The 109,234-nt window shown below is 71.5% G+C and carries 84 protein-coding genes and 1 pseudogene (1 of these 85 running past the window's edge); 48 read left to right on the top strand and 37 right to left on the bottom strand.

Going from position 1 to position 109,234, the window contains the following annotated elements:
- The 3 genes from AB0B29_RS33930 to AB0B29_RS33920 all read left to right on the top strand — a co-directional run.
- On the top strand, positions 1–200 hold a 200-nt coding region (locus tag AB0B29_RS33930), incomplete at its 5' end, for a glycoside hydrolase family 48 protein (protein WP_362245921.1).
- Positions 201–661: 461 nt separating this feature from the next.
- A complete protein-coding gene (locus AB0B29_RS33925; RefSeq protein WP_362245919.1) occupies positions 662–1,801 on the top strand; it encodes a GH12 family glycosyl hydrolase domain-containing protein in 1,140 nt (379 codons plus the stop codon).
- Positions 1,802–2,221: 420 nt separating this feature from the next.
- Entirely contained in the window at positions 2,222–3,244 is a 1,023-nt protein-coding gene (locus AB0B29_RS33920) for a LacI family DNA-binding transcriptional regulator (protein ID WP_362245917.1), read from the top strand.
- Between the two features lie 755 nt (positions 3,245–3,999).
- Here the strand turns inward: AB0B29_RS33920 and AB0B29_RS33915 are convergent.
- Positions 4,000–4,626, bottom strand: a complete 627-nt coding sequence (locus tag AB0B29_RS33915; protein ID WP_362245915.1) for a TetR/AcrR family transcriptional regulator — start codon at positions 4,624–4,626, stop codon at positions 4,000–4,002.
- A 967-nt stretch (positions 4,627–5,593) separates the two neighbouring features.
- Between AB0B29_RS33915 and AB0B29_RS33910 the strand changes: the two genes are divergently transcribed.
- The gene (locus tag AB0B29_RS33910; RefSeq protein WP_362245913.1) at positions 5,594–8,956 is read left to right on the top strand and encodes a galactose-binding domain-containing protein; all 3,363 of its coding nucleotides are present in this window, start codon (positions 5,594–5,596) and stop codon (positions 8,954–8,956) included.
- Between the two features lie 311 nt (positions 8,957–9,267).
- On the opposite strand, the gene AB0B29_RS33905 is transcribed toward AB0B29_RS33910, so the two are convergent.
- The 5 genes from AB0B29_RS33905 to AB0B29_RS33885 form a co-directional block, all read right to left on the bottom strand.
- The gene (locus AB0B29_RS33905; RefSeq protein ID WP_362245911.1) at positions 9,268–11,313 is read right to left on the bottom strand and encodes an RICIN domain-containing protein; all 2,046 of its coding nucleotides are present in this window, start codon (positions 11,311–11,313) and stop codon (positions 9,268–9,270) included.
- Between the two features lie 106 nt (positions 11,314–11,419).
- Positions 11,420–12,940, bottom strand: a complete 1,521-nt coding sequence (locus AB0B29_RS33900; protein ID WP_362245909.1) for an alpha-N-arabinofuranosidase — start codon at positions 12,938–12,940, stop codon at positions 11,420–11,422.
- Positions 12,941–12,984: 44 nt separating this feature from the next.
- Positions 12,985–13,875, bottom strand: coding sequence for a carbohydrate ABC transporter permease (locus AB0B29_RS33895; protein ID WP_362245907.1), 891 nt, complete (start codon positions 13,873–13,875; stop codon positions 12,985–12,987).
- Positions 13,872–14,855: a carbohydrate ABC transporter permease gene (locus AB0B29_RS33890; RefSeq protein WP_362245905.1), complete on the bottom strand. Its 984-nt coding sequence runs from the start codon at positions 14,853–14,855 to the stop codon at positions 13,872–13,874. Before AB0B29_RS33890 ends, AB0B29_RS33895 begins: the two co-directional genes overlap by 4 nt.
- 96 nt (positions 14,856–14,951) lie before the next feature.
- Entirely contained in the window at positions 14,952–16,304 is a 1,353-nt protein-coding gene (locus tag AB0B29_RS33885) for an ABC transporter substrate-binding protein (protein ID WP_362245903.1), read from the bottom strand.
- Positions 16,305–16,914: 610 nt separating this feature from the next.
- Between AB0B29_RS33885 and AB0B29_RS33880 the strand changes: the two genes are divergently transcribed.
- The 3 genes from AB0B29_RS33880 to AB0B29_RS33870 all read left to right on the top strand — a co-directional run bounded on the left by AB0B29_RS33880 (position 16,915) and on the right by AB0B29_RS33870 (position 23,556).
- Positions 16,915–17,985 carry a LacI family DNA-binding transcriptional regulator gene (locus tag AB0B29_RS33880; protein ID WP_362245901.1) on the top strand — a complete coding sequence of 357 codons (1,071 nt, stop codon included), beginning with the start codon at positions 16,915–16,917 and terminating at the stop codon, positions 17,983–17,985.
- Positions 17,986–18,209: 224 nt separating this feature from the next.
- Positions 18,210–21,953 carry an nSTAND1 domain-containing NTPase gene (locus AB0B29_RS33875; RefSeq protein WP_362245899.1) on the top strand — a complete coding sequence of 1,248 codons (3,744 nt, stop codon included), beginning with the start codon at positions 18,210–18,212 and terminating at the stop codon, positions 21,951–21,953.
- Between the two features lie 157 nt (positions 21,954–22,110).
- Positions 22,111–23,556, top strand: coding sequence for a polysaccharide deacetylase family protein (locus AB0B29_RS33870; RefSeq protein WP_362245897.1), 1,446 nt, complete (start codon positions 22,111–22,113; stop codon positions 23,554–23,556).
- Positions 23,557–23,733: 177 nt separating this feature from the next.
- Here the strand turns inward: AB0B29_RS33870 and AB0B29_RS33865 are convergent, their stop codons facing one another.
- Positions 23,734–24,327 (bottom strand): TetR/AcrR family transcriptional regulator, encoded by a 594-nt coding sequence (locus tag AB0B29_RS33865; RefSeq protein WP_362245895.1) that lies wholly within the window; start codon positions 24,325–24,327, stop codon positions 23,734–23,736.
- A 132-nt stretch (positions 24,328–24,459) separates the two neighbouring features.
- Between AB0B29_RS33865 and AB0B29_RS33860 the strand changes: the two genes are divergently transcribed.
- The 5 genes from AB0B29_RS33860 to AB0B29_RS33840 all read left to right on the top strand — a co-directional run bounded on the left by AB0B29_RS33860 (position 24,460) and on the right by AB0B29_RS33840 (position 29,370).
- Positions 24,460–26,034 (top strand): carboxylesterase/lipase family protein, encoded by a 1,575-nt coding sequence (locus tag AB0B29_RS33860; protein WP_362245893.1) that lies wholly within the window; start codon positions 24,460–24,462, stop codon positions 26,032–26,034.
- Positions 26,035–26,092: 58 nt separating this feature from the next.
- Positions 26,093–26,503 carry a hypothetical protein gene (locus tag AB0B29_RS33855; RefSeq protein WP_362245891.1) on the top strand — a complete coding sequence of 137 codons (411 nt, stop codon included), beginning with the start codon at positions 26,093–26,095 and terminating at the stop codon, positions 26,501–26,503.
- Between the two features lie 226 nt (positions 26,504–26,729).
- Positions 26,730–27,314, top strand: a complete 585-nt coding sequence (locus AB0B29_RS33850) for a dihydrofolate reductase family protein (RefSeq protein ID WP_362245889.1) — start codon at positions 26,730–26,732, stop codon at positions 27,312–27,314.
- Positions 27,311–27,727, top strand: a complete 417-nt coding sequence (locus AB0B29_RS33845) for a VOC family protein (protein WP_362245887.1) — start codon at positions 27,311–27,313, stop codon at positions 27,725–27,727. Before AB0B29_RS33850 ends, AB0B29_RS33845 begins: the two co-directional genes overlap by 4 nt.
- 329 nt (positions 27,728–28,056) lie before the next feature.
- Positions 28,057–29,370: a Gfo/Idh/MocA family protein gene (locus tag AB0B29_RS33840; protein ID WP_362245885.1), complete on the top strand. Its 1,314-nt coding sequence runs from the start codon at positions 28,057–28,059 to the stop codon at positions 29,368–29,370.
- Between the two features lie 61 nt (positions 29,371–29,431).
- Here the strand turns inward: AB0B29_RS33840 and AB0B29_RS33835 are convergent, their stop codons facing one another.
- Entirely contained in the window at positions 29,432–31,840 is a 2,409-nt protein-coding gene (locus tag AB0B29_RS33835) for a SpoIIE family protein phosphatase (protein WP_362245883.1), read from the bottom strand.
- 148 nt (positions 31,841–31,988) lie between these two features.
- On the opposite strand from AB0B29_RS33835, the gene AB0B29_RS33830 reads away from it, so the two are divergent.
- Positions 31,989–33,452, top strand: coding sequence for an aldehyde dehydrogenase family protein (locus AB0B29_RS33830; protein ID WP_362245881.1), 1,464 nt, complete (start codon positions 31,989–31,991; stop codon positions 33,450–33,452).
- Positions 33,453–33,585: 133 nt separating this feature from the next.
- Here AB0B29_RS33830 and AB0B29_RS33825 read toward each other — a convergent pair whose 3' ends face one another.
- The 7 genes from AB0B29_RS33825 to sigJ form a co-directional block, all read right to left on the bottom strand.
- Positions 33,586–35,460 carry an RICIN domain-containing protein gene (locus tag AB0B29_RS33825; protein WP_362245879.1) on the bottom strand — a complete coding sequence of 625 codons (1,875 nt, stop codon included), beginning with the start codon at positions 35,458–35,460 and terminating at the stop codon, positions 33,586–33,588.
- A gap of 35 nt (positions 35,461–35,495) precedes the next feature.
- Positions 35,496–37,643 (bottom strand): beta-galactosidase, encoded by a 2,148-nt coding sequence (locus AB0B29_RS33820; protein WP_362245877.1) that lies wholly within the window; start codon positions 37,641–37,643, stop codon positions 35,496–35,498.
- 48 nt (positions 37,644–37,691) lie between these two features.
- Positions 37,692–38,624 carry a carbohydrate ABC transporter permease gene (locus tag AB0B29_RS33815; protein WP_362245937.1) on the bottom strand — a complete coding sequence of 311 codons (933 nt, stop codon included), beginning with the start codon at positions 38,622–38,624 and terminating at the stop codon, positions 37,692–37,694.
- Between the two features lie 2 nt (positions 38,625–38,626).
- Entirely contained in the window at positions 38,627–39,544 is a 918-nt protein-coding gene (locus tag AB0B29_RS33810) for a carbohydrate ABC transporter permease (RefSeq protein WP_362245875.1), read from the bottom strand.
- Between the two features lies 1 nt (position 39,545).
- On the bottom strand, positions 39,546–40,934 hold the full coding sequence (locus AB0B29_RS33805; protein WP_362245873.1) for an ABC transporter substrate-binding protein: 1,389 nt from the start codon (positions 40,932–40,934) through the stop codon (positions 39,546–39,548).
- Positions 40,935–41,246: 312 nt separating this feature from the next.
- Positions 41,247–42,356: a LacI family DNA-binding transcriptional regulator gene (locus AB0B29_RS33800; RefSeq protein WP_362245871.1), complete on the bottom strand. Its 1,110-nt coding sequence runs from the start codon at positions 42,354–42,356 to the stop codon at positions 41,247–41,249.
- A gap of 290 nt (positions 42,357–42,646) precedes the next feature.
- Positions 42,647–43,570: an RNA polymerase sigma factor SigJ gene (sigJ, locus tag AB0B29_RS33795; RefSeq protein WP_362245869.1), complete on the bottom strand. Its 924-nt coding sequence runs from the start codon at positions 43,568–43,570 to the stop codon at positions 42,647–42,649.
- A 100-nt stretch (positions 43,571–43,670) separates the two neighbouring features.
- Here sigJ and AB0B29_RS33790 point away from each other — a divergent pair, with 100 nt between their 5' ends.
- The 3 genes from AB0B29_RS33790 (at position 43,671) to AB0B29_RS33780 (ending at position 46,966) form a co-directional block, all read left to right on the top strand.
- On the top strand, positions 43,671–44,072 hold the full coding sequence (locus AB0B29_RS33790) for a hypothetical protein (protein ID WP_362245867.1): 402 nt from the start codon (positions 43,671–43,673) through the stop codon (positions 44,070–44,072).
- A gap of 271 nt (positions 44,073–44,343) precedes the next feature.
- Entirely contained in the window at positions 44,344–46,227 is a 1,884-nt protein-coding gene (locus AB0B29_RS33785) for an ATP-binding cassette domain-containing protein (protein WP_362245935.1), read from the top strand.
- Between the two features lie 103 nt (positions 46,228–46,330).
- Entirely contained in the window at positions 46,331–46,966 is a 636-nt protein-coding gene (locus tag AB0B29_RS33780) for an acetoacetate decarboxylase family protein (RefSeq protein WP_362245865.1), read from the top strand.
- Between the two features lie 32 nt (positions 46,967–46,998).
- On the opposite strand, the gene AB0B29_RS33775 is transcribed toward AB0B29_RS33780, so the two are convergent.
- From AB0B29_RS33775 to AB0B29_RS33765, 3 genes are all read right to left on the bottom strand, one after another.
- Entirely contained in the window at positions 46,999–47,739 is a 741-nt protein-coding gene (locus AB0B29_RS33775; RefSeq protein WP_362245863.1) for a GNAT family N-acetyltransferase, read from the bottom strand.
- Positions 47,740–47,912: 173 nt separating this feature from the next.
- Positions 47,913–48,770: a GDSL-type esterase/lipase family protein gene (locus tag AB0B29_RS33770; RefSeq protein ID WP_362245861.1), complete on the bottom strand. Its 858-nt coding sequence runs from the start codon at positions 48,768–48,770 to the stop codon at positions 47,913–47,915.
- Positions 48,771–48,807: 37 nt separating this feature from the next.
- The gene (locus tag AB0B29_RS33765; protein ID WP_362245859.1) at positions 48,808–49,992 is read right to left on the bottom strand and encodes a rhamnogalacturonan acetylesterase; all 1,185 of its coding nucleotides are present in this window, start codon (positions 49,990–49,992) and stop codon (positions 48,808–48,810) included.
- A gap of 460 nt (positions 49,993–50,452) precedes the next feature.
- Here AB0B29_RS33765 and AB0B29_RS33760 point away from each other — a divergent pair, with 460 nt between their 5' ends.
- From AB0B29_RS33760 to AB0B29_RS33745, 4 genes are all read left to right on the top strand, one after another.
- Complete coding sequence (locus AB0B29_RS33760) at positions 50,453–52,354, top strand: rhamnogalacturonan lyase (RefSeq protein ID WP_436845938.1); 1,902 nt, start codon at positions 50,453–50,455, stop codon at positions 52,352–52,354.
- Positions 52,355–52,489: 135 nt separating this feature from the next.
- Positions 52,490–54,682, top strand: coding sequence for an MMPL family transporter (locus tag AB0B29_RS33755; protein WP_362245857.1), 2,193 nt, complete (start codon positions 52,490–52,492; stop codon positions 54,680–54,682).
- A gap of 94 nt (positions 54,683–54,776) precedes the next feature.
- Positions 54,777–55,949 carry a sensor histidine kinase gene (locus AB0B29_RS33750; protein WP_362245855.1) on the top strand — a complete coding sequence of 391 codons (1,173 nt, stop codon included), beginning with the start codon at positions 54,777–54,779 and terminating at the stop codon, positions 55,947–55,949.
- Positions 55,950–55,971: 22 nt separating this feature from the next.
- Positions 55,972–56,649: a response regulator transcription factor gene (locus AB0B29_RS33745; protein WP_362245853.1), complete on the top strand. Its 678-nt coding sequence runs from the start codon at positions 55,972–55,974 to the stop codon at positions 56,647–56,649.
- A gap of 22 nt (positions 56,650–56,671) precedes the next feature.
- On the opposite strand, the gene AB0B29_RS33740 is transcribed toward AB0B29_RS33745, so the two are convergent.
- Together AB0B29_RS33740 and AB0B29_RS33735 are read right to left on the bottom strand one after the other, a co-directional pair.
- Entirely contained in the window at positions 56,672–57,805 is a 1,134-nt protein-coding gene (locus tag AB0B29_RS33740; RefSeq protein ID WP_436845942.1) for an acyltransferase family protein, read from the bottom strand.
- Positions 57,806–57,954: 149 nt separating this feature from the next.
- The gene (locus AB0B29_RS33735; RefSeq protein WP_362245851.1) at positions 57,955–58,437 is read right to left on the bottom strand and encodes a MarR family winged helix-turn-helix transcriptional regulator; all 483 of its coding nucleotides are present in this window, start codon (positions 58,435–58,437) and stop codon (positions 57,955–57,957) included.
- Positions 58,438–58,560: 123 nt separating this feature from the next.
- On the opposite strand from AB0B29_RS33735, the gene AB0B29_RS33730 reads away from it, so the two are divergent.
- Complete coding sequence (locus AB0B29_RS33730; protein WP_362245849.1) at positions 58,561–59,922, top strand: pyridoxal phosphate-dependent decarboxylase family protein; 1,362 nt, start codon at positions 58,561–58,563, stop codon at positions 59,920–59,922.
- A 16-nt stretch (positions 59,923–59,938) separates the two neighbouring features.
- Here AB0B29_RS33730 and AB0B29_RS33725 read toward each other — a convergent pair whose 3' ends face one another.
- From AB0B29_RS33725 to AB0B29_RS33705, 5 genes are all read right to left on the bottom strand, one after another.
- Positions 59,939–61,681, bottom strand: a complete 1,743-nt coding sequence (locus AB0B29_RS33725) for an amylo-alpha-1,6-glucosidase (protein WP_362245847.1) — start codon at positions 61,679–61,681, stop codon at positions 59,939–59,941.
- Positions 61,682–61,713: 32 nt separating this feature from the next.
- A complete protein-coding gene (locus AB0B29_RS33720; RefSeq protein ID WP_362245845.1) occupies positions 61,714–62,532 on the bottom strand; it encodes a carbohydrate ABC transporter permease in 819 nt (272 codons plus the stop codon).
- Positions 62,529–63,512 (bottom strand): carbohydrate ABC transporter permease, encoded by a 984-nt coding sequence (locus tag AB0B29_RS33715; RefSeq protein ID WP_362245843.1) that lies wholly within the window; start codon positions 63,510–63,512, stop codon positions 62,529–62,531. Before AB0B29_RS33715 ends, AB0B29_RS33720 begins: the two co-directional genes overlap by 4 nt.
- 10 nt (positions 63,513–63,522) lie before the next feature.
- Positions 63,523–64,764, bottom strand: a complete 1,242-nt coding sequence (locus AB0B29_RS33710) for a sugar ABC transporter substrate-binding protein (protein WP_362245841.1) — start codon at positions 64,762–64,764, stop codon at positions 63,523–63,525.
- A gap of 126 nt (positions 64,765–64,890) precedes the next feature.
- The gene (locus AB0B29_RS33705) at positions 64,891–65,913 is read right to left on the bottom strand and encodes a LacI family DNA-binding transcriptional regulator (protein ID WP_362245839.1); all 1,023 of its coding nucleotides are present in this window, start codon (positions 65,911–65,913) and stop codon (positions 64,891–64,893) included.
- 374 nt (positions 65,914–66,287) lie between these two features.
- Between AB0B29_RS33705 and AB0B29_RS33700 the strand changes: the two genes are divergently transcribed.
- Entirely contained in the window at positions 66,288–69,941 is a 3,654-nt protein-coding gene (locus AB0B29_RS33700) for a LamG-like jellyroll fold domain-containing protein (protein WP_362245837.1), read from the top strand.
- A 52-nt stretch (positions 69,942–69,993) separates the two neighbouring features.
- On the opposite strand, the gene folE is transcribed toward AB0B29_RS33700, so the two are convergent.
- Entirely contained in the window at positions 69,994–70,539 is a 546-nt protein-coding gene (gene folE / locus AB0B29_RS33695) for a GTP cyclohydrolase I FolE (RefSeq protein WP_362245929.1), read from the bottom strand.
- Between the two features lie 219 nt (positions 70,540–70,758).
- Here folE and AB0B29_RS33690 point away from each other — a divergent pair, with 219 nt between their 5' ends.
- The 4 genes from AB0B29_RS33690 (at position 70,759) to AB0B29_RS33675 (ending at position 73,850) form a co-directional block, all read left to right on the top strand.
- On the top strand, positions 70,759–71,529 hold the full coding sequence (locus AB0B29_RS33690) for a helix-turn-helix transcriptional regulator (RefSeq protein WP_362245835.1): 771 nt from the start codon (positions 70,759–70,761) through the stop codon (positions 71,527–71,529).
- A 222-nt stretch (positions 71,530–71,751) separates the two neighbouring features.
- Positions 71,752–72,696, top strand: a complete 945-nt coding sequence (locus AB0B29_RS33685; protein ID WP_362245833.1) for an MIP/aquaporin family protein — start codon at positions 71,752–71,754, stop codon at positions 72,694–72,696.
- A 133-nt stretch (positions 72,697–72,829) separates the two neighbouring features.
- Positions 72,830–73,228 carry a cupin domain-containing protein gene (locus AB0B29_RS33680; protein WP_362245831.1) on the top strand — a complete coding sequence of 133 codons (399 nt, stop codon included), beginning with the start codon at positions 72,830–72,832 and terminating at the stop codon, positions 73,226–73,228.
- A gap of 31 nt (positions 73,229–73,259) precedes the next feature.
- Positions 73,260–73,850 carry a histidine phosphatase family protein gene (locus AB0B29_RS33675; RefSeq protein ID WP_362245829.1) on the top strand — a complete coding sequence of 197 codons (591 nt, stop codon included), beginning with the start codon at positions 73,260–73,262 and terminating at the stop codon, positions 73,848–73,850.
- A 174-nt stretch (positions 73,851–74,024) separates the two neighbouring features.
- On the opposite strand, the gene AB0B29_RS33670 is transcribed toward AB0B29_RS33675, so the two are convergent.
- The gene (locus AB0B29_RS33670) at positions 74,025–74,840 is read right to left on the bottom strand and encodes a UbiA family prenyltransferase (RefSeq protein ID WP_362245827.1); all 816 of its coding nucleotides are present in this window, start codon (positions 74,838–74,840) and stop codon (positions 74,025–74,027) included.
- 91 nt (positions 74,841–74,931) lie between these two features.
- Here AB0B29_RS33670 and AB0B29_RS33665 point away from each other — a divergent pair, with 91 nt between their 5' ends.
- The 5 genes from AB0B29_RS33665 (at position 74,932) to ppk2 (ending at position 79,641) form a co-directional block, all read left to right on the top strand.
- Positions 74,932–76,068: a type III polyketide synthase gene (locus AB0B29_RS33665; RefSeq protein WP_436845937.1), complete on the top strand. Its 1,137-nt coding sequence runs from the start codon at positions 74,932–74,934 to the stop codon at positions 76,066–76,068.
- A 4-nt stretch (positions 76,069–76,072) separates the two neighbouring features.
- On the top strand, positions 76,073–76,588 hold the full coding sequence (locus AB0B29_RS33660) for an isoprenylcysteine carboxyl methyltransferase family protein (RefSeq protein ID WP_362245823.1): 516 nt from the start codon (positions 76,073–76,075) through the stop codon (positions 76,586–76,588).
- Positions 76,585–77,616, top strand: coding sequence for an NAD(P)/FAD-dependent oxidoreductase (locus tag AB0B29_RS33655; protein WP_362245821.1), 1,032 nt, complete (start codon positions 76,585–76,587; stop codon positions 77,614–77,616). The genes AB0B29_RS33660 and AB0B29_RS33655 overlap by 4 nt, the downstream gene beginning before the upstream one ends.
- 111 nt (positions 77,617–77,727) lie before the next feature.
- A complete protein-coding gene (locus tag AB0B29_RS33650) occupies positions 77,728–78,456 on the top strand; it encodes an SDR family NAD(P)-dependent oxidoreductase (protein WP_362245927.1) in 729 nt (242 codons plus the stop codon).
- Between the two features lie 228 nt (positions 78,457–78,684).
- The gene (gene ppk2, locus AB0B29_RS33645) at positions 78,685–79,641 is read left to right on the top strand and encodes a polyphosphate kinase 2 (protein WP_362245819.1); all 957 of its coding nucleotides are present in this window, start codon (positions 78,685–78,687) and stop codon (positions 79,639–79,641) included.
- 175 nt (positions 79,642–79,816) lie between these two features.
- On the opposite strand, the gene AB0B29_RS33640 is transcribed toward ppk2, so the two are convergent.
- Both AB0B29_RS33640 and AB0B29_RS33635 read right to left on the bottom strand, forming a co-directional pair.
- Positions 79,817–80,179, bottom strand: a complete 363-nt coding sequence (locus AB0B29_RS33640; protein ID WP_362245817.1) for a hypothetical protein — start codon at positions 80,177–80,179, stop codon at positions 79,817–79,819.
- A 43-nt stretch (positions 80,180–80,222) separates the two neighbouring features.
- Positions 80,223–80,639 (bottom strand): ATP-binding protein, encoded by a 417-nt coding sequence (locus AB0B29_RS33635; protein WP_362245816.1) that lies wholly within the window; start codon positions 80,637–80,639, stop codon positions 80,223–80,225.
- Positions 80,640–81,259: 620 nt separating this feature from the next.
- On the opposite strand from AB0B29_RS33635, the gene AB0B29_RS33630 reads away from it, so the two are divergent.
- The 4 genes from AB0B29_RS33630 to AB0B29_RS33615 all read left to right on the top strand — a co-directional run bounded on the left by AB0B29_RS33630 (position 81,260) and on the right by AB0B29_RS33615 (position 86,185).
- Positions 81,260–82,438: a hypothetical protein gene (locus tag AB0B29_RS33630; protein WP_362245814.1), complete on the top strand. Its 1,179-nt coding sequence runs from the start codon at positions 81,260–81,262 to the stop codon at positions 82,436–82,438.
- Between the two features lie 107 nt (positions 82,439–82,545).
- Positions 82,546–83,076 carry a (2Fe-2S)-binding protein gene (locus AB0B29_RS33625; RefSeq protein ID WP_362245812.1) on the top strand — a complete coding sequence of 177 codons (531 nt, stop codon included), beginning with the start codon at positions 82,546–82,548 and terminating at the stop codon, positions 83,074–83,076.
- Positions 83,073–84,077: an FAD binding domain-containing protein gene (locus AB0B29_RS33620; RefSeq protein WP_362245810.1), complete on the top strand. Its 1,005-nt coding sequence runs from the start codon at positions 83,073–83,075 to the stop codon at positions 84,075–84,077. Before AB0B29_RS33625 ends, AB0B29_RS33620 begins: the two co-directional genes overlap by 4 nt.
- Complete coding sequence (locus AB0B29_RS33615) at positions 84,074–86,185, top strand: xanthine dehydrogenase family protein molybdopterin-binding subunit (RefSeq protein WP_362245808.1); 2,112 nt, start codon at positions 84,074–84,076, stop codon at positions 86,183–86,185. The genes AB0B29_RS33620 and AB0B29_RS33615 overlap by 4 nt, the downstream gene beginning before the upstream one ends.
- Positions 86,186–86,279: 94 nt before the next feature.
- On the opposite strand, the gene AB0B29_RS33610 is transcribed toward AB0B29_RS33615, so the two are convergent.
- The gene (locus AB0B29_RS33610) at positions 86,280–87,893 is read right to left on the bottom strand and encodes a hypothetical protein (RefSeq protein ID WP_362245806.1); all 1,614 of its coding nucleotides are present in this window, start codon (positions 87,891–87,893) and stop codon (positions 86,280–86,282) included.
- Positions 87,894–88,161: 268 nt separating this feature from the next.
- Between AB0B29_RS33610 and AB0B29_RS33605 the strand changes: the two genes are divergently transcribed.
- From AB0B29_RS33605 to tgmB, 3 genes are all read left to right on the top strand, one after another.
- On the top strand, positions 88,162–88,506 hold the full coding sequence (locus AB0B29_RS33605) for a YkvA family protein (RefSeq protein WP_436845936.1): 345 nt from the start codon (positions 88,162–88,164) through the stop codon (positions 88,504–88,506).
- 119 nt (positions 88,507–88,625) lie between these two features.
- Entirely contained in the window at positions 88,626–88,817 is a 192-nt protein-coding gene (tgmA, locus tag AB0B29_RS33600) for a putative ATP-grasp-modified RiPP (protein WP_053673313.1), read from the top strand.
- A 16-nt stretch (positions 88,818–88,833) separates the two neighbouring features.
- The gene (gene tgmB / locus AB0B29_RS33595; protein WP_362245802.1) at positions 88,834–89,817 is read left to right on the top strand and encodes an ATP-grasp ribosomal peptide maturase; all 984 of its coding nucleotides are present in this window, start codon (positions 88,834–88,836) and stop codon (positions 89,815–89,817) included.
- Positions 89,818–89,860: 43 nt separating this feature from the next.
- Here tgmB and AB0B29_RS33590 read toward each other — a convergent pair whose 3' ends face one another.
- Together AB0B29_RS33590 and AB0B29_RS33585 are read right to left on the bottom strand one after the other, a co-directional pair.
- Positions 89,861–90,064: a hypothetical protein gene (locus AB0B29_RS33590; RefSeq protein WP_031111422.1), complete on the bottom strand. Its 204-nt coding sequence runs from the start codon at positions 90,062–90,064 to the stop codon at positions 89,861–89,863.
- A 138-nt stretch (positions 90,065–90,202) separates the two neighbouring features.
- Complete coding sequence (locus AB0B29_RS33585) at positions 90,203–90,652, bottom strand: DUF2269 family protein (protein WP_362245800.1); 450 nt, start codon at positions 90,650–90,652, stop codon at positions 90,203–90,205.
- Between the two features lie 184 nt (positions 90,653–90,836).
- On the opposite strand from AB0B29_RS33585, the gene AB0B29_RS33580 reads away from it, so the two are divergent.
- The gene (locus AB0B29_RS33580) at positions 90,837–91,823 is read left to right on the top strand and encodes a GlxA family transcriptional regulator (RefSeq protein ID WP_362245798.1); all 987 of its coding nucleotides are present in this window, start codon (positions 90,837–90,839) and stop codon (positions 91,821–91,823) included.
- Between the two features lie 31 nt (positions 91,824–91,854).
- Here AB0B29_RS33580 and AB0B29_RS33575 read toward each other — a convergent pair whose 3' ends face one another.
- Positions 91,855–92,106 carry a DUF5133 domain-containing protein gene (locus AB0B29_RS33575; RefSeq protein WP_362245796.1) on the bottom strand — a complete coding sequence of 84 codons (252 nt, stop codon included), beginning with the start codon at positions 92,104–92,106 and terminating at the stop codon, positions 91,855–91,857.
- Positions 92,107–92,234: 128 nt separating this feature from the next.
- Complete coding sequence (locus AB0B29_RS33570) at positions 92,235–93,092, bottom strand: aldo/keto reductase (RefSeq protein WP_362245794.1); 858 nt, start codon at positions 93,090–93,092, stop codon at positions 92,235–92,237.
- Between the two features lie 264 nt (positions 93,093–93,356).
- On the opposite strand from AB0B29_RS33570, the gene AB0B29_RS33565 reads away from it, so the two are divergent.
- The 6 genes from AB0B29_RS33565 (at position 93,357) to AB0B29_RS33540 (ending at position 103,849) form a co-directional block, all read left to right on the top strand.
- Complete coding sequence (locus tag AB0B29_RS33565) at positions 93,357–94,919, top strand: acyl-CoA carboxylase subunit beta (protein WP_362245792.1); 1,563 nt, start codon at positions 93,357–93,359, stop codon at positions 94,917–94,919.
- A gap of 62 nt (positions 94,920–94,981) precedes the next feature.
- Complete coding sequence (locus AB0B29_RS33560) at positions 94,982–96,742, top strand: fatty acyl-AMP ligase (RefSeq protein WP_362245790.1); 1,761 nt, start codon at positions 94,982–94,984, stop codon at positions 96,740–96,742.
- Positions 96,739–100,746, top strand: a complete 4,008-nt coding sequence (locus tag AB0B29_RS33555) for a type I polyketide synthase (RefSeq protein ID WP_362245789.1) — start codon at positions 96,739–96,741, stop codon at positions 100,744–100,746. The genes AB0B29_RS33560 and AB0B29_RS33555 overlap by 4 nt, the downstream gene beginning before the upstream one ends.
- Before the next feature lie 21 nt (positions 100,747–100,767).
- Entirely contained in the window at positions 100,768–101,715 is a 948-nt protein-coding gene (locus AB0B29_RS33550) for an alpha/beta hydrolase (RefSeq protein WP_362245788.1), read from the top strand.
- A 122-nt stretch (positions 101,716–101,837) separates the two neighbouring features.
- The gene (locus tag AB0B29_RS33545; protein ID WP_362245787.1) at positions 101,838–103,058 is read left to right on the top strand and encodes a PucR family transcriptional regulator; all 1,221 of its coding nucleotides are present in this window, start codon (positions 101,838–101,840) and stop codon (positions 103,056–103,058) included.
- Between the two features lie 149 nt (positions 103,059–103,207).
- On the top strand, positions 103,208–103,849 hold the full coding sequence (locus AB0B29_RS33540) for a cutinase family protein (RefSeq protein WP_362245786.1): 642 nt from the start codon (positions 103,208–103,210) through the stop codon (positions 103,847–103,849).
- 67 nt (positions 103,850–103,916) lie between these two features.
- On the opposite strand, the gene AB0B29_RS33535 is transcribed toward AB0B29_RS33540, so the two are convergent.
- Positions 103,917–105,638: a hypothetical protein gene (locus AB0B29_RS33535; RefSeq protein WP_362245785.1), complete on the bottom strand. Its 1,722-nt coding sequence runs from the start codon at positions 105,636–105,638 to the stop codon at positions 103,917–103,919.
- A gap of 172 nt (positions 105,639–105,810) precedes the next feature.
- Here AB0B29_RS33535 and AB0B29_RS33530 point away from each other — a divergent pair, with 172 nt between their 5' ends.
- On the top strand, positions 105,811–106,041 hold the full coding sequence (locus tag AB0B29_RS33530; protein WP_362245784.1) for a hypothetical protein: 231 nt from the start codon (positions 105,811–105,813) through the stop codon (positions 106,039–106,041).
- 6 nt (positions 106,042–106,047) lie between these two features.
- Here AB0B29_RS33530 and AB0B29_RS33525 read toward each other — a convergent pair.
- Positions 106,048–106,892, bottom strand: a pseudogene (locus tag AB0B29_RS33525) (aldo/keto reductase).
- 43 nt (positions 106,893–106,935) lie between these two features.
- Between AB0B29_RS33525 and AB0B29_RS33520 the strand changes: the two are divergent.
- Entirely contained in the window at positions 106,936–107,346 is a 411-nt protein-coding gene (locus AB0B29_RS33520) for a VOC family protein (RefSeq protein WP_362245782.1), read from the top strand.
- 253 nt (positions 107,347–107,599) lie between these two features.
- Positions 107,600–109,033: a sugar porter family MFS transporter gene (locus AB0B29_RS33515; RefSeq protein ID WP_362245780.1), complete on the top strand. Its 1,434-nt coding sequence runs from the start codon at positions 107,600–107,602 to the stop codon at positions 109,031–109,033.
- Between the two features lie 40 nt (positions 109,034–109,073).
- Here AB0B29_RS33515 and helR read toward each other — a convergent pair whose 3' ends face one another.
- Positions 109,074–109,234, bottom strand: the end of a protein-coding gene (gene helR / locus AB0B29_RS33510) for an RNA polymerase recycling motor ATPase HelR (protein ID WP_362245778.1). It continues 1,999 nt past the right edge of the window; 161 of the gene's 2,160 nt are visible here — the last part of the coding sequence; its start codon lies beyond the right edge, outside the window — the gene reads right to left on this strand; its stop codon occupies positions 109,074–109,076.

Raw genomic sequence — 109,234 nt, 5'->3', positions numbered from 1 at the left:
GCACCATGCCGAACGGCGACGCGATCAACTCGTCCTCGACATTCGACTCCATCCGCTCCTTCTACGAGGACGACCCCGCCTGGTCGAAGATCGAGGCGTATCTCGCGGGCGGTGCGGTGCCGTCCTTCACCTACCACCGGTTCTGGGCCCAGGCAGACATCGCCCTGGCCATGGGCTCGTACGCGGAACTCCTCGAGTAGTCCCCCCGCTGAGGCTCCGTGTGCGCGACCCCGTCACAAGGAGACGGGGTCACCCGCCGGGCGGTCCCCACCACCCGGGGGCCGCCCGGTGACCACCTGCTTCTCCGCCGCTCAATGAGCCCGTAGGCCGTGAGCGCGGAGAGGCACCACGGTGCTCGCCCACCTGTGACCCACCACGCCTCCGCCCCAGCAGACAGCATCGGAGGGGACGGCATGAATGAGACCCGGCCAGAACAACGCGTCGCGGCGCGAGGCCGCGCACCGGAGGGGCATCGAGTTGTCTCTCGCCTTAACGACCTGCAGTTACGGGCCTCGCTCAAGAGGCCCACGGGCACCATCTTGTCAGGTGCATGATCCTCTCCTACAGTCCCTTCGAAGAAGAAATTGGGAGCGCTCCCATTCTGACCGTCGCTCTTCTCCCCCCTTCTCTCCCCCACACACATCCATTGCGGAGGAGCCGCATGCAACCACTACGTCACCAAGCCCGCAGGGTGCGCGCCGTGTCCGGTGCGCTTCTCACCTCACTCGCCGCGCTGGCGGCGCTTCTCACCGGCGCTTCGACGTCGCACGCCGACACAACGATCTGCGAGCAGTTCGGCTCCACGACCATCCAGGGTCGTTACGTCGTGCAGAACAACCGTTGGGGGATCAACCAGCCCCAGTGCATCACCGTCACGGATTCGGGCTTCAGGGTCACCCAGGCCGACGGTTCGGTCCCGACGAACGGCGCTCCGAAGTCCTACCCGTCCGTGTACAACGGCTGCCACTACACCAACTGCTCCCCCGGCACAAACCTCCCAGCGCGGCTGAGCTCCATCGCCGACGCTCCCACGAGCATCTCCTACAGCTACGTGGGCGGCGACGCCGCGTACAACGCCTCGTACGACATATGGCTGGACCCGACGCCCCGCACCGACGGTGTGAACCGGACCGAGATCATGATCTGGCTCAACAAGGTGGGTTCGATCCAGCCCATCGGCTCCCAGGTCGGCACGGCGAGCATCGGCGGTCGCACCTGGCAGGTGTGGTCGGGCAGCAACGGCTCCAACGACGTGCTGTCCTTCGTCGCGCCGTCGGCGATCGACAGCTGGAGCTTCAACGCGATGGACTTCGTCCGGCAGGCCGTCTCCCGCGGACTCGCGCAGAACGACTGGTACCTGACGAGCGTTCAGGCAGGCTTCGAGCCGTGGCGGAACGGCGCTGGACTGGCGGTGAACTCCTTCTCCTCAACCGTCAACCTCGGTGGCGGCACCCCCGGCGACCCCGGCACTCCCAGCGGACCCGCGGCATGCAAGGTGGCCTACAGCACCAGCGTGTGGCAGGGCGGATTCACCGCCGATGTCACCTTGACCAATACCGGCTCCTCGCCGGTCAACGGCTGGAATCTCGCGTTCACGCTGCCCGCAGGGCAGACGATCACCAGCGCGTGGAACGCCGGGATCTCTCCGTCGTCGGGAGCGGTCAAAGCCGGCAACCTGGCGCACAATGCGTCTCTTGCACCCGGTGACCGGGTGTCCTTCGGCTTCCAGGCCTCCTACAACGGCAGCTTCGCCAAGCCGTCCGCCTTCAGCCTGAACGGCACTTCCTGCACGGCCGCGTGACGCATTCACGATGATTCACCCGACCCGGGCCGACCGCCTCACTGCCGAGCGCACACCGGACTCGAGCCGAATCTGCCCACCCGGGACCCGCCCGCCAGGCTCGTGCCTGACGGGCGGTCCCGCTTCCGATGGCCCCCACACAGCCGTCCAGGTCGCCGACGGCGATTGCGTTGATCTCGAAGATGCAGATCTCACCGCTGTCCCCCTGCGACAGATGCTCCGTCCCCACCAGCCACGCCGCGAGCATGCGCCTCTCTTCCTGGCCCGAAGCGCCTGAACGCGACGGCGTGCAGAGCGCAAGCACTCATGACTGAGATGAACCTGATGCCCTCTTGGCCAACAGAGCACGGTCACGCCTGGAATCCGTGTGCCCCGTACCTCCGCCCCGTAAGATCGGATGATCTCGTGGGGGAGGTGGTCATGGGCAGGCGACGCCCGGGTACGCCAACGCTGGAAGAGGTGGCCGCTCACGCCGGCGTGGGGCGCGGCACGGTCTCCCGCGTCATCAACAACGCGGCCGGTGTGAAGGAGTCGACGCGCGAAGCCGTGCAGCGAGCCATCGAGGAACTGGGGTACGTTCCCAATCTCGCGGCCCGCTCCCTGGCCGGGCGGCGCTCCGATGCCGTCGCCCTCGTTCTGACGGAGCCCGATTGGAGGGTGTTCGCCGAGCCGTTCTTCTCGGAGATCGTCCGCTCGCTCGGGGACGCGCTGACGGACACCGGGATGCAACTGATGCTGACCCTGGTCCGCTCCGACACCGAGCGCAAGCGCTTCCTGGAATACGCCCGAGGCGGGCGGGTCGATGGAGTCCTGCTGTTGTCCGTGCACGCGGGAGACCGGCTGCCGGACATGCTCGCCGAGGCTCGGTTGCCGACCGTGATGCTGGGGCGCCGCTCGGGCGACGAGTATGTCAGTTACGTGGACGCTGACAACGTGGGCGGTGCCCGCAGCGCCGTCTCCCATCTGCTGGCACGGGGCCGCGGGGTGATCGCCACCATCACGGGGCCCCTGGACATGTACGTCGCCCAGTGCCGACTGCGGGGCTATCGGGATGCTCTGACGCTGGCCGGCCTGACGTACGAGGAGTCCTTGGTCGTCGAGGGTGACTTCACGGAGGACAGTGGGCGCCGCGCCATGGCGGAACTGCTCCAGCGGCGCCCGGAGATCGACGGTGTCCTCGCCGCGTCGGACACCACGGCGGTGGGGGCTCTGCATGCACTGAGGGCGGCGGGGCGGCGGGTCCCGGAGGACGTCGCAGTGATCGGTTTCGACGACTTTCCACTGGCTCAGCGCACCGAGCCGCGCCTGACCGCGGTGCGTCAGCCGCTGGAGGAGATGGGGCGGGCCATGATCCGGCTGCTGCTGGAGGACATGGAGGAGCCCTCGGTGGCCTACCGCCACGTCATCCTCCGTACGGAGCTGCAGGTCCGTGAGTCGACCTGAAGAGCGTCCGCACCCGCCGGGTGACCCGAAACCGAGACTGCCGCCAAGGGTTTTGGGAGCGCTCCCGTTGGCTGTGTCGCGTTGGCCGGTCCAACGATTCGGGTGCACCGCCCCGCCAGGCGCCTGCCCCCCCAATCCCCCCAATCCGGCCGCTACGTGTGCCCGATGACGATGACGTGCAGCGTCCGCGGGCCGTGCCCGCCTTCCACGCAGTACACATGGCGCCCTTCTCAAGCCCCAGCGGAGAAGGCCAGGGCGTGGCCCTCGAGTGCGTCGCCTCACGGGCACAGGACGTCGTCCGCGTGGTCCAGGACGCCCGGGACTCGGTACGCGGGGTGGTCGAGGGCCGTAAGGGCGACGTCCACGTCCTGACCGTGCGGTCCGTCGCCTCGGGCATCCTGTCCCTCCGCGGCAGGCCGGCACCCGGCGTACCCCTCGACAGTGCTGCGGCTGCACGACCACTCACACCGCCGGGGCCTCGAAGGGGCCATGCGCTGCGGGCAGGGCGACATCGCGGTCGGTGCACGACCCCACCCGTGGGAAGGTCCGATCCATTCCCTCGGGTACGAGGAGGTGGTGCTGATCGGCTCTGCCGAGTACCCGGCGGACGCATCAGCGAGCCCGGCCGAACCGGCCGCTGCCGACTGGGTGCTCTACGAGCCGAAACAGGGCATGAGCGAAGTGGTGGGCCGACTGGCGGGGCACTTCGGGTTCGGTCCGGTTCCAGAACGTCTTCGAGTGATCACGTCGTTGGGTCAGCCCTCGTCGCGCAGGCGGGCTAGTCCGCTGAGGAGTAGGTCGAGGCCGAAGGAGAACTCGTCCTCGATCGGAACCGGCAGCACCCCGGCAACGGCGACGGTGGCCGGGAACAGGTCCGGATCCACGCTCTGAAAGACGGCCGCCGACCGCGCGTCGTCGGGTTGTCCTGCGCCGCCGTGCCCGTCGACCTGTACAGCGAACCCGAGGACGTAGCGGGCCAGAGTCGCGTACGCGTATGCGGCCGTTCGAGGCGGGAACCCACTGTCGAGCAGCACCGCGACACAGTGCTCCCGCAGTGCCATGGCGTTCGGCCCCAGGGGCATCTGCTCGGCCATCAGGCGAGCCGCGTTCCGGTGCCGGACCAAGGCGCCGAACATGGTGTGCGCGACCGTGCACAGAGACCGCTCCCAGCCCATCGCGAGCAGCTCGTCGCCCTTCAGCTCCACGGCGCCGAACATGCGGTCCACGACGTGAGCGACCAGAGCTGCCCGGTTGTCGAAGTGCCGGTACAGCGTCGCCGTGCCCGAACCCAGGCGTTGGGCCAGCGTCCGCATCGTGAGAGCGTCGGAACCCTCCTCGTCCACGATCCGCAGTGCTGTGGCGACGATGCGCTCCAACGGCACCGGCGGCCGCCCCGGCGAACGCCGACCCGTTGTTGGGCCCGTCTGCGCAGGATCAGGTTCTGCCACGGAACGTCCCACCTCCTCGGACAGCACCATAACAGCAACGCCGTAGCCGATATGAAGGTCACCGACCGGGCGAGACGTGTGGTCATTCTCCCGGCACCCGACGCAGGAAAGGGTTGGTGAAGCGCCGGTCGGGGTCGAGGCAGTCGAGGGTGCTGCTGGTACGGCATGCCCCGGCATACGTGCATCGCGATGTAGGCGCTGTCGCGTCCCGATGCCGTGGACAGGATGGTGCGGCCCCGGCGGGGAAGCTGTTGGGCAATTCGGAGGAGCCTGTCTGCGACACGTACGTCGACCCGCTGCACGAACGTTTCCAGCAGGTCACCTCGGGCAAGCCGGCCCGGCCGGGCAGCGTCGACGTGGGAGCCATGACCTTCCCGCCCCAGTCGGCCACCGTCGAAGACCACGTCGACGACGCCGTGCGGGAGGACGCCGAGCCCGCAACTCCCCCCTCGAACCCGCAACCTCTCCCCGCGTTGAGACAGCGGGCCAGGAGCGGTACAGGGACAGTGCGACGGATGCCCCCACCCTCGGCAGCTTCCGCGAGGAGCCGTGGTGGACCTGCCCTCCCGGACCGAATTTCCGCAGGAGTTCTCCCGAGAGCCGAAGCATTGACGGGAAACGCCAACGGCACCTTCGCTCCCTTGAGGGTCGCGCGTGTTACGGACGACGCCTCGACGAACCCGGTGTACAGGTCATGGAACCGCACGCCGCCCTGCAGGACCCCTCTCCTGCCGGACAGCGACTGCACGGGCCTTGACACCCGCTCGAGCGACGCCGAACAATTCCCGCTGCAAGCACGTGAATGAAACGATTCAAATCCTCGCGTCCCACAGACCTCTCTTGCAAGGCCCCCAGGACGCCCCTCCCCCACCGTCACCGCACATCGTCAGCAGGAGCCCGCATGTCCTCTGTAACGCGTCGGTCCGTCCTGTACTCGGCCATAGCCGTGGCGCTCACGCCCGCCCTCGGTTCGGGGCTGCTACCAGGGCTCGCCACCGCGGCGTCGGCCGCCGTCTCCTGGACCGCACAGTGGATCTGGGCTCCGTCCAGTTCGGCGAACCAGTGGGTGGCGTTCCGCAGATCGTTCGCCTTGGGCTCCGCGCCGTCCAAGGCGGTGACGCGGATCGCGGCGGACTCCAAGTACTGGCTGTGGGTCAACGGCACGCTCGTCGTCTTCGACGGGCAGCTCAAGCGCGGCCCCAACCGCACCGGCACCTACTACGACGAGATCGACCTCGCCCCGTACCTGAAGAGCGGCAGCAACACGGTGGCGCTGCTGGTGTGGTATTTCGGAAAGCAGGGCTTCTCGCACAACAGCAGCGGCAAGGGGGGCCTGCTGTTCCAGTCCGACATCACCACCGGTGCCACCACCACCCGGGTCGTCAGCGACACCAGCTGGAAGCACGTCGTCCACCCGGGCTACTCCAACGACACCAGCGGCACCCAGGTCAACTTCCGCCTGCCCGAGTCGAACATCCACTACGACGCCCGCAACGCCACCGCCATGACCGCCTGGGAGTCGGCCGGCTTCGACGACAGCGTGTGGAGTGCCCCCACCGCGTTCGGAGCCGCCGGTACCGCGCCCTGGAACGATCTCGTCCGGCGGCCGGTCCCCCAGTTCCGGTACTCGGGCCTGAAGTCCTACAGCAACGCGCCGTCGCTGCCGTCCACGGGACAGGGCGCCACCGCCGTCACGGCCACCTTGCCCTCGAACCTCCAGGTCACGCCGTACCTGAAGGTGGATGCTCCGGCCGGCGCGGTGATCGGCATGCAGACCGACCACTACTCCGACGGCGATGGCCTGACCGGCCTCACACCAGGGGCGGAGAACAACATCCGCGCCACCTACGTCTGCGCGGGCGGGGTCCAGGAGTTCGAGGCCCTGGCATGGATGAGCGGCACGGCCGTGCGGTACACGATCCCCGCGGGCGTCACCATCCTGGATCTGAAGTACCGGGAGTCCGGCTACGACACCGACTTCGCCGGCTCCTTCAGCAGCAGTGAGGCCTTCTTCGACACCCTGTGGGGCAAAGCGGCCCGCACGATGTACGTCAACATGCGCGACACCTACATGGACTGCCCCACCCGCGAGCGCGCCCAGTGGTGGGGCGATGTGGTCAACCAGCTCAAAGAAGGCTTCTACACCTTCGACACCCGCTCCCACGCCCTCGGCGCCAAGGCCGTCGCCGAGCTGACCGCCTGGCAGAAGCCCGGCGGTGCGCTCTACTCGCCGATGCCGTCCACCATCTGGACCGCTGAACTGCCCGTCCAGATGCTCGCCTCGGTGTGGGCCTTCGGCACGTACCACCTCTACACCGGCAACACCGACGCCGTCACCAGCGCCTACCCGGCAGTGAAGACGTACCTGAACCTGTGGAGCCTGGACTCGGCCGGGCTGGTCAATCACCGCGCCGGGGACTGGGACTGGGAGGACTGGGGCAGCAACATCGACGCCCGCGTCCTGGACAACTGCTGGTACTACCTGGCCCTCGACACGGCCATCACCCTCGCCGGGCTCAGCGGCAACAGCGGCGACGTCACCGCCTGGCAGGCCAAGCGCGACAGCATCAAGGCCAACTTCGACCGCGTTCTGTGGGACTCCTCGAGGAACGAATACCGCTCACCCGGCTACCGCGGCGACACCGACGACCGCGCCAATGGTCTCGCCGTCGTCGCCGGCCTCGCGCCCGCCTCCCACCACCAGGCGATCACCGAGGTGTTGCGAACCCACCTCAACGCCAGCCCCTACATGGAGTTCTACGTCCTGGAGGCGCTCTACCTCATGGGCGCGGCCACCGTCGCCGAGGAGCGCATGCGCAACCGCTACGCCGCCCAGGTCGCCGACCCCGCCTGCTACACCCTGTGGGAGATATGGGACAAGGCGGGCGGCACCGACAACCACGCCTGGAACGGCGGCCCTCTGTACGCCCTGTCCGCCTATGCCGCCGGCGTCCGTCCCACCAAGCCCGGCTGGGAGACGTATGACGTCATCCCGCAGACCGGCACCCTCACGAAGATCAACACGGTCACGCCGACCGTCAAGGGCGACATCCGCTTCGGCATCACGCGCGACGGCGACCAGGTCACCCTGACCCTCACTTCCCCGAGCGCGACGACCGCGCGGGTGGGTGTCCCGACGTACCGCGGCTCCTCACCGGTCATCAAGGCCAACGGCACCACCGTCTTCACCGGCGGCGCCCCCGCCGGCAGCGTCTCCGGCCTCGGCTACGCGAGCAAGGACTCGTCCTACGTCTACTTCACCCTCCAGCCCGGCAGCTGGACGTTCACGGTCACGGGCGCCGGCCGCCTGGACGACCTCGCCCTCGGTCGGCCGGTCTCCAGCAACAACAGCCTGGAGAACGGCGACTGGGGCAAGACCCGGCTCACCGACGGCAAGCTCACCAGCCTGCCCGGCTCCAAGGGGTACACCAGCAACGACTTCCCCTCCGCCGACGTCAGCGCGAACCCCGTCTGGGTGGAGATCGACCTTGGCGCCGACACCGACCTCGACGCCGTACGGCTCTTCCCCCGCACCGACACCCCGGCGGTCGGCGGCGGCACAGCGGGCTTCCCCGTCGACTTCACGATCCAGACCCGCCCCGACGGAGCCGGCACCTACACCACCGTCCGCACGATCACCGCCGAGCCCAACCCGGGTGGGCTCGTGCAGACGTACGGCTTCAAAACCACGACCGCCCGCTACGTACGACTGCAGGCCACCAAACTCGGCACCCCGCCCGTCGACGAGACCACCAAGTACCGCCTCCAGCTCGCCGAACTCACCGTCCCCACCGCCGCGACCACCGTCACCGCCAACTACACCCTGGAGAACGGCGACTGGGGCAAGACCCGTGTGCTCGACGGCACCACCACCAGCGTGCCCGGTTCCAAGGGCTTCACCAGCATCGACTTCCCCTCCGCGGACGTCAGCGCCGGTCCGGTGTGGATCGAGGTCGACCTCGGCGCCGACCGGTCCATCGGCTCCGTCACCCTCCGCCCCCGCACCGACGCCGGCGCGGTCGGAGGCGGCACAGCGGGCTTTCCCGTCGACTTCACCATCCAGACCCGCTCCGATGGGGCCGGCACCTACACCACCGCCCGCACCATCACCGCCGAACCCGACCCTGGCGGAGCCGCTCGGACCTACACCCTCACGTCCGCGGGCGGCCGCTACGTACGCCTGAAGGTCTCGAAGCTCGGCAAGCCCGCCTCGGACGAGGCCACGAGGTACCGCCTCCAGCTCGCCGAGATCAACGTCAGGTAGCAGACCATCCCGGAACGGCAGGCGGTGCAGGTTCTTCACCACGACCTCACCGCCTTCTCCGTGAGGGGCGCCGTGGACCCGCGCCCCACCCGTCGGCGCGTCAACCCTGAGGCGTACCGGTGGCAGGCACCGGTGGAACCGCGGTATCACTCGGGTGGTGGAGTGTCCCCCGTGGTCCCAGAGTTGTGAGGTCACCGGATTCCTCGGCCCCGACGGTGCCGGCAAATGGCGGCCTCGCCCTTGACAGTCAGGGCTCGGAATACTGGGCAGAGATGTGGGGGCCCGGCCGCGGCCGGGCCCCCGGAGGGGGGTCAGTTGACCCGCACGACCTGCCACAGTTCGTCATCGGCGCCGTTGTCCGCCGACTGGACGATCAGCGCGCCGTTGGCGGTGGAGGCGGATGCTACGTCCGCCACCAGGCCGCCGACGGAGTTGACGAGCTTGTAGTAGCCGCCTCCCGCATCGGTGAGCGTCCACTTCTGGGAGTTCGCGCCCGACGACGCGTTCTGGACGACGGCCGCTCCTGACGACGTAGAGCCGCTGTTGTCGAGGTACAGACCGCTGTTGACGTTCTTCACGGTCCACGCCCCGCCGCTGACCGGCTGGAAGGTCCACAGCTGGCAGTTGTTGGCGGTGTTCACCCACTGGCCCGCCTGCTTGCCCGCGGTGGTGGAGGCGCCGGGGATCTCCAGGAACTTGCCGCTGTTCTTGTTGACCAGCCGGTACTGGCCGGTGGACAGGGTGGGCAGGGCGGTCTGGGTGAGGTTCCAGCGCTGGCAGGCGCAGCCGGTGTCGGACCACTGCCCGGCGGCGGTGCCGACGGTGGTGGAGGCGCTGGGAATCTCCAGGTACTTGCCGCTGATCCGGTTGGTCGCGGTGAAGCCGCCCGCCGGGTTCGGGGCGATGGCCCACTCGTGGTCGAGGGTGCCGTTGTCGTCCCACTGCACGACCTTGGCTCCGTTGGCCGTGGACTGGTTCTGCACGCCCAGAACCTTGCCGCCGGCCACGTTGAAAATCTTGAAGTAGCCGGACGTCTGCTGGACGAACTTCCACTTCTGGTCGCTCGCATTGTCGGAGTTCTGCTGGGTGGCACTCACGCCGTTGGTCGTGGAACCGCCGACGATCGTCAGCATGAGATGGCTGCCCGCGTTGGACATGGTGTAGGTGGCGCCGTCGGAGATACCGCCGCCCAGGTCCATCGTGCCGTAGGTGATCGGGTTGAGGCCGGTGCTGGTGAGGTGGCCGCCGCTGAGGACCAGCAGGCTGTGGCCGTCGGCCAGCGGGAGCAGGCCGCGGCTGTAGCCGCCGGGGACAGTGGATGCGATGCGTGTCCACTGACCGGCCGCGCCGTTCTGCGTGTTCAGGAAGAGGTCGGTGCTGCTGTTGGCGCTGACCACCAGGGTGCCGTTGGCGCCGCCGGTCGGCAGCCATGTGATGTACGGCGAGCTGGTGGGCACGGTGCCGTCGGTCGCCTTGAGGGCGATGCCGGTGGCGGAGCCGAACGCCTCCGGGTTGGAGGAGATCTTGTAGTAGACGGCGAAGCCGCCCTCGGGAGCACCCCAGAACTCGTACGTCATCACGTAGTCGCCGTTGGGCAGCCTGGCGATCACGGGCATGCCCGGCCGGTCTCCGTACGTCGAGGTGGCCACGTCATCGACCACGGAGCCCCAGGTCAGGCCATCCGTGGAGACCTGGTGGACGATCTTCTGGCCGTGGTTGGGGTCACGCTGGTCGGAGTAGTACACGATCAGCTTCGAGCCGGACACCATCAGGAACGGCTCCCACACCGGGGTCTTGCCGTTGGTGGGGTCGGCCTCGCCGCCCTTGGCGATGGAGCTGACGTACGTCCAGCTGACGCCGTGGTCGGTGCTCGCGTACAGGTCCAGCTCGGTGGACGACAGGTCGTTCGGAATGGAGTTGCCGGCCGCGAGGATCGTGCCGGCCGGGAAGTTGCCGATCTGCGTGGGCAGTTCGTAGAGGAACGGCTGGTAGCGGTTGCCGAAGCCGTTGTGGGTGTCGCTGATGCTGGAGATCTGGGTCCAGCTGTTGCCGTTGTCGGTGCTGCGGTAGATCGGGAAGACGGGGGTGCCCGAGCTGTACTGCTCGAAGGTGGCGAGCAGGGTTCCGTTGGAGGATCCGCTGTTCTGCAGGCGCAGGGCGCGTGGGTAGAGCGAACCGGGGGACGGGGCGTTCGACGGCGGGGTGTACATCGTCTGCGAGGCGCGCGAGATCGCGTGTGCCTGGCCGGAGGCGGGCAGGACGAGCGCGGCGGCGGCTGCGAGCAGGGCCAGCAGCAGAGTGATCGCCTGGGTGCGGGGTACGGCGCGGAGTCTGGCGCCTTCCCTGGTGGTGGACATGGGCGGCTCCCAAGGAATGTCCGGGAAGAGGGGGTGGTGCGGGTCCCGCCGCTCCGCTCGAGGAGGAGGAAGAGGGGTGGAAACGGCGGGTGTCCGAGGGGGTGGGTCAGCCGGCGCGGTGCAGCCGGATGACGTTCCAGGAGACGGGCGGCAGGCTCGCGGTGAGGCGGCCGTCGGTGACCGAACCGGTGCCGGCGGTGTACGGCCGGACCCGCTCCGGGTCGTCCTGGGTGTTGGCGGCGCGGATGTCGGGGTCGCTCAGCACCGAGTGCTCGACCGGCGTGTAGCCGGGGAACGCCCGCAGGTCGAGGGCGAGTTCGACGTTCTCGCTCTGGTGCCGGTTGACGGCGAAGACGGTGAGCTCGTCGGCGCCGTCGGCCTCCGCGAGGTGCGTGGCCACGGCGTCGACGACGGAGACCTCGCCGAAGCGATTCGTCTCATACGTCGGCGCGACCGGCTCCACCCGCAGGACCGTGCCGCGGGCGTGCCGGGCCGCCTGGGCGAAGGGGTGAAAGGTGGTCTGCCGCCAGCTGGGGCCGCCCGCCTCGCTGCGGATCGGAGCGATGACGTTGACGAGCTGGGCGAGGCAGGCGGCGGTGACGCGGTCGCTGTGCCGTAGCAGGCTGATCAGCAGCCCGCCGACGACGACGGCATCGGCGACGTTGTACTCGTCCTCGATCACGCGCGGCGCGACCGCCCACTCGGTGGGCTTCTCCGCCGCCTCGAAGCGGGAGTTGTACCAGACGTTCCACTCGTCGAAGGAGAGGTTGATGCGCTTCTTGCGGCGCAGCTTGGCCCGGATGTGGTCGGCGGTGGCGACCACCGAGTCGACGAAGTGGTCCATGTCGACCCCTGAGGCCAGGAAGCTGCCGAGGTCACCGTCGAGTTCCTCGTAGTAGGCGTGGCAGGAGATGTAGTCGACCTGGTCGTACGCCTCCTCCAGGACGGTGGCCTCCCAGGCGCCGAAGGTAGGCATGGCCGAGCTGGAGCTGCCGCAGGCGACCAGTTCGAGCTTCGGATCGACCATGCGCATGGCCCGGGCGGTCTCGGCGGCGATACGGCCGTACTCCTGGGCGGTCTTGTGGCCGGTCTGCCAGGGGCCGTCCATCTCGTTGCCCAGGCACCACATGCGGATGCCGAAGGGGTCGGGGGCACCGTTCTTGATCCGCTGGTCGGACCAGGCGGTGCCGCCCGGGTGGTTGCAGTACTCCAGCAGGTCCAGGGCCTCGGCGACGCCCCGGGTGCCGAGGTTGAGGGCCATCATGGGCTCGACGCCGGCCTTCTCGGCCCAGCGGTGGAACTCGTGCAGGCCGAACGCGTTGGTCTCGGTGCTGTGCCAGGCGAGGTCGAGGCGGGTGGGACGGTCGGCGACCGGGCCGACGCTGTCCTCCCAGCGGAAGCCGGAGACGAAGTTGCCGCCGGGATAGCGCACGGCGGTCACGCCCAGCTCGCGCACCAGGTCCAGGACGTCACGGCGCAGGCCGTCCTCGTCCGCGAGGGGATGGCCGGGCTCGTAGATGCCGGTGTAGACGCAGCGGCCCATGTGCTCGACGAACGAGCCGAAGGTACGGGGACTCACGTCGGCGACGCGGAAAGCGGGGTCGACGGTCAGGGAGGCGTGCAGCATGAAGGTCGCTCCGGGAGGTGCGCGAGAAATGGGGGAGGCAAGGCTCACTTGAGGCTTCCGACGGTCAACCCGCCGCGCCAGTACCGCTGGAGGAGCAGGAAGGTGACGATCAGCGGCAGGATCGCGACCAGGGAACCCGCGATGACCAGGGTGAACAGCGCGTTGGCGCCGGACTGGATCAACGCGCCCTCGTACCAGGACTGCAGGCCGACGGTGAGCGGGAACAGCTTGTCGTTGTTCAGCATCACCAGCGGCAGGAAGAAGTTGTTCCAGGTGCCGACCATGGAGAACAGCAGCACGGTGACCAGCGCCGGCTTCAGGGTGGGCAGCGCCACCGACCACAGCACGCGCAGCTCGCCGGCCCCGTCCATGCGGGCCGCCTCCAGCAGCTCGTCCGGCAGGGACTCCTGGACGTAGACCCGTACCAGGTAGACGCCGAAGGGGTTGAGCAGCTGGGGCAGGATGACCGCCCACATGGTGTTGGTCAGCGCGACCTTGCTCAGCAGCAGATAGGTGGGGATGGCCAGTGCGGTGGCGGGCACCATGATGGCGCCGAGGAGACTGGAGAAGAGCAGGTTGCGGCCGGGGAAGCGGTACTTGGCGAAGGCGTAGCCCGCGAGGGTCGCCACGGCGGTGGCACCGACGCCGCTGACACCGGCGTAGACCGCGGTGTTGCCCATCCAGCGCAGGTACTCGCCGTCGTTGTACGTGAACAACTGCCGCAGATTGGTAAAGAAGGAGCCCGGCGAGTGGAACCAGAGGGCGGCGGTGGAGAACAGCGCGTCGTTGCCCTTGGTGGCGGCGACGACCAGCCACCAGAACGGCAGCAGGAAGTACAGGATCATCGCCACCATCACCACGTTGACGGTGACGCGTCTGCGCGCGGCGGAGGTACGGCGGACAGCGGGCAGGGCGGTGGCTGCGGCGGTCGTCACTTCAGTTCGCTCCTTTTGCGTGCGGCGAACAGGAAGATGTAGGAGCCGATGAAGACCACCGCTCCGAGGGAGAAGGAGATGGCGGCGGAGTAGTTGAACTCCGAGTACTGGAACGCCAGGTTGTAGGCGTACAGGTTCGGCGTGTAGTCCGGGGTGATCACCTGGGAGGCGCTGTGCTCCAGGACCCGCGGCTCGGTGAAGAACTGCAGGGTGCCGATGATGGTGAACATCAGCGCGAGCACCATCGCCGAGGAAATCATCGGGATCTTGATGCGCAGGGCCGTCTGCACCTGGCCGGCGCCGTCGAGCTTCGCCGCCTCGTAGACCTCACGGGGCAGGCCCTGCAGGGCGGCGTACAGGACGATCATGTTGTAGCCGGTCCACTGCCAGGTCACGATGTTGCCGAGCGAGGTCAGCATCAGACCGTGCGACAGCAGGTCGACCTTGCCGAGGCCGAGGGAGTGGCTGATCGAGTTCACCGGGCCGAAGGTCGGGCTGTACAGGAAGCCCCACATCAGGGCGCCGATCACCGCGGGGACGGCGTACGGCATGAACAGGGTCATCCGGAAGACCTTGGCGAGCCTGCTGGTGACCTCGTCGATGATCAGCGCGCCCAGCAGGGCGAGGCCGAGCATCAGCGGGATCTGCACCACACCGAAGACGACGACTCTGCGCACGCCGGACAGGAACTGCGGGTCGGTGAAGGTCTGTTCGTAGTTGGCGAACCAGCTGAAGTGGTCGCCGCCGACCAGGGTGGAGGTCCTCAGGCTGAGCCAGAAGGCGTAGGACAGGGGGGCCACCAGGAAGGCCAGGAAGAGCAGGAGGAACGGGCTGACCAGCAGCAGGCCCATGCCCTTGTGCCGGGTGCGGGCGGACAGCCCGCCGGGGCGCCGGCCCGCCACGGGAGTGCGAAGCTCCCTCGCGGGGACGGCACTCGGCGGTGCCGTCGCGGTGGATCCCTGCTGTCGGAGCAGGCTCATCACTTCTCCTTGCGCGCGGTGCGGGCCCCTGCCGGCGGCGGAGCTGTCGGGCGCGGGCGCGCCGGCGGGGGCGGTGGGGGTCGGGACTCGGGCCGGTTACTTGCTGACCTTGAAGCCCTGCTTGCTCGCGTAGGAGGTCACCTGCTGCTGGACGTTGTCGTTGACGGACGACCAGGCGGTCTTGCCCTGGAGGGCCTTGCCCACTTCACTGGTGTCGGTGTTGTAGGCGTAGTCCTGGAACGGGCTCCAGTCGAAGGTCGAGATGCCGTTCGCGGCGGGCACGAACACCGAGTTGATCTGCTGGCCGCCGAAGAAGTCGTACTTCTTGGACTTGAAGTACGCCCCGTTGAGGACCGGGTTGGACAGCGGGAAAAGGTACGCCTGGTCGATACCGATCTTCCAGGCCGCCTGGGAGGTGCCGAACAGCTCCCGGGCGACCTCGGTGGCCTCCTTGGGGTGCTTGGTCTGCGAGGTCACCGAGAAGCTCGAACCGCCCCAGTCGCCCTGGGCGTTGTCGCCCGCGTTCCACTGCGGCAGCGGGGCGACCCGCCACTTGCCCGAGGTCTTCGCGGCGACGCTGGAGAGGTAGCCCGGCCCCCAGCCGGCCGCGATGTAGGTGGCGTACTTGCCGCTGCTCAGGCCGTTGTAGAAGTCCGTGGTGGCGTACGACTGGGTGTCGACCAGCTTGTTCTTGACCAGGTCGCCCCAGTACTCGTACACCTTCTTGGCGTTGTCGTCGTTGAGCTTGACCCCGATGTCGGGCAGCTTGCTCGCCGAGTACGTGTAGGGGCGGGAGCCGGCCTGCCACGTCAGGCCCTGACGCCAGCCGGCGGCCGTCTCGTCACTGCCGAAGTCGGTCATGTAGGCGCTCGGGTCGGCCTTGTGCAGCTTGACGGCCTCCTCCTTGAACTCCGCCCAGGTGGTCGGCACCTTGAGGTGGTACTTCTTGAAGAGGTCGGCCCGGTACATCATCGCCATCGGGCCGCCGTCGACCGGGATGGCGTAGACGTGGTCGCCGTCGGAGGCCTGGTTCCAGGCCCAGGACACGTAGTTGCCCTTGTCGGCGTCGGCGCCGTACTTGCCCATGTCGAGCAGGCCCTTGGTGAGCTGGATGGTCGGCAGTTCCTGGAACTCCAGCATGACGACGTCCGGGGCGCCCTGGCCTGCCTTGAGCGCGGTCTTCAGCTTGGTGTACTCGTCCTGGCCGACGCCCGCCTGCACCCAGTCGACCTGGACGTCCTTGTGGGTCTTGTTGAACTCGGCCACGACCTGCTTGAACTGCGGGTACCAGGCCCACACCTTGATGTGCACGGGACCGCTCTGCGCACCACTGGAGCTGCCGCCCCCGCCGCCGCAGGCCGCGAGGAGCACGCCGGCGAGGGCGGCGGACGTCGCTGCGAACGCTGTTCGGCGGACGGAACGGAGCTGGGGCTTTCTGCTGGACGACATGAGCGATCTCCTGGATGTGGTGCCCGAGGGCAGGACGGAGCACGGGAGGTGCGTGGGTGCAGGGCGGTGCAGGGAGGTGCGCCGGGCACACGGAGTACCGGCGTGAGGCCGTGAAGGGGGCGGGGGCGTGCGGGCACGCCGGCGCGGGTGACGGGCGGGCGCTTCGGGCGCGAAGCGCTCAGGGGGTTGCCCGCCTACGGATGCGGCGGGCAGACGTCGGTCGACGCGGGAGTGTGGGCGTGCGTGACGTCGGCGAGAGGGGAGGGACGGCTCGTTGATCAGCGCGGCGTGCGCGCCGGACGACGGCTCAGACCGCGGTGAGTAAAGAGTGATGCCCCATCAGGACGGGTGCGGCTCCCGGCCCGTGAGTGGTTGCTGGTCCCACTGCGGCTCCTACTGTTCATCCCCGGGATCGCTCTCGGGGATCCGGTCCGCGGCGCGGTGACGTCACGGTCCCCTGGGTACCTGATCCGCTTGGACCAGGCCCTTCTGCTACGCTCTGCAGCGCTGCAAAAGTGTTAACCGAGAAGTTGCCGCGCTGCAAGAGGCGTAGGCGACTCTTGAGGGAAAATTCCAGCGCTGAAACCGACATCCGGGATGAAGGTGACATATGGCAAAGGGCGTTACGCTCCGCGACGTCGCGGAGCTCGCCGGCGTCTCCAGCCGGACCGTGTCCAACGTGGTCAACGGCTACGCGCCCGTCGCCGAGGCCACCCGGGTCCGGGTTCAGCAGGCCGTCGACAAGCTCGGCTACCGGCCGAACGTGCTGGCCCGCAACCTCGCCGCGGGGCGCTCGGGCCAGATCGCCGTCGTGGTGCCCTACCTGGACACGCCGTACTTCGCCGAACTGCTGCAGGGCATCATCCGCGCGGCCCGCGTCCAGGGCTACAACGTCCTGATCGACCAGACGGACGGTGACGCCGAGCACGAGAAGCTGTTCCTCAGCCGCGGCTCCCAGCACCTGCTGTTCGACGGGGTCATCTTCAGCCCGCTCGGCCTCGCCCAGTCCGACCTGTCGGAGCGGGATCCGAGCCTGCCGCTCGTCGTGCTCGGTGAGCGGGTGAGCGACGGCGGTTTCGACCACGTAGGCATCGACGACGTGGCCGCCTCCCTGGAGGCGACCGAGCATCTGCTCGGCCTCGGCCGGCGCCGCGTCGCCGCGATCGGCGACCAGCCCTACCGCACCGGTGAGGCGGCCCAACTGCGCACCCGTGGTTACCGGCTGGCCCATGAGCGGGCCGGCCTGCCCGTCCGCGAGGAACTCGTCGTCTCCACCCCGCGCTTCAACCGCTCCGACGGCGCGACGGCCATGGCCCACTTGCTCGACCTGGAGGAACCGCCCGACGCGGTGTTCTGCTACAGCGACCTGGTAGCCCTGGGCGCCCTGCACACTCTGGCCTCCCGCGGACTGCGCGTCCCCGAGGATGTCGCCGTCGTCGGCTACGACGACATCGAGGACGGCCGCTACTCCAATCCGTCCGTCACCACGGTCTCCCCGGACAAGAAGCTGATCGCGGAGACGGCGGTGGAACGACTGCTCAAGCGGATCGGCAGCTCGGTCCCGGTCCCGGGCCGGGAGATCCGTGCGCCGCACCGGCTGATTCCTCGAGCCAGCACCATCGGGCAACAGGCAGCCACGGCAGCTCACGCATCGACGGACGACAGGCCCAGGGCCACGTAGAGCAGTCGGCGCAGACCGTGCCAGACCTCCTATCGCATGCGCCGCCGCAAGTGCTGCGTGGAGTTCCGGCGATCACGACGACGACGGCCGCGGCGAGCATCCCCGGCAGGGAAGCCGGCTCCCCCGTGGGCAGCCTCACAGGTCGGCCGGGATTGCGGGGGAAACGGAAGAAAACATATCTTGACCGCCTGCTTTTCAGGTTCATCAGGTGGAAGGTGCCTCCGGTGGGACGTCGCGAGAAGCCGGTCGACCCCGACGCCGGTCCCGTACAGCGGCTCGCGCACGATCTCCGTGTCCTGCGGGAGAAGGCGGGCAAGCCGCCGTACCGGGAGATGGCCAAGCGGGCCGGCTACTCCCTCACCGCGATGTCCCAGGCGGCAGCCGGCGATCAGCTCCCCTCGCGGGCGGTGGTGAGGGCGTACGCCGAGGCACTGGATGCCGATCCGGACGAATGGGAACGGCGCTGGCGGGATGCGGACGCCGAGGTCCGGGTGCCCGCGCCGGACGAGAGGCCGCCCTACAGGGGACTGGCCCGTTTCGAGCCGGACGACAGTGGCCTGTTCTTCGGCCGGGACGCACTCGTCACCGACCTGATGGAGTGGGTGCGCGAGCACCGCTTCGTGGCGGTGTTCGGCGCATCCGGAAGTGGCAAGTCGTCGCTGCTGAGAGCGGGGCTGATCCCGAGACTGCGGCAGGCGGAGGGCGCCGGGCGGCCGGCGGCGATCCGTGTGCTCACCCCCGGTGAGCGGCCCGCTCTCACGCACGGGAAGGTGTTCCTCCCTCGCGACGGCGACGGGGAGACATGGGTGATCGTCGACCAGTTCGAGGAGCTGTTCACCCTGTGCCACGACCGTGCGGAACGAGACAGGTTCCTGGATCTGCTGCTCGCGGCCCGTCGGCCGGAGAGCCGACTGCGCGTGGTGATCGCGGTCCGCGGCGACTTCTACGGCCACTGCGCCGATCACCGTGAACTGGCGGAGACCCTTCGCCGCGCCGCTCTGCTGATCGGGCCGATGAGCCGGGACGAACTGCGCGAGGTGATCACCGGCCCGGCCGCCTCCGTCGGCCTGAACGTGGAGCGCGCTCTCACCGCCCGCATCATCGACGAGGTCGTGGACCAGCCGGGCGCACTGCCCATGCTGTCCCACGCACTCCTGGAGACCTGGCACCGCCGCCGCGGTCGGTTGCTGACCCTGGCTGCCTACGAGAAGACGGGCGGCGTACGCGGCGCGATCGCCGCCACCGCGGAACAGGCGTACGGCGGGCTGACGGCAGAGCAGGGCAGGACTGCCCGGCGCATCCTGCTGCGGCTGATCGCACCCGGGGACGGCACGTCCGACACCCGCCGTCCGGCGTCCCGCGGTGAGCTCGGCAGCGGTGCGCACGACGTGCTGGAACGTCTCGTCGCCGCCCGTCTGGTCACCCTGGACGGCGGCACGGTGGAACTCGCACACGAGGCGCTGATCACCGGCTGGCCGCGTCTCGCCGACTGGATCGAGGAGGACCGGGAGCGGCTGCGAGAGCGGTGCCGGCTCGGTGAGGCGGCGCGCGGCTGGGAGGAGTTGGCAGGTGACTCCGGCGCGCTGTACCGGGGCACACGGCTCGACCGGGCCGAGGAACTGTTCGCCCGGCGCAGGAACGAGGACCGGCCGGCGCAGCCGGAGGACGATCTCACGGCACGGGAACGAGCCTTCCTCACCGCTTCCCTCGCCGCCCGGGACACCGAACGGGAGTCCGAGGCCCGCTCCGCGCGGCGGACGCGCTCACTGATCGTCGGTCTGTCCGTCTTCCTCGTGCTGGCACTGACCGCCGGCCTGGTCGCCCGGCAGCGTGATCAGGTGAGCCAGGAGGAGGCCGCCAAGGCCGCCGCCCGCCGCCTGGCCACCGTGGCCGGCAGTCTGCGCTCCACCGATCCCCGTACCGCCGCCCTGCTGGGCGTGGCGGCATGGAGGATCGCCCCGCTCACCGAGTCCCGCTCGGCGCTGCTGGGCGCTCTGGCGCAGCCGGAACGCGATGCCTTCACCGACCCCCAGGCCGGCAGGGACGTCCGGCGGTTCCTCACCGACGGCGGCCGGACGCTCGTCAGCGTCGACGGCTCCACGGTGACCGCCCGGAACGTGGCGACGCACAAGGTCACCGCTTCTCACCGTCTGCCGAGCGGTGGCGAGGTGGCCGACGTGGGGCCCGGCTCCCGGTACCTCGACGTCATCGGGCCGGACGGAGGCGAGACGTTGTGGGACCTTGCCCGGGGCGGATCCGCGGCCGAACTGGGCGACGCGTCGCTGCAGGCCAGTGCGCCCGACGGGAGCGCCTATCTCAGCGCGCCACCGGACGGCCCGGGCGCGGTCCGGCTGCGCCGGACGCACGACGGCAAGGTCCTCTTCACCACGGATGTCGGGCGCACGCTCACTTCGGCGGCCGTGGGCCCCGGTGGACGTCTGGTCGCCCTCTGCCCCGCCGAAGGGCCGCTCCAGCTGTGGGACACCTCCGGCCGGGGGCGACTTCCGGGATCCTGGGACAAGGCGGACGCGACCGTGTGCGGCACCGGCACCGGCGCGGACGGCGGCGCACGCCTGCTGCGGTTCAGCGCGGACGGCGGACGACTGACCGCCGTCTACGGCACGAAGGCCGTGGTCTGGGACACCCGCAGCGGACGCACCGTCGCCGAACTCGGCAGTGACGGGGTCACCGGCTTCACCCAGGCCGCCCTCTCCCCCGACGGCGAGTTCCTCGCCACGGCGGACGACCACGCGCTCACCGTGTGGCGACTGGGCACCGGCGGCACGCAGGTCTTCCTCCGGCCGCTGTCCAAGGACGCGGCCGTCGGGCTCACCTGGGGCCCGGGCAAGGCCCGCCTCCTGCACTACCTCGACGGGGCCACGGTCCACTCCTTCGACCTGACCGACCGTCTCACCCCGCCCTGGCAGAGCACTCCGGCCGACAGGGGCGCGCTCAGTCCGGACGGCGCCGCCCTGGCCACCGTCGCCCGCTCCGGCGGCCGCTACCGTTTCGAGCTGCGTTCGACCCGCACGGGTGCGGTCCTCGCCCGCGCGACGCTGGGCACACTGCCGGGCCTGTCCGACGAGGACGTCCCCCTGCCGGCCTTCAGCCCGGACGGTGGATCTCTGGCCGTTGCCGACACCGTGTCGGCGCACGGCGTGCAGCGGCTGCGCTACACCGTGTGGGACGTGCGGGCGCACCGGGTGCGTACGGTCCTCGACACCTCCGGTGCCGTCGACCGGCCGGCCACCGCCCTGGCCCCGGGGCCCGGCGGACGGACGGTGCTGGCGGTCCGCTCCGCCACCGACGTCTCCACCACGGAGGTCTGGGACACCCGCGACCACCGGCGGTCGGGGGCCGTGCGCGGTCTCTCCGGGGCGGCACTGGCCGTGCGACCCGACGGGGATCTGCTCGTGACCTCCGACGATCAGTACGCCGATCCCAGGACCGGGAAGGTCTCGGGGCGTGCGCTCGCCGACGGCCGCCAGGTGACCGCGCTGGCGTTCAGTCCCGACGGCACCCGGCTCGCCGTCGGCGACTCCACCGGCCACGTCACGCTGTGGGACGGCGATGTCCGTCACCGTGCGGGTGCGCTGACCGGCACCTCCGACACGGCCACCCAGGGCGAGCCGGAGGCGGTGGGGGCGCTCGCCTTCTCCTCCGACGGCGGCACGCTGGCGGTGGGCGGCGCGAACGGAACCCTCCGGCTGTGGGACACCGCGACCCAGCAGCAGCTCGGGGCGGACCTGCCCACGCCCGGCGACGAGATCCGCTCCGTCGCGTTCGCCGAGGACGGCCGGACGGTCTACGCCGCGGGCCCCGACGTGCGTCTCCAGCGTTTCCCCATCGCCCCGGACCTGGCCGTCCGCACCATCTGCGCCCGGACCGGTGGCGGGCTGACCGAGGCGCAGTGGCGGACCTACGTCCCTGACGCGCCGTACGAGAACGTGTGCGCCAAAAGCGGCTGAAGCACCTGAAAGGTGTGGAACCACCCGGGGACCGGATTGTTCAGGGTGGCTTCGCGGGTCGCTGAAAAACACCTCTGACCTGGACGATCAGTGACCAGAACGACCGCGGCGCTCCCTCGGGGGCGTCCGGACATCCCCTCAGTCAGGTTCTGGTCCCATGCGCACTCATGCCCTCGTCCCCTCGCTCCTTCTGCTCGGCGCCCTCTCCTTCACGGCGGCCTGCTCGTCCGGATCGGACAGCTCCTCGGATGTGACAGGCGCCGACGGCCGGCGTGGCTCCACCGCCACTCCGTCACCGGTCCCCAGCGTCGATCCGTCGAAGATCAAGCACCTGCGGATCGTCAGCCACAGCAGCGAGCAGAGTTCCTGCCCCTTCGCCACGAGCTATCCGGACGTGCCCGGAGCCGAGGCGATGACAGCCGCGATGCAGAAGGACGTGGAGAAGCGCCTGACCGGCTTCCGTTCGGGGCAGTGCGAGGACGGCACGTCCGGCGCGCGGTCCCCCGAGCTCAACATCAGCCACCAGTTCCTGGTCGCCTCCGGCGATGTCCTCGGTGTCCGCCTCAGCACGCAGGACCACAGCGCCGCGGCGTCCGGGCTGTCCACCAGGACGTACTGGTACGACGGCAAGGCCGACGCGTACCGCACGGCCCTCGGACTCGTCGCGGAAGGCTCCCGGGACGCCTTCATCACGGCCCTCAAATACCGGCTCAAGGGGCGCGAAGGTGTCGACGCCGCCGCCCTCGACGACACGTTCTCCGACCCGGCCTCCCGTACCGCCGTCCTGGACGACATGGCGATCACCGCCGACGGTGGACTGCGGGTGAACCTCGACCGCGGTGACGTGGGCGTCCCGGCAGCCGGGGCCCGGACGGTGACCCTCTCCAGGAAGACGGTCACGCCCTGGCTGTCCGCATTCGGACAGCGTGTCCGGCGGCAGACGATGACCCCCAGCCCTTCGCTCGACCTGGGTGTGCCCCGCACCTCCACGCCGACCGCCCCCGCCCCCACCGCCTCCGGTGACGACAACACCGACTGCAGGAAGGTCATGTGCATCGCGCTGACCTTCGACGACGGACCGGCGGCGCCGGAGACCGCGACCCTGCTCACCTACCTGGCGCAGTACAGGGCGCGCGCCACCTTCTTCACCGTCGGCCAGAACGTCGCCGCCCACCCCGACCTGGTCCGCGCCGAGGCCCGCGCCGGACACGAGGTCGGCAACCACTCCTGGAACCATCCCGATCTCACCAGGCTCACCCCTGCGCAGGTCGCGTTCCAGCTCAACCGCACCAGTGCCGCCATCAAGGCCGCCACCGGCAAGGCTCCCACCCTCTTCCGTCCGCCCTACGGCGCCGTCAACGCCCGGGTGAAGGCCGCGACCACGCTCTCGCCCGTGCTGTGGGACGTGGACACGGAGGACTGGAAGTACCCCGACGCCGACAAGGTCGCCCGGAGCGTCATCACCGAGGCGCGGCGCAACGGCGTCGTCCTGATGCACGACATCCACCCCACCTCGGTCGCCGCGGTCCCGCAGATCCTCCGCACGCTGAGCGCCCGCGGCTACCACTTCGTCACGGTCAGCCATCTGCGGGCCACCCTCTGAGCCCGAACTCCCCCGCACGCCGACACACTCCCCCCACAGGTGGTACGACGCGTAGTTGCTCACGGCCAGATTGGTCGCCCAGCTGCCCCAGCGCTTGCCTGAGGGGTTGATCGGAAGCGGACAGGATGCCTCGCGGTCGCCGGGCCGCGCTGACGACTTGGCGACCTTACTGACCAGTCACCGGAACAGACGGTCGAGGTAATAGTCGATGGCGGCGGTGGCTTGTTCGGGGGTGCGCAGACCCAGGACGACGGGTGGACCCTGCGAGTCGGCGAGGCCGAAGAGCAGTTCCGCTTCCCTGTCGGGGTCGCGGTCCGGCGCGATGTCGCCCGCTTCCTGGGCCATGCGGACGAGGTCGGCGAGGAGCCGGTAGAGGCGGGGCAGCCCGTCGACGTAGTGGGTTCGCAGGTTGGGGTTCGCCAGCATGCGGATGAGGTATGCGACGCCGACGAGCCACTCTCGGCGCCGCCGGTCGTCTCGGGGAATCGTCTCCAGCAACACCCAGCGCAGCGCCTCCCGGGGGGTGGGATCGCCCTCGGGCCATGCCTGCTCGTTCCACCTCTGCTGCACCAGCCAGTCCTGGTACTCGATCGCATAGGCGAGCAGTTCGTCCTTGTTGGCGAAGTAGTGCTGGATGCGCCCGGCCGAGACACCCGCCCGTGCCGCCACGGCCCGCACGGAGATCGCTTCCAGCCCCTGGTCGGCGACGATGTCCAGCAGCGCCTCGGCGATCTGGTCCCGGCGCGCCTTGTGGTCTACCTGTCGCGGCACGTCGACGGGCACCTCCCTTCCTCGCGTTCGCCTTCCTGGTCGCATCAGCCTATTGCCGGTTTGGCAATACGAACGTATTGTAAAAAATGGGCCGCCCGCACACTGCGGCGGCAAGGGGGAGAGGACCGGACCATGTCGAAGCGACGCTCCACCACCGGCGCCGTACTGGGCGCGGCCCTCCTCGTGGCGGTGACGGGCACAGCGGACGCGGTGCAGACCTCATCGGCGACGGCCGCGCAGCACGCGCACAGGCAGCATGCTCACGGTCAACACAGCGAGACCCGGTCGGCCACCGCCCGCACACGCCAGGGCCTCCTGGAGGGGGTGACCGCCGACGGCGTCACCACCTATCAGGGCATCCCCTACGCGGCACCCCCGGTCGGCCCGCTGCGCTGGCGACCCCCGGCCGCGCCATCCGCCTGGACCGGCACGCGGACGGCGGCCGAGCCCGGACCGGCCTGCGCACAGCCCGAGGTGGCGGACTCCGCGGAGGACTGCCTGTACCTCAACGTCACCACGCCCGCTGACGAAGCGGACCGCGCGGCCCCGCGGCCGGTCGTCGTCTGGTTGCACGGCGGGGCCTTCAGCTCGGGCTCCGGGGATCAGTACGACGCCACCCGGATGGCCCGGCAGGGCGACGTCACGGTCGTGACGGTCAACTCGCGCCTGGGCGCCCTGGGCTTCTTCGCCCATCCCGACCTGCCCGACTCGGGGGCGTTCGGCCTGCAAGACCAGCAGGCGGCGCTGCGCTGGGTACGGGACAACGCAGCCGCGTTCGGCGGTGATCCCGGCAACGTCACGCTCATGGGCGAGTCCTCCGGAGGTGCGAGCGTGTGCGCTCAGCTCGCCTCTCCCAAGGCCCTCGGACTCTTCCACCGCGCGGTCGTCCAAAGCGGCTCCTGCCTGCAGAACTGGCCCAGGAACACGCTCGCGCCCGGCGACCCCGCCGCCACCTATTTCGCCCACCAGGACACGCTGGCCGCCAAGGGCCGCGGCGCTCTGGGCTGCCGCAGCCTGAAGTGCCTGCGCGCCAAGCCCACCAAGGACGTGCTGTCCCTCAACGGGCGCTTCCACCAGCCCGCCTACGGGACGAGTGTCCTGCCCCGATCGCCGGCCCGCGCGCTCGCCGCCGGTGACGTCCACCGCGTGCCCGTCCTGCAGGGCAACACCCGCGACGAACACCGCTTGTTCACCGCCCTGTTCACGCTGGACGGGCCGATGACGGCAGCGGACTACCGCCGCCTGCTCACCGAAACCCACGGCCGGCAGCGAGCGGCCCGCATCGCCCGCGCCTACCCGCCCGGTGCCACGCCCGCGCTGGCCTGGGCCAAGGTCGGCACCGACCGCAGCTGGGTGTGCCCCACCCTGGCCGCCGACCGGCTGCTGGCCAGGCATGTCCCGGTCTACAGCTACGAGTTCGCCGACCGCCACCCACCCGCGCCCGACCTCCGCCCCGACTTTCCGCTCGGCGCCTACCACAGCGCGGAGCTGCCCTACCTCTTCGGCATGGGCGACCTCCGCCTCGACGACGGGCAGTCCGCTCTGTCCCGGCGCATGATCGCCGCGTGGACGACGTTCGCCAGAACCGGCACGCCCGGCGACGACTGGCCGCTCTTCCCGCACACCCGGCAGCTGGCTCGGAACGGGTTCTTTGGTGTGGACGCGGCCGCCGAACACCGCTGCGCCTTCTGGTCGCGCAACTCCTGACGCCCGTGATCCGCACACCTCCCGCCGACCGTACGAACGAACCCCTACGGAGGGCCCCATGAACGACGTCGCCGCACCGCTCGCCGAGGCCGACTACATCGGCGCCACCGCCCACGAGCTGCGCGAGAAGCGAGCAGCGGCGAAGATCGCCGCCGGCATCAACCAGAAGACCCTCTTCCAGCGCCGCGGCCGGATCATCCTGCGCCCCGACCTGCTCGTCCTCACCGGCTGGGCCGACGACGGCGACCTCACCCTCACCCGCGCGGACGTCACCGCGGCAGAAACCCGCTTCACCCACCTCTACGGCCGCTTCCTCGGTGGCCTGCTGAACGCCGGCCGGCCCCTCATCCTCAACACCACCCATGCATCGGCGGAAGAGGTGTACCTGCTCGTCAACCACCGCGGCTTCCTGGAGACCACGGACGACCGGGCCTGGGAGAAGCACATCGAGCGGTGGCGCCGCGGCTGAAGCCCCGGGAAACGAACGTCTGCCGACATTCGCTCCCGGTCGGTCCGGGTGAAGCCGGTGGCAACCCGTTCGCTTCGACGGCGCGCCGCCCCGGCCCGGCGGCAGGACCGGCGCGTCGGGCCGATGAGTTTGCCGGTTGCCTGAAGTCTTGCTTGTGACAAGCCCGCCCCGTAGGCGGATCAGGACACGCCGGATCCCGGTGCATGGCGGAGAGACGGAGGCCAGGATGAACAATCCGATTCGGCTGTACATGACGATGTCGCTCGACGGCTACATCGCCGGCCCGGACGATCGACCCGGGCAGGAGCTCGGACGCGACGGTGGACGGCTCTTCAACTGGCTCGACGACCGTGAGTCCGACGGTCCGAGCGGCCAGGTCTACCGCGAAGCGACAGAGACCGGCGCGGTGATCTCCGGCCGTCGGACCTTCGAACTCGCGAGGCGCTGGCAAGGCGACCACCACGACGGCGTACCGATCTTCGTCCTCACCCACCAGGTGGATGACGGTGACGTGCCACCCGGCCACGCGCGTTTCGTCACCGATGTCGAGGAGTGCGCCCGTCAGGCTCGTGCGGCCGCAGGGAACCGGCCGGTCATGGTCCACGGGGCGGGGGCGGCCCAGGCACTCCTGCGAGCCGGGCACATGGACGAGATGGAGATCCACCTGGTGCCGGTCCTCCTCGGGGAGGGGCGACGGCTGTTCGACCACCTGGGTGGTGAGCACATCGAACTCGACCTGGTCCGCCGGCTCGAGGGCCGCGACGTCACGCACCTCCGCTACCGGGTGCACCGGCCCGAGGAGGCCGCGTGAAGACGCTCTTCGTCTCCTACCGTGTCACCGACCTGGACCGCTCGCTCGGCTTCTACACCGCCCTGGGCTACGCCGAACTGGGCAGGGTCGAGGCCGGCGACGGGGCTCGCCTCGTGATCCTCAAGTTCCCCGACGAACCGGCGGCCTCACTCGAACTGGTCCACCGCCCCGGCGACGCACCGGTCGACGTGGGCAACGGCTTCGACCATCTGGCGATCCAGGTGGAAACGCTCGCCACCACCCTGGAAACACTGACCGAGGCCGGCCTGCGGCCCGAGCACCTCCAGCACCCGGGCGGCCCCCACGGCCCGAAGACATCGTGGCTCACGGACCCGGACGGATACCGGATCGAGTTGGTGGAGTGGCCGTCCGGACATCCCGACGGCATCACCGCGGAGGACTTCGCTCAGTGATCAAGCTTCAGGCGTCGGCCCGGGCCCGGCCCGAGGAATTTCGATCGCCAACGAAGCACGCCCCCCTCCCCCTGTCCCCGGGGCACGGGCCAGGCTCGCATTGACGCTCGTGCGCCCGGGTGCCAACCTCGGCACCTGCAGGTGACGATTCGAGAAGTGGCGAGGGCAGCAGGGGATTCCCGCCCACGGTGTCCCTGGCGCTGACTCCGGACGGGACCGTCAGCGCGGGCACCCGGGAGCGGGTCCAGGCCGCGGCCGACCGGCTCGGCGACCAGCCGAACCGCGCCGCCCGCCGAGTTGTCCTCCCACTGGACCGAAACGGAGACCGCATGCCTTCCGACACCGCACGCCGCCGCTGCGCCGTGGTGGGACTGGGCGCCCGCGCCCGGATGTTCACCGCGGCGCTCGCCGGTCCCTATGCGGACCGGATCGACCTGGTGGGGTTCTGCGATGTCAATCCACACCGCATGGCCGTGCACAACGAATGGATCGGCGCGTCGGTACCCGCCTACCCCGCCGAGGACTTCACTGTGATGCTGCGCCGCGAGCGGGTCGATCTCGTGGTCGTCTGCTCGGTGGACCGGACCCACGACCACTACATCGTCGAGGCTCTGGAGGCCGGCTGCGACGTGGTCACCGAGAAGCCGATGACGACGGACGCGGACCGCGCCCGACGCATCCTCGACGCACAGCGGCGCACCGGCCGTCAGGTGCAGGTCGCCTTCAACTACCGCTACAACCCCGTGCACGCCGCCGTCCGGGAGACCCTCGCGGCCGGGGAGATCGGCGAGGTCGGCTCCGTGCACTTCGAATGGCTGCTGGACCTGCGGCACGGTGCCGACTACTTCCGGCGCTGGCACCGCGACAAGGCCAACTCCGGTGGTCTGATGGTGCACAAGGCCACCCACCACTTCGACCTGGTCAACTGGTGGCTGGGCACCGAGCCCGAGACGGTGTACGCGCAGGGCGGGCTGTTCTTCTACGGCGACGAGGCGGGCACACGGCGCGGCCTGGCCCGCGACTACGAAAGGGCGCACGGCTCGCCGGCCGCTGCGGACGACCCGTTCGCCGTGCGGATGGCCGACTCGCCACTGCTCTCCGCGCTGTATCTGGACGCGGAGGCCGAGGACGGCTACCACCGTGATCAGAACGTCTTCGGGCCCGGGGTGACGATCGAGGACGACATGGCGGTGCTGGTCCGCTACGCGACCGGCGCCACCCTGACCTACCACCTCACCGCCTATGCCCCGTGGGAGGGGTACCGGATCGCCTTCAACGGCAGCGAAGGCCGCCTCGAGCTCCTGGTGGAGGAGTCCACCTGGACTCGCCCCCGGGTACGGATCCAGGGCGGGAGTGCCGTGTTGCACGGAGAGGCGGTGGGCGACACGGCGGGACGCACGGAGCTGATGCTGCGCCGGTTCTGGGAACCGCCGCGCGAACTGAAGGTGCGGACCGGGGAGGGCGGCCACGGCGGCGGGGACGTGCGCATGCTCGAGGATCTCTTCGGCGAACCCGTGGCAGACCCGCTGGGCCGGGCGGCGGACGCGGTCGACGGGGCACGTTCACTGGTCACGGGCCTTGCCGCGAACCAGTCCTTCGAGTCGGGGGACCCGGTGAGCACGCGGACCCTGCTCGATGTGTGACGTGCCCGCCCCGGGGTTCTACGACCGGGCTCGGTCGACGTAGGGGCGACCTGGCGCTGCATCAGGGAAGGGCCTGCTCCGCCCAGATGACCTTGCCGTCGGCCGTGTGCCGGGCGCCCCAGCCCTGGCATGTCTGGGCCACGAGGAGCAGACCGCGGCCGCCCTCGTCGTAGGTGGGGGCCCGCCGCATGTGCGGGGCGGTGGTACTGCCGTCCGACACCTCGCAGATGAGGGACCGGTCGTAGATCAACCTGAGCTCGATGGGGGGTTCGGCGTGCCGGATGGCGTTGGTGACGAGCTCGCTGACCACCAGTTCGGTGACGAACGCGCAGGCGTCGAGGCCCCATTCGGTCAGTTTCCGGGACGCGTTCTTGCGGGCCACGGCGACCGCGGCATGGTCGGGTGGTACGTCCCAGGCGGCCACGTGGAACGTGTCGAGGGCGCGGGTGCGGGCCATGAGGAGGGCCACGTCGTCGGCCGGCCGTTCCGGAAGCATGGTCCGCAGCACCGCGTCGCAGGTGCCCTCGAGTGAGTCATCGGCGGCCTGCAGTGTGCGCAGCAGCGTGTCCATGCCGTCGTCGATGTCACGAAACCCCGCCTCGACGAGACCGTCGGTGTACAGCGCGAGCACGCTGCCCTCGGGCAGTTCCCGTTCCACGGCCTCGAAGGGCAGACCGCCGAGCCCCAGCGGGAGCCCCGCGGGTACGTCGAGGAACTCCGCCCGCCCGCCCGGTGTGAGCAGCGCCGGGACCGGATGCCCCGCGCGTGCCAGGGAGCATCTGCGGGAGACCGGGTCGTACACCGCGTACAGGCAGGTGGCCCCGATGTCGCCGGTGCCGTCGGCGTCCGCGGCCAGGTGGCTGACCAGGTCGTCCAGGTGGGTGAGCAGCTCGTCGGGAGGGAGGTCGACGTCGGCCAGGGTTCTGACGGCGGTCCGCAGCCGCCCCATGGTGGCCGAGGCCTGGATGCCGTGGCCGACGACATCGCCGACGACGAGTGCGACGCGGGCACCGGACAGCGGGATGACGTCGAACCAGTCCCCGCCCACCCCCGCCTGGGCGCTGGCGGGCAGGTAGCGGGAGGCGACGTCGAGGGCGGACTGCTCGGGCAGCCGTTGCGGCAGGAGGCTGCTCTGCAGAGTCAGCGAGGTGGCGCGCTCCCGCATGAACCGGCGGGCGTTGTCGATGCAGAGGCCGGCTCTGTCGGTGATCTCCTGGCCGAGCAGCAGGTCGTCCTGTTCGAAGGCTTCGGGGTTGCGATGACGGGAGAAGGTGGCCACCCCCAGGGTGAGACCGCGAGCCCGCATGGGTACGGCCAGCACGGAGTGGAAACCGAACCGGCGCATCCGTTCTCCGCGATCGGGGGTCTGGCGCAGCACGTGCTCCATGGCCTCGGGGGTGACCTGCTGGATCAGTGGCCGGCCGGCTGCCAGGCACTCGGCCGCGGTCGACCTGTCCGGATAGACGGCCACGGTCCCGTTGGGGACCACGGCCTCGGGACAGCCTTCGAGAACCGACTGGTGGGCGACGCGGCGCAGCCGCACGGGGCCGTGGGGGGATCCCGTGGGCGGGTCGTCGCCGTCGTCGATGGACGGCAGCAGGTCGACGGTGACGAAGTCGGCGAGCCGCGGCACGGCCACGTCGGCGAGTTCCTGTGCGGTGCGGACCAGGTCGAGCGTGCTGCCGATGCGCAGGCTCGCCTCGTTGAGCAGGGCCAGCCGCTGCCGGGCCTGGTGCTGCTCGGTCATGTCGTGCGCCGAGAGCAGTACCCCCTGTGCCCGGCCGTCGCTCGCCCGGACCGGGGCGAGGGAGACGGTCCACACGCTCGGGCGTTCATGGCCTGCGAGCTGCAGCGACATCTGGAGGTCCTGCCGCTCACCGGTGTCCAGTGCCCGCCGCATGGCCTGCTCGGCGCGGTCGGCCTGAGGGTGGTACACGATCTCCGAGACACGCAGTCCGCGCATCGCCTCCTCGGGCAGGCCGATCACCCGTTCCATGTCGGCGTTGGCCCTGACCAGTCGCAAGCCGTTGTCGTACAGCGCCGTCGTGCAGGTGGACTGGGTGAAGCTCCTCCTGAGGAACTGGTCGTCGTCGGGGCTCACGCCCAGCCGGCTGACCGCCGTGAGCAGCAGCCATTCCTTGCGGCCGCCGTCGTTGCGCCGGAGGTGGGCCAGGAGGTTCACGGTCAGGGGATGCCCCTCGCGGTGCAGGAGCGCCGCCGCGCCGTGCCACCTGGGGAGGGTGAGCAGGGAACTCAGGAGATCGGGCGGGGGCTCGTCGGCGAGCAGCGCGGCCCCCGGTCGGCCGACCACGTCCGAGGCCCGGTAGCCGAGCAGTCTGCGCGCTCCTTCGTTCCATCCCGTGACGACCCCGCGCTCGTCCACGACGGCCTGTGCGGTGAGGGTGTCGTCGACCTGGCCCTCAGGCGGTGCCCCGCTGCCTTCGCCCGGGACGGACGCAGATCTCGCCATGGCTCCTCGACCCGCCTCACCGACTAGGCATCCTTACTGCTTCGTTCTGATATGCCCCAAGAATGACAAATATCTCCTACCCCAGGTTGAATGGCCACGGAGGCTGACAAGCAGAACGTGCCTACCGACCAGGGCGGAGGTCGTGACCATGTCTGTCGACGGCGAGCGGAGCTGGCCGGACGCGGCCGAGTGGGCCGGGAAGATCTACAGCGAGGGCTGGCGGGCCGCGGAGGGCGGCACCCGCCGGGTCGTCGAACCGGCCACCGGGGAGCTGCTGGCGGAGGTGGGTGTGGCCGCTCCGTCCGACGTCGAACGGGCGGGGGCCCGGGCCGCCCGGGCCGCGTCGGAGTGGGCGGCGGCGACCGCGTCCGACCGGGTCGATGTACTGATCCGTGCGGAACGTGCCCTGCGTGAGCGCAGCGGAGCGATCCGTGAATGGATCGTCCGGGAGACGGGGGGCGTCCCGGCCAAGGGCGACTACGAGATCGCGGCCGGTCTCGCTCAGCTGCGGAGCGCGATCGGGCTCGCGTCGCAGCCCCCGGGTGAGGTCCTCGTGCCGCAGGTCCCGGGCGGGACGAGTCTGGCGTGGCGGGTGCCGTTGGGGGTCGTGGGGGTCATCACGCCGTGGAACGCGCCGCTGCTGTTCGCGATGCGGGCGCTGGCGCCGGCGCTGGCCCTCGGCAACACCGCGCTGCTGAAGCCCGACCCCCTCACCCCGGTCTCGGGCGGTGTCCTGGTCGCGCAGCTGTTCGCGGAGGCCGGGCTGCCGGAGGGCGTGCTGCACGTCCTGCCGGGCGATACGGCGACCGGGCGCGCGGTCGCCGCCGACCGCCATGTCGCGATGATCTCGTTCACCGGCTCGACCGGGGCGGGGCGGGAGGTGGCCCGTATCGCCGGCGAGGGGCTGAAACGCGTGTCCCTGGAGCTGGGCGGCAAGAACTCGATCGTCGTCCTCGACGACGCGGACGTGGAGGCGGCCGCCGCGGCCGGGGCCATCAGTTCGTTCGGCTACCAGGGCCAGGCCTGTGTGGCGGCCGGACGTCATGTCGTCCACGCCGATGTCGTCGAGGCGTACACCGATGCGCTGGTCCGGCAGGCGAAGGCGCTGCCGGTGGGTGATCCGCGGGACGAGGGCGTGGCGCTCGGGCCGGTCATCAGCGAACGGCAGGCGGCCCGGATCGCACGGATCGTGGACGAAAGCGTGGACGCCGGAGCGCGCGTGCTGACCGGAGGCGCCCGTGCGGGGCTCTTCTTTCCGCCCACCGTGCTGGACCGGGTCGACCGGTCCATGCCCGCCTTCCACGAGGAGATCTTCGGACCGGTCGCGCCCGTCGTCCCGTTCCGCTCCGAGGACGAGGCAGTGGAGATCGCCAACGACACGGCGTACGGCCTGACCGCGGCCGTCCACTCCCGGTCCGTGCCCCGGGCGACCGCCCTCGCGCAGCGCTTGCGCACGGGCATGATCCACATCAACGACGTGTCCGCCAAGGACGCCGCGAACGCACCCTTCGGCGGCATGGGGATCTCGGGCAACACCTCCCGCATCGGCGGCACCGCCAGCCTCGAAGCGTTCACGCAGTGGCGCTGGATGACGGCACCCGGGCCATCGTGACCGTCCCGGATTTCGGATGACACGGACAGCCGGCTCCACCTGCTGACGCACCGCACCGCTCGGCAGCAGGGGCGCGGCGCCTCCTAGGTGACGGAGGCGCCGCGTCCGTGTCGACGCCCCGCATGTGCGGGTGTCACGAGCCGCCGCGCCGGGTGTCGCGGACGAGACGCCAGTCCTGCGAACCGTCGGCGGCCGCGCTCTGGAGGGTCAGCGGCTCTCCCGCGGTGGCGCCGGTGAGGTACAGGCCGGTGTTCTCGACCGACTGGAGTTTGTAGGAACCGTCGGCGTTCTCGACGAGGTTCCAGCTGCCCGTGGGGCTGTCGTCGACCCACTGGCCGATCCGCTGGCCGGCCGTGGCGCTGCCCGTCCAGATGGCGGCGGCGCGTCCGCCCGACTTGTTGAGCAGCGTCGTACCGCCCTTCGGCTCGGTCACCACGTGCCAGTACTGGGTGTCCGGGTTCGCCGCGGCGCCGGCGTCCTCCAGGACCACGTCGGGGACGTTCCCGTTGCCGATGTTCGCGTCGTTGGTCCTGTTGCCGGTGCCGATCACCTGGCCGGTCTTGCGGTTGACCAGCCGGTAGTAGGTGCCGTCCGAGTCGCCGAGGTCGACCTCGGCGTAGGCGATCGTGGACGTGCCCTGGTTGTTGAGGATCGCGACGCGGCCGGTGCCGTCGACGTACTGGAGGTTGCGGCTGTAGCCGGCCGGCGAGGTCGTCTGGTACTCCGTCCACACGCCGTCGCTGCGTCCGCTGTCGTTGACCCAGACGCTGCCGCTGTTCGCCGCGTTGTACACCAGGCGCCCGTCGGGGAGCCGGACGAGGACCGGGCTGCCGCCGCCCGAGAGAGGACGGGAACCGGCGGTGACGGGCAGTGAGCCGACGGACATGCCGGTCTGGGAACCGCGGAAGAACTTCAGCGGATCGTCGGCGATCACGTACCGGGTGTTGGCCCCGCCGCCCCAGTACTCGAACGTCAGCATCCACTTGCCGTCGGTCGTGCGGACGACGTTGGTCATGCCCGGCCGGCCGCCGCCGATCTCGGTCTTGGCGCCGCCCATGTCCTGGACCGACCCGGCGAGGTCGACGACGGCGTCGCTCCACTTCGTGGCACTGCCGTCCCACGTGCGGTGCGCGAGGATCTGTCCGTGCGAGTCCGTGGCGGTGACGTTCGCGGGGTCCGGCTTCGGAGCGCCGGTCTTCGGGTCGAAGCCGAGGTAGTCGTTCTCGTCGGAGTAGTAGCAGACCAGCTTGCCCTTGTAGACCATCAGGTACGGCTCCCAGAGGGGGTCGACCTGCTTGGTCTTGTTGGCGTCGGCGACGTTCCGGCCGATGGCACCCGCGCTGCCGCCCTGCCATCCGCCCGTCGCGACGATGTTGAGGACCTTCCAGGTCCTGCCCTCGTCGGTGCTGGAGTACAGGGCGATCGCCAGGTCGCTGCGGTCGCCGTCGTAGCTCGGCGTCCAGCTCGGGTCGGCGGCCTTGTGCTCCGTGTAGTAGGCGTCGTCACCCGACACGACGCTCGCCAGGAGCAGCGTGCCCGCCTTCAGCTTTCCTACGCTCTGCGGCAGCACGTAGAGGTAGGGGTTCGTCCAGTTGCTCGTGTATGTGGCGTACTTGGGGTCCTTCGAGAGGTAGGCGGGTGCCGTGACCTCGGACAGCGGCTGCCAGCTCGTGCCGTGGTCGTCGCTCTTGTAGACGGGCAGGGTCTGGCCGTCGGCGCTTCCCGACTCGGTGACGACCGTGGACTTCTCGAACGAGGCGACCAGGCGCCCGCCGGGCAGCTGTGCCGTCTTCGGGTAGACCGCGCAGTTGCCCCGGCCCTTCAGGCACGGCTCGCTGCCGAGCTGGTACAGGATCCCGCCCGTCGGGTTGTACGCCTGCGCGCTCCCGGCGGGTAGCGCCAGCAGCGCGGAGGCCGCGGCGAAGGTCCCCAGGGCCCTGACGGTTCTGGTCGTTCTGGTCGTTCTGGTGGTCCCTCTCGGGGACGACCACGGTGCGGCTCGGTTCATCGGTGGTGTGCCTCCTTCTCCTCGGTTGCTGCGACCTACTCGGTTGCTGCGACGAAGACGCGCACGTCCCACGCGCCGAGTGAGACGGACGTGCCGGCCTGGAGCGCCCCGTCGGCCAGCACGTCGGTCAGCTCCACCGGCGCTTCGACCCGGGCGGGCTCGAAGCTCCAGTTGTGGACGACGTGGACGCGGCGGCCGTCGGCGGCCGTGCCGGTGGTGACCGTGACGGACGCGGGGAGGTCGCGCCAGCCGCTGCACGGCTGTGGCGCGAGCCAGGTGGCGAGCGCCCGGGCGAGGCCGCGGCCGGGGACCGTGCCGACGTGGGTGACGCGGCCGGCTCCGTGGCGGCGGGTGGTGAGCGCGGGCCAGCGTCCGAAGTGCGGGTGGTCGTACTCGCCGAGGACGTCGGCGTCGGCGACGGTCAGGCCGTCGACCCAGTGGGTCGCCGTGGCCTCCTCCGGCACCTCCAGGGGGCTGCCGGCCGCCGCCCGCACCGGGACGGCACGCGTGAGGTTGCTGAACTCGTCGTACGACACCCCCGCGGCCTCGGTGAGACGTCCGGGTGCCGCCTCGTGCCGGGCCCGGGCCTCGTGGTCGGCGTACCCCGTGCGGGGGCCGAGGACCAGATGGCCGCCCGCGTGGGCGTAGGCGGCGAGCCAGTCGAGCAGCTCGTCGGGGGCGATGTAGAGCGCCGGGACGACCAGGACCGGGTGGCGCAGCACGGCCTCCGCCGGGGTCAGGCCCTCGTTCTCGCCGCGGGGGTCGTGCAGTTGGCGGGCGTGCACGATGCGGACCTGGCGGCCGGCCTCGAAGGCACCGCGGTAGAAGGGGTCGAGGATGCGGTGGTAGGCGGCCGGATCCGGTTCGCCGGCAGCGTTCGCCAGCGGCGGGTACTTCTGCATCAGCCACTTGCTGGGCGTGTCGTAGACGACCGTGACGTCGGCGTCCGGTTCGAGGTCCGCGACGAGCGAACCCGCCCGGTCGAACTCGGCACCCAGCCGGGCGATCTCGGCGTAGGTCCGGCCGGGCTGACCGGTGTGCGGCAGGACTCCGCCCCAGTACGTCTCGGCGCCGAAGCGCAGCGTCTGCCACTGCCAGTACTCGATCATCCGCGCGCCGCGTGCCACGTGCGCCCAGGCGGCCTGGCGCCACTGACCGTCGTAGCCGGGCCGGTTGTCCCAGCAGAAGCCGATGGAGTTGGCGTTGGTCTCGGTGACCAGGAAGGGCGCCTGGCGGGAGGAGAACATCCAGTCCGCGGTCTGGTACATCGACCAGACGCCGGTGGTCTTCCAGACCTGCTCGTGCGCGTCGGGTGTGGGGTCGGGCAGCAGCAGTCCGTCCTGCATGTCGTAGTACGGGTTGCCGGAGGCGATGTCGAGCCGGGCGGACAGCTCGTCGTCCGCGACGCCCTGCCGGGTGTAGGAGATGCAGGTGGTGACGAACTGGCCGGGGCGGGCGTCCTCACGGACGATGTCCGCCTGCCAGCCGATGAACTCGGTGACCTGGCGGGCCTGGAACTCCCGCCAGGCGACGTCGTACTGGGGCTGTTCGTTGCCGTCCGGGGTCCACAGGTCGGCCCAGGTGGACAGCCGGTGCGACCAGTAGACCAGGCCCCACTCCCGGTTGAGGGTCTCGACGTCGCCGTACTTCTCCCGCAGGTGGTCGGTGAAGCGCTGGAAGACGCCGTGGTTGTGGAAGAGGTGCAGGCCCGGCTCGTTGTCCACCTGCCAGCCGATGACCGCCGGGTGGTCCGCGTACCGGGCGACGATCCTGCGGATGACGCGCTCGGCGAAGAACCGGAAGGCCGGGTGGGTGAAGTCGACCTCCTGGCGAGCGCCCCAGCCGATGCGCTCACCGGTGCGCCGCTCCCCCGTGATCTCGGGGTACTGGCGGGCCAGCCACGGCGGAACCGCGTAGGTGGGGGTGCCGAGGATGACCGAGATGCCGCGTTCGTGGGCGCCGTCGAGAACCGGCTGCAGCCAGTCGAGGTCGAAGCGACCGTTCTCGGGCTCCCAGGTCGACCAGACCGACTCCCCCACCCGGATCACGGTGAAGTGCGCCTCGGCCATCAGGTCGAGATCGGTCTTCAGCCGTTCGTCGGGCCGCAGGTCGGCGTCGTAGGAGGGCGTGTACTCGTGGTAGTACGCGGCACCGAACAGAACGCGGGCGGGCAGATCCGCCATGGGAGGAACCTCCGTGAACAAGAAGGGGGTACGGGGGGGCTGCGCGCCCTACTGCTTGACGCTGCCTGCGGCCAGGCCGCTCTGCCAGTAGCGCTGGAGCAGCAGGAAGGCCGCGACGAGCGGCACGATCGAGATCAGGGAACCGGTCAGGACGAGCGGGAGCATGTCGCTGTTGGCGCCCGCGCCACCGTTCTGCGCCCGCTCCGCCCAGGAGGACAGCCCGACCGTGATGGGGTACAGGTTCGGGTTGTTGAGCATGATCAGCGGCAGGAAGTAGTTGTTCCAGGTCGCCACGAGGGTGAAGAGCAGGACGGTCACCAGGCCGGGGGCCAGCAGGCGCAGCACGATCCCGAAGAAGATCCGTGCCTCGCCGGCCCCGTCGATGCGGGCCGCTTCAAGGAGGCTGTCCGGGACGGCGTCGGAGGCGTAGACGCGCATCAGGTACAGGCCGAAGGGGTTGACGAGGGAGGGGAGGATGACCGCCCACGGGGTGTTGACCAGGCCGACGCCTGCGAACAGCAGGTAGGTCGGGATCGCCAGGGCCGTGGCCGGGACCATGATGGCGCCGAGGACCAGGTTGAATGCCAGGCGGTCCCCGCGGAAGCGGAACTTGGCGAATCCGTAGCCCGCGGCGGCCGCGAGCAGGGCCGCGCCGAACGCGCTGACTCCGGCGTACAGGGCGCTGTTGACCAGCCAGTGCACGAAGACGCCGTCGTCCTGGGCGAAGGTCGCCCGGATGTTGGTCAGCAGCTGTGGGGCGTGCGAGAACCACAGGCCGAAGCTGTCGAACAGGCCTTGGGTGTTCTTGGTGGAGGCGATGAGCAGCCACAGCAGCGGCAGCAGGAAGTAGGCGAGGGCCGCCAGCATGGCGATCGTCAGCGGGGTGCTGCGCCGGGACCGGGACGGGCGGCGCGGTGGCGGCGACGCGGTGTGCTTCCGCTCGGGACTGCGAGCGGCGGTGGTGCCCGCGGGAGTGGTCATGGTCACGGGGTCCTCCTGCGGTTCGCCGTGAGCAGGACGCCGTAGGAGGCGATGACGATGACCAGGCCGAGGAGGAAGGAGACCGTGGCCGCGTAGTTGACCTGCTGGCCGGTGAAGGCGAGGGAGTAGGCGTACAGATTGGCGGTGTAGGAGCTGCTGATGACGTCGGGCGCGATCTTCATCAGCAGGTTCGGCTCGTTGAAGAGCTGGAAGCTGCCGATCACGGAGAACAGCAGGGTCAGCAGCAGGGCGGGTTTCAGCGCGGGCAGTTTGATGGACCTCGCGATGCGCCAGGGGCCGGCGCCGTCCATCGCAGCGGCCTCGTACAGCTCGTGCGGGATGGTCCGCAGGGCCGCGTACAGAATGATCATGTTGTAGCCGACGAACTCCCAGGTGACGACGTTGGCGAGGCTGCCGAGCATCCATCCGTCGCTGAGGAAGTTCGGGGCCGGGAAGCCGAGTTCGCGGCTCAGCTGGGCGAACGGGCCGAAGTCCGGCCCGTACAGATATCCCCACATGAGGGCCGCGACGACGCTCGGCACGGCGTACGGCACGAAGATGCCCAGCCGGATCACTCGGGCCAGCCGCAGCAGCCCGCTGTCCAGCGCGAGGGCGAACACCAGCGCCAGCCCCAGCATCAGCGGGACCTGGATGAGGAAGAACAGCGCCACGCGGCCGACACCGCGCAGCAGCAGGGGGTCGGTGAGTGCGGTGACGTAGTTGTCCAGGCCGACGAACACCGTCCCGCCGACGAGGCGTTCCTGGAAGAGGCTCAGGTAGGCGGCGTAGCCGAGCGGGGCGAGGAAGAGCAGCAGGAAGAGGATCAGGAACGGGGCGACGAACACGGGGCCGGCGACGCGGCGGCGACGCGGGCCGGCTCCCTTCGGCCTGGATGCGGGTGGTGCGGTGGCGGCGGTCATGTCACGTTCCCTTGACGGTGAAGCCCTGCTTCTTGGCGTACGTGGTCAGGCGGGTCTGCCAGGCGCCGAGCGCGGCGGCCGTGTCGGCCTTGGCGGCGAGGGACTTGCCGACGGTCTCGATCCAGTCGGTGGCCGCCTGGTCGTAGAAGGGCGGCCACTGGAAGGCGGGGTCGACCGTGTCGCCGATGGAGGCGAACAGCTCGTTGACCTTCTGCCCGCCGTAGAAGGGGGCGGCGTCACCGGTGAAGGAGGGGTCGGTGAGCAGGGCCTTGGTGGCCGGGAAGAAGGACTGCTCGGTGGCGAAGAGCTTCGCGCTTGCGGGGTCGCTGTTGAGGAACTGGGCGAACTGCGCGGCGGCGATGGCGTTCTTGGTCGATCGCAGGACGGCCGTGGTCGAGCCTCCCCAGTTGCCGGAGGCCGGCTTGGACGCGTCCCACTGGGGCAGCGGGGCCGCGCGCCACTTGCCGGCGGTGGACTTGGCCGAGCCGGACAGGAACGCCGGCCCCCAGGCCGCGGTGAGCCAGGTGGCGTACTTGCCCTTGTTGAAACCCGCGTACCAGCCGTCGGTGAAGTCGGGGTCGGTGCTGATGACGCCGTCCGCGGCGAGCCCGCCCCAGTACGCGCCGAGCTTCTTGGAGACGGCGTCGTCGACGCTGATGGACAGGTCGCTCTTGCCGGAGACGCCGTACGGGGTCGCGCCCGCCTGCCACAACAGGCCGTGCCAGGCGGCGGGTTCGTTGGCGGCGAAGTTGGTCAGGTAGAGGTTCGGGTCGGCCTTGTGCAGCTCGGGGGCCGCGGCGGCGAAGTCGTCCCAGGTCTTGGGGACCTGGATGCCGTGCCGGTCGAAGATGTCCTTGCGGTACAGCATGCCCATCGGACCGGTGTCCTGGGGTATCGCCCAGACCTCCCCCTTCGGGCCGCTGACCTGCCCCCACGTCCAGTCGACGAACTTCCCCTTGAGGGCCGAGGCGCCGTGCGGGCCCAGGTCGAGCAGGCTGTCGGTGATCGTGAAGGTCGGGACCGCCTGGTACTCGATCTGTGCCAGGTCCGGGGCTCCGCTGCCGGCCTTGAGCGCGGTGCGCAGCTTGGTGTAGTGCGTGATGCCCTGACCGGCGTTGACCACCTTGACCTTGATCGCGGGGTACTTCTTCTCGAAGAGGGCGACCTCCTTCTGGATGTTCGGGACCCAGGTCCAGAACGTGAGCTCGGTCGGCGTCCGCATCGCCTTGTCGACGTCGGACCGGCTGACCGGCTTGGCCGCGGCGGACGAGCCGCCCGAGGCGCCACCGCCGCCGCAGGCGGACAGGGCCGCACCGAGAGACACCGCTCCGGTGGCGGTGAGGAAGAGCCGGCGGCTCGGTGCGGACGAGGGGATGGAGGTTCTGGACATGCTGGACTCCCGCCGGGGCGAAGGAAGAGGGAGGGCAGAGGCCGGCAGCGGCATGCCCGGGGAATGCGAGGTGTGCGAAGCGTGGGAACCGGTGACCGCGGGCGTCGGGGTGGCCGAGCCGGGAAACAGGTCCTGCGAGGTGACGCGAGGTGGGTGCCCTGAGCAGGCCGGGCCCTGGACCGGTCGGAGACCTCAGGTGGTGGGCCTTGTGCGGGTGGGGAGTGCGGGACCGGGACGGTGCCGACGGCAGTCCGGCCATGTCGTGGTGCCTTCGCACTCCCTGCGTGTGGCGGGCGGGGAGTGACGTACCCGTCAGGCGGCCGGAGGGGCGTGGGCCTCGCCGGTCAGGGGCTGCACCGTATGTCGCAGCGGACCCGAGTCCGCCCGGGCCGGTGGCGGCGCGGTGGAGGAACGGACGACGAGCTCGACGGGTTGCTCCTGCGCGGTCGGCAGCTCCGCCTCCGGGTTCTCGATGGCGTGGACGAGCAGCCGCAGCCCCTCGCAGGCCACCGCGTCGAACGGCTGACGCACCGTCGTCAGCGGCGGGCGGACGTAGGCGGCCAGCGGGATGTCGTCGAAGCCGACCACGCTGACGTCCTGGGGCACCCGCAGACCGGCTTCGGTGAGGGCGCTGATCAGGCCGACGGCCATGTCGTCGTTGGCCGCGAACACCGCCGTGAGGTCGTTCCCGGCGGCCAGCCGGCGTCCTGCCGCGTACCCGGACGCGGCGGACCAGTCGCCCTCGGTGACCGAGGGCTGCTCACGGCCGCGCGCCGCGAGCGCCTGCCGCCAGCCCGCCAGCCGGTCCCGGGCGGCGAACCACCGTTCGGGCCCCGCGAGGTGATGGACCGTCGGGTGCCCCAGGTCCAGCAGGTGGTCGGTCGCGGCCCTGGCCAGCGCCTCGGAGTCGACCCCCGCGGCGATGGTCCGCTCCCCCGTGCGGGTGCCGGCCGGCGCCCCGAGGACGAGCACCGGAACCTCCGACGTGAGCGGACCGGCGTCCTCGTCGATGGGCTCCGACACGACGATGCCGTCCACGCCACGCTCCAGGAGTGACTGCACGGCGCCGGCGACGCCGCCCTGGTCGCCCTCGAGGGTGTTGACCACGCTCAGCGCGTATCCGGCGTTCCGCGCCGCCCGCTCGACACCGAGGAGCAGCGAGGCGGGACCGTAGAGGGCCGTTCCCAGCGCCACCACGCCGATGGTCCGGGACCGCCCGGAGGCGAGGGCCCGCGCCGCGTTGTTCAGCCGGTAGCCGAGCCGGTCGGCCGCCTCCAGCACGCGGCGGCGCACGTCCACCGAGACGTACCGCTCCCCGTTGAGGACCCGTGACACCGTCTTCTGGGAAACTCCCGCGGCTCTGGCCACGTCGACGCCTCGCGGCGAAGCGGGACTGCCCTCCCGCCCCCTTGCTCGCGTCATGGCGTCTCCCGGTGTGCGGCGGATCGGATGTGTGGACGGCCTCGGTCGCCCGAAGGTGTCGTCGGGTGACTGCGCTGTCATGACTGCGCAGACATATCTACGCAGTAGCGCGCGCCACGTCAAGAGTTCGCGCGAAGTCGGCTTCTTCCGCGGCCCGGGACCCGGGGGCCGCGCCTGCTGGTCTGGACCGGGACGGCCGGGTGGCCGGGCCGGCACGAACGGAGGTGCGCCGGGCGTGCGGACAGGTCGGCGGGCTCAGTCGACCGGCTGGAGGTCAGGGCCGGTCCCCTCTACGTCTGGCCACCCCGCCGCCACAGGCGTAGCTTCTCCGGGTTGCGGACGGCCCAGATTCCGGTGACGCGCCCCGCGGAGACGTCGAACGATGCCACGGTCAGGACGACGCCGGCCCGCTGGGCCACCAGGCCCGGCCTGCCGTTGACCGAACGCTCCAGGAGTTCGAGTCCCGGCGCCATGTCGGCGATGGCGACCATGTACGGGGCGATGCGCGTGCCGCCCTCGATCGGGCGCCGTGCGGCACCCGCCACACCGCCGCCGTCGGCGGTCATCACGGCGGCCGGATCGAGCAGACGGACCAGGGCGGCGATGTCCTTGCTCTCCCAGGCTTCCTTGACGTGCCGCACGACATCGGCCTGGCCGGTCGTCCTCTCCTGGGAGCGGGCCGCGCCCACCCGCCGCCGGGCGGATGCGGCAAGTTGCTTGCAGGCACCGGGAGTTCGGCCGAGCACGTCGGCGATCTCGGCGAACGGGTAACGGAAGACGTCGTGCAGGACGAACGCCACCCGCTCGGCGGGCGTCATCGACTCCAGGACGACGAGGAAGGCCACGGTCACCGATTCGTCCAGGACGATCTGATCCGCGGGATCCGCGGGGCCGGTGGGGCCGGAGCCGTCCACGGGGCCCCACTCGGCGCGGTCGGGCAGCGGCTCGGGCAGCCACGCGCCGACATAGCGTTCACGGCGGGCCCGGGCCGAGCCGAGCAGGTCCAGGCAGATGCGGCTGGTCACCGTCGTCAGCCAGGCACCGGGGGAAAGGATCTCCTCCCGTCGGCTTCGCGGCAGCGCGTACCAGCGTGCGTAGGCGTCCTGCACGGCGTCCTCGGCCTCGGTGACCGAGCCGAGCAAGCGGTAGGCGACATTGATCAGTTGGCGTTGCTCGCCGGCTGTCTCATCCGTGCCGGTCCCGGCCGTTCCCATAAGTCGGCGTCCCCCTCGCCTTACCTTTCGCGCTCCCGCGTCGTCGGGCTGTCGAGACCTTATCGATCTCCTGCCCGAGGGCGGAAGAGAGGACTGCGACATGGCCACTCGGATGACAGCGGCGGCACGGCGCGGCACCGTTTTCCTGCAGATCGCGATCGCCCTGCAGACCCTGACGATCTTCCTCCAGGCGGTGTCCGCCGGGTTGCTGCTGACCTCGTCCTACGGGGAGACACTGCACAGTGTCGGGGCGCGGGTGATGTACGGGGCGTCGATGCTGTACGTGCTGGCGGCGGTGCTGGCGTGGAAGCCGGGCGGCGGCACGCCCCGCCCGATCTGGTACGCGTCGGGTTTCCTCGCGCTCGCCTCGCTCCAGGTCGTGCTCGGCATCGCGCACGTCCCGTCGCTCCATCTCCCCCTGGGCGTGCTGATGTTCGGACTGAGCGTGCTGGCGCTGGCCCCGGCGGTGAGATCCGGCACGGGGCCCGCCGGAGCGAACTAGGCCGAGCGGTCCGCCCTGCGGCTGTCGAGGACCCATGCGCCTCGCTGTCGAAAAACCATGCGCCTCACGCGTTTCGAGCCTCCGCGATTCGGCCAACCCCGGGGCCGACGGGAGCGGCCCCAGCAACGAGCCGCTGCTGTCGATCCCTTGTGCGGCAAGGGACTCGGCGCGTCCGAATCGAGCGCGTTCGAATCAGGGGCCATGTCGTTAGGCCGTGCACCGCCGGGCCGTCCGGGCGCGGCACGGACCTCCAGGAGGGCCCCAGGTGACAGTGACCCATGCCTCGACCGCTGACGAGAACACTCCGCCTCCTCCCCCGCCCGCGACCCTCGCGTTCGGCGGGCAGTACGGCAAGAACCCGCTGGCAGACGCCGGTTTCGCAGCCATGTGCCGCCGCCTGCCGTCCGTACTCGCACACACCGCGCGGAAGGCGTGGGCCGTCGACAGGACCGGCGTCGTGCTGCTCCTCGCGTGCCAGCTCCTCACCGGCGTCGCAGCGGCCGTCGTCCTCGCGTTCACCGCGCAGGCCATGACGCACGTCCTCGGCAGCGGCACCGTTGCCGAACGCCTGCACGGCGCGCTGCCGGCCCTGATCGTGGTGACGGCGGCCGCGGCCGTCGGCCGGGTGACCAGTGCCCTCTCCTCCTACGCCGACGGCAGGATCACTCCGCTGCTGACGACCGAGGCCGACATCGCCCTGGTCGCCGCAGTGTGCCGGGTGGAGACCTCCGCCTACGGTGAGGACGGCTTCGCCGACCGGCAGGAGGCTGCCGAAGTCGGGGTCACCCGCACCCGGATGATGGTCCAGGACGCCCAGCGGTTCCTGTCGGCGCTGATCCGCATGATCGCCGCGAGCGGAGTCATCACCGCACTGCACCCGCTGATGCTGCCCCTGCTGCTCCTGGCCGTCCTCCCGGCCGGCGCCGGGGCCGTCCTGTCCGCCCGCGTCGACTACGAGACCCACTACCTCAACGTGGGCGACCGCAACGTGCGCTCCATGATGCGCTGGTGGGCCACGTACTCCCGATTCGGCGACGAGGTCCGCGCCAACGGCATGACCGGTTACCTCGTCTTCTGGTACCGGGCCCTGTCCGACCGGATCGACCAGCGCACCCTCACCGCGGCCCCGCGCCTGCTGCGCATCGTGCTGACCACCAGCGCCCTCGGCGGAGTGTTCCTGCTGTGCACCTGGGCCACCCTCGCGTGGCTGGCCGCCGAAGGCCGGGTGGCCCTGCCCGTCGCCGCCACGGCCGTCGTCGCCGTGCAGACCACGCTCGCCGCGCTCGGCCAGTTCGTCATCCACGGTGCCGCGATGTTCCACACCTCGCTCTACCTGGCCGACATGCGGGCCTTCCTCGACATGGCCGCCGAACGCGCCCCGCGGCGCGGTGAGCTGACCATCCCGGAGCGCGTCGAGGAGATCCGTCTCGACGAGGTCGCGTACCGATACCCGGGCAAGGAGGAACCGGCCGTGGCGGGGGTGTCGCTCGCCCTGCGGCGGGGCGAGATCCTGGCGATCGTCGGCGAGAACGGCTCAGGCAAGTCGACCCTCGCCAAGCTCATCACCGGCATCCTCCTCGCCGACAAGGGACGCGTGCTGTGGGACGGCGTCGACCTGGCCCACGCCGACCCCGACGCCGTGTGGAAACGGACCGCGCTCGTACCGCAGAACTTCGCCTGCTGGCCGCTGCGCGCCCGCGAGAACATCACCCTCGGGCAGCCGAAGAGCTTCGACGACGGTCCCGTGTGGGACGTCGTCGACGCCGTGGGCATGCGTGAGGCCATCGAGAAGCTGCCCCGCCGACTCGACACCCTGCTCGCCAAGGAACTGTGGGGCGGCGCCGAACTCTCCGGCGGGCAGTGGCAGCGGCTGGTGTGCGGACGCGCCCTGTACCGCCGGACGCCGCTGCTGATCCTGGACGAGCCGACATCCCAGATGGACGCCCGCGGCGAGCACGCGATCTTCCTGGAGATCAAGAGGATCGCCGCCGAGCGCATGACGATCGTCGTCACCCACCAACTGGCGAACACCCGTCTCGCCGACCGCGTCCTCGTCATGGACCAGGGCCGGGTCGTCGAGCAGGGGACGTACGAGGAGCTCGTCCACGCCGGTGGCCTGTTCGCCGAACTCGTCGCGCTGGCCGAGGACCGCTGACAGCGACCGGGGGCGTGCCCGTGGCGTCGCGGGCACGCCCCCGCCGTGCCGAGTGGAACAATCGACCGTACGAGTCCGCAGCACGGAAGCCGGTCAGCACGCCGTGGAACGACCAGCCGTCCCCTTTCCTCCCTCGCCGTGGCACCTCACCGGCGACATGATCGTCTCGCTCTGGCGCGTCCCCGTGGGCGAGCTCCCGCCCTGGTCCCTGCCGTCCGGGGCCCGCCCGTGGATCATGCGGCGCCGCACGACCCTGGTCACCTTCTGGGTCGACTACCGGCCCGGGGGCGTGCTCACCTACCGCGAGTTCCTCATCGCCCTGGTCGTGCGCCACGGACGCCGCCTCGCCGCCACCAGCGTGGCCGCCTGGGTCGACGACGAACGGTCCCTCGCCGGGGGACGCGCCTTGTGGGGCATCCCGAAAGAGCTGGGCGCGATCACCTTCCGTGCGGAGGGCCGGAGCACCCGGGGCGAGCTGACCGCTCCCGGGACACCGAGCGCCCGCCTGACGTACCGCGATGTGCTGCGGCTGCCCTGCCGCATGCCGGCCCGCGCCCACCTGCTCCAGCAGTCGTCCGACGGTACGCGGTGCCGCGTCCCCATGCGGATCAGCGGACGGCCTGCCCTCGGCCGCGGCAGCGTCACGACCGGGCTGGAAGATCCCTTGTCCGTCCTCGGCCGGCATCGGCCGCTCTTCTCGTTCGCACTCCGCGACTTCCGCAGCGTCGTGGGCAGCTGAGCCGCGCGGTGCCTCGCCCGGTGTCCCGGCGCTCAGCGGTCACTTCTGGCCGGCGTCGCGCCGGCCCCGCACGGCGTGCGGAATCCGCGGAACGTCACGTGCTTCCGGGTGGCGAAGCCGAGCCGTTCGTAGAGTGCGAGCGCGCCGGTGTTGGCCTCCGCCACGTGCAGGAAGGGGCGCTCGCCCCGGGCGACGACGCGTGCGATGAGTGCGCCGATCAGGCGGACCGCATGGCCCTGCCCGCGCGCCTCGGGTGCGGTGCAGACGGCACTGATCTCCGTCCACCCGGGAGGCCTCAGCCGCTCCCCCACCATCGCCACCAGCGCACCACCGTCGCGGATACCGAGGTAGGTGCCGAGCTCGTGCGTCCGGGGCCAGAAGGGTCCCGGTCGGGTCCGCTCGACGAGGCCGAGCATCTCGGGCACGTCCTCCGCACCGAGTTCGACCACGCCGGAGTCGAACCCCTCAGCCGGGGGATCCGGGACGCCGTCGCCGGCCCAGATCATCTGGCGGCCCTCGAGGACGAAGACCGGTTCCCAGTCCGGCGGCGGTATCGCCGGACAGCTGAACATGTCGGCGAACTCACCCGGTCCCAGCAACGTGGCCAGGTCGTCCCACGCCGCCGCGTCCGGCTCGGCCGGCACCGAGGAGAACGTCGCGACCCCGGGTATGTAGGTGGCGGCGCCGCCGAGCCGGCGGGCGAGGTGCGTGTGGTGCCGGCGGAGCGACTCGCCCACCGGGTCGTCGAGTGCGGCGTCGCCGGGCCCCGTCATCTGCTGTGCCTTTCCGTTTCCCGCCGGAGTCGGCCGGCCGGCAGGCCGACGCGGACATCCGATACCGGCAGCCATGCTAGTCAGCCCATCTCGACCGCATCGGGGCAGTCCGCCGACCGACCCATGTCCGATGGCCCCGGGACGCAGCGCCTCCCGGGGGCAACGGCACGGCGCTACCTGAGATACGCGGCCAGCGGCATGTTCTGCCGGCGGACGTCACCGGCGACGAGTCCGGCGATCCGCTGCGCGCCGTACGTCTCGAAGTGGGTGTGGTCGTCGCAGAAGAAGGCGCCCACGGGGCCCGATCCGAAGTCTCCGTTGTGCGGGCAGAAGCGCAGGCTGTTGTAGAGCGAGACGCTGAGCGCGTGCAGGTCGACGACCGGCGCCCCGGTGGCGGATCCGACGGCGAAGGTCTCGTTCACGAAGCCGCGGTTCTTCGTCGCCGTGCTTCCGGAGCAGGTGATCGCGGCGACCGGCGTGAGCAGCACCGGGTGCGCTCCCCGGGCCAGGGCGGCCTGCACCATCGTGGTCATCAGCTGCCGGTAGCGGGCGGGGCCCACGTGCCGGGGGCAGGTCGAGGAGGAGTCGTTGATGCCGAACTGGATGAACAGGTAGTCGCCCGCCTTCATCCCGGTGCTCGCGTTCAGCATCGACTGCCAGCGCGACGAGTAGGCACTGGATGTGAGACGGCACTCGCCGTCCGAGCCCTTGGTGCTGCTGACGTTCCCCTCGTACATCCAGGTCTGGATGCTGCGGCCGCCCACGGCCTGGTTCTTGACGGTGACGTCGGCGTTGAACAGAGCGTCGAACTGGCTGCCCCAGCCGACCGGGCAGCGGGCGGAGCCCGGGTTGGCCATGGTCGAGTCGCCGGCCAGCCACACCGTGACCGGCTGGGCGGCCGCTCTGACGGCGGGGGCGGCGGTCCCGGAGCACCGCGTCGCGGTACCGACGGCCGCTGAGGCGGCGCCGAGTCCGAGGGCCGACAGGGCGAGCACCAGCACGGCGGTGATGACGGTCCGTAAGTTCTTCATCGGTTTCCCTCCAGGGGACTGGCGTCCCGTGCGTCGGTCAGCGCAGGTGGGCGGCGAGAGGCAGGTTCTGCTCACGGACGGCCTGGAGCAGCAGGCCGCCCATCCGGGTCGCTCCGTCCTGCGAGAAGTGGGTGTTGTCCGTGACGCCGTCCACGGAGGAGCGGAGGAAGAGCTGGGCGGAGGCGGACGGTCCGAGGGACTCGACCAGCGTCTTGCTCCGGGCGGTCAGGTCGATCACCGGGACACGCTGAGCCACACCGACCGCGCGCATCTCGGCGGGCAGGTCCACGCCGACGCCGTTGACGTGCAGTGCCGTGGCGGTCAGCCGGTTGCCGTCGAACAACCGGCGGACCGGGGGCGTCACAAGCACCGGGACACCGCCCTTGCCGCGGACCCGCGAGATCATGGTGGTGAGGTTGTTCCGGTAGGCGGACGCGCTGGTCTGCTTGTCGTTGTGGCCGAACTGGATGAAGACCGGGTCGTTCGCCTTGACCTTGGCCAGCAGTGCGGGCAGCAGTGCCGAGTTGCTGACGAAGCTTCCCGAACTCTCCCCGGAGTCTCCGTAGTTGGCGATGACAGCGCCGGGGCGTACCGAAGAGGTGATCATCTGCCCCCAGCCGGTGTAGGGAGCGGTGGGCTGGTCGCACACGGTCGAGTCACCGGCCAGGTAGGCGACCAGCGGCTGGGCCGCCGGTTTCACCGAGACGGCCGAGACCTGCGGGCCGGAGCCCGTGAAGCGGAGGTCCAGCCCGGGGTTCCCGGTGCCACCCTGACCGGTCGGCTGTCCCTCCGGCTGGCGCACGTTGACGGTGAACGCATAGGTCGCGAGGGCCCCGGCCGCCGTTCTCGTGGCAGGGAGCATCAGCCGCCGGGACTCGGCCCACATCTCGGTCTGTCCGGCGGCGGCACCCCCGATGGAGACCGTGACGTCGTAGTTGCCCGGTGCGACGCCGTAATGGCAGGTGATCACCGAGGCGCCGGAGCAGCCGGCCGGCAGCGCCTGCGGCGCGGCGGCTGCCCGCTGGGCCGCTCCGGGGGCCGCCAAGGCCGCCAGGGTCAGCAGGCCCGCCGTCGTCAGCCGGGCGGCATGTCCGCCACGGCGCCGGGATGGCATGTTCGGCGTTTCGCGTCGGGTGAGCGCGGCGGCGGGGGCTCCGGCGGTCGCGGTGGCTTCGAACAGCTTCCGGCGGCTGCTCCGAGCATGAACGGGGGTCCGGGGCATGGTCGCTCCTCCCTGCCCGCCGGGCGCGCACGGGGTGCGTCGCGGCCGGCGGGCAGCGGGTCGTGGGGGGGGTGTTCCGGTCGTGGGGGGATGTTCCGGGACTGGGGGTTGATCCGCCTGCGCAGACTGGGAGCGTTCACAACCTGTCATCCGGCCACGGGGCACTCCCTCCTCGCCGGGGAGGACTGCGGGTGCGGAGATCCGTGACCTGCCTTCAGGCGCGCCGGATTCACGGGTGGTTCGACCGATTCGACTGCCCTCGGCCACGGTCAGCCGTGAGGCGTCCCACGCAGTGTTCTCGCGCCGCCACCCGACTGTCAATCCATGACGCACGAGAAACTCACTGATCCGAACAGGGCCGAACAGTGGACCCGACACAATCCTTGACGAGGCATCAGCCCGTTCTTACGCTCCCTCCACATGGGAGCGTTCCCATACCCCCCACACACCGGAGGCCACCGTGAACGACCCGCACCGGCGTCCCCGCTCCGCGCCACGATCGTGGCGGTCCCCCCACCGGACGGGCAGCCGTTTCGTCGGCTGCCTCTCCGCCGCCGCGCTCGCCGTCTCCGCACTCGTCGCACTGCCACAGACCGCCCAGGCGGCGACCGCCCGGCAGGTCGAGAAGCTCGACCGCGGCCTGTCCAGCGTGTACACCGGCAGCGGAAACCTGGTGTCCTGGCGGTGGCTGGCGACCGACCCGAACGACGTGTCGTTCAACGTGTACCGGGGCGGCACCAGACTCAACTCCTCGCCCGTCACCGCCTCGACGAACTACTTCGACTCGGGGGCCGCGGCCTCGGCCGACTACACGGTGCGCCCGGTGGTCAACGGCACCGAGCAGGCGGCGTCCGCGCCCGCCGTCCAGTTCCGCACGGGCTACAAGGACGTGCCGATCTCCCCGCCCGCGGGCGGCACCGCCCCGGGGGACTCGGCCTACACCTACGAGGCCAACGACGCCTCCGTGGGCGACCTCGACGGCGACGGCGCCCTCGACCTGGTCCTGAAGTGGCAGCCCACCAACGCCAAGGACAATTCCCAGTCCGGCTACACCGGCAACACCATCGTGGACGGCATCAAGCTCGACGGCACCCGGCTGTGGCGCATCGACCTGGGCCGCAACATCCGCTCCGGCGCCCACTACACGCAGTTCCAGGTGTACGACTACGACGGCGACGGCAAGGCCGAGGTCGCCATGAAGACCGCCGACGGCACCCGCGACGGCACCGGCGCGGTCATCGGCTCCTCTTCCGCCGACCACCGCAACTCCAGCGGCTACGTCCTGTCCGGGCCCGAGTTCCTGACCATGTTCAACGGCCAGACGGGCAAGGCGATGCAGACCGTGGACTACGTCCCGGGCCGCGGCACCGTGTCCTCCTGGGGCGACAACTACGGCAACCGCGTCGACCGTTTCCTGGCCGGTACCGCCTACCTCGACGGCGCCCGCCCCTCCCTGATCATGGCGCGCGGCTACTACACCCGTACGGTGATAGCCGCCTGGGACTGGCGGAACGGCTCCTTCACCCGCCGCTGGACCTTCGACACGACGTCCTCGAGCAACAGCGGCAAGGGCTACGACGGCCAGGGCAACCACAGCCTCTCCGTCGCCGACGTCGACGCCGACGGCAAGGACGAGATCGTCTACGGCGCGATGACCGTCGACGACAACGGCAGCGGCCTGTGGACCACCAGGCTCGGGCACGGCGACGCCGGCCACGTCGGTGACCTGAACCCGTCCCGTCCGGGCCTCGAGTACTTCAAGGTCTCGGAGGACTCGAGCAAGCCCGGCTCCTGGATGGCCGACGCCCGCACCGGCGAGAGGCTGTGGCAGACGGCGTCGGGTTCCGACAACGGCCGCGGTGTCGCCGCCGACATCTACGCCGGCAGCCCGGGGGCGGAAGCCTGGTCCGCCTCCGACAGCACCCTGCGTTCCGCCACCGGCGCCTCCCTGGGCCGGGAGCCCTCCAGCGTCAACTTCCTGTCCTGGTGGGACGGCGACCCGGTCCGCGAGCTCCTGGACGGCACCCGCATCGACAAGTACGGCACCTCCGGCGACACCCGGCTGCTCACCGGCTCCGGTGTGGCCTCCAACAACGGCACCAAGTCCACCCCGGCCCTGTCCGGTGACATCCTCGGCGACTGGCGCGAGGAGGTCGTCTGGCGCACGGGAGACAACCGGGCGCTGAGGATCTACTCGACGCCGCACCAGACCAGCACCAAGATCACCACCCTGCTCCACGACACCCAGTACCGCACGGCCCTGGCCTGGCAGAACACGGCCTACAACCAGCCCCCGCACCCGAGCTTCTTCATCGGCAACGCCATGCCGACGGCGCCCCGGCCGACGGTCTACACACCCTGATCCCCCGGCACTTGCCTCTACTGCGATCGTAGTAGAGGCAAGTGTCTGCGTTCGGCCAACGACGAGAGATCAGCGGACTGCGAGCCTGAGGGTGTGCCGGGATTCCGGCCCGTGTTCCTCTGGAAAGGCTCGTCGATGTCCCCTCTCGCCCGCTGGTGCCACCGGCACCGGCTCGCCGTCGTCCTGGCCTGGGTGGGCCTGCTGATCGCGCTGGGCGGTGCGGTCGGCGCGGCCGGCAGCAGCTTCGGCAACAGCCCGCTCTCGCAGGACACCGACTCGGCCAGGGCGACGGCTCTGCTCCAGAGGGGCGCGAGCAGCGCGGCGGGCAAGAGCGGCCGGGTCGTCTGGCAGGTGAGTGACGGCAAGGTCACCGACGGCGCGGCCGAGCGGGCCATGACCGGAGCCCTGAAGCGCATCGCCGACGCCCCGGGCGTCGCCTCGGTGACCGACCCCTACACTCCCGCCGGCCGTGCCCAGCTCAGCGAGGACGGCAGGACGGCGTACGCGACGGTCGCGTTCGACGACGGCGTGGACGACGCCCGGATCGACCATGTGAAGGACCTGGCGACGGCTCCGGAGTCGGGAAGTCTGCACATCGCGCTCAACGGGCAGGCGTTCACCGTCAACCCGGAGCCGAACGCGGTCGCCGACGCCATGGGCATCGTGCTCGCCTTCATCGTGCTGCTGTTCGTCTTCCGGGCGGTGTGGGTGGCGGCGCTGCCCATCATCACGGCCATCGCCGGCGTCGGCACCTCCGCGGTCACGGTGATGCTGCTGAGCCACGTCATCACGCTCTCCGACACCACACTGACCCTGGGTTCGCTGATCGGCCTGGGCGTGGGCATCGACTACGCCCTGTTCATCGTCAACCGGCACCGCGGCAACCTGATGGCGGGCATGAGCGTGGGCGAGTCGGTCGCCACCTCCCTCAACACCTCCGGCCGGGCCGTGGTGTTCGCCGGTCTGACCGTCGTCGTCGCGCTGCTGGGCATGCTCACCCTGAACGTCGGCATCATCAACGGCATGGCGATCGGCGCGGCCATCACCGTCACCCTGACCGTGCTGGCCGCCCTCACCCTGCTGCCCGCGCTGCTGGGCCTGATCGGCACGAGGGTCCTCGGCCGCGCCGGGCGTCGCGTCCGCGCCGGACACGGAGGAGCCCCGGCGGGCGGCGCCGGACTGTGGGGCCGCTGGGCCGAGCGCGTCCAGGCACGGCCCAAGGTACTGGGGCTGGTCGGGCTCGTGGTGCTGGCGGCCCTCGCACTTCCGACGCTGTCCCTGCGGCTGGGCGCGTCCGACGACGGCAACCTGCCCACGTCCTCGACGAACCGTCAGGCGTACGACATGATCGCGGACGGTTTCGGCCCTGGCTTCAACGGCCCGCTCGTCCTCGCGGTCCAGGCCCCCACCGCCGCAGACAAGGCGGCACAGGCGGAACTGGTCACCGCTCTGAAGCAGGTCGACGGTGTCGCCGGTGTCGGCGCCGCGCCCATGAAGGAGGGGCAGACGGTCGGCGTGGTCTCCGTCGTCCCGACGACCTCACCGCAGTCGGAGGCCACCTCCGACCTGATCCACCACCTGCGTGACGACGTCATCCCGCAGGCGGAGCGGGGGACGTCCATGAAGGTCTACGTGGGGGGAGTCACCGCGAGCAACGACGACTTCGCGTCGGTCCTGATGGGCAAGCTGCCGGTGTTCGTTCTGGTGATCGCCGTGCTCGGTTTCCTGTTGCTGACGGTCGCCTTCCGCAGTCTGCTCATTCCGGCGGTCGGCGCGCTGCTGAACATCCTCAGCATCGGCGTGGCCTTCGGCGCGATCGTCGTCGTCTTCCAGTACGGGTTCGGCGCCGGGCTCCTCGGCCTCGGTGCCGCGGGACCGATCGAGTCGTTCGTGCCGATCCTGGTCGTCGGCATCATGTTCGGCCTGTCCATGGACTACCAGGTCTTCCTGGTCAGCCGGATGCGCGAGGAATGGGCGCACACCGGTGACAGCCGTCGCGCGGTGCGGGTCGGGCAGGCGGAGACCGGCAAGGTGATCGCCGTGGCCGCCGCCATCATGGTCTGCGTCTTCGGCTCGTTCGTGTTCGGCGGCATGCGGGTCATCTCCGAGTTCGGCGTCAGCCTGGCGGTGGCCGTGGCCCTGGACGCCCTGCTGATCCGCATGGTCGTCGTGCCGGCGCTCATGCACCTGTGCGGACGGGCCAACTGGTGGCTGCCCCGCCGACTGGACCGGGCACTGCCCCGCGTCTCGATCGAGGGTCCCGCGCAGGAGCCGGTGCAGCCGCCCCGGGCGGTCCGGGAACCGGAGACGGCCGGATTCCGAGGCTGACGGACATCGGCGCAAGGCGCGAACCGGGTGGCGGGGCTGACGCACCGTCGCCCCGGGCCGCGCTGCGTAGAGTGGGGGAGTGCAGGTGGTGGCGGTGACTCGACGATTGCTGGTCCGTCACGAGCGGCTCAGGGACGGGCTTCCGGCCGCGGTACTGGTTCTGGTGGCCGCGGTGGCGAGCGCTGGGGGCGAGGGAGGTTCCGGCTGGCACGCGCCCCGGGTGGGCGCGGCGGCCTGGACGGCGCTCGCGTGCGCACCCCTTGTCGTGCGCAGCCGATGGCCGCTGCCCGTCGTCCTCGCCTCGCTGGCCGTCGATCTGACCCATATGGCCATCGTGCCGACCGTCTCCCTGGCACCGGCGGCGAGCCTGGTGGCGCTCTACACCCTCGCCACCCGCAGCAGCCGGCGTACCGCCTGGACCGCCGGCCTCATCGCGTCGGCCCTGATCACGGCCGTCTACGCGGTCGCCGACTCCGAGCCGCCTCTCGCGGGCACCAGTCTGCTCCGCTTCGACCTCGCGATCGCGGCCACCGCGCTGGGCGACGCCGTCCGCACCCGCCGCCGGCACCTCGCAGAAGTCGAGGCGCGGGCCCAACGCGCCGAGCGCACCCGCGAGGAGGAGGCCCGGCGCCGGGTCACCGAGGAGCGGGTCCGCATCGCCCGCGAACTGCACGACGTCGTCGCCCACCACATCACCCTGGTCAACGCCCAGGCGGGCGTGGCCCACCACCTCATGCGCAACGATCCCGACCGCGCGTACGAGGCACTGGCCCACATCAAGGACAACAGTCGTGCCGCGCTCGACGAACTGCGCGCGACCGTGGGCCTGTTGCGCCAGCCCGACGACGGGCCCGACTCCCGCGCGCCCATCCCGGGACTGGCCGATCTCGACGCCCTGGTCGGCGGGGTGCGGGCGGGCGGGCTGTCCGTACAGGTGGTCCCTACCGGCACCCCCCGGCCTATCGCGCCCACCACGGAACTGACGGCCTACCGGATCGTCCAGGAAGCACTCACCAACACCCACAAACACGCGTCGGCGACGCGGGCGGAGGTGGCGCTGGACTACGGACGGGACCGGTTGCGGGTCACGGTGACGGACGACGGCCGCCCCGGCGCCTCCCCCGGCCCCGGCTCCGGTCACGGTCTGATCGGCATGCACGAGCGTGCGACCGCCATCGGCGGGACGGTCACCGCCGGGCCGCTGCCCGGCGGCGGCTTCCAGGTCGTCGCCGAACTCCCGCTGGCCCTCGCCCCCGCGTCCGCCTGACCCCACGAGGTAAGAGTCACCCATGACGATCCGTGTCCTGCTCGCCGACGACCAGGCCCTGCTGCGGGGCACCTTCCGGCTGCTCATCGACGCCCAGCAGGACATGGAGGTCGTCGCGGAGGCGTCCAACGGGCGGGAGGCGGCGGAACTGGCCCGCTCCGCGCGCGCCGATGTGGTGGTGATGGACATCCGGATGCCGGAGGTCGACGGCATCGAGGCCACCCGGCTCATCGGCCGGGACGAGGATCTGGCCGGGGTGAAGGTGCTGGTGCTCACCACGTTCGAGGTGGACGAGTTCGTCGTCGAGGCACTGCGGGCCGGTGCGAGCGGCTTCCTCGGCAAGGGCGTCGAACCGGCCGAACTCCTCCAGGCGATCCGGCTGGTCGCGGCCGGTGAGGCGCTGCTCTCACCGGCCGCGACCAAGGGCCTGATCGCCCGGTTCCTCTCCCAGCCCTCCCCCGGCGCCCTCGCCGATCCCGAACGGCTGGCCACACTGACGCCCCGGGAGCGCCAGGTCATGCAGCTGGTGGCCACGGGCCTGTCCAACGACGACATCGCCGAGCGGCTCTTCGTCACCCCGGTGACCGTCAAGACCCACGCCAACCGGGCCATGGCCAAGCTCGGCGCCCGGGACAGAGCCCAACTGGTGGTCATGGCCTACGAGAGCGGGCTGGTCCGCGCCGGGGAGACACGGACCTGACCGGCACCCCTACCGGGTCGCGTCACGCTCCGGTGGGTGCGGTGCGCGGGGCCTCGGCGTCGGCACGCCGGAACGCCCACTCCAGGCGGGGCTCCAGTACGGGGCGGAACAGCCGCCGCACGGGCGGGCTGCACAGGGCTGTCATGACGCCGGCTGCCACAAGGGTGACCGTGATCTCGCCGACGGGACGATGGATCCAGTCGGGGCCGAACCAGCCGAAGTGCTTGGCTCCCTGGACGGCGAAGCCGTGCAGCAGGTAGCCGTACAGCGTCCCCGCCCCGAGGGCGGTGAACCATGTGCGCCGTCCCGGGATCCAGGCGAGGAAGCAGGCGACGAGGAGCAGGGAACAGCCGAAGAGGGCCAGGGTCATCACGGGCCCGTACCAGCCGGGGGCGCCCAGTTCCTCGGCGCTGGAGCGGTGGAAGAGCCAGGCGTAGTCCCACCGGGGTGTGATCCAGTACGCCCCGGCGAGGGCGCCGGCGAAGACGGGCAGGGACAGCAGGCGCATCTCCCGTCGGCGCACCAGCCGGAAGTGCTCCGGCTTCAGCAGCAGACCGAGCACGAAGTAGGGCAGGAACTGCAGGACGCGTTGGAGATCGAGGTCGTCGCCGATGGACGGCGAGAGGGTCGCCAGGGCCGCGACGACGAGGGCGACCGGCAGCGGCCACCGCAGGAGCTTCCAGATCGGGGTGGTCAGCCGCCAGATGAACAGGGCCGCCAGGAACCACGTCAGGTACAGGGGACTCAGCAGGCTGATGGCACGGTCGGGGTCGCCGCTCGTCCAGCGGGTGTAGTAGGTGTACGCCACCTCGAAGACGACGTAGGGCACGACCACGGTGGTGACCAGGCGTTTGATCCGCTCCGGGCCGGCGTCGAAGCTGCGTGAGAAGTAGCCGGAGATGACGATGAACGCCGGCATGTGGAAGGCGTAGACGAGGGTGTAGAGCGCGGTGACGGCGCGGCTCCCCTCGCGCAGCGGCTCCCAGGCGTGTCCGACGGCCACCAGGACGATGGCCAGGTACTTGGCGTTGTCGAAGAACGAGTCTCTGGGCTTGGCCGCTCGGGCCGACGGCAGGTCGCCGGTCGCCCGGCCGCTCGCGGCACGGGGGACAGCGGGTGGGGAGTGCCGTGTCTCTCGGTCGCCGCTCGGGGGCAGCGTGCGCGGGCCGGCGTTTCCTTGCGGTTGAAGCCCGGACAGACCAGAACACCTCTTTCGTCATGTGTCGGTGGATCCCGCCTCCGATCACATCACGAAAGTTCATCGATTGCGTAATCGCGCAACCGTGACAGGCCCGATCGGATCGGTCAGGCGTCGCGCAGCGCCTTCTCGATCTCACCGAGCGAGCGGGTCAGCCTCCCGTAGTCCGCGGGGGTCACCGGCGCCACGAAGTACCGCTCGACGACCGCCGCGTGGACCGCGGCCGCCCGCAGGAACACCGTACGCCCCTGCCCGGTCGGCTCGACCAGGACGCTTCTACGGTCCCCCGGAGCCGGTACGCGCCGCACCAGGCCGGCGTCCTCCATGCGGTCGATCAGGCGGGTGATGCCGCTGCTGGTGAGCGTGAGGTCGTCGGCGAGCCGACGTTGCGAGATCTCCTCGTCAGGGTGCCGGCAGAGCCGGATGAGGACCTCGAACATCGTGTGGCCGATCTCGCACTCCTTGCGCAGAGCCGTGTCGATCCGCTGTTCCAGTCGGGTGGCGGCCTTGATCAGCAGGCCGAAGTCGTGCACGAGCGGGCTGTCGGCTGCTTGTGCGGCTGCGTCGTTCTCTCGTTTCGCGATGTTCACCCGGCCGACTTTAGTGCTTCTTCACCTACTGCCGTCTCAATTACTGAGCAATCAATTGCTGAATAGTCAACGAAATCATACGGTGGGGCCCACCACACGGCACGACGACAGAGAGGGAGGTCAATGGACCTTCGGCATTGGCTCGGCCGGGCCGACGACGCGATACGGCAGTGGGCCGACACCTTCGGCCCCTATGAGCAGCACCCGTCCCTCCTCGTCGACGACGACCGTTTCGCCGCCGCCTTCGAGGAGCTGACCGGGAGGCTGAAGGAGAACTATCCCTTCTTCCACCCGCGCTACGCGGGGCAGATGCTCAAGCCCCCGCACCCGGCGGCGATCGTCGGCCACCTCACCACCATGTTGATCAACCCCAACAACCACGCCCTGGACGGCGGCCCCGCCACCGCCCGCATGGAACGCGAGGCCGTCGCGCAACTGGCCACGATGTTCGGCTTCGCGACCCACCTCGGCCACCTCACCACCAGCGGCACGATCGCCAACCTCGAGGCCCTCTTCGTCGCCCGCGAGCTCCATCCCGGCCGCGGCATCGCCTACAGCGCCGACGCCCACTACACCCACGGCCGCATGTGCCATGTCCTGGGCATGAAGGGGTACCCGATCCCGACCGACGACCGCGGCCGCATCAGCTTCGACGCGCTCGAGGACGTCCTGCGGACGGGAGAGGTCGGCACGGTCGTGCTCACCACCGGCACCACCGGCCTCGGAGCGGTCGACCAGGTCCACGAGGCCCTCGCCCTCAAGGAGCGCTACGGCGTCCGGCTCCACGTCGACGCCGCGTACGGCGGCTTCTTCACCCTGCTCGCCGGCGCCGACGGGCCGGAGGGACTCCCCCCACAGCCCTGGCGGGCGATCGCCCGGTGCGACTCGGTCGTCGTCGATCCGCACAAGCACGGACTCCAGCCCTACGGCTGTGGTGCCGTCCTCTTCCGCGACCCCGAGGTGGGCCGCTTCTACCTGCACGACTCGCCCTACACGTACTTCACCTCCAGCGAACTGCACCTCGGCGAGATCAGCCTGGAGTGCTCCCGCGCCGGTGCCTCGGCCGCGGCCCTGTGGCTCACCTTCCGGGTGCTCCCGCCCACGCCCGACGGGCTGGGCCGTGTCCTCGGGGCCGGGCGACGGGCCGCCCTGCACTGGGCCGAGCTGATCACCGCCTCGGACGAGCTGGAGCTGTACCAGCAGCCCGAGCTGGACATCGTCGGCTACTTCCCCGCGGTGGAGCCCGCCACCCTCAGCGCCGTCGACGCGGCGTCGGCACGCATCCTGACCGACGGCATGACCGGCTCCGATCCCGTTTTCCTGAGCACCCTCAGGGCCGACCGGGACGCCTTCACGGCGCGCCACCCGCGGGTCACCGCCGACGCCGACGGCGCCCGCATCCTGCGCAGTGCCCTGATGAAGCCGGAGTCCGAGGACCATGTGCAACGCCTCCATGACCGGGTCGCGCGCCTCGCCCGGCCATGAGCGCCGCCCACGCGGGTCACGTCAGGTCATGGTCACCTCGGAGCGCGTACGCCTCGGCGAGGAGGAGGTAGCTGCTGGCGGTCCAGGTGTAGGCGCGGTCGCGCAGGCCCGTTCCGGCAAGGGCGTCGAAGTTCTCGGCGAAGCCGTGGGCCTCGCACAGAGCACGGAAACGGCTGCTGATGTCGTCCGCCAGCCGGTGGTGCCCGGCTCGGCGCAGGCCGTCCTCGACGAGGACGGTGGCGGGAGCCCAGATGGGACCGCGCCAGTAACCGTCGTCGAGGTAGTGGGGGGAGGTGGGCAGTTCGGTGGCGAGGCCGTACGGGGTCAGGTGGGCCTTGATGTGGTCGGCCAGGGCGCCGCTGACGTGGCCGGGCAGATGCTCGCCCAGCACGATGGGCATCAGGTCGAGGAGACTGGCGCTGCCCCAGGTGTCCCCCGTACCGACGCCCCGGGCGACGAAGCGGTCGTCCCTCCAGAGCTGGTCCAGCAGTGCCGCCTGGGTCTCCTGGGCGGACCGCGCCCACTCGCGAGCCTCGTCATCCCGGCCCAACTCCTCTGCCAAATAGGTGAGTTCGTGGAGCTGGAGGACGAGGAAGGCGGAGAGGTCGGCGGTCTCGACCACCCGCTCGGGGTCGAAGGTGGTGGCGTTGTCCCAGCCGCTGTCGTTGCCGTGCTGGTAGTGGGGGAAGGCGGCGCCGGGGGCGCGCCGGGCGGTGAGCCAGAAGTTCGTCCAGCGTTCCAGCCGCCGGTAGGTCTCGCCCAGTTCAGCCGGGCTGGGAGGTGCTGGCAGGCGGCGGCGCAGGCGACCGAAGGCCCAGCCGTGGATGGGCGGTTTGACGAAGTTGTAGAGGACCTCGGAGTGGGTCACCGAGTCGGGCAGGGCGCCGCTGGAGTCCTGGTGGTCGAAGGGCAGGGCGAACTGGTCCTGTGCCAGTTCCGGGCAACCGGGGGCCAGGGCGAGGGCGTTGAAGCAGTGGTCCCAGCTCCACACCTTGTCCATCCAGTGCTTGGACATCAGCACCGCGGGCCGGGTGACCAGACCGGTCGGGTTCACGGTGGCCGACCACACGACGTAGGCGGCCAGTTCGGCGGCCGGAGTGGCCGACGAGCGCCAGGGAGCCACGACGTCCACGAACCGGGCGAACGAGGCCTGCGCGGACGCCGCGATGTCGTCGAAGGCCGCGGCGGGCGTGTACGTCGGGCGGGCGGCCTCGAGTTCCTCGATCGCGATCTCCCAGCTCCCGTCCGCCGCCGCGGCCGTGGCGAGACCGCGCTCGCCGCTGCCCAGCATCTGGGCGCCGGTCGCGTCGAGGGTGCCGGACAGCGCGGTGACGCGGTACCGGCGTCCCGTCTCGTAGGAGGTGAACACATGGGCGCCGGCGGCGGCGTCGTGGAAGAAGTAGGTCCCGCTGAACGGCGTCAGGGTCGGGGCGGCCGCCCGTACGGCGATGCCCAGGCCGTTCCCGCGCAGTCGCACGGTGTCCGGCGACTCGTAGGCGAGGTCGACACGTCCCTCGGCGCCGATCCAGCTGAGCAGGTCCGGTCTCGCCTCCACCCGGGTCTCGGACCGGTCTCCGGTGACCGGGTCCAGGGGTGTCAGGCTCAGGACGGCGTGCATGCCGTTCTGGTGGGAGACGAGGTGGAGATCCTCGGCGTACGTCTTCTCCGCCACCACGGGCGAGATGCCGAACCAGGATCCGTAGGTGCTGAAGGGGATGTCCTGGACGGAGAAGGCCGGGCCGGAGCGGTCGGCGGTCATGAGGTGTCACTCGTTTCTCGAGCAGGGGAAGGTCAGTCCTTGACCGCGCCGGCGGTCACGCCGGCGGCGACATAGCGCTGGGCCAGGACGAGGATGACCGCGGCGGGCAGCGAGGCCACCACGGCGGTGGCCATGATGGCGTTCCACTCCTGGTTGTTGTTGCCGATGTAGTGGTAGATGCCGAGGGTGATCGGCTCGTGGGTGCCGCCGTTGACGAGGGTGCCGGCGAAGACGAAGTCGGACCAGGACCACAGGAACGCGAAGAGCGAGACCGTGACCACGGCGTTGCGGCTCATCGGCAGGACGATCGACCAGAAGGTGCGCACAGGCCCGGCCCCGTCCGTCCGGGCCGCCTGGAGCATCTCGCCGGGGATGCCGGACATGAACGCGGTGAAGATGAGCACCGCGAAGGGCACGGCCAGGGTGGAGTCCGCGACGATCAGCCCGGGAACGGACTGGAGCAGGCCCAGTTGCAGGTAGATGGCGTAGAAGCCCATCGCCATGATGATGCCGGGGATCATCTGCGCGGCGAGGAGCAGGAAACTCAGCACTCCCCCGCCGCGCGGGCGCAGTTTTGCCAGGGCGTAGCCGGCGGGGGCGGACAGGGCCACGGTCAGCACGACGGTGCCCAGGCCGATGACCAGGCTGGTGCCGAGGTAGGGCAACTGCTCGTCGAGGACGGTGCGGTAGCCGGCCAGGGTGCCGTGGACGGGGAACAGGTCGGGCGGGGACTTGCGCATGTCCTGGTCGCGGGTGAGGGACACGTTCAGCATCCAGTAGACCGGGAAGAGCATGATCGCGGTCAGTAGGACGCCGGCGGTCGTCTTTCCCCAGGTGCGTCGGCTTTTCATGAGTACGCCTGCTTTCGCTGGACCCTCATGTAGAGGAGGCCGAACGCCAGGGCGGCCACCACCAGCAGGTTGCCGACGGCCGCGCCGGGGCCGAAGGCGGGCAGCAGGTTGCCGAAGCCGAGCTGGTAGGACCAGGTGGCGAAGGTCGTGGAGGCGTCGGCCGGGCCTCCCTTGGTCATGATCCAGATGATGTCGAAGACCTTGAGCGTGTAGACCAGCCCGAGGAGCAGGGTGATGGCGGACACGGGGCGCAGCAGCGGGAAGGTGATGCTCCAGAAGCGGCGCCAGGAGCCCGCACCGTCGAGGGCGGCCGCCTCGTACAGGCCGGAGGGGATGGACTGCAGGCCGCTGTAGAGCACGACCAGGTTGAACGGGACGCCGATCCAGATGTTCGCGATGATCACCGAGGTGAGCGACCAGGACGGCGACGTCAGCCAGTTGACGGGGCCGATACCGAGGGCGTGCAGGGCGGCGTTGACGATGCCGGAGTCGCTGTTGAGCATCCACGACCAGGTCGAGGCCGACACGATCAGCGGCAGCAGCCACGGGACGAGGAACAGGGCCCGCAGGGTCGCCGAGAGCCGGAAGTGCTGGTTGAAGAAGACCGCGAGGGCCAGCCCGATGGCGTACTGGAAGGCCAGGCACACGCCGGTGAAGACCACGGTGTGGAGGAGGGCCGGGGCGAAGGTGGGGTCGTCGAAGACCTTCCGGTAGTTCTCCAGGCCGGTGAACGGCGCGTCGCCCTGGACGAAGGAGCGGACGGTGTAGTTGCGCAGGCTCAGGTCGAGGTTGCGGTAGAGCGGATAGGCGTAGAAGAGGGCGAGATAGAGCGTCACCGGGGTGAGGAAGGCCCAGGCGGCCCACTGCGGGGAGACGGGCCGGCGGCGTTGCGTGGTGCGGGCCGGGGGCGGGACGGCGGTCGCCGCCCCACTGAGCGGCCGCACGGACCGGTGGTCCGGCGGACGGACGGTCTGCTTCATCGAACCCACATCACTTGACCGCGGCCTGCGCCGAGGTCAGCGCGTCCTTGGGCGACTTCGATCCGCTGAGGGCGGACTGCACGGCCTTCCACATCTGCTCGGAGATCTTGGGGTATTCGGTGCCCAGATCGTCACTGGTACGGCCCTTGGCGGCCTTGACCGCGTCGACCCACGGCTTCAGCGCGGGGTCGGCCGCCACCTGCTTCTTCCGGACCTCTTCGGTGGGGGCGACGTAGGAGAGGGTGGTGTCGGTGTCGTACAGGTTGGTGGTGCTGGTCAGGCAGGCGGTGAGCTTGCTCGTGGTGGCGTAGCGGGCGGTGTCGCTCTGGACGGGGACGGTGACGAACTCGCCGCCCGTCGGGGCCGCGGCGCTGCCTCCGCCGGTGGCCGGGATGGGCAGGACGCCGTAGTCGAAGCCGGCCTTCTTGGCGGCCGCGAGCTGCCAGGTGCCGTTCTCGGCGAAGGCGTAGTCGCCGCTCGCGAACTCCTGCCAGCTGGTGGTCTGGGTGTTGTTGAGCACGGAGTTGGGGGCGTAGCCCTTGTCCAGCCAGCCCTTCCACAGGGACAGTGCGGAGACGGCCGCGGGCGAGTCGAGGTCGGTGAGGGCGGCGCCGGACCCCCAGAACCACGGCAGGAACTGGAAGCTGCCCTCCTCGGTGCCGATCGCGGAGAAGGTGATGCCCTTCTTGCCCGCCTTCTCGGTCTTCTCCAGGGCTGCCGTCAGCGACTTCCAGTCCTTGACCGAGGCGATGTCGACGCCGGCCTCTTTGAGGACCTTCTTGTTGTAGTAGAGCGCGAGGGTGTTGGCGCCGATCGGGGTGCCGTAGGTCTTGCCGTCCGACTGGCCGGCCGCGAGGAGATTGGGGTCCACGGCGGAGGTGTCGAGCTTGTTCTCGTCGGTCGTCGTGAGAACGCCCGCCTCGGCGAGGGTCGACACCACCGGGTTGTCGACGATGAGGACGTCCGGGGAGTTGCCCTGCTGGGCCGCGAGCAGCGTCTTGTTGGCCAGGTCGCTGGTGTCGAAACCGGTCCGCTTGACCTTCACGCCGGCCTTGCTGCCGCAGGCGTCCAGCAGCTTCACCCAGGCCGATCCCTTGGCGAACTGCGGGTAGGGGTCCCAGATGGTGAAGGTGCCGCTGTCCGCACCCTTGGTGTCGGTGCTGCCCGAGCCTGAGGAGCAGGCGGTGCCGACGGCGGCGAGGACGGTCGACAGGGCCACTGCGGTGAGTCGCCGTCTGGAAGTGCTGTGCATCGCGGGTTCCTTCGTTCTAGGCACGCGGGTGCCGTGGCGGGGGCGATGTGGGGGAAGCGGGCACACCGGAGGGAGGCATGGCGGGGTGTGCTCGAAGAAGGGGCGGGAGGAGGGGCGGGGAAGGGGTCAGGGCTGTGGGGAGCCGGTGGCGGGACCGGTACTGGCCCGCAGCGAGATGGGGGGTGTCAGCAGGTGGTGCCGAGCGGGGGCGCCGGGCTGGTCGAGCCGCTCCACGAGCAGTTCGACGGCGCGCCGGCCCAGTTCCTCCGCCGGTACGTCCGCGGCGGTGAGCTGCGGGGTCACCGTCTCCGCCCACCGGCTCGCCACCACCCCGGTGACGGAGAAGTCGCCCGGCACGTGGCGGCCGGCCCGGGCCAGCCCTCGGTACAGGCCGCCCAGCGCGGCCTCGTTCAAGGTGACCAGGGCGGTGGTGCCCGGGTCGTCGCGCAGGATCCTTTCCAGGCAGGCCTGGCCGGAGGCGGCGTCGTCCCCGCAGCAGTACGTCCGCACGGTCAGCCCTCGTTCGGCCGCGGCCTTGGTGAAGCCGTCGAGGCCGCGGTGTGCCGACTCGTACCCGGCACGCAGCAGTTGCTCGGGGCGGTTGACGAAGGCGACCCTGCGGTGGCCCAGGTCCGCGAGGTGGTGGACGCATGCCGCCGCCAGTGCCGTGTGGTCCAGGCCGACCCACCAGCCGCTCTCCGGGTGGGCGGTGCGGCCGATGGCGACGGCCGGGAAGTCGAGCGCCGCGAGGTGGTCGGCCCGGTCGTCCTCCAGTCTGATCTCCATCAGGATGGCGCCGTCGACCCGCCGCTCCCCCAGCAGCCGCTGGAAGGACCGGTCGCTGTCCACGCCGCTCGGTGACAGCAGCACGTCGTAGTCGTAGGCGGCGGCTGCCTCCACGACACTGCCGATGAAGTCCAGCTGCATCCCGGTGTAGTGGTTGCCGGCGGGCGGGAAGACGAGACCGATGGTGCTGGTCCGCCCGTTGGCCAGGGCGCGGGCGCTGGCGCTGGGCCGGTAGCCCAGTTCGTCGACGACCTGCTGGATCTTCCGGCGGGTGTCCTCCGAGACAGGGCGCTTGCCGCTGAGTGCGTAGGACACGGTGCTTCGCGAGACACCGGCTCGCTTGGCGATCTCCCCGATGTTCACGGCAACTCCTGGCTCGTCGAACCGGTTCGCATGGCAGGAAGGTAGGAACCGCCTCGACCGCTGTCAATACCTGGGACGCACTTCGCTGGTCGGTCGCCTGCCGATCCGGAATCCTCGTGTCGCAGGCATTGCCGACCTGGGGTGCCGGTGCTAGCTTCGCGAACCGGTTCGACGCATGGGCCCGTTCGGTAGCGATGGGACAGACCCACATGCCCTCATCCGCGCACCGGCGTGCCCGCCACCGCTCCCTCTACCCCTGCACGCGCCACCTGCACGCGCCCCGGATCGAACCGGTTCGACGGGCGTGCGGACCGAACCGCTGCTCGATGAAGCGACGACTCGACGCGACGACACGACGACTGAGGACGCCATCCATGCCATCCGCTGACAGATTCACGCGGCGCCGGGCCCCGGCCGCCGTGGCACTGACCCTAGGAGCGGGCCTGCTGGCCGCACCGGCCGCCCCCGCGCAGGCCGCCGAGGCACCGCAGCCCGCCGCGCACTACTCCTTCGACCAGGACGACCTCGCCTCCGGGAAGATCACCGACAGCTCCGGCAACGACCTGACGGCGACCCTCGTGAACGCCTCCACCGCCCGCTCGGTCGACGGCACGGCCGGAGGAAAGGCACTGTCCCTGCCCGGCGGTGCTCCCACCTCCGACGGCGCGTACGTCCGCCTGCCCCGTCAGGTGCTCGCCGGAACGACGGACCTGACCGTCTCCGCCCGCGTGAAGTGGAGCGGCGACACGTCGCCCTGGCAGCGGATCTTCGACCTGGGCACGGACACCACCAAGTACCTCTTCAGCACGCCGTACAACGGCAGCGGTCTTTTCCAGACCTCCGTGACCACCGCGGGCGGGGGCGCGGAGGCCCAGGTCCGCGGCTACGCGAGCCTGCCCGCCGACGAGTGGCGGACGGTCACGGTCACCCTCGACACCACCGCCGGCCGGCTCACCACCTACCTCGACGGCGTGGCGGTCTCCTCCTCGGCGACCGGCATCAAGGCGGGAGACCTGCTGGACGGTTCGGCCACCGCCGCCGGGTACATAGGCAAGTCCCTCTACCCCGACCCGCTGCTCCACGGCGCGATCGACGACTTCACCGTGTGGCACGCGGCACTGAGCCCCGAGCAGGTGGCCGGTACGGTCGGGTCCGTGCCCACCCTCCAGCAGCTCTCCAGGACCTCCTTCGAGGCGCGCACCACGACCGGGACCGCCCCGTCGCTCCCCGCCGCCGTCCGCGCCTCGTTCTCCGACGGCTACGACCGCGACACGCCCGTCAGCTGGGACGCCGTGCCCTCCGACAGGTACGCCGCGCCGGGCACCTTCACGGTCGCCGGAACCGCGGCCGGGCGCGCGGTGAAGGCCACCGTCACCGTGGTCCGCGAGGGCGAGCTCACCGTCGACCTCGGCTCGGACACCGGCGCGTTCCACGGTGGTGCCTCCGGCACCCTCTACGGCGTGTACGGGCCGGACGTCCCCACCAACAACCTCATCGAGGGCATGGGTCTGCGCACGGTCTCCACCAAGGCGCAGGACGGCCCCCAGCACCCCGGCGCCGACGCCCTGGAGGTGGTGAGGCCGCTGGCCGACTCCACCGACGGTGATGTGTACATCTACATGACCGACATCCACCGCGGCTTCCCCTACGAGTGGCCGGGCGACACACCCGCGCAGAAGCTCAAGCTGTACGAGGAGAAGATCGCCAAGCAGGTCGACCAGGTGCTCCAGCTGCCGAAGCAGTACCAGGACAACATCGTCTTCGTGCCGTTCAACGAGCCCGAGGGCAACATGTTCGGCACCGGGCAGTGGAGTTACAACAAGGTCAGCTGGCTGAACGACCCCGACGACTACTTCGCCGCCTGGGACTCCGCGTACAAGCTCATCAAGACCAGGATGCCCGGCGCCCGCATCGCCGGGCCCAACACCAGCGTCCTCTACGATCAGGTGAAGGGCTTCCTCACCCACGCCCTGGCCGCCGGCACCCTCCCGGACGTCATCACCTGGCACGAGCTGAGCCACCCGGAGGCGGTACGCCAGAGCGTCGCCAAGTACCGGGCCTGGGAGAAGGACCTGTTCAAGGGCACCGACCGGGAAGGCACCCAACTCCCCGTCAACATCAACGAGTACGCGTTCAACTACCACACCTCGGTGCCGGGCCAGATGATCCAGTGGGTGTCCGCGATCGAGGAGTCCAAGGTCGACGCCGACATCGCGTACTGGAACATCGACGGCAACCTGTCGGACTCCGCGGTGCAGTCCAACCGCGGCAACGGGCAGTGGTGGCTGCTGAACTCGTACGCCTCGATGAGCGGCCACACGGTGAAGGTGACACCGCCGTTCCCGGGCGAGAACTACACCATGCAGGGCGTCGCCACCCTGGACGAGAAGAAGAAGCAGTCCCGGCTCATCTTCGGCGGGTCCACCGGCAAGGGGCACATCACCTTCGCGGGCGTGCCGGAGAAGGTCTTCGGCAAGCGGGTGCACGCCTGGGTGCGGGAGATCGAGTGGAGCGGGCAGGTCGGCGACTCGTCCGGTCCGAAGCTCCTCGCCGAGACGAACCTGACGGTCGGCCGCGACGGCAAGGTCGCCCTCGACTTCGGCGACGGCGTCCTGCCGAAGCTGAAGGAGTCCTCTGCCTACGAGGTCGTCCTCAGCCCGGCCGGGGAAGCGAAGGGCACGCAGGCACCGCCCGTGCGCTGGCAGTCCTCGTACGAGGCCGAGGACGCCGCGCACACCGGCTCCGGCTGGTCGAAGAACGGCCCGGAGGGTTCACCGCGTGACGTGTCGAAGTTCTACACCTCCGGCGGTTACGACGTCGGCGGCCTGCGCACCGGCTCGGACGTGGCGCTCGACTTCACCGTGGACGTGCCCGAGGACGGCACCTACGACCTGAGTGTCTTCGCCAACTCCCTCAACACCTACGACAAGGTGAAGGAGCAGGGCCCCACCAACGTCTTCCTGCGCGTCGACGGCAAGGCGGCCGGTGAGCAGGAACTGCACCTGCCGCTCGGCTACAAGTGGGTCGTCTGGGACCACACCGACACCAAGGTCGAGCTCACCAAGGGCAAGCACACCCTGACGCTCGCCGCGAAGAGCGCCGACGGCAAGCGGGCGACCAAGGGCGACGCCATCGTCGACCGCCTGACGCTCTCCCTCCCCCGCGCCTCGGCGGACACGCAGGTGTACGAGGGCGAACTGGCGTGGCCGGCCGGCGGGGCACGGCCGGTGTACGACCTTCCGAAGCCGGCGGCCACCGGCTCGGGCGCGGTCCGGCTCGCCAAGGACCAGAGCGCGACGTTCTGGGTCTACTCGCCGGCCGACCGCGAGGCCACCCTCCGGGTCGACACCCTCCGCGGCAGCGGCGCCCGGCTCTCCGTCAACGGCCACGACGTCCTGCGTCTGGCCAAGGGCCGGAGCAGTGCGGCCGTCTCGCTCTCCGGCGGCGTCAACAAGGTGACGGTGACCGGTGGCCCGGCCACGACCCTCGTCGACCGCCTCACGGTCACCCCGACCGAGGGGGCGCTGCCGGCGCGCACCTACGAAGCCGGGGACGCGGCACTCGCCGGGTCGGCCACGCTCGCCCCACTGTCCCTCGCCACCGACGGCACGGCGATCACGGGCATCGGCGGGGCCCCCGGCAACGGCAACACCGCGACGTTCACCGTGACGGCCGACCGGGCCGGCCTGTACGCGCTGCGCGTCCGCTACTCCAACCCCGAACAGTCCGAGGCCACCCACTACAACCCCGACCCGCTCGCCCGCCACGCCGACATCAGCGTCAACGGCGGCCCGGCCCGTCGCGTCGGCTTCCCGCACAGCTTCCACCAGAACAACTTCTGGGAGCTGACCGTCCCGGTACAGCTGAAGAAGGGCAGGAACACGATCGGCTTCCGCTCCGAGGAACTGCCGAACTTCGACGGCACCACCTACGCCTCGGACACCTTCCCCGGCGTGCTGCTCCGCTCCCGCTACGCGCCGCTGATCGACCGGATCACCGTCGCGCCCTATGCGCGAGAGGTGCGATGACCCGCTGACGCGCGGCGCCCGCGACCGCCCCCGGCGGACGCGGGCGCCGCGCTCACTTGGCCACCCCCGTCAGCGCGAGGAACTCGGCGCGGGAGCGGGCGTCGGAGCGCAGGAGGCCGAGCAGGGTCGAGGTCAGGGTGTCGGAGCCGGTGGCCTGCACACCGCGCAGCGTCATGCAGGAGTGCTCGGCCTCGATGACCACGCCGACGCCCTTGGGCTCCAGATGGGTCTGCAGCCAGTCGGCGACCTGCTTGGTCAGGCGTTCCTGGACCTGCGGGCGGCAGGCGAAGTGCTCGACGACGCGGGCCAGTTTGGACAGGCCCAGGATGCGGGCCCCCGGCAGGTAGCCGACGTGGGCGGTGCCGACCACCGGCAGCAGATGGTGCTCGCAGACGGTGCGGACCGGAATGCGCCGGGCGAGGACGAGTTCGTCGTAGCCCTCGTCGTTGGGGAACGTGGTCAGGTCGAACGGACGGGGGCTGAAGAGTTCCGCGTAGGCGCGGGCCATCCGGCCGGGCGTGCCGCGCAGGCTCTCCGAGGCCGTGGAGATGCCGAGGGCCTCCAGGAACCGGCCTGCGGCGGCCTCGGCGGCGGCCATGTCGATCCCGTCGGTTTCGTGGACCACCCGCAGGGCGGGCCGCACGGGTGCCGTCGTGTCGGCTGCCTCCGATGCCGAGGGCGGTGAGAACGGGACCATGGTGACCTCCAAGAGTTTCACCAACGAGTTTTTCCTTTATTCCGCACCGCCGTCAAGATGTGCAGACCACCACGCCCGAACAGTCCTCACTCCCATACCTGTGGGAGTTACCGTGGTCGTGTGGCTTCCGACCCGCCCGCGCAGGCCGATCCGGCCGGCAGCGCCATCGGCTCCGTCAGCGCTATCGACTCCGTCAGCGTCCTGAGCGAGGATTCACGCCGGCGCATGTTCGCCTTCATCCGGCGGGCGAGGCGTCCCGTCACCCGCGACGAGGCCGCTGCCAGCGTCGGCATCTCCCGCAAGCTCGCCGCCTTCCACCTCGACAAGCTGGTCGACGCCGGTCTGCTGCGCGCCCGCTACGAAGCGCCGGGCGGAATCCGCAAGGCCGGCAGGCAGCCGAAGGTGTACGAGCCCACCGGCGACCAGATCACCGTGACCATCCCCGACCGGCGGCACGAGCTGCTGGCCGACCTGCTCCTGGACGCCGTCCTGACCGAGCAGGCCGGCGAGACCGCCACCCAGGCCGCCATGCGCGCCGCGCGGCAGCGAGGCCGGCAGCTGGGCGAGGCCGCACGGCACGAGACCCGCCCGGGCCGGCTGGGCCCCGAGCGGGGGCTGACCACCTGCGAGCGCCTGCTGGACCAGTACGGGTACGAGCCCGTACGGGAAACGCCGACCCGCATCCGGCTGCGCAACTGCCCCTTCCACCCGCTGGCCGCCAGGGCACCGGATCTGGTGTGCGGCATGAACCAGGCATTCCTCAGCGGCTACCTCGAGGGCCTCGAGGTCGGCGGCGTCCGCGCGGCGCTGGAACCGGAACCCGGGGAGTGCTGCGTCCGGCTCGGCTCCGGGGACGGCGAGTCCATCGAGGAGACGCCCCCGGGCCGCTGAGGACCAAGGGAAACGCACCGCCGTCCGCCGGTCCGGAGGCGGCGCGAACGCGTCTTCGGAGGTTCGCCCGAGGTTGCCGCGGGCCGCCCCTCGCCGGGGCGCCTGCTGTTGCCGCCGGCCACCCTTCGCAGGAAGGCCTGCGGTTGCCGCGGGCGCTGCGCCGGGTTACCACGTGATTACCGCACGTCACGCGGCGACCGCAGCGACCTCAGGGAGAATCACATGGCAGTGGAGATCAAGCCTCTGGTGAAACCCTCCAGGCTCAGACGTCGTGCAGGCCTGGCGGGCGAGTGCCTGGCGGAGTTCCTCGGGACGTTCGTCCTCATCTCCTTCGGGTGCGGTGTGGTGGCGATGACGGTGGCGGCGCTGCCCGGCTCGGGCCGCACCCAGGGGCCCACCATCTTCTTCCTCGGCGCCGGGGACTGGCTCCTGATCACCTGGGGCTGGTGCATGGCCGTGATCCTCGGCATCTACGTGGCCGGTGGCGTCAGCGGAGCGCACATCAACCCGGCGGTCACCCTGGCCTTCGCCGTGCGGCGCAAGTTCCCCTGGGTCAAGGTCCTGCCCTACTGGGCGTCCCAGGTGGTCGGCGCCCTCGCGGGGGCGGCCCTGGTCTACGCCGTGTACCACGATGCCATCGACGCCTTCGACGCCGCCTTCAAGGGGCCGAAGACGGACGGGAAGACCCTCGCCTCGTTCTCGATCTTCGCGACGTTCCCGGCGCCGTACTTCGGGGGTGGCATCTGGGGCCCGCTGATCGACCAGATCGTCGGCACGGCCTTCCTGGTCATGCTGGTCGTGGCGCTCATCGACCTGCGCAACACCGCCGTGAAGGCGAATCTCGGGCCCGTGGTGATCGGCTTCGTCGTGGCGGCCATCGGCATGTCCTACGGGGCGAACGCGGGCTACGCCATCAACCCGGCACGCGACTTCGGCCCGCGCCTGTTCACCTGGATGGCGGGATGGGACGGACTGGCATTTCCCGGCAGCCTGGCCGGGGCGTTCAGCGACTACTGGTGGATCCCGATCGTCGGGCCGCTCATCGGCGGCGTGATCGGTGTACTGGTGTACGACCTGTTCATCGGCGACGTGCTGCACGTTCGCGCACAGGAGGGTGAGGCGCCGGAGCCCGGACGGACCCGCCCCACCACGTCCGACGACGAGTGAGCGCGCATCGGCCGCGGCCCGGGCCGCGGCCGATGCTAGATTCCTCTGGGCGTCCGCCCGGGAGAGGCGCGGATCGCCTGCCGTACAGGTGAACCGGCCCAGGGCAGGCCCGTATCGGATGGTGGCACGATCCATGACTGACCCGGAGGAGCTCCCCGGCGGGGCCGGCGCTCCCGTTCCGCGGATCCTCGGCAACACCGGGTCGCTCGCCGCGGCCGAGCCGGGAGCGACCGGCGCACTGTGGCGGCTGGCCGAACCCGGCCGGCAACTGGACGCCAACCTCGTCCGCGTCCCGCCCCGGGGGTCCATCGACGCCCACGCCGAGCCCGATCTCGACGTGCTGCTGCTCGTGGTCTCGGGAGACGGCACGCTCGGCTCCGAGGCCGGGCCGCACCCCGTGGAGCCCGGCAGCCTCGTCTGGCTGCCGCACGGCAGCGTCCGCAGCGTGGCCGCGGGCGCGGACGGTCTGGCGTACGTGACGGTGCACCGCCGCCGCCCGGGCATGCGGATCCAGGGCCGGTCACGGACGTGACCGCGGTATGGGGCAGGGGGCGCGCGGTCGGGTGACCAGTCGAGTCGTCCTCATCTCCCCGGCGATGAACCGGTCGCTGCGGCAGGCCCGTTTCGACGACGGGGGCCCGCTCGACGAGGGCGGCCGGAAGCAGGCCGCGGCCGCGGCCGGGTCGCTGCCCTCGGCCTCCCAAGTGGCTCTCTCCCCCAGCACGCGCTGCCGGCAGACCGCCGGGGCGCTCGGTCTGGACGGTCCCGAGGCAGCCGGACTCAGGGGACTGGATGTGGGGCGGTGGCGCGGCCGGACCCTCGACGAAGTGACCGTCGCCGAACCGGATGCGGTGGGACGGTGGCTGACCGACCCCGGCAGCGCGCCCCATGGCGGGGAATCGGTACGGGACGCGTGCGCGCGGGTCGCCCACTGGCTGGACGGCCTCCGCGAGACGGACGGACGCACGCTCGCCGTGGTCGAGCCGGACGTCGTACGGGCGGCCGTGGTCCACGCGCTGCACCTGCCGGCGGCGGGATTCTGGCGGCTGGACGTGCCGCCCCTGACCGCGACGGAGTTCAGCGGACGGGCCGGGCGCTGGAACCTGCGGCTCGGACGCCCGCTGGACGTGCCGGAAGCCGGCCCCGGGTTCTGAGTCGTCGCGGACCGGCTCACCGGGACGCGGCGGTTCGGCCGGGGTGGCGCCCGCCAACCAGCCGACCCGCCGCATCCGCCACGCCGCCCGCACGCTGCGCATCGCGCCGGTCTCCACGACGGCCGGCCGGCAGGACGCGACCCTCCATGTGGGCCGCTGAGCCGCCTGCGACGCTCACGTCATGTCCGGGCCGCGCAGCAGGAGTTGGGTCACGGCCATGCCCGCCACGACGACAGCCGCCCGGAACGGCCACCGGCTGCGGTCGTCGAAAGGCAGGGCCGTGCCCGCGACCGACACGGCGACGGCCGCCCCCGCCAGTACCCAGCCCGGGCGCCCCACACCTCCGGCCGGGCCGGTGACGAGCACGCAGACAGCGGCGAGCATCAGGGACGGGGCCAGCCACCGGCAGGCCCTGCGGCCCAGCCTCTGCGGCAGGCCGCGCACCCCGGTCGCGAGATCGTCCTGGATGTCCGGAAGCACGTTGACCAGGTGCGCCCCCACCCCCAGCAGGGCTCCGGCCGCCATCGCCCACCAGGCGGGCCAGGACGGCGAGGGCAGGCCGAGGGTGACGAACGCCGGCAGTGCGCCGAAGGCGACGGCGTAGGGCAGCGGGGAGAGCAGCGTGTGCTTGAACAGCAGGTTGTAGCTCCAGGCAGTGGCGACCACGGCGAGGTGCGCCGCCCCTGCGGCAGCGCCGCTCAGCAGGGACAGCGGCACGCACAGGACCAGGGCCGCCCCGGCTGCGACGGCCGCCGCCCGGAGGGGGAGTTCGCCGGTGGCGACCGGCTTGTCGCCGCGTCCGCAGGCCGCGTCGCGCCGGGCGTCGGCCGCGTCGTTGCACCAGCCCACCGAGAGCTGGCCCACCAGCACGGCGGCCGCCACCGCTGCCGAAGCCGACGCGCCCCGGCCGGCCGCGACGGCCAGCACCGTCGCGAGCACCGTCACGGCGAGCGCCGGTTCCAGGTGGCAGGAGCGCAACAGCGCCGGCACGCGGCGTGTCGCTCGGGGAAGGACCGGTGACGGGTGTAGAGACACACAGGCAAGATAAATGGACAAACAGGGCGAGAGAGGCACTGTCGATATGCGTGTCCCCGTGACGGCCGAAGACCTCCCCGCCTCACCCGGCACGGTGCGCGAGCAAGCCCGGCCCCTTGCGGGGACCACGATCACGGCGGTCCACACGGCGCTGCCGGCGCACCGTTACGCCCAGGACGACCTCACCGAACCGATCGGCGATCTGTGCCTGGCTCCGGGAGCCGACCGCGCCCTGCTGCGCCGCCTGCACGCGTCCGCCGGGGTCCGCGCCCGGCACCTCGCGCTGCCGATCGCACGGTACGCCGCCCTCACCGACTTCGGGCAGGCCAACGACGCCTGGATGGCGGCCGGTCTCGAGCTGGGCGAAGAGGCCCTCACCGGCGCGCTGAAGGAAGCGGGACTCGAACCGGCCGATGTCGACCTCCTGGTGTGCACCTCCGTCACCGGCATCGCCGCCCCCTCGCTCGATGCCCGGCTGGCCGGACGTCTGGGATTGCGACCGGACGTCAAGAGGGTGCCGGTGTTCGGACTGGGGTGTGTGGCGGGCGCGGCCGGGCTGGCCCGGCTGCACGACTACCTGCGTGGGCATCCCGGTGGCACGGCCGTGCTGCTCACCGTCGAACTGTGCTCGCTGACCCTGCAGCGACGGGACGACTCCCAGGCCAACCTCGTGGCCGGTGCCCTGTTCGGGGACGGTGCCGCCGCGCTCGTCGCCCGCGCCGGCACATCCGCCGGGCCGGGCGCCGCCGGCCCCACGGTGGTCGCCACGCGCAGCCGGCTGTATCCGGACACCGAGCAGCTCCTCGGCTGGAGCATCGGCACGTCCGGGTTCCGTGTCGTGATCGGTGCCGGCATCCCCGGCATCGTACGGAGCCACCTCGGCCGGCATCTGCGCGGTTTCCTGGCCGACCACGGCCTCACCGTCGAGGACATCGACAGCTGGGTGTGCCATCCGGGAGGGCCCAAGGTGCTCTCCGCCGTCGCCGACACCCTCGATCTGCCGGACAACGCCCTGGCATCCGCGTGGAACTCGCTGGCGGCCGTGGGCAACATGTCGTCCGTCTCCGTCCTGCACATCCTGCAGAGCATCCGGGAATCCGCCCGGCCCGAGCCCGGCAGCTGGGGCCTGCTCATGGCGATGGGCCCCGGCTTCTGCTCCGAACTCGTCCTGCTGCGCTGGTGACCTCATGACGTGGTACGTCCTTCTCATCCTGGCCGTCGGCGTCGAACGTCTCGCCGAACTGGTCGTCGCCCGGCGCAACGCGTCCTGGACCCTGGCCCGCGCCGGTGTCGAGCACGGCCGCGGCCACTACCCGGCCATGGTCGCCCTGCACACCGGCCTGCTCCTGTGCTGCCTCCTCGAACCCGCCCTGGCCGACCGGCCCTTCGTGCCCGCGCTCGGCGGGCCCATGCTCGTCCTCGTGCTGCTGGCCCAGGCGTTGCGCTGGTGGTGCGTCACGACGCTCGGGCCGTACTGGAACACCCGGGTCATCGTCGTCCCCGGGGCGCGCCTGGTCGGCACCGGGCCCTACCGGTTCCTGCGCCACCCCAACTACGTGGCCGTCGTCGTGGAGATCGCGGCCCTGCCGCTGGTGCACGGCGCGTGGCTGAGCGCGCTGGTGTTCACCGTGGCCAACGCGTGGCTGCTGACCGTCCGCATCCGCTGCGAGAACGCCGCCCTCACCCGGGCCGTGCCCGCATGAGCGCCACCCTCGACATGGTGATCGCCGGAGGCGGGCCCGCGGGCCTGGCGACCGCTCTGCACGCCGCCCGTGCCGGCTTCGACGTCGTCGTCGCCGAGCCCCGTCCCGCGCCGGTCGACAAGGCCTGCGGCGAGGGCCTGATGCCCGGCGCCGTGCGAGCCCTCCGCGCCCTCGGTCTGGAGGTCCCCGGCCGGCCGATCACCGGTATCCGCTACGTCCAGGGAAACCGTCGGGTCGAGGCGGATTTCCGGCAGGGGCCGGGCCTCGGCACCCGCCGCACCGGCCTGCACGACGCCCTCCACCGGGCCGTCACCGAGGCCGGGGTGCCCGTACTGCCCCTGCGCGTCGACGCCGTACGGCAGGAGGCCACCGGCGTGACGGTGCCGGGCACGGGTCTGCGCGCCCGGTGGCTCGTGGCCGCGGACGGGCTGCACTCACCGGTGCGCCGGTCGCTCGGCCTGGAGGTGAGGACCCGTGGCGAACCCAGGTACGGACTGCGCCGGCACTTCGCGGTGGCGCCGTGGGCGTCCTGCGTCGAGGTGCACTGGGGGCCGCACGGGGAGGCGTACGTCACCCCGTTGAGCTCCTCGCTGGTCGGTGTGGCGCTCCTGACGTCCCGGCGGGGCTCCTTCGACACCCAGCTGGCGGACTTTCCCGAGTTGGCCGCCCGCCTGCCCCCGACGGCGGCCGTGACCGCGGTGCGGGGCGCCGGGCCGCTGCGCCAGCGGGTGCGCACCCGCTTCCACGGCCGGGTGCTGCTCGTCGGGGACGCCGCCGGTTACATCGACGCCCTCACCGGCGAAGGCATCTCCCTGGCCCTCACGGGCGCGCAGGCCCTCGTCACGAACCTGCGCCGCGGGACGCCGGACCGCTACGAGACCGACTGGAACCGTGCCACCCGCCGGCACCGGCTGCTGACCGACCTCCTGGTGAGGGCCCGTCAACGGCCCGGGCTCGCGCCGCTCATCATGCCCACCGCGGCGCGCCTGCCACGGGTCTTCACGGCAGCGGTGAACGCACTGGCGTAGAGCTCGCCGCACGGGATCGACGGGGTACCCGGGGCGACGGCCGTGTATCCAGGACGGGTCCCTTCGCGGGGCCCCGGTCCTGCGGAAGGAGGAAGTCTCATGCGAGGAACGGTGCGCCGGATCCTGGTGACCGGGTCCGTGGAGGGGCTGGGGCGGGCCACGGCGGAGGCGTTGCTGGCCGCCGGACACGACGTGGTGGTGCACGCCCGCAATCCGGAGCGGGCGAAGGTACTGGACGGACTGGCCGGCCGTGGGGCGCACGTCGTGGTGGGCGACTTCGCCGAGCGTGACGCCGTGCGGCGGGTCGCCGACGAGCTGAACGCCTCGCCGCCGCTCGACGCCGTCGTCCACAACGCCGGGGTGTGGAGCGGACCGGCGGTGATGCCGGTCAACATCGTCGCGCCCTATCTGCTGACCGCCCTGCTGCGCGGGCCGCGCCGGCTGGTGTACCTGAGCAGCGGCTCGCATCTCGGCGGGCGCCCGTCGGCACTGGACGGGGCCGACTGGCGCGGCGAGAGCGCGGGGTCGTACGCCGACAGCAAGCTGTTCGTGACGGCGCTGGCGGCCGCGGTGGCACGGTTGCGCCCCGGAGCGCCGAGCAACGCCGTGGATCCCGGCTGGGTGCCGACGAGGATGGGCGGGCCGAGTGCGCCGGACGACCTCGAGCTCGGCCACCGGACTCAGGAGTGGCTGGCGGCGAGCGACGACCCTCAGGCCCTGACCACCGGCGGGTACTGGTACCACGGCCGGCGGTCGCAGCCGCATCACGCCGTCCACGACGAGGCGTTCCAGGACCGCCTCGTGCAGGCCCTGGCCGAGGAGACGGGTACCGCGCTCTGAGAGAGCGAGGCCGGGTTGTCGGTGCCCGGGGACCACTCAGGTCGAACTGTCCTCCACGCTGGTGGAACGGCGCACCACGGCCCGGCCCGGGGCACGGCCAGGCGGCACCCCACATGGGCGGGGCCGGGCGGGGCACCCGTGTAGGCGTTCACCAGCGACGGGAGCCGTCCGAGCACGACGTGCACCGTGCGCTCGGTACCGCTTGCGAGCCGAACGGGGAGTCGAGTGATGAGCGCCGAAGAGGCGGACAGGCTGCTGGACGGGCTGACCGTGGACACCAGCCGACGGGAGCAGCCGATCGTGCTGGACGGTGACGGGCGCCCCGTCCGCACCTGGCGGGAGAACTATCCGTACGACCGGAAAGTGGGCCGCAAGGAGTACGAGCGGACCAAGCGCATCCTGCAGATAGAGCTGCTCAAACTGCAGCGCTGGGTCAAGGACACCGGCGCACGCCTGGTCGTCGTGTGCGAGGGACGGGACGCGGCGGGCAAGGGGGGCACGATCCAGCGGCTCACCGAGCGGCTCAACCCGCGCGGCGCACGCGTCGTGGCCCTGGACAAGCCCACCGAACGCGAGACGGGCCAGTGGTACTTCCAGCGCTACATCGCGCATCTGCCGACGGCCGGAGAGATCGTCCTGTTCGACCGCTCCTGGTACAACCGGGCCGGGGTGGAGCGCGTGATGGGCTACTGCTCCAAGGACGAGTACGAGTTGTTCCTCGACCAGTGCCCGGCCTTCGAGCGGATGCTGGTGGACGACGGGATCCTGCTGGTGAAGTTCTGGTTCTCGGTGTCGCGCTCCGAGCAGCGCACACGCTTCGCGATCCGGCAGGTCGATCCGGTGCGCCAGTGGAAGCTCTCCCCCACCGACCTGGCCTCGCTGGACCTCTGGGACGACTACACCGAGGCGAAGGTGGACATGTTCCGCGCCACGGACACCGCGCACGCCCCCTGGACCGTCGTCAAGAGCAACGACAAGCGGCGCGCCCGGCTGGAAACCATGCGCAGTCTGCTGTCGCGCGTCGACTACGCGAGCAAGGACCGCGAGGCGGTGGGCGCACCCGATCCCCTCATCGTGGGTGCCGCCGACACGCTGCTGGAGCCGGGTGAGGAGGACACCACGCTGTCGCCCACTCCGCTCTACCCGGGCGCCGAGGGGCCCGGCAAGCACCCCGAGACCGGCTGACGCATGCGGGCCCCTCCCTCCCGTTCCCGGAGGTGAGGGGCCCTTGGCCGCCTCCTGGCCTGGCCGCCTCTGGCCTGGCCGCCTCATGACCTGGCCGCCTCTGGCCTGGCCGCCTCATGACCTGGCCGCATGATCGGGCCGCCTCGCGACCTGGCCGTCCCGCGACCGGGCCGCCTCATGACCCGGCTGAGGCGCGCGTTTCCGTGCGGTGGTCGTAGTACGCCCAGACGGTGACGGCCACCGCGGCGGTGAGCCCGACCGTCAGGACGCGCACGGCGCCACTCGTCAGGTAGGCGACCAGCCCCGTGAGCCCCGCTCCGCCCAACATGATCACGCGGCTGACGAAGCGCTTACCGGGCGGCTGGGGGTCCTCCCGGTCCTTGAGGTCGTGCAGGGCGTCATGGGCCGGATGGGCGGAACCGCGCCGGGCGCGGGCGCGGTACTGCAGCCCGTAGCTGATCAGTGCGTACAGCGCGAGGGCGCCCAGGACCCAGAGCCAGACGTAGGGGTCGTCACCCGACCCACGTGCCAGGTACACGACACTTCTCCTTCGGAAGCGGGCCTCGACGGGTGAGCGGAACTCATCGTGCGCCGCCGGCCTCGGGGTCGGCGGGACGGAAGCACGCGGTCACCGTCTTGCCGTGTCGCTGGCACCTCATCGCCCACTCGTCGGCGAGCTCGCGCACGATCGCCACTCCGCGGCCGGAGACCTCGCCCGGCTCCGGGTCGCGCTGGCGCGGCAGTGTCGGGTCCTCGTCGTGGACGCTCACGTGCAGGCAGTCGCCGTCCCATGTGAGGACCAGGTGCGCGTCACTGTGCGCGTGGATGTGCGCGTTGGTGATCAGCTCGGACACCGCCAGCACCACCGAGTCCACCGTGTCCGGCTCCGCAGCGGCCCAGGGCAGGGTTGCGAGACGTTCACGCGTCCACTCCCTCCCCGCACGCACTCCTTCGGACATTCGGAACGAGTGCGCCCACCCCATCGCCTTTACCGCCACGGCCCCCGGTCCCCTCTCCTGCGTCCAAGCACCGGCTGGTGCGGGAACCTTGTACCCGGTCATCGCCCCGGCAGGCATCGGAACACGTCGTCCGCGTATCGGCTCGGCGAAGTGACGGAGGTTCGGGGTGGTTCTCCCAGGGTGCTCCTCGTCGCGCAGGGCGAGCAGGACCCGCCCCGATGCGGATGGTGGGCGGGTCCTGCTCGTGCGCACCATTGTCGGGACCGTGTGACGGGCGGACCACGGGTGAGATCACCTGAAGTGCGCACGGCACGCACACCCCGCGCGCACGGCGCACACCCCGCACACCCGCCACCGCCCCAGGGCGCCACTTGGTCGGATTCGCGCCACCCGGTGCCGCATCGCGCCGCCCGGTCGGCACACGCCGCTCCTCCCACGCCACATGGCGCAGCCCGGCGTGGGTAGGCGCTGCGCATGACCCACGGCGAGACGGACAAAAGAAGCGGGCGCGCGCACGAGGAGGCGCGTCAGCCGCGTGAAGGGCCGTGGGCACCTATGTCACCACCGGCGCCCGGAACCCCGTGCGACCCCGGGTAGCACCCGTCGGCCTGCGGCGACGATACTGGCAGGCGCACCCACCCCCGTTCACAGATGGACCCATGCAGACCTCCCTCACCGCCCGCCCCATGACCCCCGACACGGTGTGGCTGGCGCGCGGCCGCCACACCGCGGGCTCCGCGGAAGACGTTCTCCGGCGTTCGCTGCAGCAGCGCAAGGACAGCCAGGCCATCGACGACTTCCTTGAGTTGCCCGACGACGAAACCGCTCCGGCTGAGCGGGTCTTCGAGGCTCGCTGGCGGGTCGGTGACGACGTGACCGTGCGCGCCCGGCTGAGCGTGCGACCCGAAGGGGACGCCGGGCACGGACAGGAGTGGACGCTGGTCGCGGAGGCCGAGCAGCCGTGGGACGACGCATGGCCCTCCCCCGCCTGCCTGTTCTGGCCCGCGGAGCCGGACACCGCCTGGAACCAGGACGCCGCCACCCGTCTGGCCCTGGGCGAGATCAACGTCCTCCCCCAGGACGACAGGGAGATCCGTCGACTGCTGCGGAACGCCGTGCGCGGCGGATGGCACATCCACGTGGTCGTCCACGAGGCGATGACCACCGACGACCGGGGGCGCGCGCCGGTGGCGCGGTGGCTGCCGCCCGGCCTGCGCCACCGGGTGGTGGAGCACCACGCCGCCCCGCAGCAGTTGCGCGGCCTCAACTGGGCCCTGCGGGACACCGGCGTCGAGGTGCCGCGCGGTGGAGCGGTGGTCCTGCCGGGTGTACCGGCTCCGGAGCACTATCAGGCCCGGGACTTCTCGGTTCGCGCGGTCTTCCTCGACGGCTCCGAACCGGCCGACCTCGTCGACGCGGTGACGCGGTTCGCCGCACTGAGCAGGCCTCTGCCCGACGGCGCCGAGGACGCCCTCACCGCACTGCGGGAGGACTGGCACCTCCTGACCCTCCGGGAGGAGCTGGACCGCCAGCGCGGCCTGGTGGCCATGTACGCGGAGGCGCTGGAGGCCATGACGAAGTCCCGTGACCTGTACCGGGAGGCGGCCGAAAGCGCCCACGAGGCCCTGGCCGCCTACCAGGAGTCCGCTGCGCACGCTCCGGCCGGCCCCCGTCCGTCCACTCCGCCCGCCGCATCCCCGCTCCAGCAGCTCACACGGACGTTCGAACGCTTCAAGGTCAAGCGCCCGGCGCCCCCGGTCGAGGACGCGAAGAACCCCACCCCGAGCGACGAGAAGGACAACGAACAGAGCGACGAACAGAGCACCTCCCGCGCGTGACGTCGAAGCGGCAAGACCCTCCTCGCCTGCGCACGTGTCAGTCGCCGCCTCCTGGATACGCGGTCCGTACGGCATCACGGCCCGCCCCCGGGAAGGTCCTCCACGCCATGGGCAACCACCAGCACCACTCGCGGACCGCACTCCGCGTCAACGGCAAACCCCATACGCTCACCGTCGACCACCGGCGGGTCCTGCTGGACCTGCTGCGCGAGGATCTCGGGCTCACGGGCGCCAAGAAGGGCTGCGATCACGGCCAGTGCGGCGCCTGCACCGTCCTGGTGGACGGGCGGCGCGTCAACAGCTGCCTGCTGTTCGCGGTCGCCCTGGACGGCTGCGAGGTCACCACCGTCGAGGGCCTGTCCGGCGACGGCGAGGAACCGCATCCGCTCCAGCGGGCCTTCCTGGAGCGCGACGCCTTCCAGTGCGGCTACTGCACCCCGGGCCAGCTCTGCTCCGCGGCCGGTGCGCTCGCCGAGGCGGCGGCCGGTCACCCTTCGCACGTCACCGACCAGGCGGCCCCCTCGGGCGAGCCGGTGCCGCTGGACCGGAAGGAGATCCGGGAGCGGCTGAGCGGCAACCTGTGCCGGTGCGGTGCGTATCCGCGGATCGTCGACGCCGTCGAGGACGTGATCCCGTGAAGGAGTTCGCCTACGTCCGCGCCGGCAGCGTCGAGGAGGCGACCTCCGCGTACGCCTCGCACGCCGGCGCCCGCTACCTCGGGGGCGGCACCAACCTGGTCGACCTGATGAAGCTCGGCGTCGAGACGCCCGCCGCTCTCATCGACGTCACCCGGCTGCCCCTGGACCGGGTCGAGGAACTGCCCGACGGAGCCCTGCGCGTCGGGGCGACGGTCCGCAACAGCGACCTCGCCGCCCACCCTCTGGTCCGCGACCGCTACCCGGCGTTGTCGCAGGCGCTGCTCGCGGGGGCCTCCGGGCAGCTGCGCAACGCGGCGACGACCGGCGGGAACCTGCTCCAGCGCACCCGGTGCCCGTACTTCCAGGACCTGTCGAAACCGTGCAACAAGCGGGAGCCGGGCAGCGGCTGCGGCGCACGGGACGGTGTCCACCGTGACCACGCGGTGCTCGGCCACTCCGCGCACTGCATCGCCACCCATCCGTCGGACATGGCGGTGGCGCTCGCCGCTCTCGACGGGCGGGTCGAGCTGGAGGGGCCCGAAGGGGCCCGCAGTGTTCCGGCGTCCGACTTCCACCGGCTGCCCGGGGACCGGCCCGAGCAGGACACCGAGATCCGCCCCGGCGAGCTGATCACCGGCGTGCTGCTGCCGGCCGCCACGGCCGGGCTGCCATCTGCCTACCGCAAGGCCCGGGACCGGGCCTCCTACGCCTTCGCACTCGCCTCCGTCGCGGTCGTGCTGCGTCTTGACGACGGCGTCATCGGCCGTGCGGGGCTCGCCTTCGGGGCGCTGGCGCACCGGCCCTGGCGGGCCCGGCGGGCGGAGGACGCGCTGCTGGGCGCGGCCCCGACCCGCGCTGCGTTCGAGCACGCCGTCGAAGCGGAGCTGTCCGCCGCGCAGCCACTGCGGGACAACGCCTACAAGGTGCCGCTCGCCCGCAATCTCGCCGTGGACGTCCTGTCGCGGCTCACGGACACCGCGCTCACCGGGAGGGCCTCATGACCGGCGGTGCGGGCGCCCCCGCGGCGCGCATGGAAGGACGTGAGAAGGTCGGCGGCACCGCCCGCTACGCCGCCGAGTACCACTCCCCCGGCGGCGCCCAGGCCTGGCCGGTACCTGCGGTGGTGGCCCGGGGCAGGGTGACCGGCGTCGACACGACAGCGGCGCTGGCCGTGCCCGGTGTCCTCGCCGTCCTCAGCCACGAGAACGCGCCGCGCCTCGCGGAGCCGGACGATGCCACGCTCGCCGTGCTGCAGAACGCCCGGGTTCCGCACCGCGGTTGGTTCGTGGCCCTGGTGGTGGCCGAGACCCTGGAGGCGGCCCGGGCGGGTGCCGCCGCCGTCCGCGTGACCTACGAAGCCGAGGAGCACGACGTCGCCCTCACCGTCTCGCACCCGGGTGTGTACGTGCCGGAGGAGGCCAACGGCGGTCATCCGGCGGTGCGTGAGCAGGGCGATCCCGACGGGGCGTTCGGTTCGTCGGCCGTCCGGGTGGACGTCGCCTATCGGGTGCCGCCGCTGCACAACCATCCGATGGAGCCGCACGCCAGCACCGCCCGGTGGGAGGACGGCCGGCTGACCGTGCACACCTCGAGCCAGGGAACCGGTGCCGTGCGGGCCACGCTCGCCGCGCTGTTCGGCCTGCCGCAGGAGCGGATCGTCGTCACCGCCGAGCACGTCGGAGGTGGCTTCGGGTCCAAGGGAACGCCCCGGCCCGACGTGGTGCTCGCCGCCATGGCGGCCCGGCACACCGGGCGGCCGGTGACGGTGGCGCTGCCGCGGCGCTGCCTGCCCGCCGTGGTCGGGCACCGCGCCCCGACCCTGCACCGGCTGCGGCTCGGGGCCGACGCGGACGGCCGTCTCGAGTCCCTCGTGCACGAGGTCACCACGCACACCTCGCGCATCAAGGAGTTCGTGGAGCAGGCGGCGGTGCCCGCGCGGGTGATGTATGCCGCGCCGCACAGTCGTACCGTGCACCGGGTCGCGGCGCTGGACGTGCCGTCGCCGTCCTGGATGCGGGCTCCGGGAGAGGCCCCCGGCATGTACGCGCTGGAGTCCGCCATGGACGAGCTCGCCGCCGGACTCGGCATGGATCCGATCGAGCTGCGCGTGCGCAACGAGCCGGACGTCGAACCCGACACCGGCAAGCCGTTCAGCAGCAGGAACCTGGTGTGGTGCCTGCGCGAGGGCGCCCGGCGCTTCGGCTGGGCCGGGCGCGATCCCCGCCCTGGCGTCCGCCGGGAAGGGCCCCTGCTGCTGGGGACGGGCGTGGCGGCGGCGACCTACCCCGTCCTGGTGGCCCCGTCGACGGCGACGGCCCGCGCACGGCCGGACGGGACGTTCCTGGTGCGGATCAATGCCACCGACATCGGGACGGGCGCCCGGACCGTGCTCGCGCAGGTCGGCGCGGACGCCCTCGGGGTGCCGCTGGAACGGGTCCGGATCGAGGTGGGCAGCACCGAACTCCCCCCGGCGTCGCTGGCCGGCGGCTCGTCCGGCACCGCCTCCTGGGGCTGGGCGGTGCACGACGCGTGCGCCCGGCTGGCCCGGCGGCTCGCCGAGCACCCGGGGCCGCTGCCCGAGCAGGGGCTCGACGTCCGTGCCGACACCAAGGGCGCGGCGGACGCCGAGAGCGACTTCGCCCGGCACGCCTTCGGGGCGCACTTCGCCGAGGTCTCCGTGGACACCGTCACCGGCGAGGTGCGGGTCCGCCGGCTGCTCGGGATGTACGCGGCGGGCCGCATCCTCAACGCCCGTACGGCACGCTCCCAGTTCGTCGGCGGCATGACCATGGGCCTCGGCATGGCGCTGACCGAGGGCAGCACCATGGACGCCGCGTTCGGCGACTTCACCGAGTCGGACCTGGCGTCGTACCACGTGCCGGTGCACGCCGACATCGCCGAGATCGACGCGCACTGGCTCGACGAGCAGGACTCCCGGCTCAATCCCATGGGCAGCAAGGGGATCGGGGAGATCGGCATCGTCGGAACGGCCGCGGCGATCGGCAACGCGGTGCACCACGCCACGGGCGTCCGCCTGCGGGAACTCCCGCTCTCACCGGACCGGATGCTGACCGGGCTGCTCGATCGCCGGGCGCAAGGGGCGGTCTGACACGGCACCACACGGACAGATGACGGACAGGTGACCCCTCTGACACCGCACACCACGGACAGGTGACGGGTCGCCGCACCCGAGGGAACGAACCTCACTCCGCCATGCCGGGCGTCTCGGACGCCGGGGCGGCGGCCCACTGCCGGGCGGCGATGGGCGCCAGCACCCGGAACACCAGCGCGACCAGGGCCAGCAGCGCCGCGCACACGGCGACCGCGGCGGCCAGCCACGGCGGGGCGAGCGCCAGATCGACGGCCCGGGGCAGGGACGCCGAGGGGAAGGAGTTGCCGTACGCCTGGGCCCCGGCCAGCACGGTGGGCACCAGCACCGCCCCGGCCAGCACCAGTGCCACGGGCCGCAGGGCCAGCAGCACCGCCAGGACCGTGCACAGCACCGACAGACCGAGGGCGAACGCGTGCAGCTGCAGGGACCCGTCGCCCCGTTGCAGCGGGAAGTGGACCACCGCGCACGCGACGAGGGCCAGGGCGGCGAGCCAGCCCGACCAGGACACGGACCGGGCGAGCCGGTCCGCCGCGGTCTCGTGGTCCGGTGGTGCGCCGCCGAGAGTGCGGTGGCTTGCGAGGGGCCCGCCCAGGAGTGCCGTGCGGCGCTTGCCCTGACGGCCGGGCGCCTCGAGCGCGGGCGTCTCGCTCTGGGGGCGCGACGCCCGCTCCGGGCGAGGGCCTTCGCGGTCCAGCCGTTCCAGGCCCAGGCGGTCGATCAGCTCGACCAGCTCCCCGACGGACCGGCCGGTGGCGGCCGCGCGCAGGGCCTCCTCGCGGACGTGGGGCTCCTGGGGCTCCTTGTGCAACAGGGTCACCAGCCGGGTCACCTCCTCCACCGGACGGTGGGCGGCCGCGGCGCGGATCGCCTCGTCCGCGCACTCGGCGTCGCGCGGGGGCTTCGTCAGCAGGGCGATCATCCGGGACACGTCCTCGACGGACCGGCCCACACCGGCGGTGCGGAGCGCGTCCACCCTCGCCTGCGTGTGGTCGGGCGACTCCTCCAGCGAGACGATGAGGTCGACGACCTCCTCCAGCGGCCGGTCGGCCACGGCTGCGTGCACCAGGTCGCTGACGGCGTCGCCGTACGGTGCGCCGGAGGCCGGACCGCTGCCGGGCCGGAGCTCCACCGGGTTGTCGTCGAGCGATCGGATGACGAACGGCCGCGCACCGGGCTGGTCGGCGTCGCCCGGGCCGGGCCCGGCCGGCTGATCGGCCTCGTCCTCGCCGCGTGCGGCGGGCTCGGCGCCCTCGCGCGGGTCTGCGGCAGCGGACCGGACGGGCCCCGGCGCGGAATGTGTGGTGTCCGGCGCGGGAGGCACCGGCCCCGCCTCGGCGGGATCCAGCCAGTCCTCGACGGGAGGTGCCGGTTGCGCGGCGGCCGGATCCGGGGCGTGGGCGGCGGACACGTCCGTCTCGTCCGGGTCGTGGGCACCGGGCCGGGCAGTGGCCGGTTCCGTCCGGTCCGGTGCGACGGCCGGCGGCTGTTCCGGTGCCCCGGCCGCCGGGTGGGAGCCGAGGGCGACGGGCTCGGCGGCCACCCGGTCGGCCGGGTGGGAACCGGCCACGGGCTGGGAGCTCCCCGCTCGGTACGTCTCGTTCGGGCCGGCTGCGGGCTGCGCGCTCGTCTGCGCCACCTGGTGCGTGCCGGTGGCGACGGTCGTCTCGGCGCACGGCTGGGCAGACCCGTTCGGCTCAGCGCTCATGGCAGATTCGTTCGAGCGGGGTGTTGAAGAGCAGGTGGTCATACTCGCCTCCGTGGGAAGAGTGCGGCCGCTCCTGCGCCCCCCGTCGTGTGACGAGCGACGTTACGCTGCCCATTACTAGGCGCCCCCGTCACCCCGTGCCACTCGAGTGAGCCACCGGGATGACCATGCACACGGGAAAATCCGCCGACTCGCCGACATGTCGGGCCCCGGCCGCAATACAGCCGCCGGAAAAGGGAATCCAGCTAAGGACACCCCGTGTCGTGGCATGCCAGGAGGAGGGTGCCCCGTGGAGACGACCACACTAGTGATCATTCTGGCCGCGGCCCTCGCGGTCGTCGTCCTCGCCTTCGCCGTCGCCGTCCTCGTACGGCTGGTCCGCACCCGGCGCGAGCTGCGGCGCGCGGGGCTGCCCACGGGCCCGCGCTGGGTCTTCTGGGGCGCGGTGCTCTATCTCGTGCTGCCCACCGACCTGGTGCCCGACCCGGTGTACCTGGACGACATCGGCGTCCTGCTGCTCGCTCTGCGCACCGTCCGCGGCTCCCTCGGCGCACGGGAGCGCAGTTCGGCACACCGGCCGGACCGACAACTGGCCAATGACTACGGAAAGTAAGGAAACCAACCACTCGTTCGATTCGTATAAGTCTCTGGAAGCCGAATCAGGTCGGCGGACCGGGCGGACTCGCCCCTGGGCCACCGCCTGTTCGGCGCAGTACCGACGAGGGAGAGACGATGCAACCGTTCGCGCTCAACTACGCGCGCCCGGCAGTGGAGTTGGAAGCTGCCATTCCGTACGTGTACGACGCCGGACTGCAGTTGAACGTGCTCCGCGACGGCCGGGTCGCGGCCTGTGACTTCGCCCTGTTGAGAGAGTTCGGCACCACGACGTCCACCGCCGGCTCCAAGACGCACTTCGACGACTGACCGCGGGCCGCCGACGATGACCGTACTGATCCTCACCTGTGAGGAGGACGTCACCGCGGACATGGTGGTCGTGCACCTGAACGCTACGGGGGTTCCGGTGGTCCGGGTCGATCCCGCGGACCTGACCGGTGGTGTCTCGCTCTCGGGGGAGTACGTGCACGGCCGGTTCCGCGGCCATCTGTCCGCCGGGGGGCGGCTGGTGAGCATCGGGGGACTGCGGTCCGTGTGGGTGCGCCGGCCCGGCGTCCCGGCCGCGCGGGCGGCCCAGCCGTCCTCCTGGCTGACCGAGGAGGCCGCGCAGGCGCTCTACGGCATGCTGCGGGGCTCGGACGCGCGCTGGATGAACCACCCCGACGCGGCGCGCCGGGCCCGCCACAAGCCGTGGCAGCTACGGCTCGCCCAGAGATGTGGCCTGCCCGTGCCCGCGACGCTGATCACGACGTTTCCGCGCGCTGCCCGCGAGTTCGCCGGGCGCTACCCGGAACTGGTGGTCAAGCCGGTGTCGGGCGCGCATCCACAGGATCCGCCACGGGCCGTGCCGACCAGCAGGGTCGCGCCCGACACGGACTTCTCCGCCGTGGCGTTCGGGCCGACACTGCTGCAGCGGCGGATCACCAAGCGGGCCGACATCCGGCTCACCGTCGTGGGTGAGCGGATGCTGGCCGCCCGCAAGGCGACCGCCGAGGACGCGGACCCGGACGACGTCGACGTGCGGTTCGCCGCGCCGGGCTCGCCATGGCAGCCCACCGAAGTGCCGCCCCGCATCGCGCCGGGCGTGCTGGCCTATCTCCGTGAGGCCGAACTGGCCTACGGGGCCTTCGACTTCGTGGAGGACTCCGACGGGACCTGGTGGTTTCTGGAGTGCAACCAGTCGGGGCAGTTCGGGTTCGTCGAGGTGGAGACGGGTCAGGCGATCGCTCGCACCATCGCCGAGTGGCTGGCCAGGCCCGTGCCGGCCCAGACGCCCCACGTCAACGGCTCGGACACGACAGTCCGTTGAGCACCGGGCCCGGCAGCAGGCCGGGCCCGGGCAGCAGCCCGGTTCACTGCGGGCGCGGGCCGGGAAGCATGCCCGCGCGCTGCCAGCCCGCGCCCGGGGAGTGGGGGCGGTCGTAGCCGAGGGACTGTGAGGGCCGCATGACCAGCTCCAGTTCCCTGCTCACACGTTCGGCCTCGCGGCGCACCTGTGCGGGTACGTCACCGCGCTCCGCGATGAGTCGGTCGTAGATGGGGGAATCCTGGAACACCCGTCAACGCGCCTTTCTTCTCGTCGGCCCCGTGCGGGGGCGAGACTGCGAGTGTAGGCGGCACGGTGTCCCGGAGTGTGAATTCCTTGGGATGACTTGACGCAGACCGGACATCCGTGACAGGTGAAGGCGCGTTGTTCACGCTCCCGTCGTGGAACCCGGGCGGACGACCATCAGGACGGTGACCGTCGCCCACAGCAGGTTGAAGAGGCCGGTGAACATGGCGAGTTGCACGGTGGCGTGATGATCGGCCGCCTGCTCGCCCCTCAGTTGCTCCAGGATCTCCTCCTGCCGGGGCAGGACGAAGGCGGCCAGGACGCCCGCGGCCGCGGTGGTCAGGGCGATGGAGGTGACCAGCCATCCGCTGCCGAGGACGCCCATGGCGGCAGCGGTGGCGACCCCGAGGACCGGAACGGTCAGACCGACGCCGGCGTAGACCCGGCAGATGCGGTGCAGGAGCGCCACCGTAGCGACGCCGGCCGGCGCCGCGCGGCGCGCGGCGGGTGGGAACATGCTGGCCGCGACGGTCACGGGGCCGATGGCGACGATGGCCGCCAGGACATGGAGGGACAGCAGGATCTTGGTCACCGGGGCTCTTTCCGTGAAGGCGAGGGACGGCGCCCACGCTAGGGCGCCCCGGCGTGATCACCGAGGGGCTGGAACGACAGCTTCCAACGGATTCCCGCCAACCCGTCCCACCTGCGTTGCGCCTGCCGATGCCACCGCGATCCCACGTCACCGGGCCGGCGGGAACACGCCTAGGGTGGCGGTCATGCACTCCGTGGCGATCCTCGTTCTCGATCACGTGGTGCCGTTCGACATGGCGGCACCGCAGCAGACGTTCGAGTGGACCTGTCTGCCGGACGGGCGGCCCGCCTACCGGGTCCGGTTGTGCGCCGAGACGCCCGAGGTGCGCGCGGACGGCGGCTTCACCCTTCGGATCGAACGGGGACTGGAAGCACTGGCCGAGGCCGACACCATCATCGTGCCCGGCTGCTCCCCCGACGCCGCGCCGCCTTCCGCCCGGGTGCTGGCGGCCCTGCGCGAGGCGGCCGGGGCCGGCATTCGGATCGCGTCGGTGTGCGTCGGCGCCTTCGTGCTGGCGGAGGCGGGGTTGCTGGACGGGCTGCGCGCCACCACGCACTGGGTGGCCGCCGGCGAACTGGCCCGGCGCTTCCCGCGGGTCGAGGTGGAACCGGACGTGCTGTACGTCGACAACGGGCAGATCCTCACCTCGGCCGGGGCCGCCGCCGCGCTGGATCTGTGCCTGCACATGATCCGACGGGACCTGGGGTCGGCCGTCGCCGCGAACAGTGCCCGGATGTCGGTCATGCCGCTGGAACGCGAGGGTGGCCAGGCGCAGTTCATCGTGCACGAGCATCCGCCCGTGCCCCGGGGCTCCGCACTGGAACCGGTGCTGGACTGGATCGAGGACCATCTGGCCGACGAGGTGACGCTGGGCGCACTGGCGGCGCGCGCGGGAATGAGCGAGCGGACCTTCAGCCGCCGCTTCCGCGAGCAGACCGGCACCACGCCGCTGCAGTGGCTGCTGCGGGCGCGGGTCCGGCGCGCCCAGTACCTGCTGGAGAACACCGATCACTCCGTCGAACGGATCGCGCGTCAGACGGGGTTCGGGTCGCCGACCGCGTTCCGGGAGCGGTTCCGCAAGGTGGCGGGCACCACTCCGTACGCGTACCGCACGGCGTTCCACGGGCGGACGAACGCCTCGACGGCCCCTTTCCGAGCCGCCGAGGCGTGATGCCCGTCCGCGCCGGGCCGTTCGTCGGCCGTCAGCCGACCAGCCTCAGGCCGTTCTCCCCGTCCGCGCCCGCGGCGTCCTGGCGCCCCTCGGTGAGCAGCAGGACATCCGCCTTGGCAATGGCGTCACTGATGTCGGACGTTCCCATCATCACGCACAGCGTGTAGCTGACGTCCTCCAGTTCGCGTGCCGCCGTCGGCACGTGCCTCTCCGCCTGAGCGATCCTCAGCGACGCGTACCGCGTCAGCAACTCCCTGACGATCTTCCGGTCCGGTACAAGCACGTAGCGCCCCTCTCTGTGTTTTCGCTGCGTATGCCCGGACCACGCGTAAACATTCACACGATTTTCTCACCTGGGGTGGATTTGACGAGAACTGATCGGTTGCGACCGGTCTTGGACGAGCCGGCGGCTCAGGCGGCGTCCAGCTCCGCCAGTTCCTCGGCCGTCAGGGTGAGGTCGGCGGCGGCGAGCGAGTCGCGGATGGTCTCGGGCCGGCTCGCGCCCGGAATCGGCACGACCACCGGCGACTTGGCGAGCATCCAGGCCAGGCACACGCGCTGCGGACTCACCCCGTGGGCTTCGGCGATGCGGGCGAAGGGGGCGTGGCCCGAACCGAGTGCACCGGCCTTCGAGATCCCGCCGAGGGGGCTCCAGGGCAGGAACGCGATGCCGAGCTCGTCGCACAGGCGCAGTTCCGGCTCGCTGGAGCGGAAGGCCGGGGAGAACTGGTTCTGCACGGAGACCAGACGCCCGCCGAGGATCTCGTCGGCCTGCCGGATCTGCTCGGGGTTCGCGTTGGAGATGCCGGCCATGCGGATCTTGCCCTCGTCCAGCAGGTCCCGGATCGCGCCGACGGACTCGGCGTAGGGGACGCGCGGGTCGGGGCGGTGGAACTGGTAGAGGCCGATGGCCTCGACGCCGAGCCGGCGCAGCGACTCCTCGCAGGCCGCCTTGAGGTGACGGGGGCTGCCGTCGAGCGTCCAGCTGCCGTCGCCCGGGCGCAGGTGGCCGCCCTTCGTGGCGAGAAGGACATCGCCGCCGCGGTCGTGGGAGGCGAGGGCCTTGGCGATCAGGGTCTCGTTGTGACCGACCTCGTCGGCGTCGCGGTGGTAGGCGTCCGCGGTGTCGATCAGGGTCACGCCGGCGTCGAGGGCGGCGTGGATCGTGGCGAGGGAGCGTTCCTCGTCCGGCCGTCCCTCGATGGACATGGGCATCGCGCCCAGGCCGATCGCGCTGACCTCGACGTCACCGATGCGGCGGGTGTACATGGGTCGTGACCTCTTCCGGCTGTCGGGCGATGGTGCACACCAGCCTGGACGCCGTACGGCCGGCGGTCCAATAGAAGAAGGAGAACGCATTCAGCACTCGGGCCGCTGAATCCCGCCCGGCCGTCGAAGGCCTCCTTGTCACACCTGGATGAAACCCCGCTCCCGCGGACTCAACTCCCCCACACGAAACCGCGATCCGTACAGCACTCCCCCGCCTCGCTGCCATATTCGAGAGCCACTTCGGAGGTGGTTGTGAGCACAGAGGTGACAGCATCCGGTCCGGGGGAGACGGCGACGCACACACCCGGGGACACCGCGGAGCGCGTCGCCGGCCTGGAGCACCGGCGGGAGCGGGCGGTTGCCCCGGGCGGTCCGCGCAGACGCGGGGAGTTCTCGGCCCGGGAGCGGATCGAGCGGCTCGTGGACAAGGACTCCTTCACCGAGACCGGCCTGTTCGTCCGGGCCCGGCCCGCCGGGCACGACGCCCGCCGTCCCTACGGTGACGGCGTGGTCACCGGGTACGGCACGGTCGACGGCCGCCAGGTGTGCGTCTTCGCCCAGGACTCCACCGTGTTCGGCGGCAGCATGGGCGAGGCCTTCGGTGAGAAGACCGTCGCCCTGATGGAGCTGGCCCTGAAGACCGGCTGCCCGGTGATCGGCCTGAACGACTCCGGCGGAGCCCGGATCCAGGAGGGCGTCGCCGCCCTCGCCCTCTATGCCGAACTGGTCCGGCGCAACGTCAAGGCGTCCGGGGTGATCCCGCAGATCTCGGTCGTCCTCGGCCCCTGCGCGGGCGGCGCCGCCTACTCCCCGGCGATCACCGACTTCACGGTGATGGTGGACGGCGCCTCGCACATGTTCGTCACCGGCCCCGACGTCATCGAGACGGTCACGGGCGAGCGCACCACCGCCGAGGAGCTGGGCGGTGCCCGCACCAGCAACACCCTCAACGGCAACGCCCACTTCCTGGCCGACGACGAGGAGGACGCCCTCGACACGGTGCGCGACCTGCTGTCGTACCTGCCGGCCAACAACCTGGAGCGGCCCCCGGAGTACGCCCCCGGGCATGCCCCGCCCGGGGCCGCGCTCGACGAGGTCGTCCCGGACCGGCTCGGCGAGGCCTACGACATGCGGGACGTCCTGCACGCGGTCGTCGACGACGGTGAACTGCTGCCGGTGCAGGAGCTGTTCGCGCCGAACATCATCTGCGCCCTGGCCCGCGTGGAGGGCCGCTCGGTGGGCGTCGTCGCCAACCAGCCGCTGCACGCCGCTGGGGTGCTCGACATCGACGCGTCCGAGAAGGCCGCACGGTTCGTGCGGTTCTGCGACGCGTTCGGGATCCCGCTGCTGACCTTCACCGACGTGCCCGGATATCTCTCCGGGGTGCGACAGGAACAGGCCGGGATCATCCGGCGCGGCGCGAAACTGCTCTACGCCTACGCCGAGGCCACCGTCCCCAAGGTCACGGTCGTGGTGCGCAAGGCCTACGGCGGCGGCTACGCCGTGATGGGCTCCAAGCACCTCGGCGCCGACGTCAACCTCGCCTGGCCCACCGCCCGGATCGCCGTCATGGGTGCCGAGGGAGCCGTCGGCGTCCTGCACCGGCGCGAACTCGCCGCGTCCGACGACCCGGAGGCGCTGCGCGCAAGCCTTCTCACCGCGTACGAACGCACCCACGGCACGCCGTACCTCGCCGCCGAGCGCGGCTATGTCGACGCCGTCATCGCTCCGCGCGAGACCCGCGAGCAGGTCTGCCGCGCCCTGCGCGCGCTGCGCGGCAAACGTGCCCCGATGCCGGAACGCAGGCACGGCAACATCCCCCTCTAGCCCTCCCCCTCTCCCCCCTTTGCGACCCGTAGGCCGATCCGCGCCGTGAGGAGCCCCGCCCGATGGACAGCCGCCGCCCCCCGCTCGCGCCCGCGTGCCCCACACTGCCGGAGTACGTGCGGCACTGGGCCGAGACCCTCCCCGACCGCCGGGCCTTCACCTTCGTCGAACACCCGGCACCGCACTCGCGCGGCATCCACCGCACCCTGACCTGGCACCGCCTGGACGTGCGGGTGCGGGCGCTCGCCGCACGTCTCACGGACGAGACGGACCCCGGGGACCGGGTGGCACTGCTGTGTCCGCAGGGCACGGAGTACGTGACCGCCTTCCTCGCGACCCTGACCGCCGGCCTGGTCGCGGTACCGCTGTACACGCCGGGCCTGCCCGGGCACGCGGACCGGCTCGCGGGCGTCCTGGCCGACGCGCGTGCCTCGGTGGTGGTGACCACGAGCCGGGTCCGGGAGGAGGTGCGGGACTTCCTCGGGGCCGGTGGCCCGCGGATCGTCGTGGCGGACGAGGTGCCCGACGCCGAGGGCCTGGACCGGCAACCGGTCACCCTGGACCCGTCGGCACCCGCCTACCTCCAGTACACGTCCGGTTCGACCCGCGCCCCGGCCGGCGTGGAGATCACCCACGGCAACGTCGTCGCCAACGCCCGCCAGGCGCTGGCCGCCTACGGCCTCGACAGCCGCCCGATGAGCAGTGTGGGCTGGCTGCCGCTCTACCACGACATGGGGCTGGTGCTCAGCGTCGCGGCCCCGGTGGCGCGCGGGGCACTGTCGGTGCTGATGGACCCGGCAGCGTTCCTGCACGAACCGGTGCGCTGGCTGCGGCTGCTCGCCGCGCACCCGAACGCGGTGAGTGCCGCGCCCAACTTCGCCTACGACTACTGCGTCGCGACCGTCACCGCCGACCAGAAGGAAGGTCTGCGGCTGGACAAGGTGACGGCGCTGATCAACGGCAGCGAGCCGGTCCGCCCGGGCACGGCCGACCGGTTCCATGCGGCGTTCGCCGACCAGGGGCTGGCACCGGGCACGCACTGCCCGTCGTACGGGCTGGCCGAGGCCACGGTGTTCGTGTGCGCCGCCCGGCCGGGTGAGCCGCTCACCCGGTTCACACTCGACCGCGACGCCCTGGCGGCCGGAAAGGCCCTGCCCGCCCGGCCCGACGACCCCCGGGCGGTCCTGCTGACGGGCTGTGGCACTCCGGCGGGTCAGCACGTCCGGATCGCCGACCCGCTGACGCGGGAGGCGCTGTCGGAGGGTGAGGTGGGGGAGATCTGGGTGCAGGGCCCGAACGTGGGCCGCGGCTACTGGGGACGGGACTCGCAGGAGGTCTTCGGCGCGGAGTTCGCGGACGTCACGGCCGCTCCGGGACACTGGCTGCGCACGGGGGATCTGGGGACGGTGCTGGAGGGGCAGCTGGTCGTCACGGGACGGCTGAAGGACCTGATCATCGTCGACGGGCGCAACCACTATCCGCAGGACGTCGAGGCGACGGTGCAGGAGGCGCACGAGGCGGTGCGCCGGGACCGGCTCGCCGCCTTCGCCGTACCGGGGGGCGCCGGTGGCGAGTGTGCGGTCGTCGTGGCGGAGCACGCCCGGACCGCGCGCCTGGCGGAACTGGACGTACCGGCCGTGGTGCGCGCCGTGCGCGGTGGCGTCTCCGCACGGCACGGACTGCGGCTGGCCGATGTCGTTCTGGTGCCGCCGGGCACGGTGCCGCGCACCTCCAGCGGCAAGGTGTCGCGGGCGCTGACCCGGGCCCGGTATCTGGAGGGTGCCTACGGCGGGCAGGCCCGGGCGGCGGGTGCCGCGGAATGAGGACCGTCGACGCGGCCGCGCTGCGCCGGCTGATCGCCGAGCGGGTGGCCGCCTGGAACGGGACGTCCCCGGACGACGTCCCGATGGACCAACCGCTCGCGGATCTCGGCATGGCCTCGCGGGACGCCGTCGCCCTGGCGGGCGAGCTGTCCCGCGCCACCGGCCGGGAGCTGCCGACGACGCTGCTGTGGGAGGCGCCCACCGGGGAGTCCCTGGTGGCGCGGCTGTGCGGGACGGGCGCCCCGGGAACCGAGGCGGCACCGGGCGGCAGGGCCGAGTCGGTCCCGGTCGTGGCCGCGCCGGTGCAACGTCCCGCGGCGCCGGGCGGCACGGCCGAGCCGGTCGCGGTCGTCGGGGTCGGATGTCGCCTGCCCGGCGGTGTGCACGGCCCGGACGACTACTGGCGGCTGCTCAGCGAGGGTGTCGACGCGATCCGGCGCGTCCCGGAGGACCGCTGGCGCGACTTCACCGCGTTCCCGCCCGCCGACGCCCATCCGTTCGGCGGCTATCTGGACGACATCGCGGGGTTCGACGCGGACTTCTTCCGCATCACCCCGCGTGAGGCCGCGGTGATGGACCCCCAGCAACGGATCCTGCTGGAGGTCGTCCACGAGGCGCTCGACCACGCCGCCGTGCCGGCCCGGTCCCTGGCAGGCACGGCCACCGGCGTGTTCGTCGGCATCTCCGCACCGGAGTACGGGCAGTTGACGGGCGCCGACCCGGCCGCCGTCGACCCCTGGGCGCCGGCCGGGGGCGCGCTCGGCGTCGCCGCGGGACGACTCGCCTACGTGCTGGACACCCAGGGACCGAGCCTGGCCGTCGACACGGCCTGCTCCTCCTCGCTGGTCGCCGTCCACCACGCCTGCGTCAGCCTGCGCACCGGCGAGAGCGACACGGCGATCGCGGCCGGGGTCAATCTGTTGCTGTCGCCCGCGGTCACGGTCGCCTTCCGCAGAGCGGGCGCCCTCGCCCCGGACGGGCGCTGCAAGCCGTTCTCCGCGGCGGCCGACGGCATCGGGCGCGGCGAGGGCTGCGCGGCCGTGATCCTGAAACGGCTGTCCGACGCCGAGCGGGACGGCGACCGGGTGCTGGCCGTCATCCGGGCCAGCGCCGTCAACTCCGACGGCCGCTCGAACGGCCTGATGGCGCCCAACCCCGCCGCCCAGCAGGCGTTGCTGGAGCGGGCGTACACGCAGGCCGGGCTCGCCGTGGAGCACGTCGACTACGTGGAGGCACACGGCACCGGCACCCCGCTGGGCGATCCGATCGAGGCGGGGGCGCTCGGCGCGGTCCTCGGGACGGGGCGCGACCCCGACCAGCCGCTGCTGCTGGGTTCCGCCAAGGGCAACCTCGGCCACCTGGAGTCCGCGGCCGGCCTCGCGGGCCTGGTGAAGACCGTGCTGGCCCTGCACCACGACGCCATCCCGCCGTCCCTGCACTGCGAGCGGGGCAGTTCCCTCAAAGACCCCCGGCTGCGGGTCGTGACCGAGCCGGAGCCCTGGCCGCGCTACGGCGGCACGGCGGTAGCAGGGGTCTCCGGGTTCGGCTTCGGCGGCACCAACGCCCATGTGGTGCTGGAGGAGGGACCGCCCGGCCTGGTGCCGGTGCGACCGGCCGAGGAACCGGCCGCCCGCCTGCACCTCCTCTCCGACCTGGACACCGAGCGCCTCGGTGACACGGCGGGCAGGCTCGCCCGCCGGTTGCGAGAGCATCCCGCGCACCCCGCCGACGTGGCCCGGACCCTGGCGGGGCGCACGGGCCGGGGGCCCGTGCGTGCCGCCGTGGCCGCCCGCGACCGGATCGAACTGGCCGATGCCCTGGATGCGTTGGCGTCCGGGAGGCCGGACAGTCGGGTCACGACCGGGGACCGCGACCGCGTGGGGCGCGGCCCCGTGTGGGTCTTCTCCGGGTACGGCAGTCAGTGGCCCGGCATGGGGCGCCGGCTGCTGGCCGAGGAGCCCGCGTTCGCCGCCGCCGTGGAGAAGCTCGACCCGCAGCTCGCCCCCGAGTGCGGCCTGTCCCTGTACGACCACCTGTCCTCGGGTGACGGGCTCGACCGTCTGGAGGTCGCCCAACCAGTGCTGTTCGGGCTTCAGCTGGCACTCGCCGAGCTCTGGCGTTCCCATGGCGTCGAGCCCGCCGGTGTCATCGGCCACTCCATGGGCGAGGTGGCGGCGGCCGTGTGCGCGGGCGCGCTGGACGTGCCGGACGGGGCGCGTGTCATCGCCGTGCGGGCCCGGCTGCTCAGCCGTCTGCAGGGCGGCGCGATGGCCGTGGTGGACCTGGACGACACCGAACTGGACGCCCTGGCACGGGACTTCCCGGACGTGCACGTAGCCGTGCACTCCTCCCCGCGGCAGAAGGTCGTCACGGGTGAGGAGGCGGCGGTGGCCGCGCTCGTGCGCCGGCTGGAGGGGCAGGGCCGGGCGGCGAGGGCCATGCGGGTCGTCGGCGCCGGGCACTCGCCCCAGGTGGACGGGCTGTTGCCGGAGCTGCTGGAGGCGCTGTCGGGCATCCGGGGGCGGCGCCCGCACGTCCCGGTCCACTCCACGGTCCTCGACGACCCACGCGGGGACTGCCTCTTCGACGCCGCGCACTGGGCGGCCAACCTGCGCAGGCCCGTGCGGCTGGACCGGGCGCTCGCGTCGGCCGCGGCCGACGGCCACACGGCCTTCGTCGAGATCTCCCCCCACCCCGTGCTGACGGGAGCCGTCGCCGACACCGTGCCCGGCGCCCTCACCCTGGCCACGCTGCGCCGGGACGCCGACGGGTCGGAGGCGTTCGCCGGGCAACTGGGCGCCCTGTACGCGGCGGGACAGCGCCTGCCGGTGCCGCCGGGGCGGGTCGTCGACCTGCCGCTGCCCCGGTGGCGGCATGTACGGCACTGGTGGACGGACGGCCGGGCCGCTCGCGTGGAGCCGCTGCCGGAGGAACCGCCGGCCTCGGTGATCGAGCCCTCCTCGGTCCTGGCCCGCCTGACCCACCACATCGCCACCGTCACCGGCCACTCCCCCGCCCGTATCACGCCGGGCACCGCGTGGGCCGACCTCGGCCTGGACTCGCTGATGGCGGTCCGGGTGCGCACGGCGGTGCAGCGCGAGTTCGGCATCGAACTCCCTCTGCGCGACCTCTTCGCCGCCGTCACCGTCGAGGACGCCGCCACCCGGATCGAGCGCGCCCTCCCCCGGGACGACACCCCGGTGCGGCCTCTGCGCGCCACCGGCTCGAGGCCCCCGCTGTTCCTCGTCCACGCCGCCGGCGGCCCGGTCGGCGTCTACGGCACGCTCACCGAACTCCTGGGCGCCGACCAGCCGGTGTACGGGCTGGAGCGGATCGAGGAAGCCGGGAGCGTGACCGAGAAGGCGCGGCGCTACGCCGAGGCGATCGACGCCGTCCACCCCGACGGCCCGTTGCTGCTGGGCGGTTGGTCGTTCGGCGGCTTCGTCGCCCAGGAGGCGGCACGGCAACTGACCGCCGCGGGGCGGGAGGTGCGGCTGGTCGTGCTCATCGACTCGGTACGGCCCCTCCCCCGCCCGGGGTCGACCCGGTCCGACCGGATCCGCGCGCACTTCGAGGGCTTCGCCCGCCACGTCGCCGACGCCTACGGCGTGCGGCTGGAGTTGCCGTACGACGAACTCGTGGCGATGGACGACGACGCGGCCCGGATCGACGCCGTGCTGCGGACCCTGCGGGAGGCCGCCGACGTACCGCCCGCGGCACTGGAGCACCAGCGGGCCTCCTATCTGGACATGGGCATCGGCGAGTCGCACACCCCCGCCGCCCATGACGGGCCGGTGGTCCTCTACCGGGCCACCGAACGCGCGCCGCACACCGTGCGCGACCCCGCGTACGAGCGGGACGACCCGGCGCTGGGCTGGGACGAGGTGTGCCCGCGTCTGCAGGTGGTGCCGGTGGCCGGTCACCATCTGTCGCTGCTCGATCCGCCGCACGTCGGCGAGATCGCCGCCCATCTGAGCCGGACACTCGCCGAGCCGGCCCCCTGACATGGAACCCGAGGAGCCGTCATGTCCCACCTGCCGCAGCAGCCCGCCGCCGGAGTGTCCCGGCGCACCGTAGCGAGAGCGACTGCCGCCGCCGGTCTCGCCGTCCTGTTGGGGGCCGCGACCGGCACGGCCCGGGCGGCCACCCGGCTCGGGCCGCGCACGCTGGACGTGTCCGTGCCCTCCGCGGCGCTCGGCCGCAGCGCGCCGGTCCGGCTGATCCTGCCGTCGGACTTCGGTACGCGCCCGGAGAAGAAGTACCCGGTGCTGTACCTGCTGCACGGCGCGCACGACGACTACACCTCGTGGACCCGTGAGACGGACATCGAGGCGTTCACCGCCGGACGCGACCTGATCGTGGCGATGCCGGACGCGGGCCCCACCGGCATCCCGAGCGTCTGGCGCGGTGGCCCCGACTACGAGACGTTCCAGGTGAAGGAGGTGCCGGCGCTGCTCGCCCGGGACTACCGGGCCTCCGGCACCCGGGCGGTCGCCGGGGTGTCCACCGGCGGCTACGGGGCCATGGCCCACGCGGCCCGCCACCCGGGGGCGTTCGCCGCGGCGGCCTCCTACAGCGGCATCCTCGACACCACGGCTCCCGGTGTTCCCGCCATCATGGACGCGATCGTGGCCCGCGAGAACCTGCCGGCCGCGTCCCTCTGGGGAAATCCGGTGGTCAACCTCCTGACCTGGCGGGACTTCAACCCGCGCGCCCGCGCCACCGGGCTGCGCGGCACGGCCCTGTACGTGTCGCAGGGCAGCGGAGTCGGCAACGGCGGTGATCCGCTGCCCGGGATCCTGGAGAGCGCCCTGTGGCCCTCGGCCCAGGGCTTCGCCCGCACCCTGGCCCTCATGGGGGTCCCGGTCACCACGCACTTCTACGGGGGCGGCGGGCACGACTGGGCGCACTGGAAGCCGGAGTTCACAGCCTCGTGGCCGATCCTCGCCCGTGCGCTGGGTGTGCCAGAGTGACGGGGGTGCCGTCGGGGCACGGAACGGAACGGAGGGGTCGTCCGTCCCACACAGGACTCCCCACTCGTCCCACGGGCGACGGCCCGCGGGTGAGCCGCTTCCGGTCGAAAGGAGTGCCCGTGATGGCTGTGCCCACCCCGCACGAGGTGCCGGACCGTCCCACCGCGCCGCAGTTCCCCCCTGAGCTGGCGAAGGTGCTGCGAGCCGATCTGGCGGCCGTCGCCGACGAGGTGGAGGAGGAGGTCCGCCGCCAGGTCCCCGAGTACGCGCGGTCCACCGACGGCGCGTACCGCCAGAACCTGCGGTCCGGGGTGGTGCAGGCGCTGACCCTGTTCGTCGACCACATCGCCGACCCGCGCGACGACGGGGGCGCGATCGCGGCGACGTACTACGAACTCGGGCGGGGTGAGGCCCTGGAAGGCCGCAGCCTGGACGCGCTGCAGTCGGCACTGCGGGTCGGCGGGATGCGCGCCTGGCGGCGGATGGGCCGGACGGCGGAGGAACTCGGGCTGGATTCCACGGTGATGGCCGTGCTCGGGGAGCTGGCGTTCCGGACCGTGCACGAGGTCGCCCAGGCGGCCGCTTCCGGGTACGCCGAGGCCCAGCTGCGCAGCTCCGACGAGCTGGAGCGACGTCGCAAGCGCCTGCTGGACCTGCTCCTGGAGGACGGGCCGGTCGCGCCGGAGGCGGTGCAGGACCTGGCGCACGGCGCGCGCTGGCCCGTGCCACGGACGGTCGCCGTCGTGGCGCTCGCGGCGGCGCCGGACCGGCGGGAGGAGGACCGGCCGCTGGCGGCGGCGGGCGCGCTGGTGGACATGGGGTGCCGTCCGCCGCGCATGCTGGTGCCCGACCCGGACGGTTCCGGTGGCATCGGCGGCCGGGCGTTCACCCTCGCGCTGCGCGGCCGGCCCGCCGCGATCGGCCCGACGGTCGCGGTCACCGAGGCCGCGCAGTCGCTGCGCCTGGCCACCCGGGCGCTCGGGCTGATGGGTCGTGGGGTGCTGCCCCGCCAGGGCGTGGTGCGCTGCGAGGAGCATCTGTCGACGCTGCTGCTGTACGGCGACGAGCCGCTGCTGGAGCGGCTGCGGGCCCGGGCCCTGGCACCCCTCGACACGGTCTCGGCGGGGCAGCGCGACCGGCTCGCCGAGACACTGCTGGCCTGGCTGCTCAGCGGCAGCAACGTGCCGGACGTCGCCGTGCGGCTGCACATCCACCCGCAGACGGTCCGCTACCGCCTGCGCCAGCTGGAGAAGCTGTTCGGCGACGTTCTGCACGACCCGGAGACCCGCCTCGACCTCATTCTCGCGTTGCGCGCAAAATCCCTGCACGCACCGCAGAGCTGACCTCCGCATTCAAGAGCTTGCTCAATCGGCGACAAAAACCGGCGGGGTTTCCGTAATCCCGTCCATAACAGCGGGCGGGAGAAAGCCCATACGTTCGGGGCGTCCTTTTTCGCAGGCGCTTCCCGCGCCTTTCCACGCGGAGGATCCCCATGCGTATCCGTATGTGTCTCGCGGCGCTCTCACTGGCCGGCGGGGCGGGTCTCGCCACCCTCTCGGCTCCCCCTGCCATGGCCGCGGCCTGCTCGGACGTCGAGGTCGTCGCGGCCCGAGGCACCTTCGAGCCGGGCACGCTCGGCTTCATCGTCGGCGACCCGGTGTATTCCGCCCTGCAGAAGAAAGCGGCGGGCAAGAGCATTTCCAGCTACAAGGTGAACTACCCCGCCGATCTGTCCCCCACGTCCGCGGCACAGGGCAATCTGGATCTGGTGAACCACGTGAAGAGCCAGGCTGCCGCCTGCCCCAATCAGAAGTTCGTCCTCGTCGGCTATTCGCAGGGTGCGAACGTCGTCGACAACTCGATCGGCATCAGCAGCGCCGGCGCGGTGGTCGGCAGCCCCATCGTGGCCACCCTGCCCGCCGCGGTCGAGCCCAAGGTCGCCGCGGTGCTGCTGTTCGGCAACCCGATCCGGGCGCTCGGCAAGAGTGTCACCGGCACCTACCAGGGCCGCACGCTCGACCTCTGCGCCAAGGGCGACCCCGTCTGCGAGAACGGCGGTGGCGACGTCGGGGCGCACCTGGGCTACCGGGACGACGCCGAGGAGGCGGCCACGTTCGCCGCGGGCAGGCTCTGAGCCCCCCTGACAGGACGCGGGGCCCGGGAGGACATCCTCCCGGGCCCCGCGTGCGTACCGGACGGGGCTAGCGCGGGGTCCGGGCGAAGTCGGCGAGGCTGGTGGAGACGGGCTCGGGCCGTCCGTCGTTCTGCACGGGCGCGGCGGTCAGGACGTCGAGGTGCTGGTAGCCGTCCGCGACCACGGGGTGCAGATCGGCCGGGACCCGCCCGGCCAGCAGTCCCTCACCGGCGAGCACGGTGAGGACCGGGTTGGCCTTGAGCCCCTCGGGGTGGACGACGAGCTTCTTCACCTGGGGTGAGGTGGCCAGCTCGATGTCCGTGACCAGCTTGGTCGGGAAGTACTGCTCGGTGAAGTCCAGAGGCTGCTCGGCCAGGCTGCGTGCCAGTTGCCGCACGTCGGTGACCTCCTCCCCGGCGCCGGTGAACAGGGTGCCGTCGGCCGACCGGTAACCGGGGTCGTCCGCGTCACCGACCCGGTCGTAGTTGCGCCACGTGTAGAGCGGTCCGTGCGGCCGGTCCGGGATGGCCTTGTACGCGGTGCCGTACAGCCCCGGCCGGGCGGTGTCCCCGTTGGCGGCGGGGAAGCTCTTGTCGGCGATCGGTCCGCCGTCGAAGAAGCCGACACTGGTCTGCAGGAACGCCAGCGGGACGGAGTTGTCGTCCAGCAGCGCGCCGAGCACCGCGCCGTTGGTGAGCCGGAAGTCCCTCACCGCCGGCGAGCCGCCGAGGAAGGCGGCGGTGTCCTTGGCGAACAGGAAGCGGTTGGTGGCCTCGATGTTGAGGTTGCGGGGCAGATAGCTCAGCAGGTCCGCCTCTCCGTCCAGGTCCTTCAGTGCGCCCAGACCCGCGATGCCGAGGAGGGTCATGGTCTCGGGGTTGAGCAGCACCGGCGCCGACAGGGTGCGCGGCAGCACCCCGCTGTCCAGCCCGGCCTGCACGACGCCGTAGCCGAGGCCGATGTCGGGCAGGTTGGTGTCGTCGGGGATGCTGCCGCTGAGGTCGCCCAGCGTGGTCGAGACGGTCGTGTCGAGGGCGAAGTAGCCGGCGCACTGGTTGTACCCGGCGTCCGCCGTGGTGGCGCGGTTGCCGTCGAAGTCGGCGGCGGCGAAGTACCCGGTGATGACACCGCCCAGCGAGTGCCCGCCGCACAGTACCTTCCGCTTGCGCAGGGCCTGCGAGGGCAACTCGGCGGTGAGCAGGTCGTACTGGTCGCGTACGGTCTGCTCGATCCCGAGCTTCCCCATCCAGCCCAGTTGTGCGTTGCCGGTGTAGCCGCCGAAGGTCCGGCCGTCGACCTGCTTGCCGCGGTAGTAGTAGTCGACGGCGGTGTGCTGGTCGCCGGAGGCGATGCCGGTGCGGTCCTCCAGGCAGTTGGAGCGCCGGTCCAGCGCCCAGAACTCGATGTGCCGGCCCTGCTCGGCGGCCCGCACGACGGTGTTGCGGGCGACGCTGTCGAACGCTCCCGCCCCTTCGAGGATGCCCGGCTGGGCGATGAGGATCCGGTCCGCTTCGGCCGACGCGGCCGGACCGTCGGCGGAACGGTAGCGCAGGTACGACAGCCGGTCGCAGGCCGCCGGACGGGGCCCGGCCGACTCCGGCAACGGCACCTTCACCCGCACCATCGACTCCATCACCCCGGTCACCGGCGAGGTCGACGTCACGGGTGTCTCGGTGCGCGTGCCCTCGGCGCCTGCGCCCGGGGCGGCGGCCGTGAGTGTCCCGGCGGTCAGCAGTGCCGCGAGCACGGCACCGCGCCACTTCCCTCTGTGCGTACGGTTCATGTTCATGCCACGGACGCTAGGGCGGTGGCACGACCGCTCTCAGGGAGTGCTGATGAGAACTCAGCTTCCGGACGGCGGCTTGTCACCGGCGCACAGCGCGCCGGGGCGGGAAGGGACAGGTACCGCTTCTGGACGCCACCGAGCTGCGGTCCGGCCGTTTCGGGAGCATGGTGGGGCTATGGACGGTCAACCCCCTGTGGTCGTGCAGCCGCCCGCGACGGACGGCGGACGGCTGGTGACCATCCACGGCGAGCGCATGGGCGTCGCCTACAGCCTCTTCGACGTACTGGACCTGCTGCACCGCGAGGGCCTGCCCACCACCGACACGGCCGTCGACGACACCGAGCTGATCGAGTGGCAGGGCGGCGGCCCGTACGACTGGAACAGCGGGTCGTCCGACGAGGCGTGAGCCCGCTCACGTCTGCCCCGCACCCTGGTCCGGCCCGGTCTCGGCCAACCCGTCGAGGCGGTCGCGCTGGGCGGGTGTCAGCTTCGGGTGGGCCGCGCCGACATCCTCCTCCAGGTGCTCGATCCGGTGTGCCCGGGATGGGCAGGACGACAGGTGCACGGTCGAGGAGCCAGGCGAGCGCGACCTGCGTGGGCGTGGCGCCGAGCTCGGCCGCGACGGCGGCGATCCCGGCCTCGGCCCCTGTGTTCCCCCAGGCCACCGGTCGCCACGGCAGGAAGGCGATCCCGGCGGCGGTGCACGCGTCCAGCACCGCCTCGTGCTCCCTGTCGAGCAGGCTGTAGCGGTTCTGCACGCTCACGACGTCGACCAGCTCCCGGGCCCGCTCCAGTTCGTCGACGGTGACCTCCGACAGCCCGATCCGGCCGACCAGGCCTCGCTCTGCAGCTCGCGCAGGGTGCCGAGCTGGTCGGCGAGCGGCGTGTGGGGGTCGATGCGGTGCAGCTGGAGCAGTTCGATCCGCTCGGTCCGCAGCCGCCGCAGGGCCTGTCGGACCTGGTCGCGAAGGATCTCCGGCCGCCCGTCGAGCTTCCACCGGGTCCGGTGCGGGCAACACCCACCTCTGTAGTGATCAGCAGGCCGTGCGGGTAGGGGTGCAGGGCCTCGGCCAGCAGCTCCTCATTGGCTCCGCCGCCGTACAGGTGAGCCGTGTCGACGACATGAGCCCGCCGCCTCCCTTCCTGACCAAGAGGCGATGCTGGAAGGGCAGTTGGCGCCGGAGCCGGCCTCGGCGGTACCTCGGCCTGCGTCCGGGACGCGGCAGGCTCGACGAGCCGTTGCCGGTGCCTGGCGATACGCTGCGCGAAAACGGCCCTTTGCCCTTTCTGGGAGGTTTTTATGGCCTCGCGTCTCAACCCGTACCTCACCTTCAACGGCGACGCCCGGCAGGCGATGGAGTTCTACAAGGAGGTCTTCGGCGGCACCCTCGACCTCAACAGCTACGGAGAGTTCGGGCAGGCGGACGCCCCGAACGCCGACAAGATCATGCACGGCATGCTGGAGACGACCAGCGGCTTCACCCTGATGGGTGCCGACAACCCACCGGGCATGCAGTCCGAGCAGGGCAGCCCCATCTCCGTGAGCCTGAGCGGCGACGACGAAGCCGACTTGCGCGGCTACTGGGAGAAGCTGTCCGAGGGCGGCTCGGTGTCGGTGCCGCTGGAGAGGCAGATGTGGGGCGACGTGTTCGGCATGTGCACGGACCGCTTCGGCGTCCCGTGGATGGTCAACATCAGCACGGAGAACTGAGCGGCCCGTGGGGTCACCCACGTCCGGGCCGGCGCCGGCTTCTACGACCAGCACGGGGGACACGGACCACTGTGGCGGCGACGCAGCACATCGTGCGTCGCCGCTTGTCTGATCGCGTCCGGTGATACCGCGCGGCACGGGGTAGGCGAGTCGCACCCGCCGGGGTGCCGCTGCCCAGCGCGGCGGCGCCCGTGCGCACCGGGCCGGCTGCGGCCGGCCCCGGCGGCCGGACTTCGACAGGCAAGGAGCGGCCATGGACGTCAGGGTCGAGACGGCACCGACCCCCACCCCCGCCGGCGGCGTCGCGCACGAGACGCCGCCGGCCGTCTCGCGGCGGCTGCGGATCATCACGGTCATCGCCACGTTCGGCGGACTGCTCTTCGGCTACGACACGGGCGTCATCAACGGTGCCCTGCCCTACATGACCGAGGACCTCGGCCTGACCCCGGTCACCGAGGGCATGGTCACCGGTTCGCTGCTGCTGGGTGCCGCGCTGGGCGCGGTGACCGGCGGCCGGATGTCGGACGCACGCGGTAGGCGGCGCACCATCCTGCTGCTGGCGTTGCTGTTCTTCCTCGGTGCTCTCGGCTGCACGCTCGCCCCGACGACCGCGGTGATGGTGGTGGCCCGGTTCGTGCTGGGTCTCGCGGTCGGCGGTGCCTCGGTGACCGTGCCGGTGTATCTCGCCGAGGTGTCGCCCGCCGAGCGGCGCGGCGCCCTCGTCACCCGCAACGAGCTGATGATCGTCACCGGTCAGCTGCTGGCGTTCACGTGCAACGCGATCATCGCCCGGATCGGCGGCGAGTCCGGCGGCGTGTGGCGCTGGATGCTGGTCGTCGCCACACTGCCGGCCGTGGTGCTGTGGTTCGGCATGCTGGTGATGCCGGAGAGCCCGCGCTGGCTGGCTTCCGAGAGCCGCTTCGGCGAGGCCCTCCGTGTCCTGCGGCAGGTGCGGTCGCGGGCCAGGGCCGAGGCCGAGTTGAAGGAGGTCTCCGCGCTCGCCGTCACGGACGAGCGGGACAGGCTCGGGGGCTGGCAGGACGTCAGGAGCACGCCTTGGGTGCGCAAGCTGTTGTTCGTCGGTTTCGGCATCGCCGTCGTGCAGCAGATCACCGGCGTGAACACGATCATGTACTACGGCACACAGATTCTCACCGACGCCGGTTTCACCGCCGACAGCGCGCTGACGGCGAACATCGCCAACGGTGTGATCTCGGTGCTGGCCACCTTCGTCGGCATCCGGCTGCTGGGCCGCGTCCCGCGTCGCCCGATGCTGATGACCGGTCAGGCGGGAACGACCACTGCGTTGTTGCTGATCGGTGTGTTCTCGCTGGTGCTACCCTCCGGTGAGATGCGGGCGTTCGCGGTGCTCGCGATGACGGTCACGTTCCTCGCCTTCCAGCAGGGCGCGATCTCGCCGGTGACCTGGCTGATGCTGTCGGAGATCTTCCCGATGCGGATGCGCGGCTTCGGGATGGGGGCTGCGGCCGTGGTGCTGTGGCTGACCAACTTCGCGATCGGGCTGGTCTTCCCGTCCCTGGTCTCGGGGATCGGGATCTCCTTCACGTTCTTCCTGTTCGCGGTGGTGGGCGTGCTGTCCCTCCTGTTCGTCAAGCGGTACGTTCCCGAGACCAGGGGCCGCACGCTCGAAGCCCTCGAGACCGAGCTCCGGGCGCGCTTTTCCTGACCGTCTTCCGGGAGGAGGGCGCCCAGGCCGGGCGGGTGGGTCAGGAGCTGGTGAGGATCACCAGCTCCTGCGTGGCCCTGGTCATCGCCACGTAGTGGTCGACGGCGCCCTCGACGCCGTCGCCGAAGCTCGCCGGGTCGACCAGCACCACCAGGTCGAACTCCAGTCCTTTCGACAGCTCCGGCGTCAGCGACCGGACGC

It is taken from the genome of Streptomyces tibetensis, from assembly GCF_040647715.1.
In the GTDB taxonomy this organism is placed as follows: Bacteria; Actinomycetota; Actinomycetes; order Streptomycetales; family Streptomycetaceae; genus Streptomyces; species Streptomyces tibetensis_A.
The sequence above is the reverse complement of the archived record's forward strand: the minus strand, read 5'-3'. Positions and strand labels throughout refer to the sequence as shown.

Excerpts from the sequence above, each read along its gene's own strand:
- AB0B29_RS33925 (WP_362245919.1), top strand. The coding sequence starts at position 662 with ATGCAACCACTACGTCACCAAGCCCGCAGGGTGCGCGCCGTGTCCGGT.
- AB0B29_RS33920 (WP_362245917.1), top strand. The coding sequence starts at position 2,222 with ATGGGCAGGCGACGCCCGGGTACGCCAACGCTGGAAGAGGTGGCCGCT.
- AB0B29_RS33910 (WP_362245913.1), top strand. The coding sequence starts at position 5,594 with ATGTCCTCTGTAACGCGTCGGTCCGTCCTGTACTCGGCCATAGCCGTG.
- AB0B29_RS33905 (WP_362245911.1), bottom strand. The coding sequence starts at position 11,313 with ATGTCCACCACCAGGGAAGGCGCCAGACTCCGCGCCGTACCCCGCACC.
- AB0B29_RS33900 (WP_362245909.1), bottom strand. The coding sequence starts at position 12,940 with ATGCTGCACGCCTCCCTGACCGTCGACCCCGCTTTCCGCGTCGCCGAC.
- AB0B29_RS33890 (WP_362245905.1), bottom strand. The coding sequence starts at position 14,855 with ATGAGCCTGCTCCGACAGCAGGGATCCACCGCGACGGCACCGCCGAGT.
- AB0B29_RS33885 (WP_362245903.1), bottom strand. The coding sequence starts at position 16,304 with ATGTCGTCCAGCAGAAAGCCCCAGCTCCGTTCCGTCCGCCGAACAGCG.
- AB0B29_RS33880 (WP_362245901.1), top strand. The coding sequence starts at position 16,915 with ATGGCAAAGGGCGTTACGCTCCGCGACGTCGCGGAGCTCGCCGGCGTC.
- AB0B29_RS33870 (WP_362245897.1), top strand. The coding sequence starts at position 22,111 with ATGCGCACTCATGCCCTCGTCCCCTCGCTCCTTCTGCTCGGCGCCCTC.
- AB0B29_RS33860 (WP_362245893.1), top strand. The coding sequence starts at position 24,460 with ATGTCGAAGCGACGCTCCACCACCGGCGCCGTACTGGGCGCGGCCCTC.
- AB0B29_RS33855 (WP_362245891.1), top strand. The coding sequence starts at position 26,093 with ATGAACGACGTCGCCGCACCGCTCGCCGAGGCCGACTACATCGGCGCC.
- AB0B29_RS33850 (WP_362245889.1), top strand. The coding sequence starts at position 26,730 with ATGAACAATCCGATTCGGCTGTACATGACGATGTCGCTCGACGGCTAC.
- AB0B29_RS33840 (WP_362245885.1), top strand. The coding sequence starts at position 28,057 with ATGCCTTCCGACACCGCACGCCGCCGCTGCGCCGTGGTGGGACTGGGC.
- AB0B29_RS33835 (WP_362245883.1), bottom strand. The coding sequence starts at position 31,840 with ATGGCGAGATCTGCGTCCGTCCCGGGCGAAGGCAGCGGGGCACCGCCT.
- AB0B29_RS33830 (WP_362245881.1), top strand. The coding sequence starts at position 31,989 with ATGTCTGTCGACGGCGAGCGGAGCTGGCCGGACGCGGCCGAGTGGGCC.
- AB0B29_RS33825 (WP_362245879.1), bottom strand. The coding sequence starts at position 35,460 with ATGAACCGAGCCGCACCGTGGTCGTCCCCGAGAGGGACCACCAGAACG.
- AB0B29_RS33820 (WP_362245877.1), bottom strand. The coding sequence starts at position 37,643 with ATGGCGGATCTGCCCGCCCGCGTTCTGTTCGGTGCCGCGTACTACCAC.
- AB0B29_RS33815 (WP_362245937.1), bottom strand. The coding sequence starts at position 38,624 with ATGACCACTCCCGCGGGCACCACCGCCGCTCGCAGTCCCGAGCGGAAG.
- AB0B29_RS33810 (WP_362245875.1), bottom strand. The coding sequence starts at position 39,544 with ATGACCGCCGCCACCGCACCACCCGCATCCAGGCCGAAGGGAGCCGGC.
- AB0B29_RS33805 (WP_362245873.1), bottom strand. The coding sequence starts at position 40,934 with ATGTCCAGAACCTCCATCCCCTCGTCCGCACCGAGCCGCCGGCTCTTC.
- AB0B29_RS33800 (WP_362245871.1), bottom strand. The coding sequence starts at position 42,356 with ATGACGCGAGCAAGGGGGCGGGAGGGCAGTCCCGCTTCGCCGCGAGGC.
- sigJ (WP_362245869.1), bottom strand. The coding sequence starts at position 43,570 with ATGGGAACGGCCGGGACCGGCACGGATGAGACAGCCGGCGAGCAACGC.
- AB0B29_RS33790 (WP_362245867.1), top strand. The coding sequence starts at position 43,671 with ATGGCCACTCGGATGACAGCGGCGGCACGGCGCGGCACCGTTTTCCTG.
- AB0B29_RS33775 (WP_362245863.1), bottom strand. The coding sequence starts at position 47,739 with ATGACGGGGCCCGGCGACGCCGCACTCGACGACCCGGTGGGCGAGTCG.
- AB0B29_RS33770 (WP_362245861.1), bottom strand. The coding sequence starts at position 48,770 with ATGAAGAACTTACGGACCGTCATCACCGCCGTGCTGGTGCTCGCCCTG.
- AB0B29_RS33765 (WP_362245859.1), bottom strand. The coding sequence starts at position 49,992 with ATGCCCCGGACCCCCGTTCATGCTCGGAGCAGCCGCCGGAAGCTGTTC.
- AB0B29_RS33755 (WP_362245857.1), top strand. The coding sequence starts at position 52,490 with ATGTCCCCTCTCGCCCGCTGGTGCCACCGGCACCGGCTCGCCGTCGTC.
- AB0B29_RS33745 (WP_362245853.1), top strand. The coding sequence starts at position 55,972 with ATGACGATCCGTGTCCTGCTCGCCGACGACCAGGCCCTGCTGCGGGGC.
- AB0B29_RS33730 (WP_362245849.1), top strand. The coding sequence starts at position 58,561 with ATGGACCTTCGGCATTGGCTCGGCCGGGCCGACGACGCGATACGGCAG.
- AB0B29_RS33725 (WP_362245847.1), bottom strand. The coding sequence starts at position 61,681 with ATGACCGCCGACCGCTCCGGCCCGGCCTTCTCCGTCCAGGACATCCCC.
- AB0B29_RS33720 (WP_362245845.1), bottom strand. The coding sequence starts at position 62,532 with ATGAAAAGCCGACGCACCTGGGGAAAGACGACCGCCGGCGTCCTACTG.
- AB0B29_RS33715 (WP_362245843.1), bottom strand. The coding sequence starts at position 63,512 with ATGAAGCAGACCGTCCGTCCGCCGGACCACCGGTCCGTGCGGCCGCTC.
- AB0B29_RS33710 (WP_362245841.1), bottom strand. The coding sequence starts at position 64,764 with ATGCACAGCACTTCCAGACGGCGACTCACCGCAGTGGCCCTGTCGACC.
- AB0B29_RS33700 (WP_362245837.1), top strand. The coding sequence starts at position 66,288 with ATGCCATCCGCTGACAGATTCACGCGGCGCCGGGCCCCGGCCGCCGTG.
- folE (WP_362245929.1), bottom strand. The coding sequence starts at position 70,539 with ATGGCCGCCGCCGAGGCCGCCGCAGGCCGGTTCCTGGAGGCCCTCGGC.
- AB0B29_RS33685 (WP_362245833.1), top strand. The coding sequence starts at position 71,752 with ATGGCAGTGGAGATCAAGCCTCTGGTGAAACCCTCCAGGCTCAGACGT.
- AB0B29_RS33680 (WP_362245831.1), top strand. The coding sequence starts at position 72,830 with ATGACTGACCCGGAGGAGCTCCCCGGCGGGGCCGGCGCTCCCGTTCCG.
- AB0B29_RS33665 (WP_436845937.1), top strand. The coding sequence starts at position 74,932 with ATGCGTGTCCCCGTGACGGCCGAAGACCTCCCCGCCTCACCCGGCACG.
- AB0B29_RS33660 (WP_362245823.1), top strand. The coding sequence starts at position 76,073 with ATGACGTGGTACGTCCTTCTCATCCTGGCCGTCGGCGTCGAACGTCTC.
- AB0B29_RS33655 (WP_362245821.1), top strand. The coding sequence starts at position 76,585 with ATGAGCGCCACCCTCGACATGGTGATCGCCGGAGGCGGGCCCGCGGGC.
- ppk2 (WP_362245819.1), top strand. The coding sequence starts at position 78,685 with ATGAGCGCCGAAGAGGCGGACAGGCTGCTGGACGGGCTGACCGTGGAC.
- AB0B29_RS33630 (WP_362245814.1), top strand. The coding sequence starts at position 81,260 with ATGCAGACCTCCCTCACCGCCCGCCCCATGACCCCCGACACGGTGTGG.
- AB0B29_RS33625 (WP_362245812.1), top strand. The coding sequence starts at position 82,546 with ATGGGCAACCACCAGCACCACTCGCGGACCGCACTCCGCGTCAACGGC.
- AB0B29_RS33615 (WP_362245808.1), top strand. The coding sequence starts at position 84,074 with ATGACCGGCGGTGCGGGCGCCCCCGCGGCGCGCATGGAAGGACGTGAG.
- AB0B29_RS33610 (WP_362245806.1), bottom strand. The coding sequence starts at position 87,893 with ATGAGCGCTGAGCCGAACGGGTCTGCCCAGCCGTGCGCCGAGACGACC.
- AB0B29_RS33605 (WP_436845936.1), top strand. The coding sequence starts at position 88,162 with ATGCCAGGAGGAGGGTGCCCCGTGGAGACGACCACACTAGTGATCATT.
- tgmA (WP_053673313.1), top strand. The coding sequence starts at position 88,626 with ATGCAACCGTTCGCGCTCAACTACGCGCGCCCGGCAGTGGAGTTGGAA.
- tgmB (WP_362245802.1), top strand. The coding sequence starts at position 88,834 with ATGACCGTACTGATCCTCACCTGTGAGGAGGACGTCACCGCGGACATG.
- AB0B29_RS33580 (WP_362245798.1), top strand. The coding sequence starts at position 90,837 with ATGCACTCCGTGGCGATCCTCGTTCTCGATCACGTGGTGCCGTTCGAC.
- AB0B29_RS33570 (WP_362245794.1), bottom strand. The coding sequence starts at position 93,092 with ATGTACACCCGCCGCATCGGTGACGTCGAGGTCAGCGCGATCGGCCTG.
- AB0B29_RS33560 (WP_362245790.1), top strand. The coding sequence starts at position 94,982 with ATGGACAGCCGCCGCCCCCCGCTCGCGCCCGCGTGCCCCACACTGCCG.
- AB0B29_RS33555 (WP_362245789.1), top strand. The coding sequence starts at position 96,739 with ATGAGGACCGTCGACGCGGCCGCGCTGCGCCGGCTGATCGCCGAGCGG.
- AB0B29_RS33550 (WP_362245788.1), top strand. The coding sequence starts at position 100,768 with ATGTCCCACCTGCCGCAGCAGCCCGCCGCCGGAGTGTCCCGGCGCACC.
- AB0B29_RS33545 (WP_362245787.1), top strand. The coding sequence starts at position 101,838 with ATGGCTGTGCCCACCCCGCACGAGGTGCCGGACCGTCCCACCGCGCCG.
- AB0B29_RS33540 (WP_362245786.1), top strand. The coding sequence starts at position 103,208 with ATGCGTATCCGTATGTGTCTCGCGGCGCTCTCACTGGCCGGCGGGGCG.
- AB0B29_RS33535 (WP_362245785.1), bottom strand. The coding sequence starts at position 105,638 with ATGAACATGAACCGTACGCACAGAGGGAAGTGGCGCGGTGCCGTGCTC.
- AB0B29_RS33530 (WP_362245784.1), top strand. The coding sequence starts at position 105,811 with ATGGACGGTCAACCCCCTGTGGTCGTGCAGCCGCCCGCGACGGACGGC.
- AB0B29_RS33520 (WP_362245782.1), top strand. The coding sequence starts at position 106,936 with ATGGCCTCGCGTCTCAACCCGTACCTCACCTTCAACGGCGACGCCCGG.
- AB0B29_RS33515 (WP_362245780.1), top strand. The coding sequence starts at position 107,600 with ATGGACGTCAGGGTCGAGACGGCACCGACCCCCACCCCCGCCGGCGGC.